Annotated in this window: 98 protein-coding genes, 1 tRNA gene and 1 pseudogene (1 of these 100 cut by a window edge); 62 read left to right on the forward strand and 38 right to left on the reverse strand. The window is 68.6% G+C overall.

From position 1 onward, the window contains the following. The 3 genes in view from AWC24_RS20910 to AWC24_RS20920 are tightly spaced (at most 4 nt apart) and all read left to right on the forward strand, a layout consistent with a single transcriptional unit that may run on beyond the window. Nucleotides 1–741, forward strand: the 3' portion of a protein-coding gene (locus AWC24_RS20910) for a carbohydrate ABC transporter permease (RefSeq protein WP_085088944.1). It extends 87 nt beyond the left edge of the window; the window shows 741 of its 828 coding nt (coding positions 88–828); its start codon lies beyond the left edge, outside the window; the stop codon is at nt 739–741. Between the two features lie 4 nt (nt 742–745). Further along, nucleotides 746–1888, forward strand: a complete 1143-nt coding sequence (locus tag AWC24_RS20915) for an ABC transporter ATP-binding protein (RefSeq protein WP_085088946.1) — start codon at nt 746–748, stop codon at nt 1886–1888. Further along, nucleotides 1885–2490 carry a suppressor of fused domain protein gene (locus AWC24_RS20920; RefSeq protein WP_085088948.1) on the forward strand — a complete coding sequence of 202 codons (606 nt, stop codon included), beginning with the start codon at nt 1885–1887 and terminating at the stop codon, nt 2488–2490. The genes AWC24_RS20915 and AWC24_RS20920 overlap by 4 nt, the downstream gene beginning before the upstream one ends. A gap of 16 nt (nt 2491–2506) precedes the next feature. Here the strand turns inward: AWC24_RS20920 and corA are convergent, their stop codons facing one another. Continuing rightward, the gene (gene corA / locus AWC24_RS20925) at nt 2507–3541 is read right to left on the reverse strand and encodes a magnesium/cobalt transporter CorA (protein ID WP_085088950.1); all 1035 of its coding nucleotides are present in this window, start codon (nt 3539–3541) and stop codon (nt 2507–2509) included. A gap of 180 nt (nt 3542–3721) precedes the next feature. On the opposite strand from corA, the gene AWC24_RS20930 reads away from it, so the two are divergent. The 3 genes from AWC24_RS20930 (at nt 3722) to AWC24_RS20940 (ending at nt 6840) form a co-directional block, all read left to right on the forward strand. Then, the gene (locus AWC24_RS20930; RefSeq protein ID WP_085088952.1) at nt 3722–4711 is read left to right on the forward strand and encodes a malate dehydrogenase; all 990 of its coding nucleotides are present in this window, start codon (nt 3722–3724) and stop codon (nt 4709–4711) included. A gap of 70 nt (nt 4712–4781) precedes the next feature. Beyond that, the gene (locus tag AWC24_RS20935) at nt 4782–5969 is read left to right on the forward strand and encodes an NAD(P)-dependent malic enzyme (RefSeq protein WP_085088954.1); all 1188 of its coding nucleotides are present in this window, start codon (nt 4782–4784) and stop codon (nt 5967–5969) included. Between the two features lie 31 nt (nt 5970–6000). After that, entirely contained in the window at nt 6001–6840 is an 840-nt protein-coding gene (locus AWC24_RS20940) for a glycine betaine ABC transporter substrate-binding protein (protein ID WP_234807468.1), read from the forward strand. 13 nt (nt 6841–6853) lie between these two features. Here the strand turns inward: AWC24_RS20940 and AWC24_RS20945 are convergent, their stop codons facing one another. The 3 genes from AWC24_RS20945 to AWC24_RS20955 all read right to left on the reverse strand — a co-directional run bounded on the left by AWC24_RS20945 (nt 6854) and on the right by AWC24_RS20955 (nt 12470). Then, complete coding sequence (locus tag AWC24_RS20945; RefSeq protein WP_085088958.1) at nt 6854–7678, reverse strand: SDR family NAD(P)-dependent oxidoreductase; 825 nt, start codon at nt 7676–7678, stop codon at nt 6854–6856. 140 nt (nt 7679–7818) lie between these two features. After that, a complete protein-coding gene (locus AWC24_RS20950; RefSeq protein ID WP_085088960.1) occupies nt 7819–11559 on the reverse strand; it encodes a multifunctional oxoglutarate decarboxylase/oxoglutarate dehydrogenase thiamine pyrophosphate-binding subunit/dihydrolipoyllysine-residue succinyltransferase subunit in 3741 nt (1246 codons plus the stop codon). Nucleotides 11560–11678: 119 nt separating this feature from the next. Further along, nucleotides 11679–12470 carry a hypothetical protein gene (locus tag AWC24_RS20955; RefSeq protein ID WP_085088962.1) on the reverse strand — a complete coding sequence of 264 codons (792 nt, stop codon included), beginning with the start codon at nt 12468–12470 and terminating at the stop codon, nt 11679–11681. Nucleotides 12471–12794: 324 nt separating this feature from the next. Here AWC24_RS20955 and AWC24_RS20960 point away from each other — a divergent pair, with 324 nt between their 5' ends. Then, complete coding sequence (locus AWC24_RS20960) at nt 12795–14828, forward strand: DHA2 family efflux MFS transporter permease subunit (protein ID WP_085088964.1); 2034 nt, start codon at nt 12795–12797, stop codon at nt 14826–14828. A gap of 16 nt (nt 14829–14844) precedes the next feature. On the opposite strand, the gene AWC24_RS20965 is transcribed toward AWC24_RS20960, so the two are convergent. Beyond that, nucleotides 14845–15405, reverse strand: coding sequence for an LppP/LprE family lipoprotein (locus tag AWC24_RS20965; RefSeq protein ID WP_174813624.1), 561 nt, complete (start codon nt 15403–15405; stop codon nt 14845–14847). Between the two features lie 107 nt (nt 15406–15512). Here AWC24_RS20965 and AWC24_RS20970 point away from each other — a divergent pair, with 107 nt between their 5' ends. Together AWC24_RS20970 and AWC24_RS20975 are read left to right on the forward strand one after the other, a co-directional pair. Then, nucleotides 15513–17258 carry a DEAD/DEAH box helicase gene (locus AWC24_RS20970; RefSeq protein WP_085088966.1) on the forward strand — a complete coding sequence of 582 codons (1746 nt, stop codon included), beginning with the start codon at nt 15513–15515 and terminating at the stop codon, nt 17256–17258. After that, entirely contained in the window at nt 17255–18394 is a 1140-nt protein-coding gene (locus tag AWC24_RS20975) for an acyltransferase family protein (RefSeq protein WP_085088968.1), read from the forward strand. Before AWC24_RS20970 ends, AWC24_RS20975 begins: the two co-directional genes overlap by 4 nt. 155 nt (nt 18395–18549) lie before the next feature. On the opposite strand, the gene AWC24_RS20980 is transcribed toward AWC24_RS20975, so the two are convergent. The 3 genes from AWC24_RS20980 to AWC24_RS20990 all read right to left on the reverse strand — a co-directional run bounded on the left by AWC24_RS20980 (nt 18550) and on the right by AWC24_RS20990 (nt 21798). After that, entirely contained in the window at nt 18550–19152 is a 603-nt protein-coding gene (locus AWC24_RS20980; protein WP_085088970.1) for a TetR/AcrR family transcriptional regulator, read from the reverse strand. Beyond that, nucleotides 19152–20366, reverse strand: a complete 1215-nt coding sequence (locus AWC24_RS20985) for a cytochrome P450 (protein WP_109560585.1) — start codon at nt 20364–20366, stop codon at nt 19152–19154. Before AWC24_RS20985 ends, AWC24_RS20980 begins: the two co-directional genes overlap by 1 nt. A gap of 112 nt (nt 20367–20478) precedes the next feature. Further along, entirely contained in the window at nt 20479–21798 is a 1320-nt protein-coding gene (locus tag AWC24_RS20990) for an FAD-binding oxidoreductase (protein WP_234807469.1), read from the reverse strand. Between the two features lie 152 nt (nt 21799–21950). Between AWC24_RS20990 and AWC24_RS20995 the strand changes: the two genes are divergently transcribed. Genes AWC24_RS20995 through AWC24_RS21005 form a run of 3 tightly spaced genes read left to right on the forward strand, consistent with a single transcriptional unit; the run spans nt 21951 to nt 24944 of the window. Continuing rightward, complete coding sequence (locus tag AWC24_RS20995; RefSeq protein WP_085088976.1) at nt 21951–23051, forward strand: PecA family PE domain-processing aspartic protease; 1101 nt, start codon at nt 21951–21953, stop codon at nt 23049–23051. A gap of 12 nt (nt 23052–23063) precedes the next feature. After that, entirely contained in the window at nt 23064–23891 is an 828-nt protein-coding gene (locus AWC24_RS21000; RefSeq protein ID WP_085088978.1) for a uracil-DNA glycosylase, read from the forward strand. A 21-nt stretch (nt 23892–23912) separates the two neighbouring features. Beyond that, complete coding sequence (locus AWC24_RS21005; protein ID WP_085089149.1) at nt 23913–24944, forward strand: LLM class flavin-dependent oxidoreductase; 1032 nt, start codon at nt 23913–23915, stop codon at nt 24942–24944. Here the strand turns inward: AWC24_RS21005 and AWC24_RS22615 are convergent. From AWC24_RS22615 to AWC24_RS21025, 4 genes are all read right to left on the reverse strand, one after another. Next, nucleotides 24941–29020 carry a PecA family PE domain-processing aspartic protease gene (locus tag AWC24_RS22615; RefSeq protein WP_163705377.1) on the reverse strand — a complete coding sequence of 1360 codons (4080 nt, stop codon included), beginning with the start codon at nt 29018–29020 and terminating at the stop codon, nt 24941–24943. The two genes, AWC24_RS21005 and AWC24_RS22615, sit on opposite strands and share 4 nt — an antisense overlap. A gap of 132 nt (nt 29021–29152) precedes the next feature. Continuing rightward, nucleotides 29153–29614 carry a nitroreductase family deazaflavin-dependent oxidoreductase gene (locus AWC24_RS21015; protein ID WP_085088980.1) on the reverse strand — a complete coding sequence of 154 codons (462 nt, stop codon included), beginning with the start codon at nt 29612–29614 and terminating at the stop codon, nt 29153–29155. Between the two features lie 3 nt (nt 29615–29617). Continuing rightward, entirely contained in the window at nt 29618–30064 is a 447-nt protein-coding gene (locus AWC24_RS21020) for an HIT family protein (RefSeq protein WP_085088982.1), read from the reverse strand. A 9-nt stretch (nt 30065–30073) separates the two neighbouring features. Beyond that, the gene (locus AWC24_RS21025; protein WP_085088984.1) at nt 30074–31228 is read right to left on the reverse strand and encodes a MalY/PatB family protein; all 1155 of its coding nucleotides are present in this window, start codon (nt 31226–31228) and stop codon (nt 30074–30076) included. 33 nt (nt 31229–31261) lie between these two features. On the opposite strand from AWC24_RS21025, the gene AWC24_RS21030 reads away from it, so the two are divergent. Further along, nucleotides 31262–32374, forward strand: coding sequence for an adenylate/guanylate cyclase domain-containing protein (locus AWC24_RS21030; protein WP_085088986.1), 1113 nt, complete (start codon nt 31262–31264; stop codon nt 32372–32374). A 167-nt stretch (nt 32375–32541) separates the two neighbouring features. Further along, complete coding sequence (locus AWC24_RS21035; RefSeq protein WP_085088988.1) at nt 32542–33519, forward strand: Acg family FMN-binding oxidoreductase; 978 nt, start codon at nt 32542–32544, stop codon at nt 33517–33519. A gap of 172 nt (nt 33520–33691) precedes the next feature. Here the strand turns inward: AWC24_RS21035 and AWC24_RS21040 are convergent, their stop codons facing one another. Further along, entirely contained in the window at nt 33692–35524 is a 1833-nt protein-coding gene (locus AWC24_RS21040; protein ID WP_234807470.1) for an ABC transporter ATP-binding protein, read from the reverse strand. A gap of 53 nt (nt 35525–35577) precedes the next feature. Then, complete coding sequence (locus AWC24_RS21045) at nt 35578–37320, reverse strand: ABC transporter ATP-binding protein (protein WP_085088991.1); 1743 nt, start codon at nt 37318–37320, stop codon at nt 35578–35580. A gap of 137 nt (nt 37321–37457) precedes the next feature. Here AWC24_RS21045 and AWC24_RS21050 point away from each other — a divergent pair, with 137 nt between their 5' ends. Together AWC24_RS21050 and AWC24_RS21055 are read left to right on the forward strand one after the other, a co-directional pair. After that, on the forward strand, nt 37458–37991 hold the full coding sequence (locus AWC24_RS21050; protein ID WP_085089154.1) for a DUF3558 domain-containing protein: 534 nt from the start codon (nt 37458–37460) through the stop codon (nt 37989–37991). Beyond that, a complete protein-coding gene (locus AWC24_RS21055; RefSeq protein ID WP_085088993.1) occupies nt 37988–38530 on the forward strand; it encodes a DUF3558 domain-containing protein in 543 nt (180 codons plus the stop codon). The genes AWC24_RS21050 and AWC24_RS21055 overlap by 4 nt, the downstream gene beginning before the upstream one ends. 4 nt (nt 38531–38534) lie before the next feature. Here the strand turns inward: AWC24_RS21055 and AWC24_RS21060 are convergent, their stop codons facing one another. Both AWC24_RS21060 and AWC24_RS22010 read right to left on the reverse strand, forming a co-directional pair. Further along, on the reverse strand, nt 38535–38801 hold the full coding sequence (locus AWC24_RS21060) for a hypothetical protein (RefSeq protein ID WP_174813623.1): 267 nt from the start codon (nt 38799–38801) through the stop codon (nt 38535–38537). Nucleotides 38802–38819: 18 nt separating this feature from the next. Next, nucleotides 38820–39050, reverse strand: a complete 231-nt coding sequence (locus tag AWC24_RS22010; protein WP_109560586.1) for a hypothetical protein — start codon at nt 39048–39050, stop codon at nt 38820–38822. A 65-nt stretch (nt 39051–39115) separates the two neighbouring features. Between AWC24_RS22010 and AWC24_RS22620 the strand changes: the two are divergent. The 7 genes and pseudogenes from AWC24_RS22620 to AWC24_RS22625 all read left to right on the forward strand — a co-directional run. Further along, nucleotides 39116–39274, forward strand: a pseudogene (locus tag AWC24_RS22620) (toxin); the annotation flags it as partial. 241 nt (nt 39275–39515) lie between these two features. After that, the gene (locus AWC24_RS21070; RefSeq protein ID WP_234807455.1) at nt 39516–39956 is read left to right on the forward strand and encodes a MarR family transcriptional regulator; all 441 of its coding nucleotides are present in this window, start codon (nt 39516–39518) and stop codon (nt 39954–39956) included. Continuing rightward, entirely contained in the window at nt 39953–40657 is a 705-nt protein-coding gene (locus AWC24_RS21075; RefSeq protein WP_085088997.1) for a hypothetical protein, read from the forward strand. The genes AWC24_RS21070 and AWC24_RS21075 overlap by 4 nt, the downstream gene beginning before the upstream one ends. Before the next feature lie 236 nt (nt 40658–40893). Continuing rightward, complete coding sequence (locus AWC24_RS21080) at nt 40894–41382, forward strand: MarR family winged helix-turn-helix transcriptional regulator (protein WP_020425491.1); 489 nt, start codon at nt 40894–40896, stop codon at nt 41380–41382. Nucleotides 41383–41854: 472 nt separating this feature from the next. Beyond that, on the forward strand, nt 41855–42376 hold the full coding sequence (locus AWC24_RS21085; RefSeq protein WP_234807456.1) for a MarR family winged helix-turn-helix transcriptional regulator: 522 nt from the start codon (nt 41855–41857) through the stop codon (nt 42374–42376). A 669-nt stretch (nt 42377–43045) separates the two neighbouring features. Continuing rightward, on the forward strand, nt 43046–44353 hold the full coding sequence (gene gjpA, locus AWC24_RS21090) for an outer membrane porin GjpA (RefSeq protein ID WP_133055747.1): 1308 nt from the start codon (nt 43046–43048) through the stop codon (nt 44351–44353). 73 nt (nt 44354–44426) lie between these two features. Then, on the forward strand, nt 44427–47819 hold the full coding sequence (locus AWC24_RS22625; protein WP_163705372.1) for a PGRS repeat-containing protein: 3393 nt from the start codon (nt 44427–44429) through the stop codon (nt 47817–47819). 205 nt (nt 47820–48024) lie between these two features. On the opposite strand, the gene AWC24_RS23215 is transcribed toward AWC24_RS22625, so the two are convergent. Beyond that, nucleotides 48025–48531, reverse strand: coding sequence for an N-acetyltransferase (locus AWC24_RS23215; protein WP_085089001.1), 507 nt, complete (start codon nt 48529–48531; stop codon nt 48025–48027). Between the two features lie 5 nt (nt 48532–48536). Beyond that, nucleotides 48537–48815, reverse strand: a complete 279-nt coding sequence (locus AWC24_RS21110) for a type II toxin-antitoxin system TacA family antitoxin (RefSeq protein ID WP_085089003.1) — start codon at nt 48813–48815, stop codon at nt 48537–48539. Between the two features lie 72 nt (nt 48816–48887). Between AWC24_RS21110 and AWC24_RS21115 the strand changes: the two genes are divergently transcribed. Then, entirely contained in the window at nt 48888–50705 is a 1818-nt protein-coding gene (locus tag AWC24_RS21115; protein ID WP_085089005.1) for a fatty acyl-AMP ligase, read from the forward strand. Nucleotides 50706–50727: 22 nt separating this feature from the next. On the opposite strand, the gene AWC24_RS21120 is transcribed toward AWC24_RS21115, so the two are convergent. Together AWC24_RS21120 and AWC24_RS21125 are read right to left on the reverse strand one after the other, a co-directional pair. Further along, on the reverse strand, nt 50728–51216 hold the full coding sequence (locus AWC24_RS21120) for a MarR family winged helix-turn-helix transcriptional regulator (protein ID WP_085089007.1): 489 nt from the start codon (nt 51214–51216) through the stop codon (nt 50728–50730). Between the two features lie 525 nt (nt 51217–51741). Beyond that, nucleotides 51742–52245: a TetR/AcrR family transcriptional regulator gene (locus AWC24_RS21125; RefSeq protein WP_085089009.1), complete on the reverse strand. Its 504-nt coding sequence runs from the start codon at nt 52243–52245 to the stop codon at nt 51742–51744. A gap of 134 nt (nt 52246–52379) precedes the next feature. Between AWC24_RS21125 and AWC24_RS21130 the strand changes: the two genes are divergently transcribed. After that, nucleotides 52380–53549, forward strand: a complete 1170-nt coding sequence (locus AWC24_RS21130) for an acyl-CoA dehydrogenase family protein (RefSeq protein WP_085089011.1) — start codon at nt 52380–52382, stop codon at nt 53547–53549. A 169-nt stretch (nt 53550–53718) separates the two neighbouring features. On the opposite strand, the gene AWC24_RS21135 is transcribed toward AWC24_RS21130, so the two are convergent. Both AWC24_RS21135 and AWC24_RS21140 read right to left on the reverse strand, forming a co-directional pair. Next, nucleotides 53719–54072, reverse strand: a complete 354-nt coding sequence (locus AWC24_RS21135) for a type II toxin-antitoxin system PemK/MazF family toxin (protein WP_085089013.1) — start codon at nt 54070–54072, stop codon at nt 53719–53721. Next, a complete protein-coding gene (locus AWC24_RS21140; RefSeq protein ID WP_013828198.1) occupies nt 54069–54311 on the reverse strand; it encodes a type II toxin -antitoxin system TacA 1-like antitoxin in 243 nt (80 codons plus the stop codon). Before AWC24_RS21140 ends, AWC24_RS21135 begins: the two co-directional genes overlap by 4 nt. 118 nt (nt 54312–54429) lie before the next feature. Here AWC24_RS21140 and AWC24_RS21145 point away from each other — a divergent pair, with 118 nt between their 5' ends. From AWC24_RS21145 to AWC24_RS21165, 5 genes are all read left to right on the forward strand, one after another. Then, nucleotides 54430–54630, forward strand: coding sequence for a hypothetical protein (locus tag AWC24_RS21145; protein ID WP_085089015.1), 201 nt, complete (start codon nt 54430–54432; stop codon nt 54628–54630). Further along, nucleotides 54627–54968: a type II toxin-antitoxin system PemK/MazF family toxin gene (locus tag AWC24_RS21150; RefSeq protein ID WP_109560587.1), complete on the forward strand. Its 342-nt coding sequence runs from the start codon at nt 54627–54629 to the stop codon at nt 54966–54968. The genes AWC24_RS21145 and AWC24_RS21150 overlap by 4 nt, the downstream gene beginning before the upstream one ends. A gap of 81 nt (nt 54969–55049) precedes the next feature. After that, nucleotides 55050–55298 (forward strand): type II toxin-antitoxin system Phd/YefM family antitoxin, encoded by a 249-nt coding sequence (locus AWC24_RS21155; RefSeq protein ID WP_085089017.1) that lies wholly within the window; start codon nt 55050–55052, stop codon nt 55296–55298. Next, complete coding sequence (locus tag AWC24_RS21160) at nt 55291–55515, forward strand: PIN domain-containing protein (RefSeq protein ID WP_085089019.1); 225 nt, start codon at nt 55291–55293, stop codon at nt 55513–55515. Before AWC24_RS21155 ends, AWC24_RS21160 begins: the two co-directional genes overlap by 8 nt. 168 nt (nt 55516–55683) lie before the next feature. Beyond that, complete coding sequence (locus AWC24_RS21165) at nt 55684–55845, forward strand: excalibur calcium-binding domain-containing protein (RefSeq protein ID WP_013828203.1); 162 nt, start codon at nt 55684–55686, stop codon at nt 55843–55845. A 31-nt stretch (nt 55846–55876) separates the two neighbouring features. Here the strand turns inward: AWC24_RS21165 and relB are convergent, their stop codons facing one another. Further along, nucleotides 55877–56089 (reverse strand): type II toxin-antitoxin system RelB family anti-toxin, encoded by a 213-nt coding sequence (gene relB / locus AWC24_RS21170; RefSeq protein WP_474630504.1) that lies wholly within the window; start codon nt 56087–56089, stop codon nt 55877–55879. Between the two features lie 126 nt (nt 56090–56215). On the opposite strand from relB, the gene AWC24_RS21175 reads away from it, so the two are divergent. Then, nucleotides 56216–57400 carry a Fic family protein gene (locus tag AWC24_RS21175; RefSeq protein WP_085089021.1) on the forward strand — a complete coding sequence of 395 codons (1185 nt, stop codon included), beginning with the start codon at nt 56216–56218 and terminating at the stop codon, nt 57398–57400. A 62-nt stretch (nt 57401–57462) separates the two neighbouring features. On the opposite strand, the gene AWC24_RS21180 is transcribed toward AWC24_RS21175, so the two are convergent. Then, nucleotides 57463–57969, reverse strand: coding sequence for a SixA phosphatase family protein (locus tag AWC24_RS21180; RefSeq protein WP_085089023.1), 507 nt, complete (start codon nt 57967–57969; stop codon nt 57463–57465). 232 nt (nt 57970–58201) lie between these two features. Here AWC24_RS21180 and AWC24_RS21185 point away from each other — a divergent pair, with 232 nt between their 5' ends. Next, nucleotides 58202–59347, forward strand: coding sequence for a metallophosphoesterase family protein (locus tag AWC24_RS21185; RefSeq protein WP_085089025.1), 1146 nt, complete (start codon nt 58202–58204; stop codon nt 59345–59347). Next, nucleotides 59344–61959, forward strand: a complete 2616-nt coding sequence (locus tag AWC24_RS21190; RefSeq protein WP_085089027.1) for an AAA family ATPase — start codon at nt 59344–59346, stop codon at nt 61957–61959. The genes AWC24_RS21185 and AWC24_RS21190 overlap by 4 nt, the downstream gene beginning before the upstream one ends. A 37-nt stretch (nt 61960–61996) precedes the next feature. Here AWC24_RS21190 and AWC24_RS21195 read toward each other — a convergent pair whose 3' ends face one another. The 6 genes from AWC24_RS21195 to oppB all read right to left on the reverse strand — a co-directional run bounded on the left by AWC24_RS21195 (nt 61997) and on the right by oppB (nt 68536). After that, nucleotides 61997–62353 (reverse strand): hypothetical protein, encoded by a 357-nt coding sequence (locus AWC24_RS21195; RefSeq protein WP_308494589.1) that lies wholly within the window; start codon nt 62351–62353, stop codon nt 61997–61999. A gap of 51 nt (nt 62354–62404) precedes the next feature. Further along, nucleotides 62405–63034 carry a nucleotidyltransferase domain-containing protein gene (locus AWC24_RS21200; RefSeq protein WP_085089031.1) on the reverse strand — a complete coding sequence of 210 codons (630 nt, stop codon included), beginning with the start codon at nt 63032–63034 and terminating at the stop codon, nt 62405–62407. A gap of 105 nt (nt 63035–63139) precedes the next feature. Continuing rightward, complete coding sequence (oppA, locus tag AWC24_RS21205) at nt 63140–64849, reverse strand: oligopeptide ABC transporter substrate-binding protein OppA (protein ID WP_085089033.1); 1710 nt, start codon at nt 64847–64849, stop codon at nt 63140–63142. A gap of 2 nt (nt 64850–64851) precedes the next feature. Further along, nucleotides 64852–66681 carry an oligopeptide ABC transporter ATP-binding protein OppD gene (gene oppD, locus AWC24_RS21210; protein WP_085089035.1) on the reverse strand — a complete coding sequence of 610 codons (1830 nt, stop codon included), beginning with the start codon at nt 66679–66681 and terminating at the stop codon, nt 64852–64854. Next, complete coding sequence (gene oppC / locus AWC24_RS21215; RefSeq protein WP_085089037.1) at nt 66678–67562, reverse strand: oligopeptide ABC transporter permease OppC; 885 nt, start codon at nt 67560–67562, stop codon at nt 66678–66680. The genes oppD and oppC overlap by 4 nt, the downstream gene beginning before the upstream one ends. Beyond that, nucleotides 67559–68536, reverse strand: coding sequence for an oligopeptide ABC transporter permease OppB (gene oppB / locus AWC24_RS21220; RefSeq protein WP_013828218.1), 978 nt, complete (start codon nt 68534–68536; stop codon nt 67559–67561). Before oppB ends, oppC begins: the two co-directional genes overlap by 4 nt. Before the next feature lie 218 nt (nt 68537–68754). Between oppB and AWC24_RS21225 the strand changes: the two genes are divergently transcribed. The 5 genes from AWC24_RS21225 to AWC24_RS21245 all read left to right on the forward strand — a co-directional run bounded on the left by AWC24_RS21225 (nt 68755) and on the right by AWC24_RS21245 (nt 73495). After that, the gene (locus AWC24_RS21225) at nt 68755–69246 is read left to right on the forward strand and encodes a beta-class carbonic anhydrase (protein WP_013828219.1); all 492 of its coding nucleotides are present in this window, start codon (nt 68755–68757) and stop codon (nt 69244–69246) included. A gap of 155 nt (nt 69247–69401) precedes the next feature. Further along, the gene (cysD, locus tag AWC24_RS21230; protein ID WP_174813622.1) at nt 69402–70409 is read left to right on the forward strand and encodes a sulfate adenylyltransferase subunit CysD; all 1008 of its coding nucleotides are present in this window, start codon (nt 69402–69404) and stop codon (nt 70407–70409) included. Beyond that, nucleotides 70409–72262, forward strand: coding sequence for a sulfate adenylyltransferase subunit CysN (cysN, locus tag AWC24_RS21235; protein WP_085089039.1), 1854 nt, complete (start codon nt 70409–70411; stop codon nt 72260–72262). The genes cysD and cysN overlap by 1 nt, the downstream gene beginning before the upstream one ends. Then, complete coding sequence (locus AWC24_RS21240; protein WP_085089041.1) at nt 72259–72987, forward strand: 3'(2'),5'-bisphosphate nucleotidase CysQ; 729 nt, start codon at nt 72259–72261, stop codon at nt 72985–72987. The genes cysN and AWC24_RS21240 overlap by 4 nt, the downstream gene beginning before the upstream one ends. Nucleotides 72988–73024: 37 nt before the next feature. Continuing rightward, a complete protein-coding gene (locus AWC24_RS21245; RefSeq protein WP_085089043.1) occupies nt 73025–73495 on the forward strand; it encodes an Rrf2 family transcriptional regulator in 471 nt (156 codons plus the stop codon). A 22-nt stretch (nt 73496–73517) separates the two neighbouring features. Here the strand turns inward: AWC24_RS21245 and AWC24_RS21250 are convergent, their stop codons facing one another. Beyond that, complete coding sequence (locus tag AWC24_RS21250) at nt 73518–73907, reverse strand: VOC family protein (RefSeq protein WP_085089045.1); 390 nt, start codon at nt 73905–73907, stop codon at nt 73518–73520. 46 nt (nt 73908–73953) lie between these two features. Here AWC24_RS21250 and AWC24_RS21255 point away from each other — a divergent pair, with 46 nt between their 5' ends. Both AWC24_RS21255 and AWC24_RS21260 read left to right on the forward strand, forming a co-directional pair. Beyond that, complete coding sequence (locus tag AWC24_RS21255) at nt 73954–74850, forward strand: LLM class flavin-dependent oxidoreductase (protein WP_085089166.1); 897 nt, start codon at nt 73954–73956, stop codon at nt 74848–74850. 140 nt (nt 74851–74990) lie between these two features. Beyond that, complete coding sequence (locus AWC24_RS21260; RefSeq protein WP_085089047.1) at nt 74991–76430, forward strand: glycoside hydrolase family 183 protein; 1440 nt, start codon at nt 74991–74993, stop codon at nt 76428–76430. A 25-nt stretch (nt 76431–76455) separates the two neighbouring features. On the opposite strand, the gene AWC24_RS21265 is transcribed toward AWC24_RS21260, so the two are convergent. The 6 genes from AWC24_RS21265 to AWC24_RS21290 all read right to left on the reverse strand — a co-directional run bounded on the left by AWC24_RS21265 (nt 76456) and on the right by AWC24_RS21290 (nt 81709). Beyond that, nucleotides 76456–77547 (reverse strand): PPE family protein, encoded by a 1092-nt coding sequence (locus AWC24_RS21265; RefSeq protein WP_085089049.1) that lies wholly within the window; start codon nt 77545–77547, stop codon nt 76456–76458. Between the two features lie 15 nt (nt 77548–77562). Further along, nucleotides 77563–78684, reverse strand: coding sequence for a PPE family protein (locus tag AWC24_RS21270; RefSeq protein WP_085089051.1), 1122 nt, complete (start codon nt 78682–78684; stop codon nt 77563–77565). 641 nt (nt 78685–79325) lie between these two features. Beyond that, nucleotides 79326–80243, reverse strand: coding sequence for an LLM class F420-dependent oxidoreductase (locus AWC24_RS21275; protein WP_085089053.1), 918 nt, complete (start codon nt 80241–80243; stop codon nt 79326–79328). Nucleotides 80244–80336: 93 nt separating this feature from the next. Then, nucleotides 80337–81107 carry an emopamil-binding protein gene (locus AWC24_RS21280; RefSeq protein ID WP_085089055.1) on the reverse strand — a complete coding sequence of 257 codons (771 nt, stop codon included), beginning with the start codon at nt 81105–81107 and terminating at the stop codon, nt 80337–80339. Nucleotides 81108–81204: 97 nt separating this feature from the next. After that, the gene (locus AWC24_RS21285) at nt 81205–81405 is read right to left on the reverse strand and encodes a hypothetical protein (protein WP_133055748.1); all 201 of its coding nucleotides are present in this window, start codon (nt 81403–81405) and stop codon (nt 81205–81207) included. Nucleotides 81406–81636: 231 nt separating this feature from the next. Further along, nucleotides 81637–81709, reverse strand: a tRNA-Arg gene (locus AWC24_RS21290). Nucleotides 81710–81821: 112 nt separating this feature from the next. Between AWC24_RS21290 and argS the strand changes: the two genes are divergently transcribed. From argS to AWC24_RS21395, 21 genes are all read left to right on the forward strand, one after another. Further along, complete coding sequence (gene argS, locus AWC24_RS21295; protein ID WP_085089059.1) at nt 81822–83468, forward strand: arginine--tRNA ligase; 1647 nt, start codon at nt 81822–81824, stop codon at nt 83466–83468. After that, nucleotides 83465–84883, forward strand: coding sequence for a diaminopimelate decarboxylase (gene lysA / locus AWC24_RS21300; protein ID WP_085089061.1), 1419 nt, complete (start codon nt 83465–83467; stop codon nt 84881–84883). Before argS ends, lysA begins: the two co-directional genes overlap by 4 nt. Nucleotides 84884–84885: 2 nt before the next feature. Further along, the gene (locus tag AWC24_RS21305; protein ID WP_085089063.1) at nt 84886–86220 is read left to right on the forward strand and encodes a homoserine dehydrogenase; all 1335 of its coding nucleotides are present in this window, start codon (nt 84886–84888) and stop codon (nt 86218–86220) included. Then, nucleotides 86217–87299 carry a threonine synthase gene (thrC, locus tag AWC24_RS21310; RefSeq protein ID WP_085089065.1) on the forward strand — a complete coding sequence of 361 codons (1083 nt, stop codon included), beginning with the start codon at nt 86217–86219 and terminating at the stop codon, nt 87297–87299. The genes AWC24_RS21305 and thrC overlap by 4 nt, the downstream gene beginning before the upstream one ends. Further along, on the forward strand, nt 87299–88249 hold the full coding sequence (gene thrB / locus AWC24_RS21315; protein WP_085089067.1) for a homoserine kinase: 951 nt from the start codon (nt 87299–87301) through the stop codon (nt 88247–88249). The genes thrC and thrB overlap by 1 nt, the downstream gene beginning before the upstream one ends. A 264-nt stretch (nt 88250–88513) precedes the next feature. Then, nucleotides 88514–90568, forward strand: a complete 2055-nt coding sequence (gene rho / locus AWC24_RS21320) for a transcription termination factor Rho (RefSeq protein WP_174813621.1) — start codon at nt 88514–88516, stop codon at nt 90566–90568. Nucleotides 90569–90678: 110 nt separating this feature from the next. Next, nucleotides 90679–90927: a 50S ribosomal protein L31 gene (rpmE, locus tag AWC24_RS21325; protein ID WP_085089069.1), complete on the forward strand. Its 249-nt coding sequence runs from the start codon at nt 90679–90681 to the stop codon at nt 90925–90927. Nucleotides 90928–90999: 72 nt separating this feature from the next. After that, complete coding sequence (prfA, locus tag AWC24_RS21330; RefSeq protein WP_085089071.1) at nt 91000–92076, forward strand: peptide chain release factor 1; 1077 nt, start codon at nt 91000–91002, stop codon at nt 92074–92076. Then, on the forward strand, nt 92073–92915 hold the full coding sequence (gene prmC / locus AWC24_RS21335; protein ID WP_085089073.1) for a peptide chain release factor N(5)-glutamine methyltransferase: 843 nt from the start codon (nt 92073–92075) through the stop codon (nt 92913–92915). The genes prfA and prmC overlap by 4 nt, the downstream gene beginning before the upstream one ends. Then, nucleotides 92912–93571, forward strand: a complete 660-nt coding sequence (locus AWC24_RS21340) for an L-threonylcarbamoyladenylate synthase (RefSeq protein WP_085089075.1) — start codon at nt 92912–92914, stop codon at nt 93569–93571. The genes prmC and AWC24_RS21340 overlap by 4 nt, the downstream gene beginning before the upstream one ends. After that, nucleotides 93568–94746 carry a glycosyltransferase family 4 protein gene (locus tag AWC24_RS21345; RefSeq protein ID WP_170307867.1) on the forward strand — a complete coding sequence of 393 codons (1179 nt, stop codon included), beginning with the start codon at nt 93568–93570 and terminating at the stop codon, nt 94744–94746. The genes AWC24_RS21340 and AWC24_RS21345 overlap by 4 nt, the downstream gene beginning before the upstream one ends. Before the next feature lie 115 nt (nt 94747–94861). Continuing rightward, nucleotides 94862–95317 (forward strand): ATP synthase subunit I, encoded by a 456-nt coding sequence (locus AWC24_RS21350; protein WP_085089077.1) that lies wholly within the window; start codon nt 94862–94864, stop codon nt 95315–95317. Between the two features lie 2 nt (nt 95318–95319). Next, nucleotides 95320–96081 carry a F0F1 ATP synthase subunit A gene (gene atpB, locus AWC24_RS21355; protein WP_085089079.1) on the forward strand — a complete coding sequence of 254 codons (762 nt, stop codon included), beginning with the start codon at nt 95320–95322 and terminating at the stop codon, nt 96079–96081. A 67-nt stretch (nt 96082–96148) separates the two neighbouring features. Further along, the gene (locus AWC24_RS21360; RefSeq protein WP_011893196.1) at nt 96149–96394 is read left to right on the forward strand and encodes a F0F1 ATP synthase subunit C; all 246 of its coding nucleotides are present in this window, start codon (nt 96149–96151) and stop codon (nt 96392–96394) included. Nucleotides 96395–96403: 9 nt separating this feature from the next. Then, complete coding sequence (locus tag AWC24_RS21365) at nt 96404–96937, forward strand: F0F1 ATP synthase subunit B (RefSeq protein WP_085089081.1); 534 nt, start codon at nt 96404–96406, stop codon at nt 96935–96937. Nucleotides 96938–96945: 8 nt separating this feature from the next. After that, nucleotides 96946–98283, forward strand: coding sequence for a F0F1 ATP synthase subunit B/delta (locus AWC24_RS21370; RefSeq protein ID WP_085089083.1), 1338 nt, complete (start codon nt 96946–96948; stop codon nt 98281–98283). 46 nt (nt 98284–98329) lie between these two features. Further along, the gene (atpA, locus tag AWC24_RS21375; RefSeq protein WP_085089085.1) at nt 98330–99979 is read left to right on the forward strand and encodes a F0F1 ATP synthase subunit alpha; all 1650 of its coding nucleotides are present in this window, start codon (nt 98330–98332) and stop codon (nt 99977–99979) included. 7 nt (nt 99980–99986) lie between these two features. Next, nucleotides 99987–100910 carry a F0F1 ATP synthase subunit gamma gene (locus tag AWC24_RS21380; RefSeq protein WP_085089087.1) on the forward strand — a complete coding sequence of 308 codons (924 nt, stop codon included), beginning with the start codon at nt 99987–99989 and terminating at the stop codon, nt 100908–100910. Nucleotides 100911–100955: 45 nt separating this feature from the next. Further along, nucleotides 100956–102386 (forward strand): F0F1 ATP synthase subunit beta, encoded by a 1431-nt coding sequence (gene atpD / locus AWC24_RS21385; RefSeq protein WP_085089089.1) that lies wholly within the window; start codon nt 100956–100958, stop codon nt 102384–102386. Nucleotides 102387–102420: 34 nt separating this feature from the next. Then, nucleotides 102421–102786, forward strand: a complete 366-nt coding sequence (locus AWC24_RS21390) for a F0F1 ATP synthase subunit epsilon (protein ID WP_085089091.1) — start codon at nt 102421–102423, stop codon at nt 102784–102786. 14 nt (nt 102787–102800) lie between these two features. Beyond that, nucleotides 102801–103244 carry a DUF2550 domain-containing protein gene (locus AWC24_RS21395; RefSeq protein ID WP_085089093.1) on the forward strand — a complete coding sequence of 148 codons (444 nt, stop codon included), beginning with the start codon at nt 102801–102803 and terminating at the stop codon, nt 103242–103244. A gap of 24 nt (nt 103245–103268) precedes the next feature. Here AWC24_RS21395 and AWC24_RS21400 read toward each other — a convergent pair whose 3' ends face one another. After that, nucleotides 103269–103859 carry a cob(I)yrinic acid a,c-diamide adenosyltransferase gene (locus AWC24_RS21400; RefSeq protein WP_085089095.1) on the reverse strand — a complete coding sequence of 197 codons (591 nt, stop codon included), beginning with the start codon at nt 103857–103859 and terminating at the stop codon, nt 103269–103271. 89 nt (nt 103860–103948) lie between these two features. On the opposite strand from AWC24_RS21400, the gene murA reads away from it, so the two are divergent. Then, a complete protein-coding gene (murA, locus tag AWC24_RS21405) occupies nt 103949–105202 on the forward strand; it encodes a UDP-N-acetylglucosamine 1-carboxyvinyltransferase (protein ID WP_085089097.1) in 1254 nt (417 codons plus the stop codon). Nucleotides 105203–105401: the final 199 nt, after the last annotated feature.

Here is a 105401-nt window from a genome sequence, read left to right on the forward strand (position 1 = left end):
TCGCTGTCGGTCAAACCGACGTCAACGGTGAAGGACGGCAAGCTGATCCCGTCGTCGGTGACCCTGGACAACTACCGCGGCATCTTCGCCGGTGATGTGTTCGGGTCGGCGCTGCTCAACTCGCTCGGCATCGGGCTGATCACCACGGTGATCGCGGTGGTGATCGGTGCGATGGCAGCCTACGCGGTGGCCCGGCTGGACTTCCCCGGCAAACGGCTGCTGGTCGGGGCGGCGCTGCTCATCGCGATGTTCCCCCAGATATCGCTGGTGACACCGATTTTCAACATCGAACGGGCCATCGGGCTGTTCGACACCTGGCCGGGACTGATCATCCCCTACATCACCTTCGCGCTGCCGCTGGCGATCTACACCCTGTCGGCGTTCTTCTCCGAGATCCCGTGGGACCTGGAGAAGGCCGCCAAGATGGACGGCGCCACCCCGGGTCAGGCGTTCCGCAAGGTGATCGCGCCGCTGGCGGCGCCGGGCATCGTCACCGCGGCGATCCTGGTGTTCATCTTCGCCTGGAACGACCTGCTGCTGGCGTTGTCGCTGACGGCGACCAAGGCGTCGATCACCGCGCCGGTGGCGATCGCCAACTTCACCGGCAGTTCGCAGTTCGAGGAGCCGACCGGCTCGATCGCCGCCGGCGCGATGGTGATCACGGTGCCGATCATCGTCTTTGTTCTAATCTTCCAACGACGGATCGTGGCGGGACTGACCTCCGGCGCGGTGAAGGGATAGGCCGATGGCAGAGATCGAACTCCTCCACATCAGCAAGAGTTACCCCGACGGCGCCGTGGCGGTCAAAGACCTGTCGCTGAGGATCGCCGACGGCGAATTCATCATCCTGGTGGGCCCGTCGGGCTGCGGAAAATCCACCACGCTGAACATGATCGCGGGGCTGGAGGAGATCTCGTCGGGGGAGTTGCGCATCGGCGGTGAACGCGTCAACGAGAAAGCGCCCAAGGACCGCGACATCGCGATGGTGTTCCAGTCCTATGCCCTGTATCCGCACATGACGGTCCGGCAGAACATCGCCTTCCCGCTGACCCTGGCCAAGATGAAGAAGCCGCAGATCGCCGAGAAGGTCACCGAGGTCGCGAAAATCCTTGACCTGTCGGAGTTTCTGGACCGCAAGCCGTCGCAGTTGTCCGGTGGGCAGCGGCAGCGGGTCGCGATGGGACGGGCGATCGTGCGGCATCCCAAGGCGTTTCTGATGGACGAGCCGCTGTCGAACCTGGACGCCAAGCTGCGGGTGCAGATGCGCAGCGAGATCGCCCGGCTGCAGCGCCGATTGGGCACCACCACCGTCTACGTCACCCACGACCAGACCGAGGCGATGACGCTCGGCGACCGGGTGGTGGTGATGCACGGCGGGATCGCCCAGCAGATCGGCACCCCCGACGAGCTCTACGAGCGGCCGGCCAATCTGTTCGTCGCGGGTTTCGTCGGCTCGCCGGCGATGAACTTCTTCCCGGCCACGTTGACCTCGACCGGGGCGCGACTGCCGTTCGGCGAGGTCCCGCTGGCCGCGGAGGTCCGCGACGTCATCGGTCGGCACCCCGGGACCCATCACGACGTCGTCATCGGCGTGCGTCCCGAACATCTCGGTGACGCCGGTTTGCTCGCCGACGCCGACCGGGCCGGGGCGGTGACCTTCGGCGCGCGCGTCGACCTGGTGGAATCGCTGGGCGCCGACAAGTACCTGTACTTCACCCCGAACGAGGCCGCCGGCACGTCGACCGAAAACGGGCTGGTGGCGCGGGTTCCCGCCGCCTCGAAGGCGGCCGGCGGGCAGCCGATCGAGCTGGCCTTGGACGCCGCCAAGGTGGTGGTGTTCGACGCCGAGTCCGGGGTGAACCTGACCGTAGCGCCGGCTCCGCGGTGAGCGACGACCTGGACCGGGTGCGTGAGCACCTGAAAGCGCACTACGCGGCTGCCGGCATCGCGTCGGAGCCCGGCGCGGCGCGGGTGACGTTCCTGGGCGTCGAGCCCGTCGACGTGCTGCGGTTCGGGCCCGGGCCCGACCGGATGGTGCATTACGTCTCGGTGGGCTGCTCACGCCACCCGATGGGCGACCCGGGCCAGATCCTCGCCGACCCGGTGCACGGTCCGCGCGCGGAGGTCGTGCTGCGGCTGCGGATCTCGGGTTCTGATGCCGGGTTGGCGCGCAGCCTGGCCATGGTGGCCGCCGCCCCGGTGGTGGAGGGTGTGGTGCTGGCCGCCGATGCGCTGATGGACCTGGGCGGTCCGCTGTGGACGCGGCAGTCGGGCGGCGTGCCGTTCACCGCGATGCTGCTGGGTGACAGCGATATCGCCGAGTTGGCGCTGGAGGCGCCGCGCGAGCCGGTGCGGTTCTTGTCGGCCATCCCGATCACCGCGACCGAGGCGGCCTGGGTGCGGCTCAAGGGCGCCGACGCGATGCGCGAGGCCTGGCGCGCCGACGGGGTGGATGTGCTCGACCCCGACCGCCCCGCCTCCCAGCCTTAACCCGAGGGCGGCCAGCTCAGAGCCAGCCGTTGCGGCGGAACGCGCGGTAGAGCACGGTGCTGATGCCGGCCATGCCCAGCAGCACGGTCGGGTAACTGAACGACCAGTGCAGCGCGGGCATGTGGTCGAAGTTCATTCCGTAGATGCCGGCGATCATGGTGGGGACGGCGATGATGCCGGCCCACGCCGACATCTTGCGCATGTCGGTGTTCTGCTGCATGCCCACCCGTGCCAGCGCCGCCTGCACCAGTGAACTCAGCATCTCGTCGTAGCTGGCGATCTGTTCGGCGGCGCGGGTCTGGTGGTCGGCGACGTCACGCAGGTAGCGCCGCACCTCTTTGGAGATCAGATCCTTGTAGTCGCTCTGCATCCGCTGAAGCGGAATCGACAGCGGTGCCACCGCGCGCCGCAGTTCGACGACTTCGCGTTTGATCTGGTAGATCGGCTCGACGTCGGTGCGGGTGCCCGGTGCGAACGCCACCTCCTCGATGGCGTCGATGTCGCTTTCCATCAGGTTGGTCACCTCCACGTAGCGGTCGACCACGTAGTCGGCGATGGCATGCATCACCGCGTACGGCCCCAGCCGCATGTGGTCGGGGTCGGCGTCCATCCGCTTGCGGACCTCGGAGAGTCGGCCGTGTTCGCCGTGCCGGACGGTGACGACGAAGTTCCGGCCGACGAACACCATGATCTCGCCGGTCTCGACGATCTGCCGCGGCAGCACCACCGATTCGTGCGGGAGGTAGTTGACGGTCTTGAGCACCAGGAACAGCGATTCGTCGTAGCGCTCCAGCTTGGGCCGCTGGTGGGCGTGCACGGCATCCTCGACGGTCAGTTCGTGCAGGTCGAAGGTCGCTGCCACGGCTTGCATCTGGGACTCGTCGGGTTCGTGCAGGCCGACCCAGACGAAACCGTCCCGGCCTTTCGCCTCGATCTCGCGGACCTTGGCCATCGCCCCGGCGGGGGTGAACTGGCCGGGAACGCGGTCCCCGTCGGTATAGACACCGCAGTCGATCAGCACCCGCGGAGCCGGATCTCGCAACGCCGTCATCGGCGGCCTCCCTCCCGGCGCATACGCCGGTCAAATGGTACGCGCCCGGACCCAAAGTGACCGGTCAGCGCCGTCGCCGCGGGGTCCGGAGTTTTCCGGCCCGCACCGGTGCGATAGTTTCGACCCGGACCAATCCAGACCATTCCAGACCAAGCCGAACCCGTTCGAGGAGCACTTGACGTGAGCACAACCCCGCTCAAGGTGGCCGTCACCGGCGCCGCCGGCCAGATCGGCTACAGCCTGCTTTTCCGCCTGGCCAGTGGCTCGTTGCTCGGCCCCGACCGGCCGATCGAACTGCGACTGCTGGAGATCGAGCCCGCGCTCAAGGCGCTCGAGGGCGTGGTGATGGAGCTTGACGACTGCGCGTTCCCGCTGCTGTCGGGGGTGCAGATCGGTTCGGACGCGAACAAGATCTTCGACGGCGCCAACCTGGCGCTGCTGGTGGGCGCCCGCCCCCGCGGCCCGGGCATGGAGCGCAGCGACCTGCTGGAGGCCAACGGTGCGATCTTCACCGCGCAGGGCAAGGCGCTCAACGCGGTTGCGGCTTCCGACATCCGGGTGGGCGTGACCGGAAACCCGGCCAACACCAACGCGCTGATCGCGATGACCAACGCTCCCGACATCCCCAAGGAGCGCTTCTCCGCGCTGACCCGACTGGACCACAACCGGGCGATTTCGCAGCTGGCGGCCAAGACCGGCGCCAAGGTCACCGACGTCAAGAAGATGACGATCTGGGGCAACCACTCCGCCAGCCAGTACCCGGACCTGTTCCACGCCGAGGTCGGCGGGCGTAACGCGGCCGAGGTCGTGGGCGACCAGTCCTGGATCGAGAACGACTTCATCCCCACCGTCGCCAAGCGCGGTGCGGCGATCATCGACGCCCGCGGCGCCTCGTCGGCGGCCTCGGCGGCATCGGCCACCGTCGACGCCGCCCGGGACTGGCTGCTGGGCAGCCCGGACGGGGACTGGGTGTCGATGGCGGTGGTCTCCGACGGCTCCTACGGGGTGCCCGAGGGCCTGATCTCGTCGTTCCCGGTCACCACCTCCGGCGGCGACTGGAGCATCGTGGGTGGCCTGGACATCGACGACTTCTCCCGCGGCCGGATCGACGCCTCCACTGCTGAGCTGGCCGAGGAGCGCGAAGCGGTCAAGGGGCTGGGCCTGATCTGAGCGCGGCCGGCGCCCACCGGCGCTGGCCGTTGCCGATCGAGAGCCACCAGCGCAGTACCCTGGACTATCGATGCCTGAGAACCTTGCGAACACGTTGGACAACTCGCCGATCGTCATCGGGGACGAGGAGATCTTCGAAGCCCACATGGGCGGGAAGATCTCCGTCGACCTGAAAACCCCGCTGGACAGCCAGCGCGCGCTGTCGATCGCCTACACGCCCGGGGTGGCGCAGGTCAGCCGCGCCATCGCCGCGGACCACACCCTGGCCGCCCGCTACACCTGGGCGCACCGGCTGGTGGCGGTGGTCAGCGACGGCACCTCGGTGCTCGGGCTGGGCGACCTGGGTCCGTCGGCGTCGCTGCCGGTGATGGAGGGCAAGGCCGCGCTGTTCAAGACCTTCGCCGGCCTGGACTCCATTCCCATCGTGTTGGACACCAAGGATCCTGACGAGATCGTGGAGACCCTGGTGCGGCTGCGTCCGTCGTTCGGCGCGGTCAACCTCGAGGACATTTCCGCGCCGCGGTGCTTCGAGATCGAACGCCGGGTGATCGAGGCGCTGGACTGCCCGGTGATGCACGACGACCAGCACGGCACCGCCATCGTGGCGCTGGCGGCCCTGATGGGTGCGGCCAAGGTGCTCGGACGTGACATCTCCTCGCTGCGGGTGGTGGTCTCCGGTGCCGGTGCCGCGGGCGTGGCCTGCGCCAACATCCTGATGTCGGTGGGCATCTCGGAGATGATCGTGCTCGATTCGCAGGGTGTGCTGCATGCGGAACGCACCGACATGAACGACGTCAAGACCGAGCTGGCGCAACGCACCAACCCCGGTGGCTGCACCGGTGGCCTGGCCGAGGCGCTGGCCGGCGCCGATGTGTTCCTGGGCGCCTCCGGAGGGGTGGTCCCCGAGGAGTTGATCGCGTCGATGAACCCGGGCGGGGTGGTGTTCGCACTGTCGAACCCCGACCCGGAGATCCACCCGGATCTGGCGGCCAAGTACGCGGCGGTGGTGGCGACCGGGCGCAGCGATTTCCCCAACCAGATCAACAACGTGCTGGCCTTCCCCGGGGTGTTCCGCGGTGCGCTGGACGCCAATGCCGAACGCATCACCGAGGAGATGAAATTGGCTGCCGCGGAGGCGATTTACTCCGTCGTCGCCGACGATCTGGCACCGGATCGCGTCGTGCCGAGCCCGCTGGACCCGCGTGTCGAGCCGGCGGTTGCGGCCGCGGTCGCAGCGGCCGCCGGGTCCGCGTCCTGAGCCTACGGTGCCGCGGTCGCCGAGACATCAACTGCGCCGGTTGGCGCTGGTACTGACCACGGCCCTGCTGATCGCCGGGTGTGGTGATCGCCCGGGGCCGGCGCCGCTGGGCGTGGCGACCGCGCCGGACCCGCAGTCGCAGGTTTTGGCCCAGCTGTACGCGAGCGCGCTGCGCGGTGCCGGTGCCGCGGTGCGAATCGATGTGGTCGCCGACCCGGTCGCGGCGCTGGATTCCGGGCAGTTGACCCTGGTTCCCGGTTTCACCGGCCGCCTGCTGGCGGTGTTCGCCCCCGACTCCACCGCACGGTCCGACCGGCAGGTCTACTGGGCGTTGGCCGGTGCGCTGCCCGAAGGGCTTGCGCTCGGTGACTACGCCATGACCGCCGCTGACAAACCGGTGCTGGCCGTGACGAAAGCCACCGCCGACGCGTGGGGCGGATCCGAGCTGTCCGCGCTGGTGCGGCACTGCTCCGGGCTGGTCGTCGGCGCGGTCGCCGGTGTGCGGACGCCGGCGGTGGTGGGGCGGTGCGCCCTGCCCAGACTGCGCGAATTCCCTGATAGCGTAGCGCTGTTCGCCGCGCTGCGTGCCCGCCAGATCACCGCGGCGTGGACCAGTACGGCCAGTCCGTCGACGCCCGACCACGGCACCGTGCTGCTCACCGATGGCCGGCCGGCACTGATGCGCGCTGAGAACGTGGTGCCGCTGTATCGGCGCAACGAGCTGACCGAATCCCAACTGCTGGCGATCAATCAGGTCGCCGGTGTGCTCGACACCGAGGCCCTGGCCGACATGCGCCGACGGGTGGCCGGCGGCGCCGATCCGCAGGCGGTCGTGGATGCCTTCCTGGAGGAGCATCCGCTCGGGCGGTAGTGCCGGCGAAACCCTACCGGGGAGCGAACCGGGGGATGACGAACGAGAACAGCCGCTGGTAGCGCGAACCGGTGAGACGCACGAGCAGGTCGAGTGCCCGCGCGTCGTTTCCGATGAGCACCCGGGCCCGGTTCTTGCTCACCCCGTCGAGGATCACCCGGGCGGCCTCTTCGGCACTGGTGGAGGCCAGCCGCCGGTCGAAGAAGTCGGCCATCGCGGCGTGGTCCACTCCTTCGACGGTGGTGGCGTTGCGGGCGATCGCGGTCTTGATGCCGCCGGGATGCACGGTGGTGACCTTGACCGGGTGCTTGGCGATGGCCATCTCCTGATGCAGCGCCTCGGTGAAGCCGCGGACGGCGAATTTGGCGGCGTTGTAGGCGGCCTGGCCGGGCATCGACAGCAAACCGAACAAGCTGGAGATGTTGATGACGTGGCCGTCGCCGGAGGCGATCAGGTGCGGCAGGAAGGCTTTGGTGCCGTTGACCACGCCCCAGAAGTCGACGTCCATCACCCGTTCGATGTCCTTGAACTCGCTGGCCTCGACGTCGCCGCTGAACGCGATCCCGGCGTTGTTGTAGATCTGGTTGACCTTGCCGAAGTGGCCTTTGACCTCGTCGGCGTAGCCGATGACCACTTCGCGCTCGGTGACGTCGAGCCGGTCTGCCTTGACCCGCACGCCCAGTGCGGCCAACCGTTGCTCGGTCTGTGCCAGCCCCTCGGTGTCGACATCGCTGATCGCCAGTTGCGCGCCGGCGCGGGCCAGCTCGACGGCCAGCGCCCGGCCGATCCCCGAGCCGGCGCCGGTGACGACGGCGACTTTCCCGGCGAATCCCTTCATGTGCCCTCCCCGCGGTCGATTGACCATCAGAGCCTATCCGGTACCAGCGGTACCGGCTTCAGCGCCCCGGTGAGCGTGTATGAACCCGGTGTGTCGCCCGGGGACCCGCACGCTGGCGGGGAAGGGGGTCAGCCGAACGCTCACCCAAATGCCAAGTCGATGATCTCCTGCTGCTCGACGGCGTGCACCTTCGAGGAACCCGACGACGGCGCCGACATCGCCCGCCGCGAGATCCGCTTGACCCCGGTCAGCTTCTCGGGCAGCAACTCCGGCAGCTCCAGGCCGAACCGCGGCCACGCGCCCTGGTTGGCCGGCTCCTCCTGCACCCAGAAGAACTGCTCCGCATTCGGGTAGCGGTCCAAGGTGGCGGCGAGGCGCCGCTTGGGCAGCGGGGCCAGCTGCTCGATCCGCACCAGCGCGATGTCCTCCCGGTCGTCCTTGGCCTTGCGGGCGGCCAACTCGTAGTAGATCTTGCCGCTGGTCAGCAACACCCGGGTGACCTTGTTGCGGTCGCCGTCGCCGTCGCCGTAGGTGGGCTCTTCGAGCACCGAGCGGAACTTGACGTCGGTGAAGTCCTTGATGTCGCTGACCACTGCCTTGTTGCGCAGCATCGACTTCGGGGTGAACACGATCAGCGGCCGCTGGATCCCGTCGAGGGCATGCCGGCGCAGCAGGTGGAAGTAGTTCGACGGGGTCGAGGGCATCGCGATGGTCATCGAGCCTTCCGCCCACAACTGCAGGAAGCGCTCGATGCGCCCGGAGGTGTGGTCGGGGCCTTGGCCCTCATGGCCGTGCGGCAGCAGCAGCACCACATTGGACAGCTGGCCCCACTTGGCCTCGCCGGAACTGATGAACTCGTCGATGATCGACTGCGCACCGTTGACGAAGTCGCCGAACTGCGCCTCCCACAGCACCATCGCGTCGGGGTTGCCGACGGTGTAGCCGTATTCGAAGCCGACCGCGGCGAACTCGGACAGCGGTGAGTCGTAGACCAGGAACTTGCCGCCGCTCGGGGTGCCGTCGGGGGTGCTGGCCAGCAACTGCAACGGGCTGAACTCGGCGCCGTTGGTGTGGTCGATGATCACCGAGTGCCGCTGGGAGAAGGTGCCGCGGCGAGTGTCCTGCCCCGACAGTCGCACCAGTTTGCCCTCGGCAACCAGCGAACCCAGCGCCAGCAGTTCGGCGAACGCCCAGTCGACCTTGCCTTCGTAGGCCATCTCCTTGCGCCGCTCGAGCACCGGCAACACCCGCGGATGCACGGTGAATCCCTCGGGAATCGACAGGAACGCGTCGCCGATGCGGGCCAGCATCGCCTTGTCTACCGCGGTGTTCAGCCCGCGCGGCACCTGCTGCTCGGATTCGACCGACTCGCTGGGCATGGCGGCGTGCTTTTCCAGTTCACGGATCTCGTTGAACACCCGCTCCAGTTGGCCGTGGTAGTCGCGCAGCGCGTCTTCGGCCTCCTTCATCGAGATGTCGCCACGGCCGATCAGGTCTTCGGTGTAGCTCTTGCGCACGCCGCGCTTGGTGCCGATCACGTCGTACATGTACGGGTTGGTCATCGACGGGTCGTCGCCCTCGTTGTGCCCGCGGCGGCGGTAGCACAGCATGTCGATGACGACGTCCTTGTGGAACTTCTGCCGGAAGTCCACCGCCAGCCGGGCCACCCAGTCGCAGGCCTCCGGGTCGTCGCCGTTGACGTGGAAGATCGGCGCGCCGATCATCTTGGCGACGTCGGTGCAGTACTCGCTGGAGCGGGAGTGGTCCGGCGCGGTGGTGAACCCGATCTGGTTGTTGACGATGATGTGGATGGTGCCGCCGACCCGGTAGCCGGGCAGCATCGCCATGTTCAGCGTCTCGGCCACCACGCCCTGGCCGGCGAACGCGGCGTCGCCGTGCAGCATCATCGGCACCACCGAGAACGCCGGCCGTTCGCCGTTGTCCGAGGAGCCCCGATCGAGCAGGTCCTGGCGGGCCCGGACAAGCCCCTCCAGCACCGGGTCGACGGCCTCCAAGTGCGACGGGTTGGCGGTCAGTGACACCTGAATGTCGTTGTCGCCGAACATCTGCAGGTACACCCCGGTGGAGCCCAGGTGGTACTTGACGTCGCCGGAACCGTGCGCCTCGGCCGGGTTGAGGTTGCCCTCGAACTCGGTGAAGATCTGCGAATACGGCTTGCCGACGATGTTGGCCAGCACGTTGAGCCGGCCGCGGTGCGGCATGCCGATGACGACCTCGTCGAGCGCGTACTCGGCGCACTGGTCGATCGCCGCGTCCATCATCGGGATCACCGCCTCGGCGCCTTCCAGGCTGAACCGTTTCTGCCCGACGTACTTGGTCTGCAGAAAGCTCTCGAACGCTTCGGCGGCATTCAGCTTGCTCAGGATGTATTTCTGCTGTGCGACAGTGGGTTTGATGTGCTTGACCTCGACGCGCTCCTGCAGCCACTGCTGCTGTTCGGGCTCGAGGATGTGGGTGTACTCCACGCCGACGTGGCGGCAGTAGGCGTCGCGCAGCACCGAGAGGATCTCGCGCAGCTTGCGGAAGTCGCCGCCGGGCAGGCCCTCGACCTTGAACTCCCGGTCCAGATCCCACAGCGTCAGACCGTGGGTCAGCACGTCCAGGTCGGGGTGGCTGCGGAACCGGGTGTTGTCCAGCCGCAGCGGGTCGACGTCGGCCATCAGGTGACCGCGGTTGCGGTACGCGGCGATCAGCTCGACGACGCGGGCGTTCTTGTCGACCACCGAGTCCGGGTTGTCGGTGCGCCACCGTACCGGCTCATAGGGGATGGACAGCTCGAAGAAGATCTCGTCCCAGAACGCGTCGGAGAGCAGCAACTCGTGCACGGTGCGCAAGAAATCGCCCGATTCCGCGCCCTGGATGATGCGGTGGTCATAGGTCGAGGTCAGCGTGATCAGCTTGCCCACCCCGAGTTCGGCGATGCGCTGCTCGCTGGCCCCCTGGAACTCGGCGGGGTACTCCATGGCGCCGACGCCGATGATCGCGCCCTGGCCGGCCATCAGCCGGGGCACCGAGTGCACGGTGCCGATGGTTCCGGGGTTGGTCAGCGAGATCGTCACGCCGGCGAAGTCCTCGGCGGTCAGTTTGCCGTCGCGGGCGCGGCGCACGATGTCTTCGTAGGCGGCGACGAACTGCGCGAAATGCAGCGACTCCGCCTCCTTGATGCCGGCCACCACCAGCGAGCGCTTGCCGTCCTTGCCGTGCAGGTCGATCGCGAGCCCCAGATTGGTGTGCGCCGGTGTGACGGCGTTGGGCTTGCCGTCGACCTCGGCGAAGTGCCGGTTCATGTTGGGGAACTGCTTGACGGCCTGTACGAGCGCGTAGCCCAACAGGTGGGTGAAGGAGATCTTGCCGCCGCGGGTGCGCTTGAGTTGGTTGTTGATGACGATGCGGTTGTCGATCATCAGCTTGGCCGGCACGGCGCGCACACTGGTGGCCGTGGGCACCGTCAGGGAGGTGTCCATGTTCTTGACCACCGCGGCGGCCGCGCCGCGCAACACCTGTAGTTCGGCGTCGGCGGCCGGAGCGGGCGACTTCGGCCGGGCGGGTTTGGCGGCTGGAGCGGGCTTCGCTTCGGCGGCCGGTGCGGGCTTGGCCGGGGCGGCCGGCTCGGACTTCGGCTGGGCGGGCTTGGCGGCCGGCGCGGGAGTGGGCGAGCCGTCACCGCCGGGTTTATGCGGCGATCCCAGCTTCGCCTCTCCTCCGTCGAGCCTCGCTGAATCGCCGGATTCATCCGGCTTGTAGTCGACCAGGAACTCGTGCCAGCTCGGGTCCACCGAGGACGGATCGTCGCGGAATTTGCGGTACATCTCCTCGACTAGCCATTCGTTCTGACCGAAGGGTGAACTCATACCGCTCACGACAGTTACTCGCCTCTATTCCTGTATTCCCGATCGTCTGGCCGGCCGCCCAAGCGGCGCCCGCCTGCCTGCATAAAGGCTAGCCTCTTCGCGTTATTCCGCCACCGGTGTTCGGTTGATCACGCCGACGGTTGTGACGGGCTGACCTGAGCGTCCGAGTCGTCGGGCAGGGCCGGCAGCAGGTGCAGCGTGACCGGCCAGCGGTCGGCGGCCGGACCGAAGGCCCGGCGGGCGTTCCCGACGATCTTCTTGCCGATGAAGCGGTTGCCGAGGGCTCCGATCACCGCGCCCAGCCCGACCGGCAGCAGCTTCCCGAACGCCAGCGCCCCGCGCCGCAGGGTGAAGCGCTTGACGAAGTAGCGCAGCAGCCGCGAGTTCAGCTCCGACACCGCCGGCAGCGGCAGCGCCGCCGTCCCCTGAGCGAGCCACGCGCCGCTGGTGCGGCCCGAGCCGAGCAGGTCGGCCATGGCGCCCTTGCCCTGGTCGCCGACCAGCACCGCCAGCACCAGGGCGCGCCGTCGTTCCCGGTTGTCGACGGGAATGCCGTGTACCTCCGCCACGCACAGCACGAAGAACGCGGTGGCCTCCAGGAAGACGGCGGTCTCGGCGGCGACCGCCGACATCGCGAGCAGGGTGCCGATCGCCGGCACCGCCGCCGTGGCGCCCACCGCGGCACCGCTGGCCGTGGCCGCGGCCAGGTAGCGCCGCTCCAGCTTCTTCACCACTTGCGCCGGCCCGACGCCGGGGTCGCGGTGGCGCAACCGCTCGACGTAGGCGCGCACCGCCGGGCCCTGCACCTTCTCGCTGCTCTCGATGACCCGCGACAACACCCGGGCCGTCATGCCGGGCTTCTCACCGCCGGGGGCGGGCGCCAGTTCCTGCGCCGACCGCCGTCGCCGAAAGATGCCCATGGTTGCCTCCCATTCCGACTCCGTAATTGTTCAGGCTAACGTTCCGGTGGGGGTTTACCCGCTCAACGGGCCGCTAGCCGTTCGGCGGCGAATCAGGGCACCGGCGCTGCGAGTTGTTCAAGGCAACTTCGGTCCGTAGCGTCGCATGAGGTGGTTAGAGGCCCGGACCGCAGAGCGCAGCGAGGGGAGGGGCGGCGCTTGAGCGCCACGAGTAGCCGGACTCGTCCCGGCGACCAGCCGAGACGCCCCGGTGGTGTGCGTTTCACGATCCCGCGACCGGTAGGTCGGGGGGATTCGGTCAATCCGTGGAACGCGTTGTGGGCGATGATGCTCGGGTTCTTCGTGATCCTGGTGGATTCCACCATCGTGGCCGTCGCCAACCCCAGCATCATGGCGGCGCTCGACATCGGCTACGACACGGTGATCTGGGTGACCAGTGCCTACCTGTTGGGGTATGCGGTGCCGCTGCTGGTCACCGGTCGGCTCGGCGACCAGTTCGGCCCGAAGAATCTCTATCTGGCCGGGCTGGCGGTGTTCACCGCGGCCTCGCTGTGGTGCGGCCTGGCCGGCGGGATCGACATGTTGATCACGGCGCGCGCGGTGCAGGGGATCGGTGCCGCGCTGTTGACGCCGCAGACCCTGACGGTGATCACCCGGACATTTCCCGCCGACCGTCGCGGCATGGCGATGAGCGTGTGGGGAGCGACGGCCGGGGTGGCGACGCTGATCGGGCCGCTGGCGGGCGGGGTGCTGGTCGACGGGCTGGGCTGGGAGTGGATCTTCTTCGTCAACGTGCCGGTCGGTGTCTTCGGCTTGGTCCTGGCGTACCTGCTCATCCCCGACCTCCCGGTCCATCGGCATCGATTCGACCTGATCGGGGTGGCGCTGTCGGGAATCGGCATGTTCCTGCTCGTCTTCGCTCTCCAGGAGGGCGAGTCGCAGGGCTGGGCGCCGTGGGTCTGGGCGCTGATCGTCGCGGGTGTCGGCTGCCTGGTGTTGTTCGTCTACTGGCAGGCGGTCACCGGGGGCGAGCCGCTGGTCCCGTTGCACATCTTTCGTGACCTCGACTTCGGCCTGGCCAACATCGGGGTGGCCGTCATCGGTTTCGCGGCGACCGCGATGGTGCTGCCGGTGATGTTCTACGCGCAGGCGGTGTGCGGGATGTCGCCGACCCGTGCGGCGTTGCTGACCGCGCCGATGGCGATCGCCAGCGGGGTTCTGGCCCCCGTCGTCGGCAAGATCGTCGACCGGGCCCACCCCCGGACGATGGTCGGGTTCGGCTTCTCGATGCTGGCGATCGCGCTGACCTGGCTGTCGATCGAGATGACGCCGGTCACCCCGGTCTGGCGGCTGCTGCTGCCGTTCACCGCCGTCGGTGTCGGGATGGCGTTCATCTGGTCACCGTTGGCTGCGACGGCCACCCGCAATCTGCCGCCGCACCTGGCCGGCGCCGGCTCCGGGGTCTATAACGCAACCCGGCAGATCGGCGCGGTGCTGGGCAGTGCCGGGATGGCCGCGTTCATGACGTCGCGGATCTCCACCAATCTGCCGCCGGCGCCGGGTGGTCGCCACCCTGGCTCCGGTGACCGGAACCTGCCCGATTTCCTGCACGAGCCGTTCGCGGCGGCGATGTCGGAATCGACGCTGCTACCGGCGTTCGTCGCGCTGTTCGGCGTGGTCGCGGCGCTGTTCATGGTCGGTTTCGTCATCGCACCGGATCGCCGGCGACCCCGGCCGGGCGCCGATCTCGACGACGCCGGCGACATCGACGACTTCGGTGACTTTGAAGACCTCGACGAAGTCGATGACCGTCGCCGGGGTTCGGATGCGCCCGTCCTGGAACGCGTCAGCCTGCCGCGTCACTTCGCGGCCTTCAGCGCACCCCGCAGCGACGAAGCCGGGAAGGCCGACGACGCCGGTGAGGTCGATGACGCCGATGACCCGACCGAGCTGATCCCGGTCGTCGTCCCGGGTCAGCGGGACATCCGCCCGGAAACGCACCGCCCCGGGCCACAGCAGTGGGCCCGCCCTGTTCGGCCTGCCCGGCCGGCGCGGCCGGTCCGGCGCGCGACGCGCCCACCGATCCGGCATGAGGACCCCGCCACCGAACCGCTGACCGTCGAGCTTCCGCCGGTAACCGCCCGGACGCCGGATGCGGATCCGACACCACTGCGGCACAACGGCTTTCACGTTGACGCCGGACGGCGCTACCGTCGGGTCGTCAACGGGGAACCGGTGCCGGACGTGCTGGCCAAGTTCGGGATCACCGGCGGGAGCCCGGGGCGCCGCAACAGGCACCACCGGCACGACGCCGAGGACACCGACGAATTCGGGCGACGCTCCCACCGCGGCGATTGATCGGGCGGCTCGCGCCCTAGCGGGTGGTGTTGCCGATGATCTCGACGCCGGTGCCGTTCCAGTGGAACTTCACCAGGCCGCTCAATCCGGCGATGCCGCTGGCGTTCTGCAGCGCCACCGTGTTCGCGGTGCAGTGCGCGAGGTCGATGCCGTTGAACCCGTAGGTGTCCTGCACCGATTGCGGAAGGAACTCGCCGCGGTGAAACAGCACGGCACGCGTACTCGGCGTCTCGGCGTTGGTGTTGGCTTTCACGATCACCGCGGACAAATCGGCGCACTCGCTGTAGTTGCCGGCCAGCGGTTCCGGGCTCCAGGGCTGCCCGCTGCGCGGGTCTTTGGGTAGCTCCGAGACGGCCTTGGCGATCGCCGGGGCGGCTAGGTTGACCGCGCACGGGTCGGTCGGCGCCGGGCTGGCGGCGGGTGTCGAGGTGATGACGGGCGTCTCGGCCGCGGCGGTGGGGCTGGTGTTCTGCGGGGTCTTGGCGACGGTCGAGTCGCCCGAACCGCAACCGGCCAGCAGCGCCGCGGACAGTGCGCCCAGGCCGGCGAACAGTCCTAACGGTCTTGCGGCAAACACATCGGGCACCGTACCGGCGCGCGGCCGAGAACTTCGGGAGGCGCGGCCGACCGGCGGATCAGTGGTGGCGAATGGCCGGCCTGGTTGGCCGTAGACTGCTAAACGTCATGACCTCGCCTGATGCCCCCGCCGGGCCTATCCCGGACTCGCCGGCCCCGCCCGCAGACCCACCCGTCACTACGTTCGCCGACCTGCAGATACACCCTTCGGTGCTGCAGGCCGTCGTCGACGTCGGCTACGAGACGCCCTCGGCGATTCAGGCCGCCACCATCCCGGCACTGCTGGCCGGCTCCGACGTGGTCGGGCTGGCGCAGACCGGCACCGGTAAGACCGCGGCGTTCGCCATCCCGATCCTGTCGCGCATCGACACCGCCAGTAAGGCCACCCAGGCGCTGGTGCTGGCACCCACCCGGGAGCTGGCGCTGCAGGTCGCCGAGGCGTTCGGGCGCTACGGCTCGCACCTGCCACGCGTCAACGTGCTGCCGATCTACGGCGGCGCGTCCTACACCGTGCAGCTGTCCGGGCTCAGGCGCGGCGCCCAGGTGGTGGTCGGCACCCCGGGCCGGGTCATCGACCACCTGGAGCGGGGCAGCCTGGACCTGTCGCACCTGGACTACCTGGTGCTCGACGAGGCCGATGAGATGCTGCAGATGGGTTTCGCCGAGGACGTGGAGCGCATCCTGGCCGACACCCCGGAGTACAAGCAGGTGGCGTTGTTCTCCGCGACGATGCCGCCGGCGATCCGCCGGATCACCACGCGCTACCTGCATGACCCGGTCGAGGTCACCGTCGAGGCGAAAACCACCACGGCGGAGAACATCTCGCAGCGCTACATCGAGGTCGCCGGCCCGCGCAAGATGGACGCGCTGACGCGGGTGCTCGAGGTCGAGTCCTTCGAGGCGATGATCGTGTTCGTGCGCACCAAGCAGGCCACCGAGGAGGTCGCCGAGAAGCTGCGCGCCCGCGGGTTTGCCGCCGCGGCGATCAACGGCGATATCGCCCAGGCGCAGCGCGAGCGGACCATCGCGTCGCTCAAGAGCGGAAATATCGACATCCTGGTGGCCACCGATGTCGCCGCGCGCGGCCTGGACGTCGAACGCATCTCGCACGTGGTCAACTACGACATCCCGCACGACACCGAGGCCTACGTGCACCGCATCGGGCGCACCGGGCGGGCCGGTCGATCGGGGACCGCGCTGCTGTTCGTCAGCCCGCGGGAACGTCACCTGCTCAAGGCGATCGAGCGGGCGACCCGCCAAAAGCTGACCGAGTCGACGCTGCCCACGGTCGAGGACGTCAACGCCCAGCGGGTGGCGAAGTTCGCCGACTCGATCACCGCCAGCCTCGGCGCGTCCGGCACCGACCTGTTCCGCAGCCTGGTAGAGGAGTACAGCCGGGAACACAACGTGCCGATGGCCGACATCGCCGCCGCCCTGGCGCTGCAGTCCCGCGACGGCGAAGCGTTCCTGATGGAGCCGGAACCGCCTGCGCGGGAACGCCGCTCACGCGAGAACTTCGAGCGTCCCGACCGCAAGGGCGACCGCAAGGGCCCGCCCAAGGAAGGGTTCGCCACCTACCGGATCGCGGTGGGCAAGCGCCACAAGGTCAACCCGGGCGCGATCGTCGGGGCCCTGGCCAACGAGGGCGGGCTGAACCGCAGCGACTTCGGCCACATCAGCATCCGGGTGGACCACTCGCTGGTGGAACTGCCCGCCAAGCTGCCCGGCAAGACGCTCAAGGCGCTGGAGCAGACCCGCATCCAGGGCCAGTTGATCAACCTGCGCCGCGACCGGCCGTCCGGCAAACCCGCTCGCCACGGTGACGGGGGGACGCACCGGAAACGGATGGGATGACGCTGCCGTCCGAGGAGGTCGCCCAGGGCGGACTGGAACAGGTCGCCCACGTCGATCGGGTCGCCTCGCTGACCGGTGTGCGCGCAGTGGCCGCGCTCCTGGTCGTCGGCACCCATGCGGCCTACACCACCGGCAAATACACCCACGGCTATGCCGGCCTGCTGGGTTCCCGGATGGAGATCGGCGTGCCGATCTTCTTCGTGCTCTCCGGTTTTCTGTTGTTCCGGCCCTGGGTGCGGGCCACCGCCCTCGATCGCCCCGATCCGTCGGTGCGGCGCTACGCCTGGCATCGGGTGCGGCGCATCATGCCCGCCTACGTCGTGACGGTGGCGCTGGCCTACCTGATCTATCACTTCCGCACCGCCGGCCCGAACCCCGGTCACAACTGGATCGGCCTGCTGCGCAACTTGACGCTGACCCAGATCTACACCGACAACTACATGTTCGGCTATCTGCATCAGGGCCTCACCCAGATGTGGAGCCTGGCGGTGGAGGTCGCCTTCTATGTGGTGCTGCCCGGGCTGGCCTACCTCACACTGGTGTGGCTGTGCCGGCGACGGTGGCGGCCGGCGCGGCTGCTGGCGGCGCTGGCGGCGTTGGCGTTGATCACCCCGGCGTGGCTGGTGCTGGTGCACACGACCGACTTTCTGCCCGACGGCGCCCGGTTGTGGCTGCCGACCTACCTGCTGTGGTTCCTCGGCGGCATGGCGCTGGCGGTGCTGCAGGCCATGGGTGTGCGCTGCTACGGCTTCGTGGCGATCCCGTTGGCGCTGATCTGCTATCTCATCGCGTCCACCCCGCTGGCCGGCGAACCGACCACCTCGCCGACCAAGCTGTCCGAGGCATTGGTCAAGGCGGTCTTTTATGCCGCGATCGCCACCCTGGCGGTGGCGCCGCTGGCGCTGGGCAATGAGGGCTGGTACGCACGGCTGCTGGCCAGCCGGCCGATGGTGTGGCTGGGGGAGATCTCCTACGAGATCTTCCTGGTCCACCTGGTGCTCATGGAGGTGGTGATGGTGGAAGTGCTGCGCGCCCCGGTCTACACCGGATCGATGCTGAACCTGTTCGTGCTCACCATGGTGGTCACTATCCCGGTGTCATGGCTGCTGCACCGGTTCACCCGGGTGAGGTCCTGAGCCGCGTTCCCGGCGGACCCATAGAGCCCGGCGGACCCATAGAGATAGTTGCCCGCCTTTGAGCGACAAGGTTGGTTATGTCAACCCACAGCTCGGAGCCATCCGGCGCCGGGACTGACATAATGTCAATTGTCGCTCAAAGGCGGGCAACTCTGCTATATCCCTGATCTCGCCCGCGCCGACCCGAGCCGGTCCGGCGCAACGACGACCGGGACTACGAACTGCGCCAGCATCGCCTTCTCGTCCTCGGCGTCGCGCCCCGGAAAGCTCAGCAGCGATGTCATCACCCGCACCACCCAGCGGGCGCGCTGTTCGGTCTCGGCGTCCTTGTCGCCCAGTCCCGCCAGGAACGTCGTGACCATCACGGTGATGACGTCGGACCGTTCGGCCATCGCGGTGCCGATCGGCGGCCCGGTCTCGGCGAACCACGACGCCAGCGCCGGGTTGCCGCGCACCAGGGCCAGCGACTCGGTGATCCCGGTGACCAGCAGCTGCGCCGGGTCGTCGATGCCGGCGAGTCGTTCGGTGAGCTCGTGGTAGAGCGCGTTGGCCCAGCGGTGCACGTAGGCGGTGTACAGCGCGTCGCGGCTCTCGAAGTAGCGATACAGCGTGGCGCGGGAACACCCTGCGGCACGGGCGATTTCGCTCATACCCACCGAGCCGGGGTCGTGGTCGGCGAACAGTTCCTCGGCGGCGTCGAGAATCTTCTCGGCGGCCAGCTCGCCGCGCTGATCCGACAGCCAGGACCGCCCGGCCATCACGCCCCCGCGGTGAACGGCACCGACAGCGGTCGGCGCACGTAAGCGCCGCCGGCCCAACTGATCCCGGCTTCATCGACGGTGAAGTCCGGGCAGCGGGCCAGCAGTTCCTCCAGCGCCACCCGTGCCTGCATGCGGGCGGCCTGGTTGCCGATGCAGTGGTGGGCGCCGTAGCCGAAGGTGAGGATCTGGCGGGGCTTGCGCAGCACGTCGAGTTCCCCGGCGGTCGACCCGAACTGTTGCTCGTCGCGGTTGGCCGAGCCGTAGAGCAGCAGCGCCCGGCGCCCGGCCGGGATGGTGGTGTCGCCGATGGTGACGTCGCGGGTGGCGGTGCGGGCCAGGCCCTGCACCGGCGAGGTCATCCGCAGCAGTTCCTCGACGGCCTCGTGGATCAACGCCGGGTCGTCGACCAGCAGCCGGCGCTGGTCGGGGTGCCGGTGCAGCAATTGCGCTGAGCCGCCGAGCATTCCGGTGGTGGTGTCGTTGCCGCCGGTGACCATGGTGAAGGCGAACGCCAGGATCGCGAAGATCCCGGCGTCGTCGCCCGGAGCGCCCATGCCCGCGGCGACCAGGTGCGAGATGGTGTCCTCTTCCTGGTCGGTGCGGCGCCGTTCGATCAGTCCGCTGAAGTAGGTCATCATCTCGACGACCGCGTCACCGGCGGAGGCGACCCCGTCTTCGCTGACGGTGGCCGCGACGATGGCATCGGTCCAGCGGTCGAACTGGGCGCGGTCGGCCTGCGGCACGCCGAGGAAGTGCGCGACGACCATCGACGGCAGCGGTTTGAACAGTTCGGCGACGATGTCGTGGGTGCCGCCTGCGGCGCGCATCCGTTCGAGGCGCTCGACGACGAACTCCCGGACTTGCGACTCCAGGCGCTTGACGTGTGCGGGGGTGAACGCGCGCGCCACGAGCTTCCGGAACTCGGTGTGCCGCGGCGGGTCCTGCATCACCATCGGCGGGTTGTCCGCCAGGCCGATCATCTCCAGGTCGTTGTAGTTGATCGTCAGGCCCTTGGCCGAGGAGAACGTCTCATGGTCGGCGGCGGCCGTCCAGACGTCGGCGTGCCGGGACAGCACGTAGTAGTCCTGGTCGGGGTGGCCGTCGGGGATCACGTGATGGACCGGGTCGTGCTCGCGCAACGCGGCGTACATCGAGTAGGGATTCGGCCACGTCTCGGCGTTGCACGGCACGAACTGCGGACGAGACATCATCGTTGTCATGTCTCATTGGTACGACATGAGCCGAGGTATGTCAACGGGCGAGTGTGAAATCTACGACGCGAGGCGCGGGAGAGCGTCGCAGGATGCCCAGCCGCGCCGGCGGCTAGATCCCCGAGCCGGGGTTGAGGATGTTCAGCGGGTCCAGCGCCGCCTTGACCCGCTGGTTCAGTGCCATCGCGTCCGGGCCCAGCTGGCGGGCCAGCCACGGCCGCTTCAGCCGCCCGACACCGTGCTCGCCGGTGATGGTGCCGCCCAGCGACAGCGCCAGATCCATGATCTCGCCGTAGGCGGCTTCGGCGCGCTGCACGTGGTCGGGGTCGTTCGGGTCGTGGACGATCAGCGGGTGGGTGTTGCCGTCGCCGGCGTGGGCGATCACCGAGATCATCAGCCGGCGCTCGGCGGCGATCTGCTCGATGCCGGTGATCAGCTCGGCCAGCCTGGGCAGCGGCACCCCGACATCCTCGAGCAGCAGCGGCCCCTTGGCCTCCACCGCCGGGATGCAGAACCGCCGGGCCGCGATGAAGCCTTCGGCCTCGACCGGATCGTCGGTGGAGAACACCTCCTTGGCGCCGTGTTCGGCGAACACCCGCGCCATCAGGTCGACGTCCTCCGCGCCGGCGTGGCCCCGTTCGTCGGAGCCGGCCACCAGCATGGCGGCGGCGTCGCGGTCCAGTCCCATCCGCAGCTGGTCCTCGACGGCGTTGATCGCCGCGGCGTCCATGAACTCCAGCATTGAGGGGCGCAGCCGGCCGGAGACGTCGAGGACCGCGTCGGCCGCGGCGGCCACCGAGTCGAACGTGGCCACCACCACCGCGGACTTCGGCTGGGCCGGAAGCAGCCGCAGGGTCACCTCCGTGATCACCCCGAGGGTGCCCTCGCTGCCGACGAACAGTTTGGTCAGCGACAGCCCGGCGACGTCTTTCAGGCGCGGCCCGCCCAGTCGCACCGCCGTGCCGTCGGCCAGCACCACCTGCAGGCCCAGCACGTAGTCGGTGGTGACGCCGTACTTGACGCAGCACAGCCCCCCGGCATTGGTGGCGATGTTGCCGCCGATGCTGCAGATCTCGAACGACGACGGGTCCGGGGGATACCACAGCCCGTGTTCGGCGACGGCTTTCTTCACCTCGGCGTTGAAGAGGCCGGGCTGGCAGACCGCGGTGCGCGTCACGGGGTCGACGGTGATGTCGCGCATCTTCTCGGTGCACAACACGATCCCGCCGTCGACCGCGGTGGCGCCACCGGACAGTCCGGTGCCCGCACCCCGGGTCACCACCGGAACCCGGTGGTCGGCGGCCCACCGCATGACGGTCTGCACGTCCTCGGTGCGCAGCGGGCGCACCACCGCCAGCGGTGTGCCGGCCAACGGATCCAGGGCGTTGTCCTGGCGGTAGCCCGCGGTGATCGTCGGATCGGTCACCACCATCCCGTCGGGCAGGTCGGTGATCAGCTGGGCCAGGGCATCCACGCAGGTCATCCTACGGAACAGCTGATTGCCCAGAGGCGGTGGCGAATTCCCAGCAAGAAGTCCTTCTTGGACATTGACCGCTTCCGGGTCGGCATTAAGCTCTCCCTGTGATGAGCCTGAGAGGCAGCGCCGGCGCGGCGGGAGTGGCGGTGGCGCTGGCGTTCGGCGCGGTGGCCGGCGCCATGCCCGCCCGGGCCGAGATCGACGAGCTGATCAGCAGTGCGGTCGACGCCGCCTCGGTTCCGCTGTATGTCGCCGGCGACGGATTCGGTCAGCCCATCGTCGACCTGTCCATCGGTGGGGGAGAGACCATTTCGGTCGCGCTGGACACCGGCTCGCAGGGGCTGGTGGTCTCGATCTGGGACGTGCCGTGGCAGGACATCCTCAACGAGCTGGCGCACTTCAGCTTCGACGACATCAACTTCGGGGCGTTCCCGGCCGGCTTCTTTATCGGACTGGACATACCCACCTCGGTCGACTTCGGCAACGGCATCGTCGCGGAGGACACCGTCGTCAACGGGCTGCTGTTCAGCTTCCCGTTCTCGGCTATCGACGCCCAGGCGCTGGCCGGCGCGCCCGTCGACGGCATTCTCGGTGTCGGCCCCAACGCCGGTGGCAGTCATCTGGTGACCGCGGACCTGCCCGGTGAGCTCGGCCAAGGGGTGTTGATCGACGAGCCCGGCGGGCGCCTGGTCTTCGGAGCGCAGCCCGACACCGTGGGCGGCATGGCTCCGATCGCCACCATCGACGGCGCGCCGTTCCCGGGCGCCCCGCGCGATATGGACCCCATCGAGATCCAGTTCGGTGACGGGCCGCTGGTGGAGACCGGCGGGATCTTCGACAGCGGCGGCAAGGGCGGCTGGGTGCCGTCGGAGGCGTTCATGGACTACCTGCTGTGGGAGAACCCGCCGCCGGACCCCGTTGGGTTCCGGGTCCTTGAGCAATTCGAAATTGGATTCGTCCCGGGCGGGGTGCCGGTCTCGGTCTACGCGCCCGACGGCACGCTGCTCTACTCCTACGTCACGCAGGATTCCACCATGCAGGTCATGCCGAACTGGCTGATGAAGATGCTGGTGAACATCGATGGCGTGGTCAACACGGGCAACGCCGCGTTCCTGCACAACCCGGTGTACATCTCCAACGCCGGCGGCGGGGCGATGACCTTCTACGGGAATGCGACGTCTGGCGGAGCCAACACCGTCGAACTGTGATCCAGTAGACCGATGCATCCGCACCCGCGCACCGGTCAGCTCTTCGACTCCCCGGTGCCTCCGGGTGCCGGGTGGCCCGGCGACCCGGCCACCCCGCAAACCCCGCAAACCCCGCAAGCCGCCGACGCCGCGCACGTGGCGCAGCTGGCCGGCCAAACCGAGTCGATCGCCGAACTGGATGCGCTGATCAGTGTGTGCCGGGCCTGCCCGCGGCTGGTGAGCTGGCGCGAAGAGGTGGCCGTCACCAAACGGAAATCGTTTGCCGACCAACCGTATTGGGGACGCCCGGTGCCCGGGTGGGGGTCACCGACACCGCAGCTCGTCATCGTCGGGCTGGCGCCGGCCGCCAACGGCGCGAACCGCACCGGGCGGATGTTCACCGGCGACCGCTCCGGCGACCAGCTCTATGCCGCATTGCACCGCGCCGGACTGGTCAACCAGCCGACCAGCGTTGATGCCGCCGACGGCCTGCACGCCAACAAGATCCGGATCATCGCCCCGGTGCGCTGCGCCCCGCCGGACAACGCGCCGACGACCACCGAGCGCAACACCTGTGCGCCGTGGATCGACGCCGAATGGCGGCTGATCGCCCCGCATGTGCGGGTGATGGTCGCGCTCGGCGGCTTCGCCTGGCAGATCGCGCTGCGGGTGGCCACCGATCAGCCGCCCAAACCCAAACCGAAATTCGGTCACGGCGCGCTCGCCGAACTCAGCCCGACGCTGCGGTTGCTGGGCTGCTATCACCCCAGCCAGCAGAACATGTTCACCGGCCGGCTCACCCCGGCGATGCTCGACGACATCTTCGGGCGGGCCGCTGAGCTGGCGGGACTATCCGGCTGAACCGCCGCGTTGACTATCAACGTGCGCCTATCCGTTCTTGATCTTGTTCCCGTCCGCACCGACCAGTCCACCGCCGACGCGCTGGCCGCCACGGTGCGACTGGCGCAGGCCGCCGACCGGCTCGGATTCACCCGCTACTGGGTGGCCGAGCACCACAACATGCCCTCGGTCGGGGCCACCAGCCCACCGGTGCTGCTGGCCTACCTGGCCGCGCAGACCGCGCGGGTGCGGCTGGGCTCGGGCGGGGTGATGCTGCCCAATCACGCCCCGCTGGCCGTCGCCGAACAGTTCGCGCTGCTGGAGGCCGCCGCGCCCGGCCGTATCGACCTGGGCATCGGGCGGGCGCCCGGTTCGGATCCGGTCACCTCGTTCATGCTGCGCTCCGGCCGGGGCGACGAAGACATCGCGAACTTTCCCGACTATCTCGACCAGGTGCGGGCGATGATGAGCAGCCGCGGCGTGCAGGTCCAACTGCGCGACGGCGACTACCTGCTCAAGGCCACCCCGGCCGCCGTGGCCGAGCCGCGGCTGTGGCTGTTGGGGTCGAGCATGTACTCGGCGCGGCTGGCCGCGGCCAAGGGCCTGCCGTACGTGTTCGCCCACCACTTCTCCGGTCACGGCACCGAGGAGGCGCTGGCCTATTACCGGGAGCATTTCACCGCCAGCGAGGTGTGCCCGGAACCGACGACGTTCCTGACGGTCAATGCCTCGGTCGCCGAAACCCGGGAGGAGGCAACGGCGTTGCTGCTGCCCAACCTGCAGATGATGGCCCGGTTGCGCACCGGGCGGCCGCTGGGTGCGGTCGACCTGGTCGAGGACGCGCAGGCGGCGCCGGTGTCCGACGCCGAGCAGCGCATCATCGACGGCGGACTGCGGCGCGCGGTGGTGGGCGCGCCGGCGGAGGCGGCCGATCAGCTCAAGGCGCTGGCCGCACACTTCGACGTCGACGAGGTGATGGTCAACCCGGTGGCCTCGGCGCGCCGCGGGACCGACCCGGCCACCGCGCCGGGGCGCGAGCAGACGCTGGAACTGCTCGCCAAGGAGCTGTTCTAGCCGCTGAAGATCGTCGACCCGAAACCGCTGGGCCGGTAGTCGATGTAGATCGGGTTCTCCGAGAACGGGAAGTAGCCGCTGTTCATCGAGGAGCTCGACCACACCCACGGGCTGTTGGACGAGGTGGTCGTGTAGGAGTACAGCAGGGTCTGGCCGTCGGCGGTGTACACCGAGATCTCGGTGCCGTCCGGCAGCCGCGAGCCGATGCCGGCACTGGGAACCAGCCACTGCGGGACACTGCCGAACATGCCGCCGGAGTCGATCGATGTGGAAACCGGCTGCGGCACACCACCGTTGATCGACACCATGGTGTCGACGAACGGTGAGCCGGGCACCGACAGCTCCGGCTCCAGCGGGTTGGGGCCGAACACCACTTCGCCGCGGGTGGCGTCGATGAGCACACCCTGGTTCAGGGCACCGGGCAGCGCCGAGATGATCGTCGAGGTCCCGGAGAAACCGTTGTTCGGCCCGATGCCCAGCACCCCGACGATGTTGTACTGGTTGAAGTACTGCGTCATCAGCGCCGTCGACGACGGGTCGACGATATTGACCGCGGTGGGATCGGTGACCAGATCCTCGAAGCAGGTGCCCGCCTTGTCGCAGAACCCGACCGTGGTGTCGTAGGTGGTGTAGCTGTAGGACTGGCCGCCCAGGCCGGCGTAGCTTGCGCTGCCGGTGAAGACCGAGTCGCCCAGACCCTGACTGTTGCCCAGGATCGTCAACCCGGTGGAACCGGTGTCGATCTGGACCGGCACCGGCGGGCCGCCGTTGATCGAGATGTAGACGATCGGGCTGATCCCATTGCTTTGCAGATACAGCGGGATGGTCGCGTTGACCGGGCCGTCGGGCCCGCCGGCGATCCCGTCGGCCGCGCTGCCCGAGCCCGCCCCGCCGCTGCCCCCGGCGCCGTTGGCGCCGTTGCTGCCGACCGGTCCGCCGTCCCCACCGGTGCCGCCGTCGCCGCCGTCGCCCCCGGTGGCGCCGGCGCCACCGGCGGCCACACTGCCTGCGGCTCCACCGTCGCCGCCGTCACCGGCCGCCCCGCCGTGCACGTTGGTCGACGCGAGGGTGGTGTCGCCGCCGTGACCGCCGTCGCCGCCGTCGCCGCCCGCGCCGGCGTTGCCGCCGGTGCCCGCGTGGGCACCCCAGCCGCCGGCCCCGCCGGAACCGGCATTACCGCCCGCCCCGCCGTCGCCGCCGTCACCACCGCTGGACCCCTGCGAGTAGAAGCTGCCGGTGGCGTCCCCGCCGTCGGCCCCGGCGCCGCCCACTCCGCCATTGCCACCGGTGCCGCCGTTGAACCCGGCATCGCCGACACCGCCGGTGCCGCCGGCTCCCGCCGCTCCGCCGTTCCCGCCGACACCGCCGATCCCGACCGGCGCCCGGTTGATTCCGGGCTGGGAGAAGGAGCCCGATCCGGGGGCGCCGCCGGCGCCGGCCGCCCCGCCGTTGCCGCCGTCGCCGCCGGTGCCACCCGAACTGTCCACCCCGGCCCCGCCGGTGCCGCCGCCGCCACCGGTCCCGCCACTGCCGCCGGCGCCGCCGTCGCCGTTGGTGCCGAACCGGCCGTGCTCGCCCAGGTCCGCGTTGCCCTGGTAGGACGAACCGCCCGCGCCACCGGAGCCGCCGGTCCCGCCGTGGCCGCCGTCGAAGCCGGTGCCGCCGCCGGAGGCGCCGCCGTCGCCGAGCCCGCCGTTGCCGCCCACGCCGCCGGCCCCGCCGTCGCCGCCGCTGCCGTACTGGACGTTGTTGGCGACGTCCAGGGTGGCGATGCCGTTGCCGCCGCCGTTGCCGCCGGCCCCGCCCGCGCCTCCGGCGCCGCCGTTGCCGGTGCCGGCGCCGTGCGCGCTGACGCTGCTGCCGCCGGCCCCGCCGGCCCCGCCGATGCCGCCGTTGCCGCCGCTGCCGGGCAAGGTGGCGCTGGGGGGAAGTTGGGATTGGTCCAGGCCGCGGCCACCGTCGCCGGCCGTGCCGCCGGCCCCGCCCGCGCCGCCGTTGCCGTCGCCCAGCGAGCTGCCGCCGTTGCCGCCGGCCCCGCCGTTGCCACCGTCACCGGCATTGCCGCCGTTGGTAGCCGCGACGCCGTTCGCGCCGTTGGCGCCGTTGCCGCCGGCTCCGCCATTGCCACCGTTGCCGTGGACGCTGCCGGTCCCGCCGTCGCCGCCGTTGCCGCCGTGGCCGCCGGCGGTGGTGGCGGTGTAACCGTTGCCACCGTTGCCGCCGTGGCCGCCGTTGCCGGTTCCGCTCTCACCGCCCTTGCCGCCGCTGGGTGCGCCGGTGCCGGTAGGACCGGTACCGCCGGCACCACCGCTGCCGCCGCTCCCACCGGTTCCGGCGCCGCCGCCGTTTCCGCCCCGGCCGCCGTCGATGTGGGCGGCGTTGCCGTCGCCGCCCCGGCCGCCGTCGCCGGGGTCACCGCCGGTGCCGCCGGTCCCGCCGTCGCCGCCCACGCCCCGCTGGCCCGCGGTTCCGTGGGTTGCCGTGCCTCCTGCGCCGCCGCTCCCACCGGTGCCCCCGGTGCCGCCGCGGCCGCCGTCGCCACCGTTGCCGCCGGTCCCGCCGCCGACACCACCGGCCGCGCCGTCGGTTCCGCTGCCGCCGGTGCCACCCGTTCCGCCGGTGCCGCCCGCTCCGCCGTGTCCGCCGTTGCCGCCGAGGGCCCCGCCCGCGCCGCCGGCTCCGCCGGATCCGCCGGTGCCGCCCTGGCCACCCGCATCACCGGTGGCGCCGAATCCGGACCCGTCACTGCCATGCGCGCCGATCCCGCCCTGACCGCCCGCGCCGCCGTTACCGCCGTCGCCGTACGCGCCGCCATTGCCGCCCGCCCCGCCGGCTCCGCCGACTCCGGTGGCCGCGTCGAAGCCCGCCCCGCCGGCTCCGCCGTTACCCCCGGTGGTCCCGGCCAATCCGGCTGCGCCGGCAATGCCGTCGGCGCCGCTTCCGGCTCGACCGCCGACTCCCGCGGCGCCGCCTGCGCCGCCGGTTCCAGCCTGGCCCGGGTCGCCGCCGTTGCCGCCGGCCCCGCCGTCGGGGTGGGCGGCTGTGCCCGCCGCGCCGACCCCGCCGGTTCCGCCCAGGCCCGCGGCGCCGCCGCGACCGCCGTCACCGCCGTCGCCGTTGGCGCCCGCGGTTCCGTGAGCCGATGCGCCACCGGCCCCGCCCACACCGCCGTTGCCGCCGGCCCCGCCGTTGCCGCCGTTGTCTGCGTCGCCGCCGGCTCCGCCGTTGCTGGCGAAGTCACCGGTGTGGCCGTCATTCCCGGCCGCACCGGCCCCGCCCGCGCCGCCGGCTCCGCCGGCACCGCCGCGTCCGCCGTCGCCGAACTGTGCTGCAAGACTCGCCCCGCCGGCCCCGCCGGCCCCGCCGGACCCGCCGATACCACCTGAACCGCCGCTGGCGCCCATGGCACCGGCAGCCCCGGCACCGCCGGCACCACCGTTGCCGAACCACCAGCCGATCGCGTCCCCACCGGCTCCGCCGGCCCCGCCGACACCGCCGTTGATACCGATCCCGCCGTCGCCGCCGGCACCACCGTTGCCCATGATCGACCCGCCGGCGCCACCGATGCCCCCGGCCGCACCGGCGCCGCCGTCACCGCCGGCGCCACCGTCGCCGAACATGCCGGCCGCCCCGCCGTTGCCGCCGGCCACCCCGGCGGCGCTCTGGTCGTAGCCGTCACCGCCGTCGCCGAACCACAGGCCGCCCGCGCCGCCGTGGGGGTTCTCCGCCGTCCCGTCGACACCGTTGCCGATCACGTAGGACCCGAGCATCTGGTTGATGCCGTCGTTGACCTGTTCGCCGAAGGGGCTGGTGATCCACGCCTGGAGCTGGGCGTGCAGCGGGTCGTAGAAGAACTGGTCGAACAGTGCCGCGGTGTCGAACGGGTCGGAGTCGGCGGCCACCCCCGGGGTGAACAGGTCGATCAGCCAGTCCAGGTCTGCGTCGGCGTGCGCCGGCGGCGCGGGAGCGACGGGGCCGAGCCCGAATGTCCCACCGATGGCACCGGCCGCGAGCACGGCACCGATCGCGGTGCGAGCCCGGTGCCGGTGACTTGGCTGCGAATTACGTCGGCGCATCGCCCACCTTGCCTAGATCGAGGGCGAAGCCTGCCCGGAGGCCCACGCGCGACAGCGTGGTCCAGCCAAAGTACTACCTAAGTAAGGACTGAACAACGGACAAGTGGATTCCACAGGCAGAAACACGGGCGGTTAAGTGGACGCGGCCGCCGGTGTCAAGACCACCACCGGGATCGGCCGGGAGGTGCGCCGCTGGTAGGCCTCGTACCGGTGGGCGTTGTTGGTGTTGACGATCTGCCACAGCCGGGCGTAGTCGGGGTCGTCGGGCAGCACCGGCCGCGCGGTGACGGCGAAGCGTGCCGGCCCGACGTTGATCTCGACGTCCGGATGCGCCTTGAGGTTGTGGTACCAGCCGGGGGAGCGCGGCGCCCCGCCCATCGACGCCACGATCAGATACGTCTGTCCGTCTCGGGCGTAGGTCAGCGAATTGGTGCGGGCCTGGCCGGTCTTGGCGCCGACGGTGTGCAACAGCAGGCTGGGCGGCACGCCCGGGAACCGGTGCCCGATCCGTCCGTTGGTGCCCTGATACAGCTTGTCGTGCAGGCGCAGCAGTCGCATCCCGAATTGATTCTCGACCCAGCTGGCGATGTCCATGACTCAGTCTGGCGCAGCGGCGTCCAATCGTGCCACCGCCGCCCGCAGCAGTTCCCCGGTGCGCTCCCGGTCCGGGTCCCGGCGCACCAGCATGCCCTTGGCGAAGGACAGCTTGTCGCCTAGACCGACACCGCGGCGCGGCACCACGTGCAGGTGGATGTGGAACACGCTTTGAAACGCCGCCTTGCCGTCGTTGATCGCCAGGTTGTTGCCATCGGCATGCAGCCCGGAGGCCCGAGCCGCCAGGGCGACCCGCTGCCCGACCGCGAGCATGCCGGCCAGCGTGGCCGCCGGGGTGTCGGTCAGGTCCACGAAATGCTGTTTGGGGATCACCAGGGTGTGGCCGCGGGTGAACGGCCGGATGTCGAGGAACGCCAGGTAGTCGTCGTCTTCGAAGATCCGAACGGCCGGGGCGTCGCCGGCGACCACGGCGCAGAACACGCAGGACATCTCGCCACGTTAACCGTTCAGTGCGGCGGCCATCGCGTCGATGGCCCGGTCCAGGATGGCCCGGGTGGTGCCGAAGTTCAGTCGCGCGAAGCCGGGACCGGCCCCGAACGGGATGCCGGGACTCAATGCCACGCGTGCGTTGGCCAGCAGATAGTCGGCCGGCTCGGCCGGCAGCGTCAACTCCCGGAAGTCGACCCAGGCCAGGTAGGTGGCCTCGGGCCGGTTGACCCGCAGCCCCGGCACCGCCGCCGGCAGCACCCGGCTCAGGTGGTCGCGGTTTCCCCGCAGGTAGGCCAGCAGACCGTCGAGCCAGTCGGCGCCGTGGGTGTAGGCGGCGATGTTGGCGCGGATGCCGACGGTGGCCGCGCCCATGACGTGCAGCATGTTGATGTTGCGCCACGCATCGACGTCGCGCTGGTTGGACAGGATTACCTGGGCGCACATCAGGCCGGGCAGGTTCCAGCCCTTGGAGGCCGACATCAGCGTGACGACGGTGTCGGCGGCGGCCTCGGACACCGAAGCGGCCGGCACGTGGCGGCCGTCGTAGACCAGCGGCGCGTGGATCTCGTCGGCGATCACCCTCGCGCCGTGGCGGGCGGCGATGTCGACGATCGCGCTGATCTCCGCGGCGGTGAACGCGGTGCCCAGCGGATTGTTCGGGTTGCACAGGATCAGCGACCCGGCACCGCCGGCGAACGCGGCGTCGAGGGCATCCAGGTCGATCACGTAGCGTCCGGACTTCTGTTGCAGCATAGGGATTTCCACCCGTTGTCGTCCGGAGACCTGCAGCAGGTCGAAGAACGGCATGTAGGCCGGAACCGGCAGCACCACCGGGCTCTCCGGGCGGGTGAGAAACGCGATGACCACTTCCATGCCCTTGAGCACGTCGGGCACGGTGCGCACCCATTCGGGCCGGACGGCCCAGCCGTACCGCTGCTCGCACCAGCGCGCGGTGGCCACCGGCAGGTCGTCGGAGCCCAGCGCCGGATAACCGAACTCCTCGTCGGCCACGCAGGCCCGCACCCCGTCGAGCACCGCCGGCGCGGTGGGGAAGTCCATCTCGGCGATCCACAGCGGCAGCACGTCGGGGCCGTAATGGTTCCACTTGATGGTGTTGCGGGCGCGCAGCCGCTCGTCGGTCAGGGAGTCGAAGACTTCAGCCACACCGACAGTCTGCCGGGAGATACGTTTGCGGGCGTGGCTGATACCGAGATCGATGAATTGCTCGACGGGCTAGACGGTGTCGCACGGGCCGAACGCGCCGAACTTATCGAATGGCTGCTGGGGCAGGGCATCACCGCCGATGAGATCCGCGTCTCGGCTTCGCCGATGTTGCTGGCGTCGCGGCGGCTGATCGGTGACGACGGCAGCTACGTCTCGGCGCGTGACATCAGCGAATCCGCTGGAGTGGATCTCGAGCTGCTGCAGCGCCTGCAGCGCGCGGTCGGGTTGCCCTGGGTGGACGACCCCGATGCGGCGGTGCAGATGCGCGCCGACGGCAACATCGCGGTGCACGCGCGCCGATTCATCGAGTCCGGTATCGGTGCCGAGCACGCCCTGCAGACGCTGCGGGTGCTGGCCGACGGGCTGGCGCACGCCGTCGACCCGATGCGTGCGGCGATGCTGTCGGCGATCGTGGAGCCGGGTGCCACCGAGTTGCAGATCGCGCAGCGCTCCCAGGAATTGGTGGGCCGGCTGGCGCCCCTGCTGGGCCCGTTCGTGCAGGACATGCTGTTGATGCAGCTGCGCCATCAGTTCGACACCGACGCCGTCAACGCCGGAGAGCGGGCCGCGGGCGCACCATTGCCTGGTGCGCGGCACGTCACCGTCGCGTTCGCCGACCTGGTGGGTTTCACCCGCCTCGGCGAGATGGTCCCGCCCGAGGAGCTGGTCCAACTCGCCGAGCGCCTCACCGGGCTGGCGCGGGAGATCGCCGTTCCGCCGGTGCGGTTCATCAAGACCATCGGCGACGCGGTGATGTTCGTCTGCCCGGAGCCCGCGCCCCTGGTCGATGCGGTGCTGCGGTTGGTCGAGGCGGTCGCTGCCGATGAGAGCCTGCCGCGGCTGCGCGCCGGGATCGCGGCGGGGGAGGCGGTGAGCCGGGTCGGGGACTGGTTCGGCAGCCCGGTGAACCTGGCCAGCCGGGTGACCGGGGCGGCACGGCCGGGCAGCGTGTTGGTGGCCGGGCCGGTGCAGGACGCACTCGCCGACGACGAGGCCTTCCGCTGGTCGTTCGCCGGAGCGCGGCACCTCAAGGGCATCAAGGGTGAGGTGAGCGTGTTCCGGGTCCGGCGCGCTGCACCGGCCTGAGCGCTGTCCGTCCCGGCTAGGGGCGGCATCTGACGACATGGTCCTCAATCGGCGACGACGGACGCGGGCTGCGTGACCAAAGCCGACCGGCCGGTGACCAACGGCCCCTGTCGCGGCTGCACCGGGCCTGGGAGCCTGGAGGTCAACGGAGCTGTTGGAGGTGGCTGATGCCGGACACGATGGTCGACGTCGAGATTCTCACCGAAGCGGTGCGGTTGGCCTGCCGGGCGCCGTCGCTGCACAACAGCCAGCCGTGGCGATGGGTTGCCGAGCGCGGCCGCTTGGAGCTCTTCTTGGAACCGTCCCGGGCGGTGCACGGCGACCAGTCGGCGCGTGAGGCGTTGATCAGTTGCGGCGCGGTGCTCGACCACCTGCGGGTGGCGATGGCCGCAGCCGGGTTCACGGCTGAGGTGCAGCGGTTCCCGGATGCGCAGCACCCGGACCACCTGGCGTCGATCGAGTTCACTCCCGGCGGGCGCGTCAGCGATATGCAGCGCTATCGGGCCAACGCGATCCTGCTGCGGCGCACCGATCGGCTGCCGTTTATGGCGCCGAGCAACTGGGAGCCGCTCGAGGCGGTGCTGCGTGACAGTGTCGACGATCCGGTGCGGCTGTGTGTGCTCGGCGACGGGGTGCGCGCCAAGCTGGCCGAGGTGTCCCAGCTCTCCGAGGCGCTGCGCATGTACGACGCGGCGTATCACGCCGAAATCAACTGGTGGACGGCGCCGTTCGAGGTCCGGGATGGGATTCCGCAGAGCGCGCTGGTGTCGGCCGCCGAAAGCGACCGGGTCGACATCGGTCGCGCCTTCCCGGTCACCCGGAATCGGGAGCGTCGTGTCGAGGTCGGCGACGACCACGCGACGATCGTGCTGTTGTCGACGGCCACCGATAATCCGTCCGACACGCTGGCCTGCGGCGAGGCGCTCTCGGCGGTGCTACTGGAGTGCACGATGGCCGGCTTGGCCACCTGCCCGGTGACGCATGTGACCGAGGTGCCGGCCGGGCGGGCGATGCTGGCAGCGGTGGCCGGTCGCGACGACCTTCCGCAGGTGCTGATCCGGATCGGCGGCGCACCGGCGCTGGAGACGGCGCCGGAGCCGACACCGCGACGTGCACTCGCCGAGGTGCTGCACGTCAAGGGCTGATCACCGGAGACATGGGGCAGGCCCGGCTGACGTGGGGGACGTCTTACACATCCTGCGTGGCTGGCTTTCACCCGCTGGGCCAGCTCTTCGGTTCGGTCATGTCCGGGCCTGCTTCGGGGTCGAATCTACGCCGGTGACCACTGGTCAGCAATGGGTGATTTCGGGCCGCAGCTCAACTGCCCTCGGCCATCGCCCAGTACGCCCCGCGGCGGGCCAGCAGCTCGGCATGCGTGCCCTGTTCGACGATCCGGCCGGCCTGCATCACCAGGATCAGGTCTGCGTCGCGGATTGTGGAGAGCCGGTGGGCGATGATGAAACTCGTGCGGTCCCTGCGCAGTTCGCGCATCGCCCGCTGGATCAGTAGTTCGGTGCGGGTGTCCACCGAGCTGGTCGCCTCGTCGAGGATCAGCAGTTGCGGGCGGGCCAGGAACGCCCGGGCGATGGTGATGAGTTGTTTCTCCCCGGCGCTGATGCCGGCGCCGTCGTCGCTGACCCGGGTGGCATAGCCGGCGGGCAAACCACGCACGAAGGCGTCGACGTGGGCGGCGCGTGCGGCCGCGAGCAATTCGTCCTCGGTGGCGTCGGGGCGACCGTAGCCGATGTTGTCGGCGATGGTGCCGGTGAACAGCCAGGTGTCCTGCAGCACCATCCCGATCGACGAGCGCAGCGAGCAGCGATCCACGCCGGCGATGTCCACCCCGTCGATCAGGATCTGCCCGCGGTCCACGTCGTAGAAGCGCATCAGCAGGTTGACCAGGGTGGTCTTGCCGGCCCCGGTCGGCCCGACGATCGCCACCGTGCTGCCCGGCTCGACGCTCAGTGACAGGTCTTCGATCACCGGAACACCGGGCCGGTAGCCGAAGCTGACGTCACGGAACTCGACGCGACCGATCGGCCCGGACCCATCGGGGCACAGTGCGACTCCGACCGGGGACGCGGCCTCTTCGGGCTCGTCGAGGAACGCGAACACCCGCTCGGCGCTGGCCGCCCCGGACAGCAGCGTGTTGTACATGCCCGCCAGGTTGCCCAGCGGCTGGTTGAACTGGCGCACGTAGGCGATGAACGCCTGGATGCTGCCCAGGGTGATCTGGCCGGTCGCCACCTGAAAGCCGCCGATCACCGCGACCGCGACGTAGCCCAGGTTGCCCACCAGTCCGGTGGCCGGGGCCACCAGACCGGAGAAGAACTGGGCGCCGAACCCGGCCCGGTACAGCTCGTCGTTGTGCTCATCGAAGCGCTGCTGCGCCCAGTCGCGGTGGCCGAACGTGCGGACCAGCGTGAAGCCGCTGTAGGTCTCCTCCAGGTGGGCGCCCAGCCGCCCGGTGGCGGCCCACTGCGCGGCGAACAGTCGCTGCGAACGCCGGGTGATCCACCGCACCGCCAGCAGCGACACCGGCACCCCCACCAGCGTGACCGCGGTCAGCAGCGGCGAGATGGACAGCATCATCGCCAGCACCACCAGCACGGTGAGCACCGAGGAAAACAGTTGGCTGATCGTCATCGACACCGACGTGGCGGTGTTGTCGACGTCGTTGGTGACCCGGCTGAGCAGCTCACCGCGGCGCTGGGTGTCGAAGTAGCGCAACGGCAGCCGGTGCACCTTGTTCTCGACGTCACGGCGCAACGTGCGCAGGGTGCGCTGCAGGATCACGTTGAGCAGCCGGGCCTGGGACCAGATCATCACCGCCCCAACCAGATACAGTCCCGTCGCCAGCGCCAGGGTGCGCGCTACCGCGGCGAAGTCGACGCCGGCGCCGGGCACCACGTCCATCCCGGACAGCATGTCGGCGTAGGTGCCGTTGCCGGCGGCGCGGGCGGCCTCGACCGCCTGCTGCTTGGTCATGCCCGCGGGCAGGCCGCGGCCGATCACCCCGTTGAACACCAGGTCGGTGGCGTGCCCGAGGATCCGCGGTCCGGCCACCCCGATCGCGATACCGGCCAGCGACAAACCGATCACCGCGGCGATCAGCCGGCGCTGCGGGCCCATCCGGCGCACCAGCCGCATCGCGGTCACCGAGAAGTCGGTGGCCCGCGCGGCCGGATCCAGCACCGGGCCCGTCACACCGGCTCACCCGCCAGTGACTGGGATTCGGCGAGCTCGGCGTAGGCGGGGCATTCGGCCAGCAGTTGCCGATGGGTTCCGGCGCCGACCACCCGCCCGTCGTCGACGACGATCACCTGATCGGCCCGGGTGACCGTCGAGATCCGTTGCGCCACGATGATCACCGTCGCCGCGGCGGCCACCTCACCCAGGGCGGCGCGCACCGCGGCATCGGTGCGGGTGTCCAGTGCGGAGAAGGCGTCGTCGAACAGATAGATCGGGGGCCGGCGGATCACCGCCCGGGCGATCGCCAGCCGCTGCCGCTGCCCCCCGGACAGGTTGATGCCGCCCTGGGCCACCGGCATCGCCAGCCCGTCGGGGTGGGCGGCCACGAAGTCAGCAGCGGCGGCCACCCGCAGCGCCTCCCACAGCTGCTCGTCGCTGACCGATGTGCCGGCCGGGGCGCCGTAGCGCAGGTTGTCGGCGACGGTGCCGGAGAACAGGTAGCCGCGCTGCGGCACCAGCCCGATGCCCGACCACAACTGTTCGGGGTCGCGGTCGCGCACGTCCACGCCGTCGATGAGCACTGCGCCCTCGGTGACGTCGCGCAGCCGGCAGATCAGTGACACCAGGGTGGATTTCCCCGACCCGGTGGAGCCGACGATCGCGGTGGTGGTCCCGGGCGACGCATCAAAGGACACGTCGCGCAGCACCGCCCGGTCGGCGCCGGGATAGCGGAAACCCACCCCGGAAAGCCGGACCTCGCCGGTGGCGGCTGCCGGTGTCACCGGGTGTGCCGGTGTGCCGATCGTCGGCTCGGTGGACAGCACCTCGGTGATCCGCTCGGCGCACACCGAGGCGCGCGGCAGGATCGCCACCACCATGGTGGCCATCAGCACCGCCATCAGTATCTGCATGAAATAGGACAGGAAGGCGATCAGCGAGCCGACCTGCATGTGCCCGGCGTCGATGCGCAGCCCGCCGAACCAGATCAGCGCGACGCTGGAGGCGTTGATGATCAACGTGGTGGCCGGCAGCATCAGCGCCTGCAGGTTGCCGACGGCCAGCGAGGTGTCCGACAGGGCGTGGTTGGCGACCGCGAACCGGTCCCGCTCGAAGGGCTCGCGGGCGAACGCCCGGATCACCCGGATCCCGGTGAGCTGGTCGCGCAGCACCCGGTTGATGTTGTCGATCAGCATCTGCATGCGGCGAAACAGCGGCAGCATCCGGACCACGATCGCGTAGTTGGCGCCGGCCAGCACCGGCACGGCCACCGCCAGCAGCCAGGCCAGCCCGGCGTCTTGGTGCAGCGCCATCGCCACCCCGCCGATGCTCATGATCGGCGCGGCGACCAGCACGGTCGCGCTCAACTGCACCACCAGCTGGATCTGGCGGACGTCGTTGGTGGTGCGGGTCAACAACGTCGGGGTGCCGAACCGGGCGCTCTCGCGCTCGGAGAACCCGATGACCCGGGCGAACACCGCCCGGCGCAGGTCCCGGCCGAAACCGGTGCCGGTGCGCGCGCCGAAGTACACCGCCGCCACCGCGCACAGCACCTGCAGGCCGGTGACCGCCAGCATCACCGCGCCCAGCCGGGTGATGACGGCGGTGTCGCCGCGCACCACCCCGTCGTCGATGATCGAGGCGTTGACGGTCGGCAGGTACAGCGAGGCCAGACTGCTGATCAACTGCAGCGTCATAACCGCCGCGACCGGCCACCGGTACGGCTTGATGTAGCAGCGCAGCAGCGCCAGAAGCATGGGGTTACTGTCGCACACCGGGGTGTGCCGGCCGCGGCAGCGACGGTCGCGGGGCGACACAAACCGACTGGTCACCCGGTGTGTCGTGGTTGGTGGCCGGTGGTGCCGCTACAGTGCATCGTGTGCGGCTCAAACTGATGGTCCCGGCCTTGGCGGTCGCTGCCGTGATTCCGATGGTCGCCGGGTGTTCCGACTCCGGCTCGACCGAAGCCCAGTCCGGCGAGTCGGCGGCCCCGGCGTCCGATCAGAGCAGTCACGGGCCGTCGTTCCCGCAGTGCGGGGGTGTGAGCGACGAGACCGTCACCAACCTGACCCGGGTGTCCGGGCTGGTCAACACCGCGCAGAACTCGGTGGGCTGCCAGTGGCTGGCCCGCGGCGGGATCATGGGCCCGCACTTCTCCTTCTCCTGGTATCGCGGCAGCCCGATCGGTCGCGAACGCAAGACCGAGGAAGTGTCGCGCACGTCGGTGGAGGACATCAACATCGACGGCCACAGCGGCTTCATCGCGATCGGCACCGCGCCGACGATGGGCGACAACCTGTGTGAGATCGGCATCCAGTTCAAGGACGACTTCATCGAGTGGTCGGTCAGTTTCGCCCAGAAACCGTTCCCGGACCCGTGCGACGTCGCCAAAGAGCTGACGCGCCAGTCGATTGCGAACGCCAAATGAGCCGGCGAATCCTGACCGTTGTCGCGGCGCTGGCCGTGCTGATCGCCCCGACCGCCTGCTCCCGTGACGTGGGCGGCACTGCGGTCAAGGCCGGTGCCGGTGACACCCAGCGCAACAACAACTCCGAGCGGCAATACCCCAACCTGCTCAAGGAGTGCGAGGTGCTGACCACCGACATCCTGGCCAAGACGGTGGGGGCGGACCCGCTGGACATCCAGAGCACGTTCGTCGGCGCGATCTGCCGCTGGCAGGCGGCCAACCCGGCCGGGTTGATCGACATCACCCGGTTCTGGTTCGAGAACGGCAGTCTGGACAACGAGCGCAAGATCGCCGAGTTCCTGCAGTACCAGATCGAGAACAAGTCGATCGTGGGCGTGCCGTCGATCGTGATGCGCCCGGCCGATCCCAACGGTTCCTGCGGGGTGGCCAGTGACGCCGCCGGCGTGGTCGGCTGGTGGGTGAACCCGCAGGCGCCCGGCATCGACGCGTGCGAGCAGGCGATCAAGCTGATGGAACTGACGCTGCAGACGAATTCGTAGCGGGTCAGGGCCGGTCAGCGGCGGCGTAACGCTGACGGGCGGCCTCCCCGCTGGTGCCAATGATCTTGCCGATCCGCGACCACGAAGCACCTTCGTGGCGGGCGGCAGCGACCGCGGCGGCGATCTGAGCTTCGGCGCTGGCACGCTCACGGGCCGCGACGATCAGTTCGTATTCGGCGGGGCTGACTTTCTCGCCGTCGAAGTCGTCGGACTCGAACCGGTCGGCCAGCGCTTCGGCGTGGGCAAGGATTTCTTCTACTGTGCGCGGCATGATCATCACCTTTCTTACTCAGAGGAACTTTCTGCGGACGGGCATGGCGTGCAGGATCACGACATCACCGTCCACGGCGCGGATGAAGCCGACTTCCAGCAGTGCGCCGTTGCGCGCCGGTCCGACCGCGATGTCCATGTCGTCGTCACTTACGCGGAAGTGCAGCGCGTTGCGGTAGGCGTGCAAGATGTCCTCGCGTTCGATGCCGTGGCGGTGCGCGGGTGGGGCGATGCGTGGTCCCAGCACCATGGGTCCAAGTTACCTTGCGATCAACCCAGACGGCAAGTTAACTTGTCACGCCGGTCCCTGATGCCGCCATTGCGATGATCGTGCCGGTGGCAGAACCAGAAGGTGCCGTGCTGCCCGAGCTTGTCCAGTGGCTGCCGCTGGTAGCGCTGGATGAGCCCATCGGCAACATTGGTGCGGTAGCGCTACAGGAGACGACGACGATGGTGACGGCTCTGATCTCCTGACGTTCGCGACGACGTACTTTCCCCGCGAGAAACTGGCCGGCATCGGCTGTTTCCTGTTGAACCAAGTAGTTCAAAGCGGCAGTTTCGGTGTTGCGGCCCAAGTTATCTAGCTGACCAGCGAAGTCCGGCCCGACGGCGTGTTGCCGAACGTGCTTGGTGCCCGGATAAACCCGCCCGGAAATCAGCGGCTCCCGCATTTCCACCCGTGCGGCGGTGGCGCGGTTTGCTAGGGTCCGGCGCCGTGGACCAGTCACCCGATATCCAGTCCGTGGCCGTGCTTCCCGGAGGGGGCGGGATCGAACGGCAGTGTTGGCAACAGTTTCTGAATGGCTCGTCCAACTCGATGGCGGCACTGGACATTCGCTTGCGTGGCGCACACGGGGTCACGCTTCGCGATGTGCTGCTGTTGGACCTACTCACCAGGCCGGACCGCCAAGCGCATCGCATCTGCGCGCTGGCGCAGACGTTGGGGGTGTCACCGAGTCGGTTGGCCACCCAGGTCCGTCGCCTCGAAGGGCGCGGCCTGGTCACCCGCAGTCCCAGCAGGCGTGACCCGCGCGGGATCTTGCCCCGGATCACCGGTGAAGGGCACATGCGGCTGCACGCGGTATCTCAGACCTATGGGCAGCGGCCCGTGCGTCCCGACTCGACCAGCTCGCTTACCAGCAAGCGGGAGGGGTGAGCACCAGTGATACCGGGGGGTGGGGGTGTCCGCAACGGCCTACCGGGCCGCCGTCGGAACCCAACCAGTGGGCGGGCAAGGACCGCCGGCGGCTTCGACGCGCAGCGCAGCGGGTCTGTGTCCTGACGCGTCATCACCTGCGTCAGCACGACATCGCCGCGGCGCTGGGAGTCAGCCGACCGGCGTTGGCGCAGATCGTCGGTCGGGTTCCACTGCCGCAGACACCCATGCCCCCGGCCGAGCGGCGAAAGTGCCTGGCAGCGCTGTGGCCCTTCCCCGTCGAGGGCGGCCTGACCGAGACCTATTGGTACAGCGTGGATCCGGTGGTGGAGCAGGTGCGCAGTTCTATCGAGTTCGGCGGGGAACGAGCCGTGCGGCTACTGGCGGGCGGCGAGGTCGCAGCGGAGGTGTTGCGGCCCTTTCTGTTGCCGACCCGCGGCCTGGTCTACGCCACGCAGTTGATCGATCTGGCGGCTTGCGGCCTGGTGGAGGTCAGCGCCGAGGAGGCGACGCTGACGGTGCGGGTCCCGGCCGACCCGACGGTGTGGGCGACGGCGTCCTGGTGGAACCGGGTAACCGATGGCGAGCATGCCTGCGTTTCCATGGTGGACCCGGTGGTTGTGCTCGAAGACCTGGCTGCCGGCACCGTTTCCGGCGGCGTCGCACGTGAGCGTCTCATCGAATGGATCGCGGATCGCTGAGTGCCGCGGCCGCCGAGAGCCCTCGTTTCAGGCCCGAAACCAACGTTTCGCTTTGAACCATGTAGTTCGGAGTGAGGGTTATCTGTTGCGGGTCAGCTACTCTCGTTGACCAGCGTAATCCACTGGGGTCGCGTGTTGCGGAACATCGTTCTCGCGGAAGTGAACTCGTGAGTAAGTCTGAGTTTCATCAACCCTGGGAGGCGCAACCTCGACAATCTTGGCTAACGTCCGGCGCCGTGGACGAGACACAGGATATTCAACCCATGCCGTCGTTGCCCGGGCTCGACGGAGTCGAGCAGCGCAGCTGGCAACAGTTCTTGGGCTGTTCGCTCAACCTGGTGGCGGCCCTCAACGGGCGGCTGAAGGGCACTCACAACCTCTCTATTCGCGACGTGCTGCTGCTGGAGTTGCTCAGCAAGCCGAACCGCCAGGCGCGCCGGCTGTGCGCCCTGGCCGAGACGTTGCGGGTGTCGCAGGGGCAGTTGTCCACCCAGATTCGTCGCCTTGAAGGGCAGGGCTTGATCACCCGGAGCCCCAGCAAGCGCGACCCGCGCGGCATTCTGCCCAGGATCACCGCGGAGGGGCACATGCGGTTGCATGCGGTGCTGGAGACCTACGCGCAGGGTGTGCGCATGCACTACCTCGATCAGCTCCACTACGAACAGCTGGTCGGACTGGTGGATAGCTGCCGGCGGATCAACGGCTCGCTCAAGGCCCAGGGCTGACCAAATCGGACCCGAAATACTGTCCGCAGCCAGCTCGAGCAGCGTTTGTACAGCGTTGGGACAGTGGCATTTTCAACCGCGGCGGTTCCTTTGCCGAAGGGCTTTCGCGCGACGTTACGCATGGAGAGACGGTTGGCTAGCACATGTTGCATTGTTAGCTTATGTAGCAAACTCCAAGATAGGGTATTTACAGCACATGAGCTCTATGTTAGCGTCTGCATAGCAAGGGTCGGGCAACTAATTTAACGCGTTGAAACATGTTTCAGAACTGGCGTGTCAAATGCTTTCACCTTGAACTAGATGATTCAATCCAGTTGTTTTCTGACCGGGATCGAAGTGCCCTATGACCAGTGTGTTAGCACCGTCGAAGCATTGCCGGCCGGCTGCGGAGGCAGAGGGATCCGCCGCTGCCGCGGAGTTTGCCGAAGTTTCATCGCCGATCCGGGCGCATCGTTGGATACCGTCGCCCGCCGTGGACGACGACGCGGCAGATGCGGCAGATATGCCGGCGCATCGCTTGCCGGGCCTGGACGAGGTGGAGCAGCAATGTTGGCAGGATTTTCGGGAGTCGGCGACGCAGCTGTATGAGGTGATCAACCGACGGCTACTGGCGCGGCACAACCTGAGCTTGTTCGAGTTCCTGGCGCTGGACTGGCTCGCGCGGGCGGCCGACGGGTCGTCGCGGATGGGCGACTTGGCGCACGAGATGGTGCTCTCGCCGAGCCGGCTGACCGAGCTGATGCGGCGGCTGGAATCGCAGGGCTGGGTCCGTCGCAGCCGGAGTCGCCGCGACGGCCGGGGTGTGATCGCCAGCATCACCCGCGAGGGCGGGGCGCAGGTGCGGCCGGCCGCTCGCACCTATGCCCAGACGGTTCGCACCTTCTACCTCGATCAGATGTCGCGCCCTCAGATGATCGCGCTGGGCGACAGCTGCCGGCGGATAAATGTGCCGCTGAAGGCGTCGGCGAGGTCCAAGCGCCGTAAGGGCCGCTAGGGAAGCCGGTCGCCCACAGCGCCGCAGCCGTCTCCCGCAGGCGGCGATGCCTGGGCATGTCTACTTGACAAACTCTCAGTTATTGGACTGAGCGGTGACCGGCTGTGGATGGTTGCCGTCGCGTGCGGTTTACCGTCAATATCCAGCAATAAATGCTTCAATGCGCAATGAACTATTTCAATTCACAAATAATTACTTACGTTGTCGGAACATGTTCTAGACAGTCGAAGATTCCAAGGTTGCCTAACTGTTTCGACTGCCGCAGAGTTTCGGGTAGTCCTCGCCTGATGTAGCAATAACCGCAGGTGAAGAGCATTTTTCTATAGTGACCACGCCCGTGGCGGGGCGCCTGCTGCGGCTGACAAATGCTACTCGTAAGTAAATTGCGGTTTGAAGTACGAGATGGAATGCAGGCATTTGCTTCCGTAGCCACATTGGCGCTCTACCTGCATGTATTGTTCATCAATCTGATTGCAGGACTGAACACAGCGGTGGCGAATTTAAAAAAGTGGCACAAACCTGTATGCGACTTAGGTTCATGCCAGGTAGTTTTTGGCTTGCTCTCGTCGGAGGAATGAGGAGACGGACCAACCCCCTTCTCCGTCTCGCCGTCGAGGGCCTATGCATTCGGATCGGACACGTACTAGCCCCGCAGGAAGGGACATACAGATGGCTCGTCAGCACCGCACCAACGGGACTGGGCGCTTGCGCAGTGTCAACGCGCTTACTCCGCAGTGCGCCGACTCACCGCTTCTAATGGATGCCGCGGGCAATGGCGGGACAACGGGCGCGGCCCGCCGGCGCATCCTGCGGCCCTACGCCACCGCTGGCGTCGCGATCGTCGGAACCGGCCTGATCGCCGTGACCCCGGTCGCCGCGCCGCTGTCCGGCATGCACAGGGTCATCGATGTCGAACTGGCCGCCGGCGGCGAGCTTCTCGACGCTGCCCTCAGTCCGTGGACGCAAATCTTCAACACCGCGTCGGAGAACTCCACAACGCTGTTCAACGCCTTCTCCCTGAGCGGAAATGTGGCATGGGAACAGCTCATTGCCAATCTGAATGGCTATGCGCAGCTGGTCCTTGACGACCCGTCGAACATCACCCAGGTGACTGACGCGCTCCGGGAGGATTGGAAGGCGGTGGACTCGGCGATCACGCTGATGAACGCCAACCCCGACACCGTGGACGCCATCATCCGGCAGACGATGGACGGCTCCACACTTAGCGGTCACACCCTGATGTTCGGTCAGATCCCGGGCTATTTGCCGGCTGATCAGGCCGACATGATTCAGCCGATCATCAATTTCTTGGGTTCCCCGTGGGGTGGCGTCATCATGGGCTCGCTGGGCCCCGGCATCAGTCCCTGGGTAGCACTCCTGAACAGCATGATCAACGGCGACAGCTTCGGCCAGATCATGGCCAGCCCGCTCAATGGCTTCTTGAACGGCGCCACCCTCGACCTGAGCGCCCTGACCCCGATGATCAACGGCCTGGGTCTTTTCCCCGAGGGCATGGAAATGACCCATTTGGACATCGCGTTCGGCGGGCTGCTCAGCCCGGGTGGCAACGTCGCCGCGGACCCGCTCAGTCTGGTCGACGCCGATGGCACTGTCACCGGCGACCAGGTGGCCGCCATCGGTGGCTCGATCTTCAACAGCGTCGGTATTACCTTCACTGGCGTTCCCGTTGTCAATACGCTTCAGCTTGACAGCGACCCGATCGGCCCGTTGGGTGCCTGGCTGGGTCTGAATCAGGTCATCGCCAGCCAGCTCGGCTGGGGTACCGGATGGTGGGACGGCAAGAATTCCAGGCCCGAGGTGCCTTCCCTGCCGCCCGGCTCCGATACCGACTTCCCCACCATCCCCGACGGCTTCCCCAGCGACTACTACCCGCCCGATGATGCCGGTGTCGGTGCGGCGGAGGCCACGGACTTCGCCAGTATGCTGCAGGACCTGTTCACCGGCGTGGGCGGCTGACCGGGCGCATCAACTCCACTGACCAATTTTCAATTCGCCGACAAAGACTTTTTCACAGGAGAGGTGTTCGCAAATGAATCGTCACATTAGCAGCCACGGTGCTAGGACCGGACCGCGCCGGCGCCACCGGGTGGCCGGTGCCGGGAGTACGGTCGCCGCGTTCTTGGCGTTCGGGATGGCGCCGCTGGCGACCGCGCCAGCCGCGCAGGCCGATTTCGATGATCTGTTCGACTTCAGTTGGCTCTCCGACATGCTCAACCCGGCCGATGCCGCGCCGCTCGATCTGGATCCGGGCGCTGCCCTGGGCTCCGAGTTCGACATGACGAGCTTCATCGGCCAGTGGTTCTATGAGCCGCTGCACGCCGGTATGCAGTGGTGGATAACCAACCCATTTGGTGAGTTGATCAACAACAGCATCAACGACCTGTCCGGTATGTACCTCATCGGCAACGGTGCCGACGGGACGCTGCTCAATCCCGATGGTGGCGACGGCGGCTTGTGGTTCGGTGACGGCGGCGACGGCTGGACCAGTGACCTACCCGGCATCGACGGCGGCGACGGTGGTGCCGCCATCGGGTTCTTCGGCAATGGCGGCGACGGCGGTGCGGGCGGTATCGGCGCTGACGGTGGCGCTGGTGGCGCCGGCGCAACGTGGATGGGCAACGGCGGTGTCGGAGGTGTCGGCGGCGCCGGTGGCAACGGTGGCGACGGCGGTGCCGCAGTCGGCTGGTTCTTCGGCAACGGCGGGATCGGTGGCGCCGGCGGTGAAGGCATCGCCGGCAGCTTCGCCAATGGCGGCACCGGCAACGGTGGTGCCGGCGGCAATGGCGGCGCTGGTGGCACCGGCGGAACCATGTATGGCAATGGCGGCAATGGCGGCAAGGCCGGTGTCGGTGGCGACGGCGCCGCTGGAACCAGTGTCAACGTCAACGGCGGCAACGGCGGCGTCGGCGGTAACGGCGGTGCGGCCGGAACCAACTTCTGGCAGAACGGCCAGGCCGGGATCGGCGCGAACGGCGCTGCGGGCGGCAACGGTGGCGATGCGTTCAAGGATGCCAACGGCGACTTCCTCGGCAATGGTGGTAACGGTGGCGCCGGTGGTGCCGGCGGTGGCGACGGTGCGGCTGGTAGTAGTTCCGTGGGCGGCAGCCCCGGTGCCGGTGCCGCCGGTGGCAACGGCGGCCAGGGCCTGACCGGCGGTAACGGCGGGACCGGCGGTAAGGGTGCTGACGCGGGCGACGGCGTGGGCGGTACCGGCGGGGTCGGCGGTGACGGCGGTGCCGGCGTCGCCAAGGGTGGTACCGGTGGTACCGGTGGAGTGTCTGGCGCGTCCACTGGATTCAATGATGGTGTAGCCGGTGGTGACGGCGGTCGCGGCGGCGACGCCAGCGGTGCCGCCGGTGTCCAGGGTGTTGGCGGTAATGGTGGCACCGGCGGTGCAGGCGGCATCAGCGTCGCCGGGCAATCCGGCGCCGGCGGTAACGGTGGTGACGGCGGCAACGGCGGCACCGATGACGACACCATCCAGACCTTCGGCGGTAACGGCGGGGCCGGCGGTAAGGGCGGCGCGACCAACGTCGGGGTCGCCGGTAACGGCGGTAACGGCGGCAACGGCGGCAACGGCACCGTCGGCGCCGGCGGTGGCCTGCTGTCCGGTACGCACGCTGCCGGTGGTACCGGTGGCGCCGGTGGCGGCCCCACTGCAACGAACAGCTCGGGCATTGGGGGTATCGGCGGTAATGGCGGCAATGGCGGCAGCGGCACCGGCTGGAGAGACGTCAATGGTGACGTCTTTACCGACGCTCCGGGCACCGTCTACAGCGTGGGTGGCAACGGCGGTAACGGCGGCACCGGGGGTGCGCTTCTCGGTGGAACCGGCAATGCCGGGGGTGATGGCGGCAACGGTGGCAACGGTGCGACTTCCGGTGTGAGCGTGGGCGGCAACGGGGGCAACGGCGGGACCAGCCAAATCGGAACCGGTGGCCACGGCGGCGACGGCGGCGACGGTACGACCACCGGTGGCAACGGGGGCAATGGCGGTAACGGTGGTGGGACTACCTCCGCTGTCACCGAAGCGCGCGGCGGCGACGGTGGCAACGGTGGCGAGAGCGCCGGAGTACAGGCTCCGACCAGCAGCCTGAACCTGGCCAGCCACGGTGGTAACGGCGGCAACGGCGGTAACAGCTCCACTAACGCCGTCAGGTTCGGCACCGGTGGTGGTAACGGCGGTGATGGCGGTGCCGGCCACCTCGGTGCTGACGGCGGCAAGGGTGGGAACGGCGGTAGCGGCGGCACCGCTGGCGCCGCCCCCAATATGGGTGGCAACGGCGGGAACGGTGGTTCCGCTGAGGCTGGTAACGGTGGCACCGGTGGCACCGGTGGCACCGGTGGCACCGGCATCGCCGGAACCGCCGGTGAGAGCCCCGAAGCTGGCGCCGGTACTGATGGTGGCAAAGGTGGCACCGGTGGCATCGGTGGTAACGGCGGCACTGGCGGCACCTCAAACACCGGCAATGGTGGTCAAGGCGGTACCGCCGGCACCGGTGGCACCGGTGGTCAAGGTGGTGGCGGCGGCCGCGGCGGGACCGACAGCGCCGGCAATGGCCTCGACGGCGGCAACGGTGGTACCGGTGGCGACGGCGGCGCACCCGGTGTCGCCGGCGCGGGCGGCACCAGCACCAGTGGTGCCGATGGCGCCGCCGGCAACGCCGGAGTCGACGGTACCGGCGGTACGGGCGGCTCGGGCGGCAGCGGCGGGAACGGGGTCGCCGGCGTGGACGGTGCCAGCTCCGCGACTGGTGTCGGCGGTGACGGAACCGCCGGCGGCAATGGCGGTAACGGCGGTGAAGGCGGTACCGGAGGCACGTCGGGTACGGGCCTCGGCGGCCGGGGCGGCGGTGCCGGCGGCGGTGGCGCCGGTGGTGCCGGCGGCAACGGTGGCAGCGGCGGCACCGACAGTGACGGTGTCGGCTACGACGGTGGTACCGGTGCTGCCGGTGGCAATGGCGGCGAAGCCGGCAACGCGGGCCAGGGCGGCTTGGGCGCGGGTGGCACTCAAGGGCAGGGAGGATTTGGCACCAACGGCGGCCGCGGTGGTGTCGGCGGCAATGGCGGCGCCGGCGGCGACGGCATCGGACCCGCGAACAGCGCCGGTGACGGCGGTGACGCCGGCGCTGGTGGCAACGGTGGGACTGGCTCGCCCAACCTCAGCAATCCCGGTGGCGGCAGCGGCGGTGACGGCGCAGCCGGCGGTGTCGGTGGTGCCGGTGGTGACGGCACCGGCAACGCCGCCGGCGGCGACGGTGGTACCGGAGGAGACGGCGGCGACGGCGGTCCTTCCCGGTTCCCCGGGGACGGAGGCACGGGCGGAGCGGGCGGCGCTGCTGGCACCAGCACGCCCGACGGCACCCCCGGCAACCCCGGAAGCGCCGGCACCGACGGCCAGCCGGGTCCGGTTATTCCCTGAGGCCGGCACCGGTAGATCACCTCACGGGCGCTGGGTCCACTACGGACCCGGCGGCCGTCGGGGTATCTGAGAAACGCGAGGAGATTATGTCCAAGGGCGCGAGCCGTCGCGGCCAACCTGCGCGGCCCGGGGGTCGAGCCATTGCGCGAGCGGGCGTGTTTCCGGGGCATATATCCGGTTTTACGTTGCTCGCTCGTCGCGAAGCTCAGCGGAGCGCGATGTCGGCCTGGATGTCGCCGAGGTTGCGGACCATGCGCAGGGACGGCTCGGTCGGCGAAAGAAGGAAGCCATAGTGCTCGTAGAACCGGGCTGCGTCATCTTCAATGGCGTCGACCACGAGGTAACGGGCCGCGACGGTATGCGTCGCGGCCAAGACACGGTGGTAGGCGTCGAACAGCAAGTGCCCGCCCAAACCCCGTCGGTGCAGTCGACTGTCCAGCGCCAGCTTGCCCAGCAGTACCGCCGGGATGCGCTCCGGCATGCCGCGGGCGAGACGGCGCGGCAGATCGGCCTCGACGATCTCGTGCGCCGACAGGGTGAAATAGGCCAGCACTACGGAACGGCCTTCCTCTGTCCACACAAACACCCGAGCGGTGCGTTTGGCCTGTGCGGTAGCGGCATGTCGGGTGAGCCACGCCGTGAGCGTCGGCTGCCCGCGATCGAACGCCTCGACGGTGAACCGTTCGTCGTACGTGGAGCAGACGAACACCACCGGGCTCAGTCGTGCCGGGAGACGTCGTGCCGGGAGACCCGCGGCGAGCGGGCAACCCGCCGCATCGCCTCGTTAGGGTCCGGCGGCTGGGACAACGCGTCGAACATCGCGTCGAAGAATTCGGCTGGGACCGTTGTTCGCCGAGACAGCACCGCCTCCGCCCGTTCCTCAGCGGCGGACAACACGAACTCAGTCAGTGACTGCCGTTCTATCTCCGCTGCGGACCTCAGCCGCGCTTGCGTATCGGCGCGGACTCTGAAGTGGAGTCGTTCTGTACTGGTCATGTCGATTCACCTCTGTGCGCCAATCGTACGCACGAAACTCACGCCGAGCAGCACGAAAGTACAGGTGAGGCGATGACAGCGCAGACCGCCCACACCCTGGTCGACTTATTGCGCCACCAAGCCGAGCGCTACGGGGACAAGGTGGTGTTCAGCTTCTCCTATAACGGTGATGGCGAAGACGAGAGTCGACTGACCTACCGCGAGCTGGACCTCAAGGCGCGGGCCGTTGCGGCCAATCTGCAACAGCAGGGCGCGGCGGGAGAGCGGGTGTTCGTGTTCTGCCGCCCGGGGTTGGATGCGATCACCGGCTTTTTCGGCTGTCTGTATGCGGGGGCGATCGCGGTGCCGGTGCATGAGCGGCTGGCGCCGCGACTGTCGTCGGTGATCCCCGATGCCCAGGCCGATTTCGCGGTCGCCCCGCCCGCCATGGCGGGGAAGGTCACGACTTTCGTCGAGGCGGTGATGGGCTTGGTCAGCGACCGCCCGATGCAGTGGTGCACCACTGATGTTCCCGTCTCCGACGCCGATGCGTGGGTGCCGCCCGATGTCGATGCGACTAGTACCGCGATGGTGCAGTACACCTCGGGTTCGACGACGGCACCGAATGGTGTGGTGGTCAGCCACGCGAACCTGATGCACAATCTGGGCGCCATTCGCGAGAGCTGGCCCGGGGATGATCAACAGGTCGCGGTGCTGTGGTTGCCGCCGCATCACGACATGGGTCTCATCGGCGGGGTGCTGCAGACAATTTACTTGGGCTACACCACCTTCTTGATGTCGCCGAGCGCCATGATGAAGCGGCCGATGGGGTGGTTGGAGGCGATCTCGCGCCACGGTGCCACCTACACCGTCGCACCCAATTTCGCCTTCGAGATCTGCGTGCAGCGCAGCACCCCCGAAGAACGGGACGCGCTGGATCTGTCGCGTCTGGCTGTCGTGATGAACGGCGCGGAACCGGTGCGCATCGAAACCATGCGGGCCTTCACCGATGCCTTCGCCGCGGCGGGTTTCCGGTTGGAGGCGTTCTGGCCGGTGTATGGACTGGCCGAGGCGACCCTTCTGGTCACCGGCGGGTCGGATTCCCCGCTGCCGCTGGTGCAACACGTGGATCGGGGCGCGCTGGAACTCGACCGTGTCGTCAACGGTGCGCCGGATGCGCCGACCACCGTGGCGCTGGTGGGCTGCGGGAAGGCTCGCGGCGGCCAGCAACTCGCGATCGTCGATCCGGAAACCCACCGGCGCAGCCGAGCCGACAAGATCGGTGAGATCTGGGTCGCCGGCCCGAGCGTCGCCCTTGGCTACCTCGGCAACCCGGAGAAGACGGCGCGAACCTTCGCGGCCTACATCGCCGATACCGGGGACGGGCCGTTCCTGCGCACTGGAGACTTGGGGTTCCTGCGTGACGGCGAGCTCTTCATCACCGGTCGCTACAAAGACCTGGTCGTGATCGACGGCGCCAACTACTACCCGAATGACATCGAGGTCACCGTGCAAGGTTGCCACCCGGCGCTGCAGACCGGGCGTAGTGCGGTTTTCGCGGTCACCCTGGAACCGGACGGCGCGCCGCAGCTCGTCGTCGTGCAGGAGGTGGACCGGGAAGGGGTCACCGAAGCCGAACTCAACGACATCGCCGGCGCGGTCCAGGCTGCGGTCATCGCACACCACCGCGTATCGGTCAATTCGCTGATCCTGGTTCCTGCCAGAGGGATTCCCGTGACATCGAGCGGCAAAGTGCAGCGCGGGCTGTGCCGCCAGCGGCACCTCGACGGCGAGTTTGAGACGGTGGCCGAATGGCACGGGCCGGTGCGAAAGGCCAGCACGGAGGATTCAGCCGAATTTATCCAGGAGGTGTTAGCCCGGCCACGGCTCGGGTCGCGGACATCCTGGTGAGGCAATCAGGTGTCCTGTGGCGTCACCGAGAACGCTTCAGTCCGTCGGCGATCTGCCGGCAGCTGGTGGCCATGGCTGCGATCTGCGGGCGGGTCAGCGGGCCGAGGAAATGCCTCCGCACCTCGGTTTCGTAGGTGACCAAGGCTTCTTCCACCACTGTTCGGCCGGCGTCGGTGATGCTGGCCAGGACGCGACGCCGGTCGTGCGGACTCGCCGCCCGCAGCACCAAACCTTTGTTCTCCAGGCGACGGATCTGCCTGGTCAGCCGACTCGGTGGGGATGGCAGCGCTTCGGCCAGATCACCCATCTGAAGACCGTCAGCAGGAGAATCGTCGAGCAGCGCCAGCAGTTCGACATCGACGAGTGAGAGCTGGTGGAGATCGGTCAATTTCCGATTCAGCGCAGCGTTCATCCGCAAGGCGGTGGCCAAGTAGTTCTGCCACGACTTCTGCTCCGCTAAGTCCAGTTCGGGTGTGCCACCGCCGATTCGGCGTGGAATGAAGCCGGACATGGTGCGATATTACTCGATGAACAATGCGCAGCGCAGCCGAAAGCGTCGATAGATAGCCAGAATTCAGAAGAACGCATCGGAAAAATCGTTGCGGTTTGAATGAATTGCGCGGATAAACAATGCTTCTCGCTCGCGGTCTGGTGGCGGGCGACTGAGCGGCTGCGGTCGGCCCCGAGTCTCTGAGGCTGAGCGGTGCAGGCTCGAGGCTCGACTAGCATTGTCGCATGCCGGGTTTCAGGCAAACCATCTTTTTGGCGGGCCGACTGGCCGAAGCGAAACGTGGCGCCCGTTGACGTCAGAATTGGAACCCCCTCCGAGTGGAGCCATATTATTTTCGGATTGAAGAATTCCGGCGATGGCGGCTGCGGAGTGTGCCCTCCGGGTAGGGCATATGGCAGCTCTTTAGGGCCCATCCGGGCAATTCGCCGCGTTTGCGACCGTGACGCCTGCCGACGTGCTTAGTGACAGGATTTCGTGGCACTCGCGGGGCCGGCGCGCGTCGGCGCCCGTATGATCGGCGCTACGTTATATGGTCTCGGGGTGGCCGGTGGCGAGGTCACGTAGCTCCGCAAGGACCTCAACCGCGGTCGGTGCACTGTCGGGGTTGATCAGTGACTGGATCATCAGACCGAGCACGATTGCGAGGGCGACCGAGCCGCCCGTCTCGGTGCGCGCTCGCGCTTGCCCCTCGGCCAGGCGGGTCCGCAGTTCGTCGTTGCGCTGGGCTTGCACAATCGCTTCCAGATGCGATGTCCACAGGGCCCTGTCGGTGGTGAAGGAGTCGATCAGCGGCTGCCAGCGATCCACCGCTGACGGTGACCGGTCCTGGGGGGTCAGCCTCGTGTCGAGTTCGTCCATCTCCTCAAGAAGAGCCTGCACCAGCAGTCGTTCACGGCTGCCGAAGTGATAGCCGATGGCGGCGTGGCTGACCCCGGCGGCCGCGGCGATGTCGCGCACCGTCGTGCTCGCCCAGCCTCGCTCGACAAGGCAGCGCTTGGCGCCCTGCAGTAGGTCCTCTCGGTTGCCCATCGATGCAGGTTAACCGCGGTTAACCGGATTGCACAAATGGCTGGACCGAATGGATTGACCATATGGACAAATCGGGAGTACGGTGCGGGACAAGCCCCGCGCGTGGGGACCCCCGCAGTTGTGGAGGTGACGTCGTGGCGCACGTCGTGGTCGAACGCGTCGAGCAGATCGCGGGGCGCCTGACCGCTGCGGCCGAGGAAACCGAGCGGCTGGGCACGCTCTCGCAGCAGTCGGTGGCGCTGATCCGTCAAGCCGGTGTGATGCGGATGCTGCAGCCGCGCGACTGCGGCGGCTACGCCGCGCACCCCCGCGAGTACGCCGAAGCCGTCATGGCGGTCGCGAAGGCCTGCGGCTCGACCGGTTGGGTGTGCGGCGTCGTAGGGGTGCACCCGTGGGAGATGGCGCTGATGGACCGCCGGTTGCAAACCGAAGTCTGGGGGCAGGATCCCGAAACCTGGATCGCATCCCCGTATGCCGCACAAGGGGTCGCCACCCCCGTCGACGGCGGCTACCAGTTGAACGGGCGGTGGGCCTTCTCGTCGGGCACCGATCACTGCGACTGGATCGTGCTCGGCGCGCGAGTGGGGGAGACGTTGCTGCCCCGGGTGCTGCACGTGGTGCTACCGCGCAGCGAGTACACGGTTGTCGACGATTCGTGGGACGTCATCGGCCTATCGGGCACCGGCAGCAAAGACATCGTGGTCGACGGGGCGTTCGTTCCGCATTACCGCACGATCGATTTCGAGCATGTCGCGTCCGAGATGGACCCCGCCGAGCGGGTCGGGCGCACCGAAACGCTGTACCGGCTGCCGTTCTGGGCGATGTTCCCGCTCGGAATCACCGCCGCTGTCATCGGTATCGCCGAGGGTGCGCTGGCCGCCCACTTCGACTATCAGCGAGACCAGGCCGCCACCACCGGAACCAGGATCAACGACGACCCGGATGCGCGGTGCGCGGTCTCCGAAGCCGCCGCCGAGATCGCCGCCTCCCGGGTTGAACTCCTGGACGGCATCAGCCGGCTGTTCGATGCTGCCGACGCGGGCGAAGTGATCAGCTGCGAAGAGCGCTCGCTGGTGCCTCGCAATCAGCTTCGCTGCGCACGGCGGGCCGTGGCCGCCGTCGATGCGATCTTTACCCGCTCGGGCGGCACAGCTGCGCGTAAAAGCAATCCGCTGCAACGGTTCTGGCGTGATGCCCACGTCGGGCTGGGGCAGGCTATCCACTTGTCGGACACGATCTACCATTCCAGCGCGCTCACGGCGACGGGGGAGCAGGCACCGGAGGCGCTGCGGGCGTTGATGTGATGGATTGCGGGCCTTGCCGGGCTTCGCTCGGTGCCCCACGTCAGACAACCAAATAGCCTATTCGCTGTGCCGCAGCAGCGATCCGCAGCGCCAGTCCGGGATGGGTCAGCGGTAGTGATAGCACCGGTCGAGACGGCATCGCCGCGGCGGCGGGTTAGGGTGCGAGCGGTCAGCTGCCGCCGATCGCGACCGTGATCTGTTCGCGGATGCTCGCCAATTGGCGAGCGGTGACTGCGGAGCCGGTGGCGCTGACCCTCCGCAAGGAAACGCTGGTGACATGGTGCGCCAACGCCCAGCATGTCGCCTCGGCGCCGTTCTCCGCTGTCGGCTCGATCCGCTCGGCAAAGGATCTGTGCGCCAACCCCTCATCCCGGGTCAGCGGGACTACCAGCAGGTTCGGATAGCTGTCGGGAAACAGCTCGTGGTCTTCGACCACTACCGCCGGACGCAGCTTGCCGGGTTCGTGAAGTGCGCCGCTGCGCCAGTCGACGACAACGATGCTGCCGGCCTGGTGGCGGTTCACGGCAGGTCGGTGAGCGGCGTCCCGAGTTCGTCGAGTTCGCTGCGCGCATCGGGGTGCTCGGCCAGGTGGGCCATCACGCGCTCGCCGTCCGCCCGGATCATCTCCCGTCGGGTCTGCCGCGCCTGGGCTTCGGCCAGCTCTCTAACGAATGCGCTCAGCCCCTTGCCTTGCTTACGGGCCGCTGCTTCGAGCACTGCCCGATCGTCAGCGTTGAGCCGAATCGTCAGCGTCTGTGCCATACACGCGAACGTACCACGGAGGCGTCATACATCTGGGCTCCGGCCAACCCGAACGTGGCGGTCGGGGTCGCGGCTGGTGGTGTCGAACATTTGTCGAACTTTCGCTAGCGTGGGTGTCATGGCTGGATCAATCGGCTTCCGTCCGACGCAAGACGACGAGCGCATCCTGCGCGAGGCCTCGCGCCCGGGCGAGAGCACTTCGGACACGTTGCGCCGAGCGCTGCGGCTGTTGGACCACGAACGGTGGCTGACGCAGTTTCGCGCGGACGCGGAAGCGCTCAAGGACGAGGATGTCAACGCAGAGCCCGAAGCCTGGTGATCCGCGGAGCCGTCTATCGGATCGATCTCGGGCGGCCCCGCGGTCACGAGCAGGGCGGCAACCGCCTGGGTTTGGTTGTGTCCCCGTCGGATTCGCCGCTATCGGTGGTGACTGTGGTCCCCACGTCGACCTCGGCTGGTCCGTCCATTCACCGTCCCGAAATTGAGATCGCCGGTCGGCCGACGCGCATGCTGGTCGACCAGATCCGCTCGATCGACACCCACTATGTTGTGGGCGACCCGGTCGACTACCTGACTCGCGACCAGCTCATCGAGGTCGAGCTCGCGCTGGTCCACTATCTCGGTGTTCAAGAGGCCATCCCCCCGCGATCTTCGTGACGCCCGGGCAGCCCGTCGGTGTTGCTTGGCGGCGCTGCGCGGACCGGAGTGCGCCGTAGCACTTATCGCTACGCTTGGGAGATGGCCAGGACGATCCCGCAGCGTGAACTGCGCAACGACAACGCCAAGGTGATGGATGCCGTTGTGGGAGGCGAGACGTTCATCGTGACCCGCAACGGCGAACCGGTGGCCGAACTGCGGCCGATACGGGTCACTCGCCGCACGTTCATCCCGCGGGGTGATATCGCCGCGCTGGCGGACGCGGCGGTGCGTATCGACCACCGCCGGTTCCGCGCCGATCTCGACCGGGCGATTGATCAGCGTGTCTGAGCCGACGTCTGGGCTACTGGACACCTCGGTCGTCATCGACTGGCATGACCCGAAGGTCGTTGTCGCGCTTCCCGACGAGGTCGCGTTCTCGGCTATCACCGCAGCGGAGTTGGCCGCCGGCCCACTGCTGGCCACCAGCGCCGTCGAAGCGGCCAGACGCCAGGAGCGGTTGGATTTCGCCGGGCTCAAGGACCTGATTCGCGTCGTCGCGGTCTGATCGCTGGTCCGGGGGCCGTCGCCGAAACCCGCCCAGGGGCTTCGCGGCCTGGCTAAGCTCAGGCCGGCATGCAGGGGGAGCCACCGTCATCGCGCACGATGAGACCCCAAGGAGTAGGCAGTGAACCGTCACCTTCTTCTCGCCGCGGCAGCCGCGAGCACAGCGGCCATGGGCGTCGTTCTCGCGCCGGTCGTCTCGGCAGGCCCGCCGTACAAGAACTGCTCCGAGGCTCACGCCGACGGCCGGTACAACATCCCGGAAGGTGACGACGCCTACTCGTCGAAGCTTGATCGCGACGGCGACGGCTTGGCCTGCGAACCCAAGCGCTGAGGCCGGGCAGCCGGCAACCCCTGCTCGGACGTTAGGCAGCGGCGATACGGATGGTGAGTCGCTGCCCGCAGGCGCGGGCGAGGTGTTCGAGCAGCTCGACAGTCGGAGTGCGGGCCCCGGATTCGATGGAGGCGATGGCCGACTGCGTGGTGCCCATCTTGCGGGCCAGCTCAGCCTGGGTCAGCCCAGCGGTCTCACGGGCACGGTAGGCGGTCTCCGCCAGCTCCATCGCCAGACCCGGCAAATCCTCGAGCAGCTATTGACAGATCTCGATCGGGCTCAGTCTGGAGATCACGCCCATAGCTAACATTTGCACTGTAAAACTATAATACAGATGCTGTAGGTATGTGTTGCGCGAGAAAGGTTCACTATGGGCTGGCCTTCCCATCGAACCGAACAGCGTGAATGGACGCCTCGCGGACGCCAGGGCACCCGCGAAGACCGCACGCTCAAGCAGATCGAAGTTGAGCTGCCGCCGATGGTCGGCAGGCTCAGCTATGACCCAGTGGGCGCTGTCGCGCGCGCGCATGAAGCCGCTTTGATCGCTGTGGCCCGCCTCGAGGCCGGGTTCGGCCAACATCTCGCGCCGTTGGCGGACTTCCTGCTGCGCAGCGAGTCCGTGGCTTCGTCCAAGATCGAGCACATCGACGCCGGTTGGCGAGCATTCGGCAAGGCTTTCGCAGGCGGTAGGGCCAGTGTGGAGGCAGCATCCCAACTGGCAGCGGTGCGGGCCCTGATCCAACTCGTCGACGCAGCCAACGCCGGCCCGCTCACGCTCGACGTGGTTCTCGAGACCCACCGGCTTCTGATGGCGCCAGACCCTTACGCCGACAGTCCGGGGCAACTGCGCACAGTGCAGAACTGGATCGGTGGCAGCGACTATTCACCAATCGGCGCGCTGTACATCCCGCCGCCTCCCGAGCTGGTGCCCTCGCTGATGGATGACCTGCTGGCGTTCGCCAACCGCACGGATCTGCCGATCATCGGGCAGGCCGCCATTGCCCACGCCCACTTTGAATCAATCCACCCGTTCACCGATGGCAACGGCCGCATCGGGCGGGCGCTGATCAGTGCCATCATGCGCCGGCGGGGGCTGACGCAGCGCGTGACGGTGCCACTGGCATCCGTCATGTTGGCCGACACCGCTGACTACTTCGCGCGGCTCACCGCCTACCGTCGCGGTGACGCCGACCAATTTGTCGGCTACCTCGCTCATGCCGCCGTCCATGCAAGTGCCGCCGCGGAAGAATCGGCGGCCCGGCTGGCTGAATTGCCCAACCGCTGGCGCTCCGTCGCGCGCCCGCGATCGGGCTCGGCCGATGAAACACTTCTCGCCGTTCTCCTGGATGTCCCGATATTCAATGCGGAGACCGCCCAACGGCTCACCGGGACAACCGATGCCAGTACGTACAAGGCGCTCGGCCGGCTGACGAAGGCCGGCATCCTCGAAATATTGTCGGCGGGCGCACGCAACCGCGTGTGGGCCGTCGCAGACGTGCTGACCGAACTCGATGCCCTCAGTGATGCGATCGGCCGACGGGTCCGGGTGGGTTGAAGTACATTCCAGGCGCGCCCGCGGACCGAAGCCCTGCAAGCCCGGCCCGCGGGTTGTCAGCTCTACCGCGGCACGTGAAACCCGACCAGCGCCGCCGACCCTGGCTGCACGCCGGCCCAGCTGCCGGTGACGCGTAACACCGCGATGCCCGACGTCGGGAACTTCTCCGAGATCTGTTGGACAACAGCCGCATCGGTGACCGCTGCACCAGCGAGCCCGAGCGCGACGCTCGACATCGTCGGCTCGTGGCCGATCACCAGCAGCGTGGCGATGTCGTCGTCGACGGTGTTGATCGCGGCGATGACGGTTCCGGGCATGGCGTCATAGAGCTCGTCGCGGTAGCTGACGGCAGCGTCGATGCCGGTGCGCTCCAGGGTGTTTCGGGTGCGGGTGGCCGTCGAGCAGAGCACCCGGTCGATGGTGGGTACGTTGACGCGCAACCAGTCCCCGGCCAGTGCGGCCTCGCGTATCCCGCGCTTGGCCAACGGCCGGTCATGATCGACCACTCCGGGCGGATAGTCCGATTTGGCGTGGCGAAGCAGGATCAGCGTGCGCGGTGCGGCGTTCATCCGCCCAAGGTTAGGCCAGCGCGGCCGGTGAGGTGACTGCGGCGATATCGCCGGCGCTGGTCATTCCGGACGACCCACCTGCCCCGGGGGCGTGACGGATGTGTCGGGTGTGACGTGCGGGGTGGGGTCGTCCCCGCACGCCGAGACCTGCCGATCAGGGTCCGCGGACTTGTCGGTGCACCGCCATACACTCGCGGTGCCCGGCCCCAGCCCGGGTGAAAGGACGACCGACATGCGATTCCTGCACACCGCCGACTGGCAGCTCGGCATGACCCGGCACTTTCTGGCCGGGGACGCCCAGCCGCGCTATTCGGCGGCCCGGCGCGACGCGGTGGCCGGCCTCGGCGCGCTCGCCGCGCAGACGGGCGCAGAGTTCGTCGTCGTCGCCGGGGATGTGTTCGACGACAATCAGCTCGCCCCGGAGGTCGTCAGTCAATCCCTGGAAGCCATGCGCACCATCGGGATTCCGGTGTACCTGCTGCCCGGAAACCACGACCCGCTCAACGCCGCATCGGTCTACACCAGCAAGTTGTTCACCGCCGAACGCCCCGACAACGTCGTCGTTCTCGACACCGCCGGGGTGCATCAGGTGCGCCCCGGGGCCGAGATCGTCGCTGCACCGTGGCCCTCCAAGCGGCCCACCTGCGACCTGGCGGCCGCGGCGGTTCAGGGCCTGCCCGCCGACGGCACCACCCGGATCCTGCTCGCCCACGGCGGCGTCGACGTGCTCGACCCCGCCCCGACCAACCCGGCGCTGATCCGGCTCGCCGCGCTGGAGGACGCGCTGGAGCGCGGTGTGATCCACTACGTCGCGTTGGGGGACAAGCACTCCCGCACCCAGGTCGGCACCGGCGGCCGGATCTGGTATTCCGGCTCGCCGGAAGTCACCAACTACGACGACATCGAACCCGACCCCGGCTACGTGCTGGCCGTCGACATCGACGAGACCAGCGGTGCGGTCAGCGTCGAATCCCACCGTGTGGGCAGGTGGCGGTTCGTCACGCTGCACCGCCAACTGGACACCGGTCGCGATATCGCGGACCTGGACATCAACCTCGACCAGCTGCCCGACAAGGAGCGCACCGTGGTGCAGTTGGCGTTGACGGGCTCGCTCAGCGTCACCGACCGGGCCGCCCTCGACGCCTGCCTGGACCGGTATTCGCGGCTGTTCGCCTGGGCCGGCACCTGGAACCGCCACACCGACCTGGCGGTGGTGCCCGCCGACGGGGAATTCACCGACCTCGGGCTCGGCGGATTCGCCGCCGACGCGGTCGAGGAACTCATCGCCGCCGCCCGCGCCGATGACGCCGCCGGTGCCGACGACGCCCATGCCGCGCTGGCACTGCTGCTGCGGCTCGTCGACCGGGGTGCGGCATGAGACTGCACCGGCTGACCCTGACCAACTATCGCGGCGTGGCACACCGCGAGATCGACTTCCCCGATCACGGGGTGGTGGTGGTCGCCGGCGCCAACGAGATCGGCAAGTCCTCGATGATCGAGGCGCTGGACCTGCTGCTGGAGTCCAAGGACCGCTCCGCCAAGAAGGATGTCAAACAGGTCAAGCCGACCCACGCCGACGTCGGCGCCGAGGTCACCGCCGAAATCAGCACCGGCCCTTACCGGTTCGTCTACCACAAACGCTTCCACAAGGCGCCCCGGACGCAGCTGACCGTGCTGGCGCCCCGCCGGGAACAGCTCACGGGCGACGAGGCCCACGAGCGGGTCCGCACCATGCTGGAGGAGACGATGGACACCGGGCTGTGGCAAGCCCAACGGGTGCTGCAGGCCGCCTCGACGGCCGCGGTGGATCTGTCCGGCTGCGATGCGCTGTCTCGCGCGCTGGACGTCGCCGCCGGTGACACCGCCACCCCCAGCGGTACCGAACCCGTTCTCATCGAACGCATCGACGCCGAGTACGCGCACTACTTCACCCCCACCGGACGCCCGACGGGGGAGTGGGCCGCCGCGGTGGCCGCGCTGGCGACCGCCGACGCCGAGGTGGCGCGCTGCAGCGCCCTGCTCGCCGAGGTCGACGACCGGGTGCTTCGCCACACCGAACTCAGCGAGCAGCTGGCCCGGCTGACCGAAGAGCGGGCGGCGGCAGCGGCCCGGCACACCGCCGCGAAAGCCGCCGGCGACACCATCGCCGCGCTGCGGGACCAACTACGCAACGCGCAACTGGTGGCCACCGCGGCTGAGGCGACCGGCGCCGCGGCCCGGACCGCCCACGCCGAACGGCAACGGCTCTGCGGTGAACTGGACTCCCGGGCCGCCGCGATCGCCGTGCTGGACAGCGAGCTTGCCGAGGCCACCCAAGCCCACGACACTGCCGACGCCGAAGCCGCCGCCGCGGAGGGCGCAGCCGCCGAGGCCGAGCGGCTGCTGGCCGCCGCCACCGAACGCGTCGAGACCGCCCGCCGAGTCGTCGACCAACTCGCCGCCCGCGATGAGGCCAACCGGCTGGAAGCCCGGCTGGCGCGGATCGATGCCACCGAACATGACCTCGAGCAGGTGGTGGCCGAGTTGGCCGCGATCACCGTGACCGAGTCGGTGCTGCGCCGCATCGAGGACGCTGCGGCCGTGCTCGACCGCGCCCAGGCCTCCTTGGCCGCGATCTCGGCGACCCTGGAAGTCACCGCGGCCGCCGACGTCGAACTGGTGATCGCCGGCGAGCACACGCCGCTGGCCGCCGGCGACAGCTGGTCGGCGGCGGTCACCGCGGGTGCCGAAGTGGAGTTGCCCGGGCTGTTGAGCGTGCGGGTCAGGCCGGGCGACAGCGCCCGTGAGGCCGCCACGAAACACGCTGCAGCGCAAGATGAACTGGCTGCCGCCCTGGCAGCGGGCCGCGTCGAGGACCTGGCGGCGGCCCGCCGCGGCGACCAGCGGCGTCGCGAGCTACAGGGCAGCCGTGATCAGCTGACCGCCACCCTGGTGGCGTTGCGCGGCGACGACGCGGTGGAGGAGCTGCGCACCCGACTGGTGCAACTGCGCGGCGAACACGCCGAGGTGGGCGCCGAGAACACCCTCGAGGACGCCCGCGCCGAACGCGACGCCGCCGAGGCGCAGCGCACCCGGGCCCACGCCGACTGCGAAACCCGCCGGTGGGCCGCCTCGGAGTCGGCGGCCCGACGCACCGCAGCCGCCACCCGCGTGACGCTGCTCCGGGACAAGGGCGCCACCCAGCGCGCCGAGCTGGCCACCGTCACCCAGCGCCTCACCGAACAGCGGGCATCGGTCGGCGACGAGGAACTGGCGGGCGCCGCCGAAACCAGCGGCCAGGCGCTGCAGGCCGCGCAGCAGCGCCTCACCGAGATCACTGAGCACCTGGCCGCCGCCGCCCCCGAGCTGGTCGACGCCGAACTGGCCGACGCGGCGCAGCAACTGCAGGCCCTGTCGGACCGGCACGCCGAGACCGCCCGCGACCTGCACCAAGTAGAGGTCGAACTCGCCGTCTTCGGCACCGAGGGCCGCAAGGGCCAACTCGATGCCGCCCAGATCGCACGGGAACACGCTGCGGCCGAGCACCATCGGATCGGCCGACGGGCCCGGGCGGCAGCGCTGTTGCGGTCGACCATGATCCGGCACCGCGACGACACCCGGCTGCGCTATGTCGAACCGTTCCGCGCCGAGATCCAGCGGCTGGGTGTGCACGTCTTCGGCGACGACTTCGAAGTCGAGGTCGACACTGACCTGAAGATCTGCGCCCGCACCCTCGACGGGCGCACCGTGCCCTACGAGTCGCTGTCGGGTGGGGCCAAGGAACAGCTCGGCATCCTGACCCGGCTTGCGGGCGCGGCGCTGGTCGCCAAGGAGGACAGTGTCCCGGTGGTGATCGACGACGCACTGGGCTTCACCGACCCCGACCGGCTGGAGAAGATGGGCGCGGTGTTCGACGCCGTGGGTGCCCAGGGCCAGGTGATCGTGTTGACCTGCAGCCCGGACCGCTACCGCAGCGTCAAGGATGCACACCGCATCGACTTGAGTGCTTGAGGCCCCTGCCGTGTGTTATTGGGGGCGACTGCTTTCGTTATGGCGTCGTCGGAGGAGCGGGCGGTAGCCAGGTACGACGTGCCGCCTCGGCCAGTGCTTCTGCGGCCCGTTTGGCCTTCTTTCGTTCGTCCGTTGTGGGCGTTAGGTGCGTGTAGGCCGCTTTGGTTTTCACACCGAGCAGTGTGCGGAGATGCTTCTCCACGGTGGGATCCGCTTGCTTGAGTAATGCGGCCGCCTCGTTGTGATTCTCGCCCACAGCGTATCGCCCCAGCCGCGCGCAGCAGATAACGTCCGCAGCCGCGATACCAGCGAGCACAAACAGATTGGTCGCGGTGTCGGGCTTCTGGCCTGCTACTAGCAGCGCGGTATCGAGGAACTCCGTGGCCTTCTTCAACCGGCCGAGGCGGAACGCGTCTGAGCAGGAACGTGTCCGTCCGGCCATCGCTTAAGCTCTCTTCTTCGGCATTGACTGCACCAGCTTGAGCAGCCATGTTCTCGACCCTGCGACGGTCAGACCGCTGTCGAGAACCTCACCTACCATCGGCTCGGCGGCAGATTTGCGCAATTCACTGATGGAGTATTCGACGATGCGAGCATCGTTGCCCGTCCAGCGAGTGACGTTCGCAGCGAGTTCGTTGATGTCGTGGGCCCAAACGGCCGGTGGAGTCCCGCGGTCTTGCACCACAAACAGGTCGATGTCGCTGTCAACGGTCATGGTGCCGCGAAGTGCCGACCCGAAAACAGCCGCGTATTTCGGTGGGTGCGCCCACTGGTCAAGTTCGTGCTCCAGCTTGGACAGGAAAGTGTTGGAAAGACCGGCCAGTGCCACGATAGGTGCGGCTGCGAGATGGTCTCGGTTGAGGCGATACGTAAAGGCATTTCCGACTCGGTCGGCGGTGACTACACCCTGCGAGACCAGACGAGCGAGAACCTTGCGGATACCTTCCTCGGAGAACTTATTCACGATCCGGTGGATCTGTCCTGTCGTGAAAGCGATGTCGTTTGCCGCCAGCACCGCGAGAACATCGCCGTCCAGCGTCGGCGTGACGGTCGCGAGCGGCCGGTGTAGCTCCATTCGAACCTCCAACTATAGTTGGTTAACACGTACTATAGTTGGCCTCGTGCCGCACTGCATCGACACGGGATGCCAGGCACCGGCCGATCACCGCCGGATGGTGCGTCATCCGTCCTTCATGAACCCGATCGCGGTGTAGTCCAGATCCGCCAGCCCCGGCGCCCCGAAGTTCGCCAGGGAACTGCGCACCGCCACGTTGCCGGTCGTCTGGATCAACGGCAGGCTGAAACCCTCGGCCCACAACAACTCGTCGACCTCATTGGCACGGGCGCGGGCGGTATCGGGGTCCAATGCCTGCAGCGTCTCCTCGATCTTGGCGTCGATCTGCGGGCTGCCGATCTTGCCGAAGTTGGCCTCCCCGTAGGAGGCCGAGATCTGGTTCAGCCCCGCCAGCGGGAAAGCGTCACCGACCCAACTGAACTGGGCGATGTCGAAGTCGCCGACATTGACGTAGTCGGTGAAGAACCCGCCGCCGGCCTTGGCGTCCAGCTGCAGTTTCACCCCGATCTGGGCCAGATTGTGTTGTGCCACCTGGGCGAACTGCCGAGTGCTCGACGCGTCGTAGAACAGGTGCCGGATCACCAGCGGGCGACCGTCCTTCTCCCGGAACTTCCCAGTCAGCTTCCAGCCCAGCTCGTCGAGTTCCCGCGCAGCACGCTGCGGGTCGTAGGCCACCACCGCGGAGTTGTCCTGGTAGCCCTCCTGGCCGGCGACGTAGATGTGATTGTTCAGCGGCACCGGATCCGACGTCAGACCCCGCTGGGTCACCTTGGCGATCGTGGTGCGGTCGATGCCGCGCATCACCGCCAGCCGCAACGCCTTATCGGACAGGATCGCCCCCGGCGCCCCGTTGAAGGTGAAGTGGTTCCACGCCGGAGTCGGGGCGCGGCGGATCGCGATACCCTCGGTGCGCCGGGCGATCGTCAACTGATCCAGCGTGGCCACCCCGGCGGCGTCGATGGTGTGGTTCTGCAGCGCCGGCATCCGTGCCGACTCGTCGAGCACCAGGTAGTTGATGGTGTCCAGCTTCGGCGTGCGGCCCCACCAATCGGGGTTGCGCACCAACGTGATCCGCTGGCTGGTGCGGTCCAGCGTGGCCAGCTTGAACGGCCCGGCCGATGGCCCGGGGCTTTGTAGTTGCGCCTTGTTGAAGGTCTCCGGGTCGGCGGTCATTCGGGCCGGCAGCAGCATCGAGTTGCCGGCGAACATGCCCCGCCATTCCGCGTAGGGCTTGGCGAACCGCACCACCGCTTGGCGGTCGTCGACGCCCCTGGTGACCGAGGCGACCCGTTCGGCGCCGTTGGTGCTGGCGATCGCGTAGCCGGGGTCGGCGCCGCTGGTGGCGTGGATCTGGCTGGCGATGTCCTGCCAGGACAGCGGGGTCCCGTCGCTCCAGGTGGCTTTCGGGTTGATGGTGTAGGTGACCACCTGCGGGTTGGTGCCGGTCAGCTCCACACGGGTGAAGTAGTCGGTGTCCACCGTCGCCGAGCCGTCCGGGCCGATGATGAACGCCCGCGGCATGGTGGCTTTGAGCATGGCGGCGTTCTCGGCCAGGTTGCCGTCGATGTGCAGCGGGTTGAAGTTCGGCGGGAACTGGCTCATCGACAGCCGCAGGCTGCCGCCGTCGCGCAGGGTGGCCGGGTCTTGCGGGTTGATGTCGCTGGCGCTGCCCACCGCCGAGACGCCTTCGGGGGCGGTGATATCCACCGCGGCGCACCCACTCACAGCCAGGAGCAGCGCTACTGCCGCGTTGACACTGCATCCAGGGCGTGCCCTTCTCGCAAAACCTCGCCATGAGCGCAGTGTCAACGTCATATTCATGAGCGCACCACCGGCTGGGGCACCGCAGCCAGCAGCCGACGGGTGTAGTCGTGCTGCGGGTCCCCGAACACCTGCTCCGCATCACCCTGCTCGACGATCTCCCCGGCGAACATCACTGCCACGGTGTGTGCCAGGTGTTTGACCACCGACAGGTCATGCGAGACGAACAGATACGACAGCCCGAACTGCTGTTGCAGATCCAGCAGCAGGTTGATGATCCCGGCCTGAATCGACACGTCCAGCGCCGACACCGGCTCATCGAGCGCCAGGATCTTCGGCTGCAACGCCAGCGCCCGGGCGATCCCGATCCGCTGCTTCTGCCCGCCGGAGAACTCCGCCGGATACCGCAGCGCGTCGCCGCGGCGCAGCCCCACCAGCTCCAGCAGCTCGGCCACCCGGGCGTGGGTCGCGGCCTTGTCGAACCCGTTCGCGCGCAACGGCTCGGCCAGCACCTCGAAGACCGGTAGCCGCGGATCCAGCGAGGCCACCGGATCCTGGAACACCACCTGCAGATCGCGGCGCAGCGCGCGGCGGCCGTCGCGTGTCAACCCCGCGACATCGCTGCCGAGCACCTCGATCGAACCCTCCTGCGGGGCAGCCAGTTCGAGTATCTGGTGCAAGGTGGTGGATTTGCCCGAGCCGGATTCGCCGACGATCCCCAGGGTGCGGCCCTGCTGCAACGCGAAGCTGACACGAGAGACGGCGCGGACCTCGCCGACCCGGCGGCGCAGCACCCCCTTGGTCAGCGGATAGGTTTTGACCAGGTCGCGAACGCGTAGCACGGTTCCGGAATCCGTGGGGGCGGGCGCGGTGACCGCGGTGGGTACGCGATAGATGTCGGCGGCGCTGCGCCCGGTGACCTGATCGGTATGGATGCAGGCGGCGGTATGAGAAACCCCGACGTTCAATAGCTCCGGCTCCTGCGCCCGGCACTCGTCGGTGGCCAACGGGCAGCGCGGCGCGAACGGGCAGCCCGGCTCGATGGCGGCCAGCGACGGCGGCGCCCCCGGGATCGGCACCAGCCGGGTGCCCTGCGGGGCGTCCAGGCGCGGCACCGAACCCAATAGCCCCACCGTGTAGGGCATCCGCCGATCGGCGTACAACGCGGCCACGGGTGCGGCTTCCACCACCCGTCCGGCGTACATCACCAGCGCCCGGTCGGCGAACTCGGCGACCACCCCCAGGTCGTGGGTGATGATCAGCACCCCGGCGCCGGTCACGTCACGCGCGGTCTTGAGCACCTCGAGGATCTGCGCCTGCACCGTGACATCCAGTGCGGTGGTGGGCTCGTCGCAGATCAGCAGGTCCGGGTCACACGAGATCGCGATCGCGATCACCACCCGCTGGCGCTCCCCGCCGGAGAGCTCATGGGGGAAAGCCCGCGCCCGCTCCTGCGGCCGTGAGATACCCACCAACTCCAGCAGTTCCACCGCGCGCCGGCGCGCCGCGGCCCGCCCGATCCTGGGCTGATGCACCTCGATGGCCTCGGCGATCTGATCGCCCACGGTATAGACCGGGGTCAGCGCCGACATCGGATCCTGGAACACCATGCCGATCGATGCGCCGCGGAACTTCGACATCGCGGTGTCGCCCAACCCGATCAGCTGCGTGCCGGCCAGCCGCACCGAACCGGACACCTGCGCGTGCTCGGGCAGCAACCCCATCACCGCCATGGCCGCCGCGGATTTGCCCGAACCCGATTCGCCGACCATCGCCACGACTTCGCCGGGGTTCACCCGGTAACTGATGCCGCGCACCGCTTGTACCGCATCGCGGCCGGCGCCGAACGTCACGGCCAGGTCGGCGACTTCCAGCAGGGCGCTCATCGGCGGCCCCGCAAACTCGCGGCGTCGGGGTCGAGTGCGTCACGCAGGCCGTCGCCGGCGAGGTTGGCGCAGACCAGGATCGTGATCAGCACCCCGGCCGGGAACAGGAACACCCACGGGAAGGTGATCGCCGAGGCGGTGCCGTCGGCGATCAGCGTGCCCAACGACACGTCGGGCGGCTGGATGCCGAAACCCAGGTAACTCAAACCGGTTTCGGCCAGGATCGCCACCGCCACGTTGAGCGCGGTGTCGATGATCAGGATGGATGCCACGTTGGGCACGATGTGGTCGATGATGATGCGCCGGCTCGACACTCCCATATACCGTGCGGCGCGGATGAATTCACGTTCGCGCAGGCTCATCGTCAGCCCGCGCACCATGCGGGCGCTGATCATCCAGCTGAACCCGGCCAGCAGCAACACCAGCATGAAGATGTTGCCGCTGTTTTTGGTGCGCGGGGTGATGATCGCGATCAGGATGAACGCCGGCACCACCAGCAGCAGGTCCACCAGCCACATCAGCACCCGGTCGCGCCAGCCGCCGAAATACCCCGCGATCGCCCCGACCGTCGCGGCGATCACCGTGGAGATCAGCGCCACGCAGACCCCGATCAGCATCGACTTCTGCATGCCGCGCAGGATCTGGGCCAGCAGGTCCTGGCCCAGTGCGTTGGTGCCCAGCCAGTGCTGTGCGCCCGGCGGCACCAGCAGCGCGTCGTAGTCCAGGTCGGTGTAGGAGTAGGGCAGCAGGCTCGGCAGTGTGTAGCAGCCGACGAACATCACCGCCAGCAGCGCCAGCGCGCCCACCGCGGTGCGGCTGCGCAGGAATCGGCGCAGCACCAGGGTGCGCCGGGAGGCGAACGCGATCTCGGTGCTCGTCATGACACCCGCACCCGCGGGTCCAGCAGCGCGTAGATGACATCGGAGAGCAGCCCGGCCAGCAGGACCACTGCACCGGAGAACACCGTGATCGCCGCGACGATATTGGTGTCCTGGGTGGCGACGCCTTGCACCACCCATTCGCCCATGCCGTGCCAGCCGAAGATCTTCTCCACGAACACCGCCCCGGTGACCAACCCGGCCACCCCGTAGGCGAACAGCGTGGCCATCGGGATCAGCGCGGTGCGCAGCCCGTGTTTGAACAACGCGCGGCGCCGGGTCAGCCCCTTGGCGCGGGCGGTGCGGATGAAGTCCTGGCCGAGCACATCGAGCATCGCGTTGCGCTGGTAGCGGCTGAAGCTCGCGGCGGCCCCCAGCGCCAGGGTCAGCGACGGCAACACCAGGTGCTGCAGCCGATCGAGCAGCCCGGGCCAGAAGCCGGTGACCAGCCCGGGGGAGGTCTCGCCGGTGTAGTCGAACAGTTGCGCGCCCAGTGCCCAGTTCACCCGCAGCGCGCCCAGGATCACCAGGTTGGCCAGCACGAACGTGGGCACCGACAGCACCAGCAGCGCCGCCATCGTGATGACCCGGTCGGAGAGCCGATACTGGCGCACCGCCCCCCAGGCACCGGCCACCACACCGATCACCGTGCCCGCCAGCGAGCCGACCAGCAGCAGTCGCAGGCTCACTCCGATGCGCCGGCCCAGCTCGTCGGAGACCGGCTGACCGGTGACGGTGACGCCGAAGTCGCCGCGGACGGCATGCGAGGCCCAGTGCGCGTAGCGCAGCGGAATCGGCTTGTCCAGGCCCAGTTCGGCGGCCTTGGCGTCGATGACCGCCTGCGGGGGACGCGGGTTGCGCTGCATCAAGCTGTCCAGTGGGGCGAACGCCAGCGAGGTCAGGCAGAAGGTGAGGAAGGATGCGAGGCCCAGCAGCACCAGGTAGTTCAGCGCCCGGCCGGCCAGAAACCGCATCATGGCCAAAAGGGTAGAGCCCCCTCGCGCGAGCACGCCGGACGCCTCATCCCCGCGAGCGCGCGTGTCCCCGGCCGACACGGCGCGGGAATCACCGGGTTTACGCACGCTCGCGCCCGGGAGACGCTCTGGCGAATCATTGATTCGAATGATTATTACCCGTGGAAACTCGCGGCTCGTTGATTAGTCTCAGACGTCAGACCGCGACAGAGGGAGACCCCGTGACCGTCACCGACGACTACTTGGCCAACAACGCGGAGTACGCGAAGACCTTCAAGGGTCCGCTGCCCATGCCGCCCAGCAAGCACGTCGCGATCGTCGCCTGTATGGACGCGCGGCTCGACGTGTACCGGGTACTCGGCCTCAACGAGGGTGAGGCGCACGCGATCCGCAACGCCGGCGGGGTGATCACCGACGACGTGATTCGGTCCCTGGCGATCAGCCAGCGGTTGCTGGGCACCCGGGAGATCATCCTGATCCACCACAGCGACTGCGGGATGCTCACCTTCACCGACGACGAGTTCAAGCGCTCGATTCTGGAGGAGACTGGAATCCGGCCGGGCTGGGCGCCCGAGGCATTCCCGGACCCGGCCGAAGACGTCAAGCAGTCGTTGCGCCGGGTCAAGGCCAGCCCGTTCATCACCGCGACGACCTCGCTGCGCGGGTTCGTCTTCGACGTCGCCACCGGCAAGCTCGGCGAGGTCACCGTTTAGCGCGCCTGGTCTCCGCGCGATCTGAGCCATCCGCCGCCGGCGAGCGTGCGCCGATCCGGTCGACACGCCGAGCGGGCGGCCGGGGACCCGCCCGCTCGCCGGGAGGGGGCGGCCTGGGCAGCTCACATTGACAGCGCCCCGACCAGCCTGGTTACATGTCCGCCTATAACAAACAAATCCGGCAAGTCTTACCAAGATTATCGGATATCCCTGGCGAGGAACTCATGACCAGCAACATCACCGCGCTCGTGGAACCGTCCACGGCCGGGAAGTACCAGCTGACGCATCTGCGCACCCTGGAGGCCGAGGCCATCCACATCATCCGGGAGGTGGCCGCCGAATTCGAGCGGCCGGTGCTGCTGTTCTCCGGCGGCAAGGACTCCATCGTCATGCTGCACCTGGCGGTCAAGGCATTCGCGCCGGGAAGACTGCCGTTCCCGGTGATGCACGTCGACACCGGCCACAACTTCGACGAGGTCATCGCCGCGCGTGACGATCTGGTCGCCCGCACCGGCGTGCGACTGGTGGTGGCCGGCGTGCAGGACGACATCGACGCCGGCCGGGTGATCGACGACGGGCCGTCGCGCAATCCGCTGCAGACCGTCACCCTGCTGCGCGCGATCCGGGAGAACAAGTTCGACGCCGCGTTCGGCGGCGCCCGCCGCGACGAGGAGAAGGCCCGCGCCAAGGAGCGGGTATTCAGCTTCCGCGACGAGTTCGGCCAGTGGGACCCCAAGGCGCAGCGACCCGAGCTGTGGAACCTCTACAACGGGCGGCACCGGGCCGGCGAACACATCCGGGTGTTCCCGCTGTCGAACTGGACCGAATTCGACATCTGGTCCTACATCGGAGCCGAGGAGATCCTTTTACCCTCAATCTATTTCGCCCATCAGCGCAAGGTCTTCCGCCGCGACGGCATGCTGCTGGCCGACCACGAGTTTCTGCGCCCCGCCGACGGCGAGGACGTGTTCGAGGCCACGGTGCGCTTCCGCACCGTCGGCGACGTCACCTGCACCGGCTGTGTGGAGTCCACCGCGGCCACCGTCGAGGACGTCATCGCCGAGACCGCGGTCTCGCGGCTGACCGAGCGCGGCGCCACCCGCGCCGATGACCGGATCTCCGAGGCAGGCATGGAAGACCGCAAACGGCAGGGGTACTTCTGATGAGCGCGGCGACCACACTGCTTCGCATTGCGACGGCCGGATCGGTCGACGACGGCAAGTCCACCCTGATCGGGCGCCTGCTGTTCGACTCCAAGGCCGTCATGGAGGACCAGCTGGCCTCGGTGGAGCGCACCTCCCGGGAACGCGGGCACGACTACACCGACCTGGCGCTGGTCACCGACGGCCTGCGCGCCGAGCGCGAGCAGGGCATCACCATCGACGTGGCCTACCGCTACTTCGCCACGCCCAAGCGGAAATTCATCATCGCCGACACCCCGGGCCACATCCAGTACACCCGCAACATGGTGACTGGCGCCTCGACCGCCCAGCTGGCGATCGTGCTCGTCGACGCTCGCCACGGCCTACAGGAGCAGTCGCGCCGGCACACCTTCCTGGCGTCGCTGCTGGGCATCCGTCACATCGTGCTGGCCGTCAACAAGATGGACCTGATCGACTGGGACGAGCAGCGATTCGCGTCCATCCGTGATGATTTCCACTCGTTCGCCACCCGGCTGGACGTGCACGACGTGACGACCATCCCGATCTCGGCGCTGCTCGGCGACAACGTGGTGACCAAGTCCGACAAGACCCCCTACTACGAGGGCCCTGCGCTGCTGTCGCATCTGGAAGACGTCTACATCGCCGGTGACCGCAATCTGGTCGACGTGCGCTTCCCGGTGCAGTACGTGATCCGCCCGCAGACCCACGAGCACGCCGACCACCGCAGCTACGCCGGCACCGTCGCCAGCGGCGTACTACGTCCCGGCGACGACGTGGTGGTGCTGCCGTCCGGGAAGCCGAGTCGGGTCGCCTCGATCGAGGGACCCACCGGTCAAGTGGGCGAAGCATTTCCGCCGATGGCGGTCTCGGTCAGTCTCGAAGACGACATCGACATCTCCCGTGGCGACATGATCGCGCGCACCAACAACCAGCCGCGGATCGTGCAGGACTTCGACGCCACGGTGTGCTGGATGGCCGATGGTGCGACGCTGCAGCCCGGCAATGACTACCTCATCAAGCACACCACCCGCACCACCCGGGTGAAGGTGATGGCACTGGACTACCGCCTCGACGTCAACACCTTGCATCGGGACAAGGAGGCGAACGCGCTGCAGCTCAACGAGCTCGGCCGGGTCTCGCTGCGCGCCCAGGTCCCGCTGATGCTCGACGAGTTCAGCCACAACGGCGCCACCGGGTCGTTCATCCTCATCGACCAGTCCACCAACGGAACGGTCGCGGCCGGCATGGTGCTGCGCGACGTCTCGGGTCGCAACCCCAGCCCGAACACGGTGCGCCACGAGTCGCTGGTCACCGCGGCCGACCGGCTTTCCAAGGGCCGCACGGTGTGGCTGACCGGCCTATCCGGGGCCGGTAAGTCGTCGGTGGCCATGCGCATCGAGCAGCTGCTGCTCGAAAGGGGAACGCCAGCCTACGTTCTCGACGGTGACAATCTGCGCCACGGTCTCAACGCCGACCTCGGGTTCTCGATGGCCGACCGCGCCGAGAACCTGCGCCGGCTCGCGCACGTGGCAACCCTGCTGGCCGATTCCGGCCAGGTCGTGCTGGTGCCGGCGATCAGCCCGCTGAACGAGCACCGCCAGCTGGCCCGGCAGGTCCACACCGACGCCGGTTTCGAGTTCATCGAAGTGTTCTGCGACACCCCGCTGGAAGACTGCGAGCAGCGAGACCCCAAGGGGCTGTACGCCAAAGCGCGCGCGGGCCTCATCACCCACTTCACCGGCATCGACAGTCCCTATCAGCGGCCGCGGAATCCCGATGTGCGGCTGACCCCAGACGACGACGTCGATGAACAGGCCCGCCAGGTCATCGCGGCGATCGACGCCCGAAAGTGAACGACCACCAGCTGGCCGCCCAGCTCGCCGCCGACGCCGGCCGGCTGTTGCTGACCGTCCGCGACGAACTGGCCGACGCACCGCAAGCCGAGCGTAAAGCGGCCGGCGACAAACGTTCTCACGACTACCTGATGGCCGCGCTGGCCGCCGAGCGCCCGGCGGACGCGGTGCTGTCCGAGGAGGGCGCCGACAACCCGGTGCGGCTGCAAGCCGAGCGCGTCTGGATCGTCGACCCGCTGGACGGCACCCGGGAGTTCTCCGAACTCGGCCGCGACGACTGGGCCGTGCACGTCGCGCTGTGGCAGGCCGGGGAGCTGACCGCCGGCGCCGTCGCGCTGCCGGCCCGCGGCATCACGCTGGCCACCCCTGATATCGCCGCACCACCCGAGCACGCCGGCCCGCCGCGCATCGCGGTCTCGCGCAGCCGCCCGCCGGCGGTCGCCGATGCCGTGCGCGCTCACCTCGACGGCGAACTCGTGGCGATGGGATCGGCCGGGGTGAAGGTCGCCGCGGTCATCCAGGGCGCCGCCGACGTCTACGTGCACGCCGGCGGGCAGTACGAATGGGACTCCGCGGCGCCGGTGGCCGTCGCCCGGGCCGCCGGCCTGCACACCTCGCGCATCGACGGCTCCCCGCTGGTCTACAACCGGCCCGACCCGTTGCTGCCCGATCTGGTGGTGTGCCGGCCCGAATACGCCGACGCGGTGCTTGCGGCGATCGGCTGACGTCGCCGGGACGAGCGCAGATGGCAGAATCGCCAGGATGCGGATGTCGGCCAAGGCGGAGTACGCGGTGCGGGCGATGGTGCAGCTCGCCACCGCCGAAGCCGGCACCCTGGTCAAAACCGACGACATCGCCACCGCGCAGGGCATCCCGGCGCAGTTTCTCGTCGACATCCTGTCGGATCTGCGCACCGACCGGCTGGTCCGCAGCCAGCGTGGCCGGGACGGCGGCTACGAACTGGCGCGCGCAGCCACCGAGATCAGCGTCGCCGACGTGCTGCGCTGTATCGACGGCCCGCTGGCCAGTGTCCGCGACATCGGACTGGGCGATCTGCCCTACGTCGGTCCCACCGCCGCGTTGACCGATGTGTGGCGGGCGTTGCGGGCCAGCATGCGGTCGGTGCTCGAGCAGACCAGTCTGTCCGATGTCGCCGCGGGGCAACTGCCCGCACACGTCGCCGAGTTCGCCGCCGACTACCGCGCCCAGGAACGCCAGCGCGGCCACGGCTGACCCCTTCCCGGCGTAGCCCGACCTAGGAACCCGAGCCGTACGGGCGGGTGAGGATCTCCATCGCATGACCACTGGGGTCGCGGAAATAGACCCCGCGCCCGCCGTCGCGACGATTGATCTCACCGGGGCGCCCACCGCGCGGGTCCGCCCAGTGCGCCAGCCCCCGCGAGGTGATCTTGCCGTAGATGGCGTCGAAGTCGTGCTCGGAGACCAGGAACGCATAGTGCTGCGGCCGGATCTCCTCGTCGCCGGGCACCTCGGCGTAGTCGAGGCTGGCCTGGTGATCGAGCCCGACGACCATGAAGTGGCCGAACGGTTGGGGATCGGGCAGACCGAACAGCTCTGCCAGGAATGCCGCCGACTCCTGCTTGTCGTGGGTGGCGACGATGGTGTGGTTGAAGGAAATGCTCATGGCTCAAGTGTCGGCCGTCACCGGCGCGCGTGCCACAATCGCGGGCATGCAGGTGGGAATGACCATGCCGGTGATGGAGCCCGATCTGGATGCGACGCTGCTGCGGGACTGGGCGCGCGCCGTCGACGAGGGACCGTTCTCGTCGCTGGCCTGGGGCGAGCGGATCGCCTTCACCAACCCGGACAGCCTGACCCTGCTGGGGGCGTTGGCGGCCTGGACCGAGCGGGTGCGGTTGGTGACGACGGTGATCGTCCCGCAACTGCACGATCCGGTCATGCTGGCCAAAGCCTTGGCCACCGCGGACCTGCTCAGCGGTGGGCGGCTCACCGTGGGCATCGGCGTGGGCGGCCGGCACGAGGACTACCGCGCGGCCGGCGCCGACCCGGCGACGCAGACGATGCGCGAGATGGCCGAGCGGGTCGCGATCATGAAGCGGGTCTGGGCGGGGGAGAAGACCACCGAGTCGGTGCTGCCGGTCGGTCCGGCGCCGACCCAGCCCGGCGGGCCACCGCTGGTGGTCGGCACCATCGGCCCGAAGACCTTGCGCAGCGCGGCGGGTTGGGCCGAAGGGTTGGCCGGCATCACCATGGACCTCGACGTGGCCAAGCAGAACGAGTTGTTCGACGTCGCCCGGCAGGCATGGCAGCAGGCCGGCAAGGCCCGGCCGTATCTGGCGACCTCGTTCTGGTTCGCGCTGGGCGAGCCCGACGCCGCGCGCAACCAGGTGCGCGAGCACCTGTTGCGCTACATGAACTGGATTCCCGCCGAGTACGTCGAGGCGATGGCCCCGACCACCGGCTGGGCGGGCAGCGAGGACGAGCTGCTCGCCGTGTTGCGCAGCTTCCAAGCGGTGGGCGCCGATGAGATCCACCTGATTCCAACCAGTTCCGATCCTGATCAGCTGCGCCGCGCCGCCGACGTGGTCACTGAGCTCAACCGCTGAGGTCTCCCGAGCGCCGCGGGCAAACCCATTGCGACACGGTCACGGAAGCGTCTCTATCAATATCTCACTAGTCACAACTGTCTCACCAGACACTATCGTCGCAGCAGGCGAGGCCCGGAGCGGTCCCGGAAAGGTGTGACATGTCGGCGACGCGCGCGATCGTCTCGGCCGCGATGGTCCCGGCGGTTGTTCTCGGCATGGTGCTCGCCACCGAATTCGCCCCGCCGGCGTTCGCGGCAACCTGCAATGCGCCCGAGGCCAGCATCGAACCGCCGCCGGGTTCGCCGACGACCGGAGCCGGTCAGCTACCCAGCGGGCGGCGGCCCCGCGGCACCAACGACAGTGCACCCCTGCCCAAGCTGGGCCCGCTGATCGCCGCACTGATCAACCCCAACGCCGCCATACGACAACAGGCCGCGGTGGTGCCCCCGGCGCCGAACCCGGAGGGTCAGGTCGCGCCGAACGCCGCCCAACCGGTTCAGCCCGTTCCGGACGCCGGCGCCGACCCCGGGCTGTCGAACGCTGATGCCGCCGGTGCCATCGCCGGCTCCCAAACCTCGCTGGTGGAGTGGGTGACCGGCCCCAACAGCCCCAACCAAACCCTGCAGCGCTTCGGGATTTCCGGCACGGACCTGGGAATCCCTTGGGACAACGGTGATCCCGCCAACCGTCAGATTCTCATGGCGTTCGGCGACACCTTCGGCTACTGCCGCATCCCGGGCCACCAGTGGCGGCAGAACGTCCTGTTCCGCACCCAGGACAACAACCTGGCCGACGGCATCACGGTCGGGCCCGGCGGAATCGGCAACAAGTACTCGGGTTCGCCACTGCGCCAAGCGAACTTCTCCAAGCAGATCCTGCCCGCCGTGCAACTGGCTCCGCACCAGGAGGGGATGATCCCCACCGCCGCCATCGGGATCGCCGGGAACCAGTACATGAGCTTCATGTCCATCAAGCAGTGGGGACGTGACGGCGAATGGTCCACCAACTACTCGGCGATCGCGGTCTCCAACGACAACGGCGAAACCTGGGGCGTCTATCCCGGGACGGTGCGTTCGACGTCGCCGGAGAACGTCCCCCGCGCGCACTTCATCCCCGGTAACGAGAACTTCCAGATGGGTGCGTTCCTGCGCGGGGGCGACGGCTACCTGTACTCCTACGGGACACCCTCGGGCCGCGGCGGCTCGGCGTACCTGTCTCGGGTGCCCGAGCGCACGATTCCCGACCTCACGAAGTACCAGTACTGGAACGGCGACAGCGGATCGTGGGTGCCGAACAACCCGGCGGCGGCAACGCCGGTGATCCCGGGCCCGGTGGGTGAGATGTCGGTGCAGTACAACACCTACCTCCGGCAGTACCTGGCGCTGTACGGCAACGGCGGCAACGACGTCGTCGCCCGCACCGCTCCGACGCCGCAGGGTCCCTGGAGCGCCGAGCAGACGCTGATTCCCACCGGCCAGATCCCCGGCGGCATCTACGCGCCCTACGTGCACCCCTGGTCGACCGGCAAAGAGGTGTACTTCACGTTGTCGCTGTGGAACGCCTACGACGTGATGCTGATGCGCACCGTGCTGGGTTGAGCCCGCCCGCCTCAGCCCGCCGGCATCAGCCGCCCACCGCCGGCCGCGGCATCCGGTAGCGCCGGTCCCGCATCCGCAGCACCGGATACCCCCTGCGGCCGGCGCCCAGGGCGCGAACCGGCGCGGCGGGCGCCAGATGCCGCGACGACGCCGGGCGCCCGGGTTCTTCCGAGGACGCCAACGGCTGGGTGGCTGCGGCCAGTTGCACCTGCTGCACCGCCGAGACGTTCGCCGGTGCCGCCGGCCAGCTCGAGGGCACCGACAAGCCGCCCACCGGGGCGGCCTGGCCGACACCGGCCAGCACCATCGCCGGTGCGCCGGCGCCGAACTGGCCCGCCGCTACCGCAGCCGCCGGAGCCTTGGCGGCCGCCGAGGCGGCGGCCGGAAGCAACGCCAGGATCCAGTTGCCCATCTGACCCGCGGTGCGGATGGAGTCGGCGGTGAATCGCGCCGGGTTGGTCACGGTGTTGATGGCGCCGGTGGTGCCGACCGTCGAGGACACCAGCGCGGCCATCGGGTCCGCTTGTGTCGCGGTGGCGGCGGCAGTGGCTTGCGCGACGGCCGCGGATTGCCCGGATTGCGCTGCCGGACTGGTGGTTTGCTGAGGCTGCTGAAACGGGGTCAGCGTGGCCGCGGCCGACGAGCCGGCCGCGTAAGCGTACATCGCGGTGGCGTCCTGGGCCCACATCGCGGCGTAGGCGGCTTCGGTGGCCGCGATCGCCGGGGTGTTCTGCCCGAAGAAGTTGGTGGCGACCAGGGTGGCCAGCTGGACCCGGTTGGCGGCGACGACGGGCGGCGGCACCGTTGCCGCGAAAGCGGTTTCGTAGGCGGCCGCGGCGGCACGGGCCTGGCTGGCGGTCTGTTCGGCCAGCGTCGCGGTGGCCGACGCCCAGGCGACATAGGGGGTCGCGGCGGCGATCATCGCCTCAGCGGAGCCGCCGGACCAGGCGTGACCGTGCAGTTCGGACAGCGTCGAGGAGTAGCCGGTCGCAAACGATTCCAGCTGCCAGGCCAGCGCGTCCCAGCTCGCCGCGGCGGCCAGCATCGGCCCCGAACCCGGGCCCGAATACATCAAGGTCGAATTGACCTCGGGAGGAAGCATCCCGAAATCCAGCATGGACGGTTCCTGCCGTTATCCGCCGATTGACGGGCGTGGCATGGCGAAACGCTTCGGCCCGACCCGCAGCATGCTGCTGACGGTGGAGCGTCCGGCGCCGCCGGCCGCCGCGCCCATCGCCGCCGCCGGCGCGGCCATCATGCCGCTTGCTGGAGTTTCCTCCCAGGAGCCGGTTGCGGCCAGCTCGGCTTCGGACAGGAACAGCGGCTCCTCACTGGCGGTGGCGATGGGCGCGGTGTCGGCCCAGGCCTTCGGTACCGACAGCTGACCGATCGGCGAGGCGGTGCCCATGCTGGCGGTGCTGCGCACCAGCGACGGCCCCGCCTGCACCGCCGAGGCCATGCCGGCGGCGGGAAGGACCGCCGGCACGGCGGCGGCCGCGGCCTTAGGTGCTGTGCCGCCGACCGCCTTGGCCAGGGCGGTGAAGAAGCTGCCCGCGTTGGTCACGGTGCGGCTCATGGCGGTGGCGAAACCGACCGGGCCGCTCAGCGTGTTGAAGGTGCTCGCCCCGTCGATCACGCCGTCGGCCGCCGACTGGCTGCCCTGCGAGGCCGCGGCGTTGCCGAGGGCGGCCGCCGGCGCCAGCGCCTGGCTGGCGGCTGCCGCGGAGTTGGTGGTCTGCGGTGGCTCCTGGAACGGCGCCAGCTGGGTGGTGGTGTAGGCGGCGGTGGCGTAGCCGTGCATGGCCGCGGCGTCTTGCGCCCACATCTGGGCGTAGGCGGCTTCCAGGGCCGAAATCAGCGCCGTGTTCTGCCCGAAGATGTTGGTGGCCACCAGATTTGCCAGCTGCGTGCGGTTGGTGGTGACGACGAGCGGCGGAACCGTTGCCGCACGGGCGGATTCATAGGCGGCTGCGGCGGCGCGTGACTGGCTGGCGGCCTGCTCGGCTTGCGTTGCGGTCTGGCTCACCCAGGCGATGTAGGGCGCTGCGGCTGCGAGCATCGCCTGGGACGAGGAACCCTTCCACCCCTCGTCCTGCAACCCGGTGAGCGCGGTCGAGTAGCCCAGCGCGAACGCATTCAGCTGCCCGCTCAACGCATCCCAGGCCGCCGCCGACGCCAGCAGCGGTCCCGAACCGGGTCCGGTATACATCTGGGTCGAGATGACCTCGGGCGGCAGAATCCCGAAATCCAGCATCAGCGAAGCCTTTCCTCGATCGCATCGGGTGATGCGCAGCCGGTGAGATCGGCAGGCGAGGTGTGAAGGATCAGCCGAAAAGGGCTGTGGCCTACCGAATTGATTCGTGGCGGTCACGCACCCGGCGACATCGCCCGGTTGCGCCGGCGGCCCGGAGTTCGCATTCCAACGGAGTTGTCATGGGAATCGGGTGCTCGCTTCTCGCTAGTGCGTTCTGGTTAGCCACGACGTTAGACGCGGGTTGCGCGGAATCCCGCCCGGCGCTTGGGCGCGTGCGATGACAAGAAGGCTTCAGCGGCGTGGGCAGCGTCATCGCCGAATCGCTCATTCAGGCCGACAAATGTGCTGCTACCTGCACGGATGCGGCGAATTCCGGTCATGCCCGGTGCGGGGACGCTCGTCTTGCGTACCGCCGCGGGGTTAAAAATCAGCCTGCAATAAACCGGCTTGTGCGCAGGTGGGCGCCCCGGAGCGGGATCTTCACTGCTCAGTCTGGTTTGGCCGCCCGGCGCGCTCGGCGAACGCGTCGAGCGCGGCGAGCACTTCAGGAGAACGCCACACCCGGTTGCGGGGGCCGCCTGTATGCGTAAGTGAAGTTAAAAAGACCGGTTGACTTCACTTACGTAGGTGCATTCGCGCGGTCAGGCGTCGACCACCGCGCGCAAGGCGGCGCCGACGTCAGCGATCACGCCGGGGGTGTAGCCGGGAATGTTCATGGTCACCCCGCCGACGCCGGCATCGAGCACCTTGGTCTTGATCTGTTCCGCGATCGACTCGGGGCTGCCGGCCACCATCCGCTGGCTCATCGCGGCGGGAATCTGGTCGGCGCTGGCATTCTGGCCGGCCAGCGCGGTGAGCAACATGGTGGTCTCCAGCGTGGCCGGGTCGCGGCCGATCGCCTCGCAGCTGCGCTGCACCGCAGCCATTTTCGCGGGCAGTTCGTCGAAGCCGGCGATGATGTTGAGGTGGTCGAAGTGGCGGGCCGCCAGCGGGATGGTCTTCTTCTCGCCGCTGCCACCGATCAGCAGCGGAATGTGGTCGCGGAAGCGGGGTTCGGCCATCGCCTCGCGGGCGCGGTACCACTTACCCTCGAAGGTGGGCCGTTCGCCCTTGATCATCGGCAAGATGATCTCGAGTGCCTCGTCGAGCCGGTTGAACCGGTCGGTGAAGGTGCCGAACTCGAAACCCAACTGCTCGTGTTCGAGCTCGAACCATCCGGTGCCGATCCCTAGCACCGCCCGCCCGGAGCTGACGACGTCCAGCGTGGTGATGATCTTGGCCAACAGTGCCGGGTTGCGGTAGGTGTTGCCGGTGACCAGCGTGCCCAGCTGGACGCTTTCGGTCGCGGTCGCCAGCGCACCCAACGCCGTGTAGGCCTCGAGCATCGGCTGGTCGGGGGAGCCCAGCATGGGCAGTTGGTAGAAGTGGTCCATCAGGAACACCGCGTCGAACCCGGCGGTCTCGGCCTCCTGGGCCTGGGCGATGACGGTCGGGAACAGCTTTGAAACATCGGTGCCGTAAGAGAAATCGGGGATCTGGAAGCCAAGGCGGATCGTCATTCGTTTGACCCTAGGGGTCGCGGGGGCTTGGCCGGGGGGAATTTCGCTGGGCGCGAACCGGGTCAGCCATCGCACGCCGCGGGGCCGGCGCGGCTAACCGCCGTCTCGCACGCCCGCGCGTCGGGTCAGGTGGTCGATCTGCAGATAGGTCGCATAGACCACCAGGGGCGGCAGCACGATGAACGGCACGTTCTCGCCGATGAACTTGAACCAGAAGCCCCAGCTGCCTTGGCCGATGTCGGCGAACCCGGCGCCCACCTCACTGAGAAAGTAGACCGCGGTGCTGCTCATCAGCACGGAGACGCCGACTGCCACCACCCACAGGCAGCGGATACGGGTCTCCAGCGGCAGCGTGGAGCGCAGCAGCTTGGTCCACATCACGAAGACGGTGATGCCGGTGCTGACCCCGACCACTTCGAGAGCGAACACCCACGGATTGCCGCTGACGTAGCGGGTATCGGCCAGACCGTACTGCCACCACAGCCACTTGAAGCCCGGATCGTCGGTGGGCGCCCACCAGCCCAGCGGCTGACCGATCAGGAACATCAGCTCGTAGCCGATCTGGCTGGCCGCGGTGAACGGGATGTAGAACAAGGTCAGCTCGGCGGCCCGGTCCAGTCGGGTGCGCTGCTCGCCGGGCGCATCCCAGAGGATCACGAACGGCAGCAGCATTACCGGGATCCCGAAGACGATGTTGGCGATCACATCCACCTGGAAGCTGGCGGGGATGATGCGCAGACTGACCGCGATGGTCAGTAGCAGGAACATGCCCAGGACGAATAGCGCGACGCCGGTATAAATGCGCAACCGGTGCGGCGCCCAGGGCCGGGCGAAATCGGTCTCGTGTTCCTGCACGGCAGTCATCGTCGTCGCCCTTCGCCGCATAGTCTCAACTACTTGTTATTGCGGGGCAGTCTAACCGGCTGGGGCCGCCGCTTTTCGCCGTTTCGGGGCTCCCTTCTCACCACCGCCACAAGTACTGCGGACACTGCCCCGCGACGACGGACCGGATGTACACCCGGGCATCAGCCGGCGTCGCGTCCGGGCCGAGCACCTGGCGCACCGTCACCGACGATTCCAGGATGCTGGGCGTGTTCCCGGCAGCGAGTAGGCGACAGATCGCGTCGCCGGCCGGGTCGGCGTGAGCAGTCGCGGTGCTCATCACCGCGACTGCTGCCAACATGGCGGGAATGAGCCGCTTGATGGCCGCGCCGTTCCGCCGACGATAAACAGCCGGAGGCCGGCTGAGTGTGTTTGTCATGCTCGACAGCGTGCCACCGGGGCCTGACAGTGTTTCGGACGACGACGAGGGCCGGGTTGACCGATGGTTCGGCTATCGTGCGTTGGAGCCACACCGCATGTTGCACGGACTTGCATTCGTGCTGGTGGAGAGTGCCCCCGGCAGGATTCGAACCTGCGGCCTTCTGCTCCGGAGGCAGACGCTCTATCCCCTGAGCTACGGGGGCGCACGAACTACGGGCGCCAAACTGGGCTCCGACAGACTAACGCATGAAACCGAGAGCCCAAGAACCGGACGGATTCGGGTCCTGACCACGTCAGACCATAGGATGGAGCCTCGTGACCCCCGCCGATCTGGCCGAATTGCTCAAGACCACCGCCACCGCGGTGCTGGCCGAGCACGACCTGGACACCGCCGCGCTGCCCGCGACGGTGACCGTCGAGCGGCCGCGCAACCCCGACCACGGCGACTACGCCACCAACCTGGCGTTGCAGCTGGGTAAGAAGGTCGGCGTCAACCCGCGTGAGCTGGCCGGCTGGCTGGCCGAGGCGCTGACGAAAGCCGACGGGATCGCCTCGGCCGACACCGCCGGTCCCGGCTTCGTCAACATCCGCCTCGACGCCTCGGCGCAGGGCACCATCGTGGCCAACATCGTGGAAGCCGGCCCGAGCTACGGCCACTCGCAGGAGTTCGACGGACTCAACGTCAACCTGGAATTCGTCTCGGCCAACCCCACCGGTCCCATCCACATCGGCGGTACCCGCTGGGCCGCGGTCGGTGATGCGCTGGGCCGGCTGCTTTCCACCCAGGGCGCGGCGGTCACCCGCGAGTACTACTTCAACGACCACGGCGCCCAGATCGACCGGTTCGCCAACTCGCTGATCGCCGCCGCCAAGGGCGAACCCGCTCCCGAGGACGGCTACGCCGGCGCCTACATCACCGACATCGCGGCACAAATCCAGGCCCAGGCCCCCGACGCGCTGAGCGGCCCGGACTCTCAGGAGACGTTCCGCGCGATCGGCGTCGACCTGATGTTCAGCCACATCAAGGCCTCGCTGCACGAGTTCGGCACCGACTTCGACGTCTTCACCCACGAAGACTCGATGCACACCTCCGGCCGTGTCGAGCAGGCCATCGAGCGGCTACGTGCCAACGACAACATCTACGAGAAAGACGGCGCCACCTGGCTGCGCACCAGCGCCTACGGCGATGACAAAGACCGCGTCGTGATCAAGAGCGACGGCAAGCCCGCCTACATCGCCGGCGACTTGGCCTACTACCTGGACAAGCGGCAGCGCGGCTTCAACCTGTGCATCTACATGCTCGGCGCCGACCACCACGGCTACATCGCCCGGCTCAAAGCCGCCGCGGCCGCCTTCGGCGATGACCCGGCCACCGTCGAAGTCCTGATCGGCCAGATGGTCAACCTGGTGCGCAACGGCCAGCCGGTCAAGATGAGCAAGCGCGCCGGCACCGTCATCACCCTCGACGACCTCGTCGAGGCCATCGGCGTGGACGCCGCCCGCTACAGCCTGACCCGCTCCTCGGTGGACACCCCGATCGACATCGACCTGGCGCTGTGGTCCTCGGCCAGCAACGAAAACCCGGTCTACTACGTGCAATACGCGCACGCCCGGCTCTCCGCGCTGGCCCGCAACGCCGCCGAGCTCGGCATCACCGCCGACACGGCCCACCTCGGACTGCTCACCCACGACAAGGAGGGCACGCTGATCCGCAACCTGGGGGAGTTCCCCCGGGTGCTCAAAACCGCTGCCGCGCTGCGTGAGCCGCACCGCGTGTGCCGCTATCTGGAAGACCTCGCCGGTGACTACCACCGGTTCTACGACAGCTGCCGGGTGCTGCCGCAGGGCGATGAAGCACCGAGCGATCTGCACGGCGCGCGGTTGGCGCTGTGCCAGGCCACCCGCCAGGTGATCGCCAACGGGCTGGGCATTCTCGGCGTGAACGCACCGGAGCGAATGTGAACGTCCATCCCGCCGGGCCGCGCCACGCCGAGGAGATCCACCACGACGGACTGCCGCCGCGGCCGCAAACCCCCCAGAGCCTACTCGAACTGGCGCCGAATGTGTGGCCGCGCAACACTGTTCGCGACGACGACGGCCAAGTGAGCATCGCCGGAGTAAAAGTCACCGACCTGGCCGCCGAATACGGCACCCCGTTGTTCATCATCGACGAGGACGACTTCCGGGGCCGCTGCCGTGAGATCGCGCAGGCGTTCGGCGGCGGCGACCACGTGCACTACGCCGCCAAGGCCTTCCTGTGCAGCGAGATCGCCCGCTGGATCGGCCAGGAGGGGCTGTCCCTGGACGTCGCCACCGGCGGCGAGCTGGCCGTCGCGCTGCACGCCGGCTTCCCCGCGCAGCGAATAACGATGCACGGCAACAACAAATCGGTTGCAGAGCTGCAGGCCGCGGTCGATGCCGGCGTCGGCCACATCGTGCTCGACTCGCTGATCGAGATCGAACGCCTCGATGCCATCGCCGCGGCGGCCGGTGTCGTGCAGGACGTGCTGGTTCGGGTCACCGTCGGCGTGGAGGCCCACACCCACGAGTTCATCTCCACCGCCCACGAAGACCAGAAGTTCGGCCTGTCGCTGGCCAGCGGTGCGGCGATGGACGCCATCAGAAAGGTTTTCGCCACCGACCAGCTGCGCCTGGTGGGCCTGCACAGCCACATCGGGTCGCAGATCTTCGACGTCGCCGGTTTCGAGTTGGCCGCTCACCGCGTCATCGGCCTGTTGCGCGACGTGGTCGCCGAGTTCGGTGTCGACAAGACCGCGCAACTGTCGGTCATCGACCTGGGTGGGGGACTGGGCATTTCCTACCTGCCCCAGGACGATCCGCCCCCGATGGACGAGCTCGCCGGCAAGCTCACCGCGATCGTGCGCGAGGAATCCGCCGCGGTCGGCCTGCCGGCCCCGCAGCTGGTCGTCGAACCCGGCCGGGCCATCGCCGGGCCGGGCACCATCACGCTCTATGAGGTCGGCACCGTCAAAGACGTCGACATCAGCACCACCGCGCGCCGCCGCTACGTCAGCGTCGACGGCGGCATGAGTGACAACATCCGCCCCGCGCTGTATGACGCGCACTACGACGTGCGGCTGGTGTCGCGGGGCGGCACCGCGCAACCGGTAGCTGCGCGTGTCGTCGGCAAACACTGCGAGACCGGCGACATCATCGTCCGCGACACCTGGGTACCCGAGGACCTGGTTCCCGGTGACCTGGTTGCGGTGGCCGCCACCGGCGCGTACTGCTACTCGATGTCGAGCCGCTACAACCTGCTCACCCGTCCGGCGGTGGTGGCGGTGCGCGGCGGGAAAGCGCGCCTTATGCTGCGCCGGGAAACCGTCGATGACCTGATCAGCCTGGAGGTGAATTAAGGATGTCCGATGCGAATGTTCCCGTGAGCCCGGTGGGTGTCGCTGTCCTGGGACTGGGCAACGTCGGCAGCGAAGTCGTCCGCATCCTCGAGGCCAGCGCCGACGACCTGGCCGCCCGGATCGGTGCGCCGCTGGTGCTGCGCGGCGTCGGGGTGCGCCGGGTGGCCGATGATCGCGGAGTGCCCGTCGAGCTGCTCACCGACGACGTCGACAGCCTGGTGTCACGCAGTGACGTCGACATCGTCGTGGAGTTGATGGGCCCGGTCGAGCCGGCCCGCAACGCGATCCTGTCGGCGATCAAACACGGCAAGTCCGTCATCACCGCCAACAAGGCTTTGCTGTCACGGTCCACCGGCGAGCTGGCCGAGGCCGCCGAGACCGCGCGGGTGGACATGTACTTCGAGGCCAGCGTCGCCGGCGCGATCCCGGTGATCCGGCCGCTGACCCAGTCGCTGGCCGGTGACACCGTGCTGCGGGTGGCCGGCATCGTCAACGGCACCACCAACTACATCCTGTCCGAGATGGACTCCACCGGCGCCGACTACGCCAGCGCGCTGGCCGATGCGAGCGCGCTGGGCTACGCCGAGGCCGACCCGACCGCCGACGTGGAGGGCTACGACGCCGCCGCCAAGGCAGCGATCCTGGCCTCGATCGCCTTTCACACCCGGGTGACCGCCGACGACGTCTACCGCGAGGGCATCACCAACATCACCCCCGATGACGCCGCCGCGGCGCGCGCGCTGGGATGCACCATCAAGCTGCTGGCCATCTGTGAACGCATCTCCAGCCGCGACGGCCAGCAGCGGGTCTCGGCGCGGGTCTACCCGGCGCTGGTGCCGCTGGAGCACCCGCTGGCCACCGTCAACGGCGCGTTCAACGCCGTGGTGGTCGAGGCCGAGGCAGCCGGCCGGCTGATGTTCTACGGGCAGGGCGCCGGCGGTTCCCCGACCGCCTCGGCGGTCATGGGCGACCTGGTGATGGCGGCCCGCAACCGGGTGCAGGGCGGTCGCGGACCGCGCGAGTCCAAGTACGCCCAACTGGCCATCGCGCCGATCGGGGACGTCCAGACCCGCTACTACGTGAGCATGGACGTCGCCGACAAGCCGGGTGTGCTGGCCACGGTCGCAGCCGAGTTCGCCGCCCACGAGGTGAGCATCGCCGAGGTACGCCAGGAAGGCGTGACCGACGACGAAGGCCAACTGATCGGTGCCCGGATCGTGGTGGTCACCCACCGCGCCGCCGAATCGGCGCTGTCGGAAACCGTTGCGGCGCTGGCAGAACTGGATGCGGTACAGCAGGTCGCCAGCGTGCTACGACTGGAAGGAACAGACCAGTGAGCTCCGCCCGGACACCGGTCCATCAGCCCTGGCCCGGCCTGATCGGCGCCTACCGCGACCGGCTTCCCATCGGCGACGACTGGACGCCGATCACGCTGCACGAGGGCGGCACCCCGCTGATCCACGCCAAGCGGATCTCCGAACAGATCGGCTGCACGGTGCACCTCAAGGTGGAGGGGCTCAACCCGACCGGCTCGTTCAAGGACCGGGGCATGACGATGGCGGTCACCGACGCGGTGGCCCGCGGGCAGCAGGTGGTGCTGTGCGCCTCGACCGGAAACACCTCGGCGTCGGCGGCGGCCTACGCCGCGCGGGCCGGCATCACCTGTGCGGTGTTGATCCCGCAGGGCAAGATCGCGATGGGCAAGCTGGCGCAGGCGGTCATGCACGGCGCCAAGATCATCCAGATCGACGGCAACTTCGACGACTGCCTGGAGTTGGCCCGCAAGATGGCCACCGACTTCCCGACCATCTCGCTGGTCAACTCGGTGAACCCGGTGCGAATCGAAGGCCAGAAGACCGCGGCGTTCGAGATCGTCGACGCGCTGGGCACCGCGCCGGACATCCACTCGCTGCCGGTGGGCAACGCCGGCAATATCACCGCCTACTGGAAGGGCTACCGCGAGTACCACGCCGACGGCCTGAGCGACAAGCTGCCCAAGATGCTCGGGACGCAGGCCGCGGGCGCGGCGCCGCTGGTGCTCGGTGAGCCGGTCAAGAACCCCGAGACCGTCGCCACCGCCATCCGCATCGGCTCGCCGGCATCCTGGACCCAGGCCGTCGAAGCGCAGGTGGATTCCGGTGGGCGGTTCCTGGCCGCCACCGACGAGGAGATTCTGGCGGCCTACCACCTGGTGGCGGAGTCCGAGGGGGTCTTCGTGGAGCCGGCGTCGGCGGCCAGCATCGCCGGGCTGCTCAAGTCGGTGTCCGACGGCTGGGTTCCGCGGGGCTCGACGGTGGTGTGCACCGTCACCGGAAACGGGCTCAAGGATCCCGACACCGCCCTGCGCGACCTGCCCGAAGTCACCGCGGTTCCCGTCGACGCGGCCACCGTGGTCGCCGAGTTGGGGCTGGTCTAGTGGTCCAACTGTTACCGACCGGGTTGACGGCCAGCGTCGCGGTGGCGGCGTCAAGCGCCAACCTGGGCCCCGGCTTCGACAGCCTCGGGCTGGCGTTGGGGCTCTACGACGAGGTCATCGTCGAGACGGTCGATTCCGGCCTGGTGGTCCAGGTCGACGGAGAGGGCGCAGGCCAGGTTCCGCTGACATCGGATCACCTTGTGGTTCAAGGCATCCGACGCGGCCTCCGGGAAGCCGGGGTGGACGTGCCGGGAATGGTGGTGCGCTGCCGCAACGCCATCCCGCATCAGCGTGGGCTGGGCTCCTCGGCGGCCGCCGTGGTCGGCGGTCTGGCCGCGGTCAACGGACTTGTCGCACAGCTTGATCGGCCGGGGCTGTCGGAGTCCCGCCTGGTCCAGCTGGCATCGGAGTTCGAGGGCCATCCCGACAACGCCGCCGCCGCCGTGCTCGGGGGCGCGGTGGTGTCCTGGACGGCGAACCGACCCGACGGCGGTGGGACCGGCTATTCGGCGGTGCCGTTGCGGCTGCACCCCGACATCCATCTGTTCCCGGCGATACCGCAACTTCGGTCATCGACCGCCGAGACGCGCATGCTGCTGCCCGAGCAGGTCAGCCACCGCGACGCCCGATTCAATGTCAGTCGTGTCGCGCTGCTGGTGGTGGCGCTGACCGAGCGGCCCGACCTGCTGCTGACGGCCACCGAGGACCTGCTGCACCAGCCGCAGCGCGCCGCCGCCCAGCCCGAGTCCGCGCAGTTCCTGCAATTGCTGCGGCAGCACGGAATCGCCGCGGTGCTGTCCGGTGCCGGGCCCGCGGTGATCGCGCTGAGCACCGCACCCGAACTTCCCGCTGAGGTGCTTGAGGCGCCGGCGGCGCGTGGGTTCAATGTGACGCAGATGCGTGTCGGTGATGCAGTCAAGTGGAATTCCGGGGTGGTGGTGCCCGGTTGAGGCACGCCGCGCCGTATTTGTTGCGCGAGCCACTCAAGACGGCTATCCTCGGTTCCGTCCCGCATTCGCGGCATCAGCATCTGACTCAGACTGCGTTGTCACTGGGACGCCACCAAATTCTTCTCGTAGCTGACGGCTCGCGATTTGACGCTGTCGATACGGGTATCACCGTTAAAACAGTCGACGGTGACACGCACTCGGCGGTTCCGCTGGATGCACCCAACCCCTCGCGTGACAAAACCGACGAGGGAAGAAAGGAAATCCGTGACCGAAACGGACCTCTTCACGGCTGACAGCAGCACCGGACAGGCTTCGCTGTCGACCTCCCAGAACGCCGCCTCGACCCCGGGCGCTTCGGAGGCCTCCGATGTCAGCACTCCGGCCGCCGGCGACGACACCGCGGTGTCGTCCCCCGAAGCCGGCTCGACGCCCGCCACCAGCGACTCCGCGCCCGCCGCGGCACCGGACAACGGTGCTCCCGCCGCTGCGGAACCGTCGTTGTCGGCGATGGTGTTGCCTGAGCTGCGCGCGCTGGCCAACCGCGTCGGCGTCAAAGGCGCCTCCGGGATGCGCAAGAGCGAGCTGATCGCCGCGATCCGTGAGGTCGGCGGCAATGGCGGCAATGGCGGCAATGGCGGCAGCGGCGGAGACGCTGCCGAGACGCCTGCCGCCGAAGCACCCGCGAATGGCGCCGCCGTCGGCGACGAGCCGGCCCGGGCCGAGGGCACCGAAGCCGGTGGGGCTGCCGAGGCCGGCGAGGCGCCGCCTCGTCGTGAACGGCGCGGCGCCAGCCGTGCGAGCGGTGCACCCGCCGCCGACGGAGGAGACCAGGACGAGGGCGAGCCTCGCAAGCAGGGGGAGTCCAACAAGCAGGACAAGCCCGACGAGAAGGCCGAGCAGTCCGGCGGCCGTCGCGACGGCGGCAAGTCCGACGACCGTGCTGCGGGCAAGGCAGACCAGGCCAAGGGCGACCAGACCAAGGGTGACCAGGCCAAGGGCGACCAGAACAAGGGCGACCAGGCCAAGGGCGACGAGCAGAACCGCGGTCACCAGGGCCAGCAGAACTCCGATGACGACGACGGGCGCGGCGGCCGGCGCGGCCGCCGATTCCGCGACCGGCGCCGCCGGGGCGAACGTGGCGGCGAAGGCGGCGACACCGAGCTGCGCGAGGACGATGTCGTCCAGCCGGTGGCCGGCATCCTCGACGTGCTGGACAACTACGCGTTCGTGCGCACCTCCGGCTACCTGGCCGGCCCGAACGATGTCTATGTGTCGATGAACATGGTCCGCAAGAACGGGCTGCGCCGCGGTGACGCGGTGACCGGCGCCGTGCGGGTGCCCCGCGACGGTGAGCAGCCCAACCAGCGGCAGAAGTTCAACCCGCTGGTGCGGTTGGACTCCGTCAACGGGGGACCGGTCGAGGAGGCTCGGAACCGCCCGGACTTCTCCAAGCTGACCCCGCTGTATCCGAACCAGCGGCTGCGGTTGGAGACCTCGGGTGACAAGCTGACCACCCGGGTCATCGACCTGATCATGCCGATCGGCAAGGGGCAGCGCGCACTGATCGTGTCGCCGCCCAAGGCCGGTAAGACCACGATCATGCAGGACATCGCCAACGCGATCACCCGCAACAACCCGGAGTGCCACCTGATGGTGGTGCTGGTCGACGAGCGGCCCGAGGAAGTCACCGACATGCAGCGCTCGGTCAAGGGTGAGGTCATCGCCTCCACCTTCGACCGGCCGCCGTCGGACCACACCCAGGCCGCCGAGCTGGCCATCGAGCGGGCCAAGCGCCTGGTCGAGCAGGGCAAAGATGTGGTCGTCCTTCTCGACTCGATCACCCGGCTGGGGCGGGCCTACAACAACGCCTCTCCGGCGTCGGGCCGCATCCTGTCCGGTGGTGTGGACTCCACCGCGCTCTACCCGCCCAAGCGGTTCCTGGGCGCCGCGCGCAACATCGAGGACGGCGGCTCGCTGACCATCATCGCCACCGCGATGGTCGAGACCGGGTCCACCGGTGACACGGTCATCTTCGAGGAGTTCAAGGGCACCGGCAACGCCGAGCTCAAGCTGGACCGCAAGATCGCCGAGCGCCGGGTATTCCCGGCCGTCGACGTCAACCCGTCCGGCACCCGCAAGGACGAGCTGCTGCTCTCGCCGGACGAGTTCGCGATCGTGCACAAGCTGCGCCGGCTGCTGTCGGGGCTGGACTCGCATCAGGCCATCGACCTGTTGATGAGCCAGCTGCGCAAGACCAAGAACAACTACGAGTTCCTGGTCCAGGTCTCCAAGACCACGCCGGGAATGGACAACGACTGATCGGCGTTTTGGTGGCGTCAGCGCAGCTGGCATAATCGAACGCCTCAGGTTCCGGTTCACGTCCGCCTCACCGGCTGGCGACCCGGCGACCCACGATTGAAGAGGACATCATGAAAACTGGCATTCACCCCGCCTACGGCGAGACCACCGTGGTCTGCGGTTGCGGCAACAGCTTCACCACCCGCAGCACCAAGGAGAGCGGCCACATCGTGGTCGAGGTCTGCTCGCAGTGCCACCCGTTCTACACCGGCAAGCAGAAGATCCTGGACAGCGGCGGCCGGGTCGCCCGCTTCGAGAAGCGCTACGGCAAGCGCAAGGCCGGTGCCGCAACCGACGCAGCCGAAGCCGCCGACAAGTAGCTTCCTCACCGACGCCCGGAACGTGTCAGCACGTCGCCCGGGCGTCGGCTTGTGTTCGGGGATGGAGGTGAGATGACCCGCAGCATGCAGGCGATCGATGCCCTGCTGGCCGAACACGCCGCGCTGGAAACTCAGCTCGCCGACCCCGAACTGCACAACGATCCGGTCGAGGCCCGCCGGGCCGGCCGCAGGTTCGCTCAGTTGGCGCCGATCATCGCCACCCACCGCAAGCTCGAGTCGGCTCGCGGTGACCTGGAAGCCGCCCGCGAACTGGCCGCCGACGACGCGTCGTTCGCCGCGGAGGTGCCCGAACTCGAAGCCGCTGTCGCCGAACTGGACACCACGCTGACCGACATGCTCGCGCCACGCGACCCGCACGACGCCGACGACATCGTGCTCGAGGTCAAATCCGGCGAGGGCGGCGAGGAGTCGGCGCTGTTCGCCGCCGACCTGGCCCGGATGTACATCCGCTACGCGGAGCGGCACGGCTGGAAGGTGACGTTGCTCGACGAGACCACGTCGGATCTGGGTGGCTACAAAGACGCCACAATCACCATCGCGAGCAGGGGCGACAGCGCCGACGGGGTGTGGTCGAAGATGAAGTTCGAGGGCGGCGTGCACCGGGTCCAGCGCGTCCCGGTCACCGAATCCCAGGGCCGCGTCCACACCTCGGCGGCCGGGGTGCTGGTCTATCCCGAACCCGAAGAGATCGCCGAAGTGGCCATCGACGAGTCGGACCTGCGCATCGACGTCTACCGGTCCTCCGGCAAGGGCGGCCAGGGCGTCAACACCACCGACTCCGCGGTGCGCCTCACCCACCTGCCGACCGGGATCGTGGTGACGTGTCAGAACGAGCGGTCCCAGCTGCAGAACAAGGCCCGCGCACTGCAGGTGCTGGCGGCCCGGCTGCAGGCACTCGCCGAGGAACAGGCGCAGGCCGACGCCTCAGCCGACCGGGCCAGCCAGATCCGTACCGTGGACCGCAGCGAGCGCATCCGCACCTACAACTTCCCGGAGAACCGGATCACCGACCACCGCATCGGCTACAAGGCGCACAACCTCGATCAGGTTCTCGACGGGGACCTCGACGCGATGTTCGACGCGCTGGCCGCCGCCGACAAGGAAACCCGGTTGCAGGGGACGTCGTGAGTCTCCGGGACGCGATCGACTCCGCTGCCGCGCTTTTCGTCGATGCCGGAATCGATTCGGCCCGCTACGACGCCGAAGAACTCGCCGCTCATGCCGCCGGCACCCAGCGCGGCCGGCTGGCGCTGCTGAATCCACCCGATGACGAGTTCTTCGGACGTTACCGGGAATTGGTGGCCGCCCGCAGCTCCCGGATCCCGTTGCAGCACCTGATCGGGACCGCGGCCTTCGGTCCCGAGACACTGCACGTCGGTCCCGGCGTGTTCATCCCGCGACCGGAAACCGAGGCAATGCTCGAATGGGCGCTGGCACAACCACTTGGCCCGTGCCCGGTGATCGTCGACGCCTGTACCGGCTCCGGTGCCCTGGCGGTCGCATTGTCCCGCGCACGACCCGGCGCCCGGGTGCTCGCGGTCGACGACTCCGAGCCGGCACTGAACTACGCCCGACGCAACTGTGCGGACACGCCGGTGGAGTTGCGGCATGCCGACGTCACCACGCCGGGCGTGCTCTTTGAACTCGACGGCCGGGTCGACCTCGTGGTCAGCAACCCGCCCTACATCCCCGACGGCGCAGAACTGGATCCCGAAGTGGCCCAGCATGATCCACCGCACGCGCTGTTCGGCGGCCCGGACGGCATGTCGGTGATCACCCCGCTGGCCGCGCTGGCCGCCCGGCTGCTGCGCCCCGGCGGCCTGTTCGCCGTCGAACACGACGACACCACGTCGGCGGCGACGGCCGAAACCGTGCGCAGCACGGATTGCTTCGACGACGTGGTAACCAGAACGGACCTGGCCGGACGGCCGCGGTTTGTGACGGCGGTCAGGAACGATCAACGATGACAGAGGTTTTCGACTGCGCTGATGCGGCTCAGCGCGCGGCGGGGATCGCCGCGGCGATCGACGCCGTCCGCGGGGGCCGATTGGCGGTGCTGCCCACCGATACCGTCTACGGCATCGGCGCCGACGCCTTCAATGTTGCCGGGGTCACCGCGCTGCTGGCGGCCAAACGACGCGGCCGCGACATGCCGGTGGGCGTGCTGGTCGGCTCGTGGACCTCCATCGACGGGCTGGCCCTGGTGGTGCCCGATAGCGCCCGCGAACTGATCCGCGCGTTCTGGCCGGGCGCGCTCAGCGTGATCGTCAACCAGGCGCCGTCACTGCAGTGGGACCTCGGCGACGCCCGCGGCACCGTCATGGTGCGCATGCCACTGCACCCGGTGGCCCTGGAAGTGCTCAAAGCCGTGGGCCCGATGGCGGTGTCCAGCGCCAACATCTCCGGCGGCGCCCCGGCCGTCGACGCCGACGCAGCGCGCGGACAACTCGGCGACACCGTCGACGTCTACCTCGACGCGGGCCCCGCCGAACAGGGCGAAGCCTCCACGATCGTCGACCTGACCGGACCCGCGCCGCGCATCGTGCGGACCGGCCCGGTCTCGGCCGAGCAGATCGGCGCGGTCCTGGGACAGGACCCGGCGGCGCTGACGGAGGCGCCGTGACCAGCCTGCTGGCGCTGGCCGACCGCGGTGCCGGGGTGCCGCTGCGGGAACTCGCGCTGGTCGGATTGACCGCCGCGATCATCACCTACTTCACCACCGGGCCGGTCCGCTGGCTGGCCACCCGGATCGGTGCGGTCGCCTACCCGCGCGAACGCGACGTGCATGTGCAGCCGACGCCGCGGATGGGCGGGCTGGCGATGTACGTCGGCATCGTCGCCGCGATCTTCCTGGCATCGCAGCTGCCCGCGCTGACCCGGGGCTTCGTCTACTCCACCGGTATGCCGGCGGTGGTGCTGGCCGGCGGGGTGATCATGGGCATCGGGCTGCTCGACGACAAATGGGGCCTGGACGCGCTGACCAAGTTCGCCGGTCAGATCACCGCCGCCAGCGTGCTGGTCACCATGGGCGTCGCGTGGAGCGTGCTCTACATCCCGATCGGCGGTGTCGGCACGGTGGTGCTCGATCAGGTGTCGTCGATCCTGCTCACCCTGGCGTTGACGGTCTCGATCGTCAACGCGATGAACTTCGTGGACGGACTCGACGGCTTGGCCGCGGGCCTCGGATTGATCACCGCGCTGGCGATCTGCATGTTCTCGGTAGGCGTGCTGTCCGACCACGGGGGCGACGTGTTGTTCTATCCGCCCGCGCTGATCTCGGTGGCGCTGGCCGGAGCCTGCCTGGGATTTCTGCCGCACAACTTCAGCCCCGCGAAGATCTTCATGGGGGACTCGGGGTCGATGCTGATCGGTCTGATGCTGGCCGCCGCGTCGACCACCGCCGCGGGCCCGATCTCGCAAACCGCTTACGGCGCCCGCGACGTCTTCGGGCTGTTGGCGCCGTTCCTGCTGGTGGCGGCCGTGGTCTCCGTACCCGCGCTGGATGTGCTGCTGGCGATCATCCGCCGTACCCGTGCCGGGCGCAGCCCGTTCAGTCCGGACAAGATGCATCTGCACCACCGGCTGCTGCAGATCGGCCACTCCGAGCGCCGCGTGGTGCTGCTGATCTATTTGTGGACGGCGATCGTCGCCTTCGGCGCGGCGGGAACGATCTTCTTCGACCCGCGCTACACCGGTGCGGTGATGCTGGGTGCGATGCTCATCGCGATTGTCGTTACGCTCATCCCGCTGCTGCGTCGTGGTGACGGACTGGAGGACAGCCCCTACGACACGCGGTAGTAGCACCGTCTAAGATGGTGTTGTAGGTGGTTCCGCAGCGCGATCGGGCATCCGATACGCTCGGCGGGCGACTTCAGGACAGTGACGCAGGGCAAGTCGAGATTGGGGTGAGGCGGTGACGACACCAGCGCAGGACGCGCCGTTGGTGTTGCCGTCGGTGGTATTCCAGCCGATTCGGCTGCTGCTCATTTGCGTAGCGCTGACCGCGGTGGCGACATTGGCCGCCGCCGGACTCGGCCACGTGATGTTCGGGGCGTTCTTCGGCTTCGGGCTGGCCCTCGGATTGGTCAACGCGCTGCTGATCCGCCGCTCAGTCCAGTCGATCACCGCCCAGGACCACCCGCTGAAATCGAAGATGGCGATGAACTCCGCGACGCGCCTGCTGGCGATCACGGTCGTCGGTCTGGTCGTCGCCTACCTGTTCCGCCCCCAGGGCCTGGGTGTGCTGTTCGGGCTGGCACTGTTCGAGGTCCTCTTGGTGGCTACCACCGCACTGCCGGTGATGAAGAAGCTGCGCAGCGCGGCAGCGACCGGCACAGACGCTCTTGGCACGGAAGGGACTGCACAGTAGCGATGATCGAGACCACCCTGGCCGAGGCCGCGATCGAAGTCGGCCACCACGAAACCGCCGTCTGGCCGGTGCTCGGGACCGTCAACATCGACACGATCACGTCGAGCGCGATCGCCGCGGTGGTCGTCATCGCCTTGGCGTTCTATCTGCGGGCCAAGGTCACCTCGACCGGGGTTCCCGGCGGTGTCCAGTTGTTCTTCGAGGCGATCACCGTTCAGATGCGCAACCAGATCGAGGGTGCGATCGGGATGCGAATCGCCCCGTTCGTGCTGCCGCTGGCGGTGACCATCTTCGTGTTCATCCTGGTGTCCAACTGGATGGGCGTGTTCCCCGTGCAGTACTCGGATGCATCCGGAGCTACCAAGGAACTGTTCGCCCCGCCGGCCTCCGACATCAACTACGTGTTGGCGTTGGCCCTGTTCGTGTTCTTCTGCTACCACCTGGCCGGGTTCTGGCGCCGGGGCTTCCTGGGCCACCCGTGGCGGGTGCTCAAGGGACACGTGGCGATCCTGGCTCCGATCAACCTGGTCGAAGAGATCGCCAAGCCGGTTTCGCTGTCGCTGCGACTTTTCGGCAACATCTTCGCCGGCGGCATCCTGGTCGGCCTGATCGCGATGTTCCCGCCCTACATCATGTGGGCGCCCAACGCGGTATGGAAAGCGTTCGACTTGTTCGTCGGCCTGATCCAGGCCTTCATCTTCGCCCTGCTGACGATCCTGTACTTCTCGCAGGCCATGGAGATGGACGAACATGCAGACCACTAGTAACCAGCAAGCCTGACACCACAACAAAGACCTGGTAGAGAACTACCAGCTAGCAAGGAGGAAAAGTATGGACCCCACAATCGCGGCCGGCGCCCTCATCGGCGGTGGCCTCATCATGGCCGGTGGCGCGATCGGTGCCGGTATCGGTGACGGCATCGCGGGTAACGCGCTGATCTCCGGAATCGCCCGGCAGCCCGAGGCGCAGGGCCGGCTGTTCACCCCGTTCTTCATCACCGTCGGTCTGGTGGAAGCGGCCTACTTCATCAACCTGGCGTTCATGGCGCTGTTCGTCTTCGCCACCCCGGTCGGTTAGTCCGCTCCTATGGGTGACATGAGCGTCGTCGTCCTGGCCGCGACCCGCCAGGTCGCCGCGGGAGCGGAGGAAGGCGAAAGCGCCAACTTCCTGCTCCCCAACGGCACCTTCTTCGTCGTGCTGGGCATTTTCTTGGTCGTGCTCGGTGTGATCGGCACCTTCGTGGTGCCGCCGATCATGAGGGTGTTGCGGGAGCGCGACAACATGGTCACCAAGACTCTCGCCGACAACCGGGAGTCAGCCGAGCAGTTCGCGGCCGCCGACGCCGACTACGAGAAGCAGATGGCGGCCGCGCGCCTGGAGGCGACGACCGTGCGCGACGAGGCTCGGGCCGAGGGCCGCAAGGCCATCGACGAGCAGCGGTCGGCGGCGGAGGCGGAGGTGGCCACGACGTTGCAGGCCGCCAGCGAGCAACTCAAGCAGGAAGGCGATGCGGTGAGTGAGCAGTTGCAGGCCCGGGTGGCGACCCTGTCAGCCACCCTGGCCGGTCGGATTCTCGGCGTCGAAGCCGAGACACTCTCCGCGGCGAACACGGGGCGGTAGCAACAGAGATGTCGACATTCATCGGGCAGCTGGTCGGCTTTGCCGTCATCGTCTGGCTGCTGGTCAAGTTCGTGGTTCCGCCGGTGCGCAGGCTGATGGCCGACCAGCAGGAGTCGGTGCGTCGGCAGTTGGAGGAGGCCGCTGCGGCCGCCGCCCGGCTGACCGAGGCCGGCCAGGCGCACGCCACCGCAATCGCCAACGCCGAGACCGAGTCGCAGCGGGTGACCGCCGAAGCCCGCACCGATGCTGAGCGGCTCGCTGAGCAACTGCGCGGTCAGGCCGGCGTTGAGGCCGAGCGCGTCAAGTCCGCCGGCGGTCAGCAGGTGGGCCTGATGCGTGCCCAGCTGATCCGTGAACTGCGGGCCGGCCTCGGGGCGGAAGCGGTACAGCGCGCGGCCGAGCTGGTTCGCGACCACGTCGCCGACCCGCAACGCCAGGCCGCCACCGTCGACCGGTTCCTCGACGAACTCGACGCGATGGCACCGAAGTCGGTCGAGGTCGAATCGCCGATCCTGGCCCGGATGCGCTCCGCGAGCCGGGACGCCCTCAAGGGTCTGCTCGGCAAGTTCGACGAGGTGGCAGGCGGCCTCGATGAGCAGGGCCTGTCTACGCTGGCCGGTGACTTGACCGCGGTCGCCGACGTGCTGGGGCGCGAGACCGTGGTGACACGGCACCTGACGGTGCCCACCGAAGACCCCGCCCCGAAGGTTCGCCTGGTGCAGCGGTTGTTCTCCGGCAAGATCGGTGATCCGGCCCTGACGCTGGTGTCCGACGCCGCCGCGGCCCGGTGGTCCAACGACGGCGACCTCATCGCGGCGGCCGAACACGTCGCGCGGCAGGCGCTGCTGCTGTCTGCCGAACGCGCGGACAGCCTCGACGAGGTGGAGGACCAGCTGTTCCGGTTCTCCCGCATCCTCGATGCCCAGCCCCGGCTGGACACGCTGCTCAGTGACACCGCAACGCCGGCCGCCGGCCGGGTGGGGCTGGTACGCAACGTCATCGGCGGCGGCAGTGGCGCCAATTCGATCACCACCGCGCTGCTGGAGCAGACCGTCCGGTTGCTGCGCGGTCAGTCCGCGCACCAGGCGATCACCGAACTCGCCCAGATCGCGGTGGCACGCCGCGGCGAAGTGGTGGCGCACGTCGGGGCGGCCGCCGAACTCAGCGACGCCCAGCGCACCCGGCTCAACACCGTACTGAGCCGGATCTACAGCCACCCGGTGCGCGTGCAGGTCGGCGTCGACCCCGAACTGTTGGGCGGGCTGGCGATCGCCGTCGGCGACGAGGTGATCGACGGGACACTGTCCTCGCGCCTGGTCGCCGCAAAGACGCAATTGCCCGACTGACCAAAAACCTAGATCCATCACCAAGAAGGCAGGAAGACGAGAAGCCATGGCAGAGTTGACAATCTCCTCTGACGACATTCAGGGGGCGATCGAGGAGTACGTGAGCTCCTTCAGCGCCGACACCGCGCGCGAGGAGGTCGGCAGCGTCATCGACGCCGGTGACGGCATCGCACACGTCGAGGGTCTGCCTTCGGTGATGACCCAGGAGCTCCTCGAGTTCCCCGGCGGGGTGCTGGGCGTGGCCCTGAACCTCGACGAGCACAGCGTCGGCACGGTGATCCTGGGAGACTTCGAGCACATCGAGCAGGGCCAGCAGGTCAAGCGGACCGGCGAAGTGCTCTCGGTGCCGGTCGGCGACGGTTTCCTCGGCCGGGTGGTCAACCCGCTCGGCCAGCCGATCGACGCCCGGGGCGAGATCGAGGCCGAGACACGTCGGCCGCTGGAGATGCAGGCCCCCTCGGTGGTGCAGCGCCAGAGCGTCAGCGAGCCGCTGCAGACCGGCGTCAAGGCCGTCGACGCCATGACCCCGATCGGTCGCGGCCAGCGCCAGCTCATCATCGGTGACCGCAAGACCGGCAAGACCGCATTGTGTGTGGACACCATCCTCAACCAGCGCCAGAACTGGGAGACCGGGGACCCCAACCAACAGGTCCGCTGCGTGTACGTCGCGATCGGTCAGAAGGGCACCACCATCGCCAGCGTGCGCCGCGCGCTGGAAGAGGGCGGCGCCATGGACTACACCACGATCGTCGCGGCTCCGGCCTCGGACTCCGCCGGCTTCAAGTGGCTGGCTCCCTACACCGGCTCGGCGATCGCCCAGCACTGGATGTACTCGGGCAAACACGTGCTGATCGTGTTCGACGACCTCACCAAGCAGGCCGAGGCCTACCGCGCCATCTCGCTGCTGCTGCGCCGTCCCCCCGGCCGCGAGGCCTACCCGGGCGACGTGTTCTACCTGCACTCCCGGCTGCTGGAGCGTTGCGCCAAGCTCTCCGACGAGCTCGGCGGCGGTTCGCTGACCGGCCTGCCGATCATCGAGACCAAGGCCAACGACATCTCGGCCTACATCCCGACCAACGTCATCTCGATCACCGATGGCCAGTGCTTCCTGGAGAGCGACCTGTTCAACCAGGGTGTCCGGCCGGCCATCAACGTAGGTGTGTCGGTTTCCCGGGTCGGTGGCGCCGCCCAGATCAAGGCCATGAAAGAGGTGGCTGGCTCGCTGCGTCTGGATCTGTCGCAGTACCGCGAGCTGGAGGCGTTCGCGGCCTTCGCTTCCGACTTGGACGCCACCTCCAAAGCGCAGCTGGAACGCGGTGCTCGGCTGGTCGAACTGCTCAAGCAGCCCCAGTACGCGCCGATGCCCGTCGAGGAACAGGTCGTCGCGGTCTTCCTGGGTACCGAGGGGCACCTGGACTCGGTGCCGGTCGAGGACGTCGCCCGGTTCGAATCCGAGTTCCTCGACCACATCCGGGCCTCCGAGAGCGACATCCTGACCGGCATCCGCGAGTCCAAGAAACTCTCCGATGAGGCCGGCGAGAAACTGGTCGCGGCCATCGGACAGTTCAAGAAGGGCTTCGCCGCCACCGACGGCAGCTCGGTGGTGCCCGACGAACGCGTCGAAGCGCTCGACGAGGACGAGCTCGGCAAGGAAGCGGTGCAGGTCCGCAAGGCCCCGCCGGCGAAGAAGAGGTAACACCGCCATGGCAGCCACACTTCGCGAACTACGCGGGCGAATCCGCTCCGCCGGGTCGATCAAGAAGATCACCAAGGCCCAGGAGCTGATCGCTACGTCGCGTATCGGACGGGCGCAGGCCCGGCTCCAAACGGCGCGGCCGTACGCCGATGAGATAACCCGGATGCTCACCACGTTGGCCGCCGAGGCGGCCCTGGACCACCCATTGTTGGTCGAGCGCGAAAACCGCACCCGGGCGGGGGTGCTGGTGGTGTCGAGCGACCGTGGTCTGTGTGGCGGGTACAACGCCAACGTCTTCCGTCGGGCCGAGGAGCTGTTCGCGCTCCTGCGGTCGGAGGGCAAGGAGCCGATTCTCTACGTCGTCGGCCGGAAGGCACTGGCGTACTACACTTTCCGGAACTGGGAGATCACCGACTCGTGGGCGGGTTTCTCCGAGCAGCCGACCTACGAAAACGCCGCGACCATCGCCTCGACCCTGGTGGACGCGTTCATGTCCGGTGTCGACGACGAGGGCGACCACCCGGGTGCCGACGGGGTGCTCGGCGTCGATGAGTTGCACATCGTGTCCACGGACTTCCGCTCGATGCTGTCGCAGTCGGCCGAGGCGCGGCGAATCGCGCCGATGCTGGTGGAGTACATCGGTGAGGAAGACACCGGTCCGCGGACCCTGTACTCCTTTGAGCCGGACGCCACCACGCTGTTCGACTCGCTGCTGCCGCGGTATCTGACCACCCGCGTGTACGCGGCGCTGCTCGACTCGGCTGCTTCTGAGCTGGCTTCGCGCCAGCGCGCGATGAAGTCGGCGACCGACAATGCCGACGACTTGATCAAGGCGTTGACACTCGAGGCCAACCGTGAGCGCCAGGCCCAGATCACCCAGGAAATCAGCGAAATCGTCGGCGGCGCCAATGCCCTCGCCGATGCCCGATAAGCACAGCCCGCCAAGCACGCTAAGCACTAGGAAGCGAAGAAGATAATGACTGTTACCGCTGACAAGACAACCGCCGGCCGCGTCGTGCGCGTAACCGGCCCCGTGGTTGACGTCGAATTTCCGCGGGGCGCGGTACCCGAGCTGTTCAACGCGCTGCATGCCGACATCACCTTCGAGGAGCTGGCCAAGACGCTGACCCTCGAGGTCGCCCAGCACCTCGGCGACAACCTGGTGCGCTGCATCTCGATGCAGCCCACCGACGGCCTGGTCCGCGGCGTGGAGGTGACCGACACCGGTGCGGCGATCTCGGTGCCGGTCGGCCACGACGTCAAGGGCCACGTGTTCAACGCGCTGGGCCACTGCCTGGACAAGCCGGGCTACGGCGAGGACTTCGAGCACTGGGGCATCCACCGCAAGCCGCCGGCCTTCAACGAACTCGAACCGCGCACCGAGATGCTCGAGACCGGGTTGAAGGTCGTCGACCTGCTCACCCCGTACGTGCGCGGCGGCAAGATCGCCCTGTTCGGTGGTGCCGGTGTGGGCAAGACCGTGTTGATCCAGGAGATGATCAACCGCATCGCCCGCAACTTCGGTGGCACCTCGGTGTTCGCCGGCGTGGGTGAGCGCACCCGTGAGGGCAACGACCTGTGGGTCGAGCTCGAAGACGCCAACGTGCTCAAGGACACCGCCCTGGTGTTCGGTCAGATGGACGAGCCGCCGGGCACCCGTATGCGGGTGGCGCTGTCGGCGCTGACCATGGCCGAGTGGTTCCGCGACGAGGCCGGCCAGGACGTGCTGTTGTTCATCGACAACATCTTCCGGTTCACCCAGGCCGGCTCCGAGGTGTCGACCCTGCTGGGCCGGATGCCCTCGGCGGTGGGCTACCAGCCCACCCTGGCCGACGAGATGGGCGAGCTGCAGGAGCGGATCACCTCGACCCGCGGCCGGTCCATCACGTCGATGCAGGCCGTGTACGTGCCGGCCGACGACTACACCGACCCGGCGCCGGCCACCACGTTCGCGCACCTGGACGCCACCACCGAGCTTTCCCGTGCGGTGTTCTCCAAGGGCATCTTCCCGGCGGTGGACCCGCTGGCGTCGAGCTCGACCATTCTGGACCCGGCCATTGTCGGCGACGACCACTACCGGGTCGCCCAGGAGGTCATCCGGATCCTGCAGCGTTACAAGGACCTGCAGGACATCATCGCCATCCTCGGTATCGACGAGCTGTCCGAGGAGGACAAGCAGTTGGTGAACCGAGCACGGCGTATCGAGCGGTTCCTGAGCCAGAACATGATGGCGGCCGAGCAGTTCACCGGCCAGCCCGGTTCGACGGTGCCGCTCAAGGAGACCATCGAGGCCTTCGACCGGCTGACCAAGGGCGACTTCGACCACCTGCCCGAGCAGGCGTTCTTCTTGATCGGTGGTCTCGACGACCTGGCCAAGAAGGCCGAGAGCCTGGGCGCCAAGCTGTGACGCGAAATCCTCTGACCGCGAAAGGCGGTGGGTAGTGGCAGAGATTGACGTCGACGTCGTCGCGGTCGATCGCAAGGTGTGGTCGGGCAAGGCGACGTTCATCTTCACCCGGACCACCGTCGGTGAGATCGGGATCTATCCGCGGCACATCCCGCTGGTCGCCGAACTCGTCGACGACGCGATGGTGCGGGTGGACCGCGTCGAGGAGGGCGAGCTGCGGCTGGCGGTGCACGGCGGTTTCCTGTCGGTCACCGACGAGGGCGTCAGCATTCTGGCCGAGTCCGTCGACTTCGCCGCGGAGATCGACGAAGCGACCGCACGGCACGACGCCAACTCCAACGACCCGAAGTTGGCGGCTCAGGGCAGGGCTAGGCTTCGTGCCCTGGGCGTGATCGATTAGCGGGGCGTGAACCGATGAGCACGCCCATGATCGCCATGGTCGTGCTCGTCGCCGTGCTCTTGGGCGCTGTGCTGGCGCTGAGTTACCGGCTGTGGAAACTGCGCCAGGGCGGCACGGCGGCGATCATGCGCGACCTGCCGGCCGTGGGTGGGCACGGGTGGCGGCACGGCGTCGTCCGTTACCGCGGCGGCGAAGCCGCCTTCTACCGGCTCTCCAGCGTGCGGCTGTGGCCGGATCGCCGGCTGTCCCGCCGCGGGGTTGACGTGGTGTCGCGGCGTGCGCCGCGCGGCGACGAGTTCGACATCATGACCGACGAGATCGTGGTGCTCGAACTGCGCGACACCACCCAGGACCGCCGGGCGGGTTTCGAGATCGCGCTGGACCGCGGTGCCCGCACCGCATTTCTGTCCTGGCTGGAGGCGCGCCCGTCGCCGCGGTCCCGCCGTCACAGTTACTGATCTGACGGAACCGTTTGGCGGCGCCTACTTTTCGGGACGGTCGGTGCGCTCGCCGCCGGGCTGCCACAGTACGTCGCCGTCGGCGTTGGCCACCCGGCACAGTACGAACATCAAGTCCGACAACCGATTCAGGTATTTCGCCGGCAGCACCGACACGCCGTCGGGATGCGCCTCGACCGCGGCCCACGCCGACCGCTCGGCGCGGCGCGCCGCGGTGCGGGCGACGTGCAGCAGCGCCGACAGCGGTGAGCCGCCCGGCAGGATGAACGAGTTCAACGCCGGCAGCGGCTCGTTGTATTCATCGCACCACGCCTCCACCCGATCGATGTAGTCCTGGGTGATGCGCAGCGGCGGGTACTTGGGGTTCTCCACCACGGGAGTGGCCAGGTCGGCGCCGGCGTCGAACAGATCGTTCTGGATGCGCAGCAGCGTCGCGCTGACCGATTCGTCGGGTTCGCCCAGCGCGATCGCCACGCCGATCGCGGCGTTGGCCTCTTCGACATCGGCGTAGGCCACCAGGCGCTGGTCGGTCTTGGGAACCCGGGAGAAGTCGCTCAATCCCGTGGTGCCGTCGTCGCCGGTGCGGGTGTACACGCGAGTGATATGCACTGCCATGCCCCAAACCGTACCGGGCGCGACAACCGGTGCGAGCCGGGCCGGGATTCGGTCGGGATCACTGCCCGGTCGTCACTACACTGACGCGCGTGGGTGAGCGTTTCGTGGTTACCGGCGGCAATCGGCTGGCCGGGGAGGTCGCCGTCGGCGGCGCTAAGAACAGCGTGCTGAAGCTGATGGCGGCGGCGCTGCTGGCGGAGGGCACCAGCACCATCACCAATTGCCCGGACATTCTCGACGTGCCGCTGATGGCCGAGGTGCTGCGCGGCCTGGGCGCCAACGTCGAGCTCGACGGGACCACGGTGCGAATCACCTCGCCGGATGAACCCAAGTACGACGCCGACTTCGCCGCGGTGCGCCAGTTCCGGGCGTCGGTCTGTGTGCTGGGCCCGCTGGTGGGCCGGTGCCTGAAGGCCAAAGTCGCACTACCGGGCGGCGACGCGATCGGATCGCGCCCGCTCGACATGCACCAGGCCGGCCTGCGTCAGCTGGGCGCCACCTGCAATATCGAACACGGTTGCGTGGTGGCGCACGCCGAAAAGCTGCGCGGCGCGGAGATCCAGTTGGAGTTCCCCTCGGTCGGCGCCACCGAGAACATCTTGATGGCGGCGGTGCTGGCCGAAGGCGTCACGACCATCCACAACGCGGCGCGTGAGCCCGACGTCGCCGACCTGTGCACCATGCTCAACCAGATGGGCGCGCAGATCGAGGGCGCGGGGTCGCCGACGCTGAAGATCACCGGGGTCCCGCGGCTGCACCCCACCGAACACGAGGTGATCGGGGACCGGATCGTCGCGGCAACCTGGGCCATCGCCGCGGTGATGACGCGCGGCGACATCGCGGTGACCGGCGTGGACCCGGCCCATTTGCAGCTCGTGCTGCATAAGTTGCACGACGCCGGGGCGACCGTCACTCAGCACGACAACGGCTTCCGGGTCGTCCAGTACGACCGCCCCAAGGCCGTCAACGTCGCGACCCTGCCGTTCCCGGGATTCCCGACCGATCTGCAGCCGATGGCGATCGGCCTGGCGGCGATCGCCGACGGTACGTCGATGATCACCGAGAACGTCTTCGAGGCGAGGTTCCGGTTCGTCGAAGAGATGATCCGGCTGGGCGCCGATGCCCGCACCGACGGGCACCACGCGGTGGTGCGCGGCCTGCCGCAGCTGTCGAGCGCGCCGGTGTGGGCCTCCGACATCCGGGCCGGCGCCGGCCTGGTCCTTGCGGGCCTGGTCGCAGACGGTGACACCGAGGTCCACGACGTCTACCACATCGATCGGGGATACCCGTTGTTCGTGGAGTACCTGGCCGGTCTCGGCGCCGAAATCGAACGTGTAAGATAGGTCAGGCCGGCGCCCCGCACGCGGATCGTCGAGCAGTCTGGAAGAACCTTCTGGTAGCCCCGAAAAGTCGGAGTTGACTCAACTCCGGCTACCGAGTATAGTGGCGGGGTTGCCTGAAAGCCGGGCGTGTTGTTTGAGAACTCAATAGTGTGTTTGGTGGTTTTTGTTTGTTGTTGTTTTTGCCGCATCCTTGGCGCCC

Source organism: Mycolicibacter senuensis (genome assembly GCF_002101885.1).
Lineage (GTDB): Bacteria > Actinomycetota > Actinomycetes > Mycobacteriales > Mycobacteriaceae > Mycobacterium > Mycobacterium senuense.

Excerpts from the sequence above, each read along its gene's own strand:
- cysN (WP_085089039.1), top strand. The coding sequence starts at position 70,409 with ATGAGCGCGGCGACCACACTGCTTCGCATTGCGACGGCCGGATCGGTC.
- AWC24_RS21145 (WP_085089015.1), top strand. The coding sequence starts at position 54,430 with ATGGCTGGATCAATCGGCTTCCGTCCGACGCAAGACGACGAGCGCATC.
- AWC24_RS21190 (WP_085089027.1), top strand. The coding sequence starts at position 59,344 with ATGAGACTGCACCGGCTGACCCTGACCAACTATCGCGGCGTGGCACAC.
- AWC24_RS21000 (WP_085088978.1), top strand. The coding sequence starts at position 23,064 with ATGCATCCGCACCCGCGCACCGGTCAGCTCTTCGACTCCCCGGTGCCT.
- oppB (WP_013828218.1), bottom strand. The coding sequence starts at position 68,536 with ATGATGCGGTTTCTGGCCGGCCGGGCGCTGAACTACCTGGTGCTGCTG.
- AWC24_RS21120 (WP_085089007.1), bottom strand. The coding sequence starts at position 51,216 with ATGTCCGGCTTCATTCCACGCCGAATCGGCGGTGGCACACCCGAACTG.
- cysD (WP_174813622.1), top strand. The coding sequence starts at position 69,402 with ATGTCCGCCTATAACAAACAAATCCGGCAAGTCTTACCAAGATTATCG.
- AWC24_RS21175 (WP_085089021.1), top strand. The coding sequence starts at position 56,216 with ATGGGCTGGCCTTCCCATCGAACCGAACAGCGTGAATGGACGCCTCGC.
- AWC24_RS21185 (WP_085089025.1), top strand. The coding sequence starts at position 58,202 with ATGCGATTCCTGCACACCGCCGACTGGCAGCTCGGCATGACCCGGCAC.
- AWC24_RS21265 (WP_085089049.1), bottom strand. The coding sequence starts at position 77,547 with ATGCTGGATTTCGGGATGCTTCCTCCCGAGGTCAATTCGACCTTGATG.
- AWC24_RS21380 (WP_085089087.1), top strand. The coding sequence starts at position 99,987 with ATGGCAGCCACACTTCGCGAACTACGCGGGCGAATCCGCTCCGCCGGG.
- AWC24_RS21015 (WP_085088980.1), bottom strand. The coding sequence starts at position 29,614 with ATGGACATCGCCAGCTGGGTCGAGAATCAATTCGGGATGCGACTGCTG.
- AWC24_RS20980 (WP_085088970.1), bottom strand. The coding sequence starts at position 19,152 with ATGGCCGGGCGGTCCTGGCTGTCGGATCAGCGCGGCGAGCTGGCCGCC.
- AWC24_RS20985 (WP_109560585.1), bottom strand. The coding sequence starts at position 20,366 with ATGATGTCTCGTCCGCAGTTCGTGCCGTGCAACGCCGAGACGTGGCCG.
- AWC24_RS21245 (WP_085089043.1), top strand. The coding sequence starts at position 73,025 with ATGCGGATGTCGGCCAAGGCGGAGTACGCGGTGCGGGCGATGGTGCAG.
- AWC24_RS21125 (WP_085089009.1), bottom strand. The coding sequence starts at position 52,245 with ATGGGCAACCGAGAGGACCTACTGCAGGGCGCCAAGCGCTGCCTTGTC.
- AWC24_RS21280 (WP_085089055.1), bottom strand. The coding sequence starts at position 81,107 with ATGACTGCCGTGCAGGAACACGAGACCGATTTCGCCCGGCCCTGGGCG.
- AWC24_RS20995 (WP_085088976.1), top strand. The coding sequence starts at position 21,951 with ATGAGCCTGAGAGGCAGCGCCGGCGCGGCGGGAGTGGCGGTGGCGCTG.
- AWC24_RS21155 (WP_085089017.1), top strand. The coding sequence starts at position 55,050 with ATGGCCAGGACGATCCCGCAGCGTGAACTGCGCAACGACAACGCCAAG.
- oppC (WP_085089037.1), bottom strand. The coding sequence starts at position 67,562 with ATGACGAGCACCGAGATCGCGTTCGCCTCCCGGCGCACCCTGGTGCTG.
- gjpA (WP_133055747.1), top strand. The coding sequence starts at position 43,046 with ATGGCTCGTCAGCACCGCACCAACGGGACTGGGCGCTTGCGCAGTGTC.
- AWC24_RS21180 (WP_085089023.1), bottom strand. The coding sequence starts at position 57,969 with ATGAACGCCGCACCGCGCACGCTGATCCTGCTTCGCCACGCCAAATCG.
- AWC24_RS21255 (WP_085089166.1), top strand. The coding sequence starts at position 73,954 with ATGCAGGTGGGAATGACCATGCCGGTGATGGAGCCCGATCTGGATGCG.
- AWC24_RS22010 (WP_109560586.1), bottom strand. The coding sequence starts at position 39,050 with ATGGTGCTGGGACCACGCATCGCCCCACCCGCGCACCGCCACGGCATC.
- corA (WP_085088950.1), bottom strand. The coding sequence starts at position 3,541 with ATGACGGCGTTGCGAGATCCGGCTCCGCGGGTGCTGATCGACTGCGGT.
- AWC24_RS20970 (WP_085088966.1), top strand. The coding sequence starts at position 15,513 with ATGACCTCGCCTGATGCCCCCGCCGGGCCTATCCCGGACTCGCCGGCC.
- AWC24_RS21040 (WP_234807470.1), bottom strand. The coding sequence starts at position 35,524 with ATGCGGCTGGTGCGCCGGATGGGCCCGCAGCGCCGGCTGATCGCCGCG.
- AWC24_RS20935 (WP_085088954.1), top strand. The coding sequence starts at position 4,782 with ATGCCTGAGAACCTTGCGAACACGTTGGACAACTCGCCGATCGTCATC.
- AWC24_RS21110 (WP_085089003.1), bottom strand. The coding sequence starts at position 48,815 with ATGACCAGTACAGAACGACTCCACTTCAGAGTCCGCGCCGATACGCAA.
- AWC24_RS21035 (WP_085088988.1), top strand. The coding sequence starts at position 32,542 with ATGCCGGACACGATGGTCGACGTCGAGATTCTCACCGAAGCGGTGCGG.
- AWC24_RS21400 (WP_085089095.1), bottom strand. The coding sequence starts at position 103,859 with ATGGCAGTGCATATCACTCGCGTGTACACCCGCACCGGCGACGACGGC.
- AWC24_RS21260 (WP_085089047.1), top strand. The coding sequence starts at position 74,991 with ATGTCGGCGACGCGCGCGATCGTCTCGGCCGCGATGGTCCCGGCGGTT.
- AWC24_RS21050 (WP_085089154.1), top strand. The coding sequence starts at position 37,458 with ATGGTCCCGGCCTTGGCGGTCGCTGCCGTGATTCCGATGGTCGCCGGG.
- AWC24_RS21020 (WP_085088982.1), bottom strand. The coding sequence starts at position 30,064 with ATGTCCTGCGTGTTCTGCGCCGTGGTCGCCGGCGACGCCCCGGCCGTT.
- oppA (WP_085089033.1), bottom strand. The coding sequence starts at position 64,849 with ATGACGTTGACACTGCGCTCATGGCGAGGTTTTGCGAGAAGGGCACGC.
- AWC24_RS21055 (WP_085088993.1), top strand. The coding sequence starts at position 37,988 with ATGAGCCGGCGAATCCTGACCGTTGTCGCGGCGCTGGCCGTGCTGATC.
- AWC24_RS21285 (WP_133055748.1), bottom strand. The coding sequence starts at position 81,405 with ATGAGCACCGCGACTGCTCACGCCGACCCGGCCGGCGACGCGATCTGT.
- AWC24_RS21250 (WP_085089045.1), bottom strand. The coding sequence starts at position 73,907 with ATGAGCATTTCCTTCAACCACACCATCGTCGCCACCCACGACAAGCAG.
- AWC24_RS21360 (WP_011893196.1), top strand. The coding sequence starts at position 96,149 with ATGGACCCCACAATCGCGGCCGGCGCCCTCATCGGCGGTGGCCTCATC.
- AWC24_RS21060 (WP_174813623.1), bottom strand. The coding sequence starts at position 38,801 with ATGCCGCGCACAGTAGAAGAAATCCTTGCCCACGCCGAAGCGCTGGCC.
- AWC24_RS20975 (WP_085088968.1), top strand. The coding sequence starts at position 17,255 with ATGACGCTGCCGTCCGAGGAGGTCGCCCAGGGCGGACTGGAACAGGTC.
- AWC24_RS20955 (WP_085088962.1), bottom strand. The coding sequence starts at position 12,470 with ATGGGCATCTTTCGGCGACGGCGGTCGGCGCAGGAACTGGCGCCCGCC.
- AWC24_RS21200 (WP_085089031.1), bottom strand. The coding sequence starts at position 63,034 with ATGGAGCTACACCGGCCGCTCGCGACCGTCACGCCGACGCTGGACGGC.
- AWC24_RS21270 (WP_085089051.1), bottom strand. The coding sequence starts at position 78,684 with ATGCTGGATTTCGGGATTCTGCCGCCCGAGGTCATCTCGACCCAGATG.
- AWC24_RS21275 (WP_085089053.1), bottom strand. The coding sequence starts at position 80,243 with ATGACGATCCGCCTTGGCTTCCAGATCCCCGATTTCTCTTACGGCACC.
- rpmE (WP_085089069.1), top strand. The coding sequence starts at position 90,679 with ATGAAAACTGGCATTCACCCCGCCTACGGCGAGACCACCGTGGTCTGC.
- AWC24_RS21370 (WP_085089083.1), top strand. The coding sequence starts at position 96,946 with ATGTCGACATTCATCGGGCAGCTGGTCGGCTTTGCCGTCATCGTCTGG.
- AWC24_RS20945 (WP_085088958.1), bottom strand. The coding sequence starts at position 7,678 with ATGAAGGGATTCGCCGGGAAAGTCGCCGTCGTCACCGGCGCCGGCTCG.
- AWC24_RS20990 (WP_234807469.1), bottom strand. The coding sequence starts at position 21,798 with ATGGTGGTGACCGATCCGACGATCACCGCGGGCTACCGCCAGGACAAC.
- atpD (WP_085089089.1), top strand. The coding sequence starts at position 100,956 with ATGACTGTTACCGCTGACAAGACAACCGCCGGCCGCGTCGTGCGCGTA.
- AWC24_RS21045 (WP_085088991.1), bottom strand. The coding sequence starts at position 37,320 with ATGCTTCTGGCGCTGCTGCGCTGCTACATCAAGCCGTACCGGTGGCCG.
- atpA (WP_085089085.1), top strand. The coding sequence starts at position 98,330 with ATGGCAGAGTTGACAATCTCCTCTGACGACATTCAGGGGGCGATCGAG.
- AWC24_RS21115 (WP_085089005.1), top strand. The coding sequence starts at position 48,888 with ATGACAGCGCAGACCGCCCACACCCTGGTCGACTTATTGCGCCACCAA.
- AWC24_RS21305 (WP_085089063.1), top strand. The coding sequence starts at position 84,886 with ATGTCCGATGCGAATGTTCCCGTGAGCCCGGTGGGTGTCGCTGTCCTG.
- AWC24_RS21395 (WP_085089093.1), top strand. The coding sequence starts at position 102,801 with ATGAGCACGCCCATGATCGCCATGGTCGTGCTCGTCGCCGTGCTCTTG.
- prfA (WP_085089071.1), top strand. The coding sequence starts at position 91,000 with ATGACCCGCAGCATGCAGGCGATCGATGCCCTGCTGGCCGAACACGCC.
- AWC24_RS21340 (WP_085089075.1), top strand. The coding sequence starts at position 92,912 with ATGACAGAGGTTTTCGACTGCGCTGATGCGGCTCAGCGCGCGGCGGGG.
- atpB (WP_085089079.1), top strand. The coding sequence starts at position 95,320 with ATGATCGAGACCACCCTGGCCGAGGCCGCGATCGAAGTCGGCCACCAC.
- AWC24_RS21365 (WP_085089081.1), top strand. The coding sequence starts at position 96,404 with ATGGGTGACATGAGCGTCGTCGTCCTGGCCGCGACCCGCCAGGTCGCC.
- AWC24_RS21165 (WP_013828203.1), top strand. The coding sequence starts at position 55,684 with ATGGGCGTCGTTCTCGCGCCGGTCGTCTCGGCAGGCCCGCCGTACAAG.
- oppD (WP_085089035.1), bottom strand. The coding sequence starts at position 66,681 with ATGAGCGCCCTGCTGGAAGTCGCCGACCTGGCCGTGACGTTCGGCGCC.
- AWC24_RS22625 (WP_163705372.1), top strand. The coding sequence starts at position 44,427 with ATGAATCGTCACATTAGCAGCCACGGTGCTAGGACCGGACCGCGCCGG.
- AWC24_RS22615 (WP_163705377.1), bottom strand. The coding sequence starts at position 29,020 with ATGCGCCGACGTAATTCGCAGCCAAGTCACCGGCACCGGGCTCGCACC.
- AWC24_RS21140 (WP_013828198.1), bottom strand. The coding sequence starts at position 54,311 with ATGGCACAGACGCTGACGATTCGGCTCAACGCTGACGATCGGGCAGTG.
- AWC24_RS20915 (WP_085088946.1), top strand. The coding sequence starts at position 746 with ATGGCAGAGATCGAACTCCTCCACATCAGCAAGAGTTACCCCGACGGC.
- AWC24_RS20960 (WP_085088964.1), top strand. The coding sequence starts at position 12,795 with ATGATGCTCGGGTTCTTCGTGATCCTGGTGGATTCCACCATCGTGGCC.